Raw genomic sequence first — 114,131 nt, 5'->3', positions numbered from 1 at the left:
CAGGTAGCGGTTTTCATAACACCAGGCCACCACCCGGTCAATCTGCTCCGGGATGACGGTTTCCGGCTCCTGCTCTCTGGTTTTGGCATACATGGCCGCACGTTCAACTGACAGCGACAGCTTGCGGCGGAACTCAGCTTCACTGTGGTCACGCATCGCAAGGATACGCATAGCCCGGTCCAGCAGACGGGCAAACTGGCTACGTTCTGTGGCGTCTGACATCTCACTCCACGGCTTTTCAGCTTGTTTAATACGATCGGGATAAGGGTAGCGAGGAACAGGGGAAGAAACAAAAGTTGTTTTACGGCGCCTGTCCGGTTTTCCGCAACCATAAAAAAAGGAACGGGTTTAACCGTTCCTTTTATCGCTATGCAGGGCGCTGAGCGCCCTCAGCGGGAAATCAGAAGTTTTCTTCGCTGGTTTCGTCAATATCGGCTGCATCAGCCACGAAATCAGGCTTGGTATCCGGGTTAGTGAGCAGCGTGGCGCGCAGCTTCGCTTCGATCTCGCTGGCAACCGCCGGGTTTTCCTTCAGGAAGTTACCGGCGTTGGCTTTGCCCTGGCCGATTTTGTCGCCGTTGTAGCTGTACCAGGCACCGGCTTTCTCAATCAGCTTGTGCTTAACGCCCAGCTCAACCAGCTCACTGTAGATATTGATCCCTTCACCGTACATGATCTGAAACTCAGCCTGCTTGAACGGCGCGGCGATTTTGTTTTTCACCACTTTCACGCGGGTTTCGCTGCCCACCACTTCGTCACCCTCTTTAATCGCACCGATACGGCGGATATCCAGACGGACAGAAGCATAGAACTTAAGGGCGTTACCCCCGGTGGTGGTTTCCGGGTTACCGAACATCACACCGATCTTCATACGGATCTGGTTGATAAAGATCAGCAGCGTGTTGGAGTTTTTCAGGTTACCAGCCAGCTTACGCATCGCCTGGCTCATCATACGTGCCGCCAGGCCCATATGAGAGTCACCGATTTCCCCTTCGATTTCCGCTTTCGGCGTCAGGGCCGCTACGGAGTCAACGATGATCACGTCAACAGCGCCGGAGCGTGCCAGCGCATCACAGATTTCCAGCGCCTGCTCACCGGTATCAGGCTGAGAACAGAGCAGATTATCGATATCCACACCGAGTTTTTTCGCGTAGATCGGGTCCAGCGCGTGCTCTGCGTCGATAAACGCACAGGTTTTACCTTTACGCTGAGCAGCCGCGATAACCTGCAGGGTCAGCGTGGTTTTACCGGAAGATTCCGGGCCATAGATTTCGACGATACGGCCCATTGGCAGACCGCCCGCACCCAGCGCAATATCCAGTGACAGGGAACCGGTAGAGATGGTTTCCACGTCCATGGTGCGGTCTTCACCCAGGCGCATGATGGAGCCTTTACCAAATTGCTTTTCAATCTGGCCCAGCGCTGCTGCCAGTGCTTTTTGCTTGTTTTCGTCAATAGCCATTTCAACTCCTGATTACGCGGGTAAAGCACACATACGCGGCTTTGCATAAATTCAATATGGCAGTGATTATACTGTATGGTCATACAGTATCAAGTTTAATTTTTAAGAAAATGATCGCGCAGCGTCAGCAGCGCCCAGGCCGTTGCCTGACGACGAACCGCTTCCCGGTCACCGGAAAATACCTTGCGCTGCGCCAGCGTTTCACGGCTTTCTGCCGCAAAACCAAACCAGACGGTGCCGACCGGTTTTTCCACCGAGCCACCATCCGGCCCGGCAATCCCGCTGACGGAAAGGGCAAAGGTCGCTCCGGCTTCTGCACGTGAACCTTCGGCCATTTCCTTCACCACCTGCTCACTCACCGCACCATAACTTTCCAGCGAAGCCGCCGTCACACCAACCATCTCCTGCTTGGCCTGATTGCTGTAGGTGACAAATCCCCGCCCGAACCACTGGGAGCTTCCCGCTATATCAGTGAGGATCTTGGCAATCCAGCCGCCGGTACAGGACTCGGCAGTGGTCACTGTAGCCCTGCGCTTGAGTAATAACTGCCCCACTTCGTGGCTCAGTTGCGATAACTCATTATCCGTCATGATGACGCCTCGCTTCCCTTATGGATGAAAGTGCAAGGTTAGCATTTTTTGGACGGCGCTTTTATTGATAGGAAAAAGTAATGCTGGCAACCGCGTCCGCCGTACCTGGCGTGATGTCGCCGGTACGGATATAGCGACTCTGAAACGGCAGAGTCAACGTTTCTGCCTGTGAGGTACTTTGAATAAAGAACTGGCCGACAGTCGAATTCAGAGAGCTGTCAGGCCCCAGAGCCAAAGGGCCGGTGTTGTTATAGAAAAATTGCACTCCCACACCCGTTGCCGTGGAATCAGGCGTCAGCGAAACCGTATCCGAAGTGTTGGTTGGGTCGGTCTGGTCGGTGACCACCGCATACAGTGCAATATTGGCATCACAGTTCAGATTAACGGAGAAATTTTTCAGCGCTGAGGTGCTGTTAACCGTATTAAATGACCGCACATCCAGACTCCCCATATCAACCGGCACGCTGGGAGTATTAATGGTACAACCCGTAGCGTTCACATTAATGGAAGTCGGGCTGATGATCACTTTAGCCGTGGCAACTTCATTATTATATGCGGTCAATATGGCCGCGGTAATCGTCGGAGTGATGTAAGTACCGCTGGCAAGAGGCTGCCCGGTTTTCACAAAGGTGACCTTGGCAGACCATCCCAGCTCATTCGATTCTGCGGTTCCTTCGGCAGGGAAAGTCTGGGTAATGCCGGTTTGCAAAGGGACATAAGTCGTTGCATTCGTATCTTTCAGACCTAAAATAAAGCCAATGCCAGGTACACCCGTTTCGAACACGGCGTAACTTACCCCATCAACTACCACCGTCTGCCCGGAAAGCACGATGCTACTGTCAGGTTCCATTGTGCTTTTACTGCACCAATAGACCCAACCGCACCAGAAAACCTGGGTAACCGTTGCCGTGGCACTCCAGTTTCCGCCAATAATGCTGCCGCCGGTGACGGAGTCCGCTGGTCCGGAATAGCTCATCTCTGCGGGCGACAGAGTGATATCCGAGGCCCAGTTCAGTGCGAAGGCAGGACGAAGACAAACCAGTCCGGCGAGCATAAATACCACGCCGTATTTCACAAAACTTCTCATTTAAAACTCCCCCCAGTGCCGTAAGAAAGGCAATCCGTGCAACATCAAAGGTATTCAACCGTATAAGTTGCTCTTGCTGTCACATCACCCGGCGTGACGGGTAGCTGTGTCGCGACCATCCGCGCATAAAAAAGCATATCCACGCTGTTTTCCCCGGTCAGGCTGTAAGCGTCAGTGGCAGTGTTAAGCGTAATAATCGTGTTGCTGCTATCAAGCAGAGAGATAGCCACGCCGGTCGCGCCACCCTCATCCGTTTTTAAATAACGGCTGTCGTGGTCATCCACTTCACCACTGAATGTGACCTGTGCGCCTTTAAACGTCGGTCCACACTCTTCAAGTCTGATGGTAAAAGGCGTTTTAATCTGGCTGACGGCACCCACCGCTAAAAACTGGCGGAGGGAGATATTTCCCAGATGGACATTGATATTTTCTGAGTCGGTTGAGAGCGTGCAGGTATTGCCATACAGCACGCCTGTAACCTGAATATAAACGTCATAGGCTGATGCAAATTGCGGCCAGCTGCCGACCAGCAGTAACGGCAATAACAGACGGATTATCGATTTCACTGACACACCAGTCCTTGTGTATAAATATTGGTATCCGGGTTATAACTCCCGGCCTCAAGATGATAACGGGCCACACATCGCTGCTCAGCTTCCCGCCCCCACTGCGCAATCAGCACGCCATTTTCCGGTAATCCGGAAAGCCAGAGTGCACCCGCATCGCCCACTATCCCGGTAGAGTTCTCGCTATTTTTAAGGGTGACGGTGGTGCCAAAAGGCAGCCAGGAACCCTCTTTACTGATGGTGAAGATGGCCCTGTAACCAATCCGCGTCGCCAGCGTTGCGCGCGCCATAGCTCCCCCGTTGGGGATTTTGCTGACGATGGACTGCGGGATCTCAATATTCTCTCCGAGGGTTTTCACATCAAGATCAACACGGTTCTCACGATACGGAGAGGCGTAAGGGATCACGGCATAACCCCGGGAATCGGTATAAATCCCTTTCTGATTGCCGACTTTGATATTGGCAGCACCGGGAGCCTTCACCAGGATATTGGTATTACCCAGCGGCTGGCTGAAAGTAATGCCATCTTCGTGCAGGACAATACCGCCATTGACGCCATAGTTGTAATAACGGCTGTCCGGTGTGTAGCTGTATCCGGCATTATAAATCCCGTTTCTGCCCTGATACTGCATCGACATATCCGCCCCGCTCTGGCTGTTGCTGCGGGCGCTGTAACGCGCGTTAAGGCTGTAATTTAAATTATCATGCTCCGGCACATAGCCGCTGATCCCGGTGGAATGAGTGGTGCCATTGCGGGCGCTGTTGGTCATCGAATATCTGGCCCGCGAACCTGGCAGCAATTTATCCAGCGGCACAGAAGCCGAGAAGGCCACCGTATTGTCACTTTTGTCGGACCAGAGTGTCTGACTGTGCTGCCACGCCAGGCCGAGTGAGATAGCTTTCCAGCTGGTGTTGTAAGCCACCTGCACGCTGTTGTTGGTTTTGGCGGAATTCCAGTAGCGCTGCTGATCCAGAGAGAGAGAAACCGAGCCATATCCGTCAATGCGCTGTGACAGCAGCAGCTGGTTGTGCATTTTGCGCGAGTAATTCAGGTTGTAGTAGCTGCTGGTATCAACAACTGGCTGGCCGTGCTCATCCAGTGAAATCGTGCTTTCGCCACCTTTCATGCGTTTAAAAGCGGTATCGCTCAGGGTATAAAAACCTTTGGTGGTGTATTGCCATGAATAGAAATTAAGGGTTGTTCCCGCAGTGTTCAGCACCTTGCTGTAACGAAAACGCACTGAATCACCACTGTGGCTGCTGTTGTCCGCCAGCGTACTGTTGGCGTGGATAGCATCGACAGAAAAGGCACCATACGCGCCGAGGTTCTGGCCGACACCTGCCGCAAAAGCGCGATAGTGGTCTGAAAACTGCGCTCCACCATAGAACGTCAGCCCGTAGCGCCAGCCATAGAAAAAATCGTTCTGCGTGAATGCCGGGGAGGATTGCTGATCGTTATTGCGGAATTTTCCCGCACTGAGGGAATATTTTAACTGTCCCTGCCGGACCAGATTTGGCACGCTGGCAAAAGGCACCACATAGTGAGTGACCTGACCGTCGCTTTCCTCGATTGAAACGTCGAGATCGCCCCCCGAAGAGGTCGGGTAAAGATCGTTAATAACGAATTCACCAGGCGTGACGCTGGTCTGATAGATCACATTGCCGTTCTGGCGAATACGCACCGTCGCGTTAGTCCGGGCAATGCCTCTGACCTCCGGTGCGTAACCGCGGATGCTGTTTGGCAGCATATTGTCATCTGACGCCAGCAGCACGCCCCGGACGCCCGCACTGTCAAAAATGGCGGAAGAAGTATAAGTTTCGCCCAGGGTAACCTGAGCTTTTAACGGCACAATATCCCGTTGCACAGTGGTGCTGATGTGCGCCCATTCACCGCCCTGGCTACTGGTATAATTCCAGTTGGAAGTGTCCCTGACCCGCCATGCGCCAAGATTGATGCCACTGTTCAGCCCGAGGAAATAGTTGGTCCGCTGCCAGCGGCTGTCGCCCAGGTAATCACTTTGCGAGCCGTTAGCGTTATAGCTGACAAAAGCCGTCGTAATCCCCTGCTCCCAGCTTGTCGGGCTGATAAATCCTCTGGGCCTGTTTTGCATCAGCGCCTGAGGAACAGTCAGCCTGAGGGCCATTTTTCCGGCATCGAAATCGCTTTGAATATCATGCCCCCGAAAAAGATCGGTTATTGGCATGCAGCCATCCTGCGGCGATAATTTCACGGCATGACGACGATCCAGCCCCAGCTCATCCATCTCTTCGCCAGTGAAGCAGGGAAGCAGCTGTGGAGTTCCGTTATCCATTCCGGCAATGAACGTCACTTCCTTTTCGGCGATAAATTCACCGTTGACGAAAACAGCCGTGCGGTATTTTCCAGCAGGAATATCACCTCCTTTTTCCAGCCAGGATAAATCTGCCACGTCGCCATCTTTCCCGCCCAGGAAAAGAGGATTGAACTGGTATTTATCCTGAGCAGCAGCCTGGTGAATGACCAGTAAAAGCGCGCATGCCACCGCATTTCTTTGGAATGAAAAGGAGGAATTCATAGTATTAGCCTGCAACCCATTAGGTTAAAACGGATGAACGTTAATCCAGCTTTTTGCTCAGCAGCGTGGTCCACGCGCCATAATCATTGATGGTCTGATAACTGAAGTTTTTTGCACCGTTGAACGTTCCCGGCACGACCGCACTTCCTTTTGGTGGCAACATCAGGGGTTTTATTTCTTTACCGTCTACCCGCAACGTAATCAGCGTCAGATAATAGGGCGTGGGATTTTTAAGCGTCAGCTGTCCTTTGTTGAGGGAGCCGGTGATTTTCTTATGGGCTTCAGTGACTTTTTCAGTCAGCCCTGCCGGACGATAGAAAACTTTAATGCGGCTGGCAGCCGCAAGCTGCAGGGTATTATTTCCCTGAGACTCACTCTGAGGGATGGCTTTCACCGTCATCCAGTACAGCGTTTCTCTGTCGGCAGGCAGGCCTTTACCGGTAAAAATAACCCGTAAAGTATTCTCATTGTTTGGGCGTAATACCGACAGCGGCGGTACCACCACAAAATCCTGCGTTTTAGTTCCGGCTGAATTATCCAACCAGGTCTGAATAAGAAAAGGTGAAGTAGTATGAGTATTGCGAATATCCAGCGAAGCTTGTTTATCTCCGGCATGATAGACCAGACGAGTCGTTCCCAGACCCACTCCGCCCGCGCTGGCAACCACAGGCAACAGCAATGAGCATATCGCCAGAAAGAGAGCAGGAATACGCATAATAATTTACCTCAGGGGAAAAAAAGGATTCAGGATCCTTTCGGTCCTGAATCCAGGTTAATTTAATCAGGAATAAGTCAGGGTGTAAGTCGCAACAGCACTGGCATCACCCGCGGTCACGCTACCTTTTTCGGTATGGTATTTCGCTGTGAAGTTCAGGGTATTACTGCCCGCACGCAGTGCAGTATTACCACTGGCTTCATTCAACTTAACCTGTGAACCTGCCTCATCAAAAATACGAATTGACAGGTTCTGTGCTGAACCACTGCCGCCATTGACGCCAGTTGCCAGACCGCTTGCATCATCTGCATCAACAGTTCCGGAGAAGGTTACGGCAACATTCTTGAACGTACTGTTGTCACAATCTTCCAGACTGATGGTGAAAGTTTTGCCTGTTGCCAGTGTGGTTCCGGCAGTCGCAAGAGAGGCGGCACGAGCCTGCCCCATATTAATGTTCTGAACCGCCGAGCCGCTGGATAGTGCACAAGCAGCGGTGATAACGCTGCCCTCAAAATTCAGGGTGCCACCATCCACAGTGACTGGTACAGGGTCTTCGGCCCAGGACATCGCTGGCAGCAGAGCCAGTGCACCACAAACGGACATTGCCGTGACTGATTTCAGCATAAAACGCATAATTACATTCTCCATATGTAAATAACTTTCGAAAATAGCCACCTGGTGAATAACAATGAAAGATAACTCCCGGCTCTCTTTATTATTCGCGCACTATTATCGTTAACCATAAATATACAAGTTATCTTATCGATAACGTTCACAACAATTATCTATAACAAAATTAAAACAACCAAAAGAGTGCAATAAGACTTCCAAGCCCGGCTTATACCGGTATTTTTTTCTGAACCAGATAAATACAACCCACCTGGTGAGCAAATATTAACCACTCATCAGTAAACAAAACCAAAACAATTCACACTCGTTGCAAAATAAATACGACTGGAAGGTCAAATGACTTAAATTTTTTTATTATTAATTTTTTAAAAAAGATTAATCGAGGTGTTTAGCTGCACTGAAAATACTTAATCTTCAACAGGTTCAGCGCTGTGACTGGCGTGGCACTCTGATCGGGATTTATTGCGCCCCGCTCAGCAGGGGCACAGGAAGGGGCTTCAGCGTTTCTGCGCCACCATAAACAAACGGGGAAAAGGCATCAGCACGTTGCCATCCTGACGAATGCTATACGCTGATATCAGCTCCTGCAGATAGTAAGCGAGGAAAGCCTGCTGCTCTTCTTCTTTTAGGGGAGCAAGGAAAGGCCGCAGGCCGGTCGATTTCAGCCAGTCAATCATGGCCTGGTGTGAAGGCATCACGTGATAGTAGGTGGTACGCCAGATATCCACCGAACACCCCGTCTGGCACAACAGATCGTAATACGCTTCCGTGGTGAGCAGGCGCTTACGATCAGCCGCTCCGGGGCCAATTTTATCCCGGAAGGCGGGCAGCTCAGCGACTTTACGCATCAGGCTGTGGGTCGGCTGGTCCAGGTTGTCCGGCATCTGCACTGCCATCACGCCGCGCTTCGTCAGTTGATCCACCAGGTGCGGCAGTAATTGCTGATGATCGGTCAGCCACTGTAGCGAAGCGTTGGCATAGATTACTTCCTGCGGCTTCTCTGCCTGCCAACTGCGGATATCCGCCTGCACGAACTGACAGTCGGGCAAACGCTTTAGCGCCTGTTCCAGCATTGCCTGTGAGCTGTCCAGCCCGGTAATCCGTGCGGTGGGCCAGGCCTCGCGCAGCAGTTCTGTGCTGTTACCGGGACCGCAACCGAGATCGGTGGCAGAGTTCACTTCACGGCGGGGAATTCGGGAGAGTAATTCTTTGGCGGGGCGGGTACGTTCAGCCTCGAACTGACGGTAGAGATCGGGATTCCAGTCTTTCATTTGTTCCTCGTTAAAACGATCAACCACACTGTTAACTGTAGCCTGGAATAAAAATTGCATTACCTCCCCTGCTCGCTTTTTGATCGGAGAGACTTATGCGTCATCTTGATAATGATACCCTGGCCGCTTTTATCGCGGTTTACGACCACGGCAGTTTTACGCTTGCCGCAGAACAACTGGGAAAAACCCAGGCTGCCGTCAGCATCATGCTGAGCCGGCTGGAAAAACATCTGGGCCAGCGTTTGCTGGAGCGCTCGCGCCAGGGCATCACCCTCACCCCCTCCGGTGAAAAGCTGATTGGCTACGCCCGGCAGATGCAGGCACTGGAAGAAGAAGCGCTCACCGCGCTGGGCTGTTTCGCGGCAAAATCACGCATCCGTATCGGGATGCCAGACGATTATCTGGGCACTATTGGTGCAGAGCTGATTGAAAAATTTTCGCAGCGCAATCCGCAGCTGCAGGTGGAGATCGTCAGCGACTTCTCCTGCAAGCTGGAGAAACTGGTCAACGATGGTCATCTGGAGATGGCGATCTTCACCCGCCAGCCTGGTGAACAGAACGGCGAGTTTCTTCGCAAAGAGCCACAGCTGTGGTGTACCGCCCCGGACTGCTTCCCGGAGCAGCAAATCACTCTGCCGCTGGTGCTGTTTCCCGAAGGCTGTCGTGCGCGGCCTCAGGTCATCAGCGCACTCGATAAAGCCCGTTTACGCTGGCATATCGTCTGCACCTCATCACATCTGGCAGGCGTGCAGACCGCAATCCGCATTGGCAAGGCGCTGACCGTTCTGCCTGCCTCGGTGATCCCTGACGACTGGCGGATCCTCGGCCAGAATGAACAGCTGCCCGCCCTGCAGTCGCTGGATCTGGCACTGCTGGTGCCGGAAGATGCCCACGTGGGCACCCGCCGCCTGGCTCAGTTCATCCGTGAGCTGGTTTCAGCAGCGGAAGCTCTGCCTATGCAGACTGCGCTATGATCGCCTGACTGCACGCCGCAGCCAGCAGGTCGACAGCCTGCTGGTCGTGGCTGAATGACAGATAGAAACGGCCAAACGCCGACGGCATCGACAGGATGTGCTGACGCCGCAGCGCCACGTGCAACGCCATACTCCACTGATGATCGGCAGCTGCCACCGCCTGAGCATAAGTTTCAGGTGCGGTTGCCTGCTGCCAGAAGGTGAAGACCGTGCCATATCCGGAACTGGCGAGTTCGACACCCTGCGCCTTACAGTCGGCAATCACCTTGCGGCACAGTTCATCGCCGCTGCGCAGCAGCTGCATATAATCCTTGCTACGCAGCTCGTTGAGCGTGGCGATTACCGCAGCACAAACCGGCGGGTTACCGCTGTAGGTTCCTGCCCGTATAGCACGACCATCTTCAAACACCTTCATGTACTGCTCTTTACCCACCAGCGCAGCGACCACGGTGCCGTTGCCAATGGCTTTGCCTACCGTTGCGAAGTCAGCATCCACGCCAAACAGATGCCCACACAGCCCGGCATGCAGGCGAAAACCCATCAGCACTTCATCCAGAATGACCATTGCACCAGAACGGTGCGCGGCGTCTGCCAGATAGTGCAGATAGCCCTCGGCGGGTTCAACACAGCCCGCATTCGCCATGACCGGTTCCACGATCACGGCGGCGATATCGGGATGTTCAGCAAACAGCGCATCGACATCTTTAAAATCGTTGTAGCGCAGCAGCAGCATCCCTTCCTTTTCCGGACGGGTGGTTCCCGGCATCTCTGCCATCGCCGATCCGGCATTGCCGAAGGCCACGCTGTCGAACCAGCCATCATAACCGGCGGCAAATTTCACCACCTTATGACGGCCAGTCACGGCGCGCGCTCCCCGGCAGGCCAGATGGACTGCTTCACTCCCTGAGTTTACGAAAATAACTTTATTGAGTTCCCCGGTGAAGGCACTCAGAGTGGTTGCCGCCTCTTCTTCTAAAGCATGTGACCAGGCTGGCATCATCATTGTTTTAACTGCCTGCTGCACGGCATCGACAACCGCCGGAGGGTTATGCCCCAGCAGCGTTGCGCCAAAACCTAAAGCCGTATCCAGATAGCGCTGACCGTCGGCATTCCACAGCCAGGCGCCCTGTGCTTTTTCAATCATCAGCGTCTGGCCGTCAATTTCAGGCAAAGCGCGGCCGGCGCTGGATATTCCACCAACTAAATGTTTCATCACAGTTCTCGTCTGTTTGACTGTCAGTAGCCCAGCGTTGCGGGCAACCATCCGGTTAATGAAGGAAAGAAAATCAGGAGCGCGATAGCGAAGGCGGTCGCGAACCAGAACGGGATCAGCCTGCGTGAGACCGGGCCGATATCAATTTTTGCCACGTTACAGACCACGAAAATATTGGTGCCAATCGGCGGCGTGAACAGCCCCCAGCCCAGCGTCAGCGTAAAGATCAGGCCAATCTGGTAAGGCTCAAATCCGGCGGTTTTGGCAATCGGCACCAGGATCGGCGCGAGAATAATCATCGCCGGGCCAAGATCCAGCCAGAAGCCCACGACTTTCAGCAGCAGGATCACCAGCAGCATGGTGGCGATCGGTCCGGCCTGCAGCCCGCCAATCCAGGCGGCGGCCATATGCGGGACCTGAGTAACCGTCAGCAACCAGCCGAAGGGTACCGCCACAGCCATGATGATCATCACCGATCCGGTCAGCGTGACCGATTCAATAATCGCCGGGATCAGGTCGCGCCAGCCCAGCTCGCGGTAATACAACCCACCAATCAGCAGCGCATAAATTACGGCTAACCCGGCCGCTTCGGTCGCGGTGACAAAACCGGTGATGATAGCGCCGAGAACAAATACCGGCATACACATCGCCGGGAACGCCCGCCAGAAATCCCACCAGAAGGCTTTGAAATCGAACTTCCCTTCCACCTTTGGGAAATTTTCCCGCATGCCGATAAACCAGGCGGTGAGCATAAAGACCACGGCCAGCATACAGCCGGGGAGCACACCAGCGACAAACAGCCCGCCAATGGAGGTATTAGTGATAACGCCGTACAGCAGCAGGATCACACTGGGCGGAACCACAATCCCCAGCGTGCCGGAGGCCGCCGTGACCGCCGCCGCAAAATCGCGTGGATAGCCCTTTTGCTCCATCACCGGGATCATCACCTTTGCCACGGTACTGGTATCCGCCGTGGCAGAACCGGTCAGGCCACCGTACACAAAAGCAGTGGCAACGTTAACCAGTCCCAGGCCACCACGAAAACGCCCGAACAGGTGCTCGGCAACGTGCATGATGCGGTGAGTCAGCCCGCCGCGGTTCATCAATTCCCCGGCAAATAAAAACAGCGGGATGGCGATGAGCGAGGTGGTGTCAGCGCCGCGCAGGGTCTGCTGAGCCAGCCAGGCAATCGGCATCGGGAAGTCACCCAGCGCCAGTGCGGCAATACTTCCGCCCGCTATCGCCCAGGCGATGGGCACCCCGGCAAACAGCAGCACCAGGAAGGCGGCAATCAGAATCAAAACAGTCATAGCGCTTCACCCGAGCGTGAGAAGAAAAAGTGCCAAATCCGCCAGAGCGAAAGGAACATCAGCATCACCGCAAACCCTGCCAGCGAGCAGGTAATCACTGCATTCGGCAGCCTCAGCACCGGTGTCGGCACCCAGGCGGAGGTCTGCAGGATTTTCATCCCACTTGTCAGCAGCCAGCCGCTGAGCACCAGCAGCACCAGCGCCGAAAACAGCCTCAGCCAGCGCCGGACGCCTGCCGGGCACAGTGCTGCCACGCTGGTGAAGCTCACGTTCTCGCCGCGAATTTCAGCCAGCACCGCGCCCAGGAAGGTCACCCAGATAAACGAGATTTCAGCGGTTTCAAAGGTCCACTCCAGTCCCGTCCAGGCAAAATAGCGGGCGACGATCCCCAGCAATGTGGAGCCCAGCGTCACCAGGAACATCGCGCCGCCTGTCCACATCAGCAGTAACGTCAGCCACCGCGGGCCGCTGGTTGGTGCGTAGTGAACCGGCGTCATCAGTTACTGCCCGCGTCAGTACGCAGCTGTTTAACGAAGTCTGCGCCCCAGGCTTTGCTGAACTGGTCATAAACCGGGCCGACTTTGGCCAGGAAGGCCGCGCGATCCACCTCGTTAAATTCAACTTTCTTCGCTTTCAACTGGTCGGTCAGTTTGGCGTAAACCTGGTCAAGCTGGCTGCGATACCAGGTGGTGGTATCAGCCACGGACTCAGTCAGTGCTTTTTTGTTTTCCGCGCTCAGCCCGTCATAAGCAGATTTGTTCATGTACCAGAAGTTGGCTGACCAGATGTAGTTCGCCATCGAGACATGCTTCACAACTTCGTACCAGCGCTGGTCGCTGAAGTCGCGCAGCTCTGGCTCCACGCCGTCAACCACGCCAGACTGCAGAGAGGTATAAACTTCACCAAACGGAATTGACTGCGGCAGACCGCCAAGCTGTTTGATGGTGGCGAGGATCACCGGGTTTGGTGGCGTGCGGATCTTCAGGCCGCTCAGATCTTCCGGCTTCACAATGGCTCTTTTGCTGTTAGCGAACTGACGGAAACCGGAGTCCAGCGCCGACAGCATCACGTAGCCACGGCTCTCGCCCATCGACAGAAATTTCTTGCCCGCGTCGCTGTCAAGGAAATGGTGCACCGAGTCAGCGTCTTTAAACAGAAAAGGCAGGGAAACCGCATTCAGACGCGGATCGATAGCATCCACCACGCCGCCCAGTCCCATGGTGATTGCACCAGACCCGGTTGAGTCAGCAATCGCGCCCTCATCGCCCAGCTGGCCATCAGGGAATATCTGAATTTCCAGCGCGTCGTGCGACTTCTCTTTCACTTCTGCCGCAAAACGGACCATCGCCTGGTTGACCAGGCTGTCGCTGCTGGAGGCGTGAGCCAGGCGCAAGGTTTCAGCAGCAGAAGCGCTGATGGCATACAGTCCACTACCCGTGCTCAGAACGGCAATGGCGAGAAGATGACGGCGAAAAACGTTACCCGGGGAAGCTGCCATGGTCGATCCTCATATTACTGGTTGTCAGTGGAGTATGACCCCCAGCATAGGGATTCTGCATAAGATGAGAAATAAAGAGTTTTAATAGTGGGATACAAATTTTTATACAAGCTCCCCAGCGCAGACAGGTCAATGAATAAGCCGCTGAAAGCGACTTTTAAAAGGCCCTGATGCTCCCTGAAAATTCTGTCTCAGCCACAGAGTCCGGTTGATTCCACTGCCGTATTCAGCCGGACCAGTGCAGCAGGGCTGAAGTGCATCCGATGCCCGCTAACCTCTTGTTTCACGCTGCTCTTTTGGCCATTATCGGGGGTCAATACTTTCCTGACCCACGCGAGGTGCATGCATGGAACCGTCTCATCCAGAAGAGATTGAGGTAAAAATTGCCGGAATTGTGAAAGAGCTCGAACCGCAGTTGATCGCCCTGCGACGCGACATTCACGCACATCCGGAGCTGGGTTTTGACACGGTACGCACGGCGGAAGTAGTGGCGAAGGAGCTGGAAAGGCTGGGTTATCAGCCGCAAAGAGGCATCGGCAAAACCGGGATTGTGCTGGATATTCACGGTGAGGAGAAAGGGCCAAACCTGCTGCTGCGTGCCGATATGGATGCGTTGCCCATCGAAGAGAATACCGGCCTGCCCTTCGCCAGCGTTTACCCGGGCAAAATGCACGCCTGCGGCCACGATCTGCACACCGCAACCCTGCTCGGCGTGGCTGCCACGCTGAAAGAGCTGCAGCCCCAGCTGAAGGGCTCAGTCCGTCTGGTATTTCAGCCTGCTGAGGAAACCACCGAAAGTGGCGCAGCGGCGATGATTGCCGACGGCGCGGCGGAAGGTCAGGATATGGCGATCACCTTCCATAACCGTCCGGAACTGGCAGCAGGCAATATTCTGCTGACACGCGGGGCCAGTACCGCCTCCTGCGATGAATTTGACGTGGTGGTGACCGGCGTGTCAGGACATGCTGCCCGCCCGCACGCTGCCGCCGATCCTATCGTAGCTACAGCGTATTTGATCACCCAGCTGCAAACCATCATCTCCCGTGAAATGGATCCGGCGCAGTCTGCCGTGCTGACCGTCGGCCATATTGAAGGCGGCGCGATCCACAACATTATTCCGGATTCCTGCCTGTTCCGGGGAACCGTACGTGCCCGCTCAACTGCCTCGCGCGATCATGTGGAAACGGCATTCCGCCGTATCTGTGCTGGCGTGGCGCTGTCGATGAATGTGAAAGTGGACATCAACTACCAGCGCGGCGTCCCTCCCCTGCTGAATGATGACCGGATGGTCGATCTCGCCGAAAAGAGCATTACCCGCCAGTTCAGCAAACAGCCGGAGATCCAGCAGGGCCGGAGTTTTGGCGCGGAGGACTTCTCTTACTTCTCCGATTTGATGCCTGCCTGCCAGATCCACATCGGATCGGGGCAACCGGGACGTGACGACCACGTCCATAACTCTGACTACCAGCCGGACGAGAGCTGCATCTCGCTGGGGGCCATCGCCCTGACCCGCTTAACGCTGGATATTCTTTCTTAACCGTATTTCAAATTTAACAGGTGTAGCTCATGAATCTGACACGCAAAGGTTTTCTCACCGGTGCCGTTGCCGCTCTCGGCCTGCTGGTTCTGCCACAGTTACAGGCACGGGATCTCTCCTCGCTGACCTTCGCCACCGAAGCCGCCTTCCCTCCGTACAACATGACCACACCGGGCGGTGAAATCGTTGGCTTCGAGCCGGATATGCTGAAAGAGATCGCGAAGCGTGCGGGTTTCAGCTACAAACTGGTCGCTCAGAGCTGGGGGGGAATGATCCCCGGCCTGCTGGATGGCAAATACGATGCGATTGTCGATGCGGTGTCGATCACGCCTAAACGCCAGGAAACCATTAACTTCACCAGCCCGTATATCAACGGCGGCTCCGGTTTTGTCACCAACAAAGACAGCAGCATCACCAGCCTGCCAGGCACCGGTACCCGCATTTCGCTGACCGATGAAGCCGCCAGCAAAACCGCCATCGACAACATCGCGAAAATCGTCAAAGGCAAAACGATTGGCGTACAGGTTGCCACCATTCAGGCTGACTTCCTGCAGAAATACTTCGGCAATATTGCCACCATCCGCACCTATCCGGGCGGCAAGGATACCTTCTTCGATCTGGATGCCGGGCGCGTGGATATGGTGATGGCAGCCGTGCCAAACCTGACCGCCTATGTAAAACGCTCCAACGGCAACGGCGAACTGACAGGTTACACCTTCCAGAACGGCGTGCTGGGCGCAGGCTCGGCTATCGGGTTGCGGAAAGACGACACCGAACTGCAGGCTAAGCTGAACACGGCCATCGACTCGATGGTAAAAGACGGCACGATGAAAGCGTTAATCATCAAATGGTTCGGTATGGATCTGTCACCAAAAGCGTAAATGGAGTGCGGTATGGTTAAAGATTGCCGGTGCCTGAAGGGCCGCAGTGGAGGTAAATATGGGCATTGACTGGCAGCTCCTCGGCTTCGGTCCTGAGGGATGGGGGCCGGTGCTGCTTAAGGCTGCCGGGGTCACGGTTTCCGTTTCCCTGTGCGCCTTTCTGCTCGGCTCGGTGATTGGCAGTCTGGTCGCCTGGGCCAAAATCGGCGGGAACCGCTGGCTCAGCAGGCTCGCCGAAGGCTACACCGTGGTGCTGCGCGGCATTCCCGACCTGATCGTAATCTACATTTTCTATTTTGGCGGACGTCAGGTGCTGGCCTTTTTCGGTCATGCGCTTGGATTTGCCGGTCCTTTTGACATCAGCGGGTTTGTCGCCGGTGCGCTGGCAATCGGCCTGATTTCCGGTGCCGGACAGGGCGAAGTCTTCCGCGGGGCTTACGGCACCATCCCGAAAGGCACGCTGGAAGCAGCGACGGTGGTGGGGATGGGCAAATGGCTGATGTTCCGCCGCGTCATTGTTCCACAGGCCCTGACCACCGCGATCCCCGGCCTGGGCAACCAGTGGCAATCGGCCATCAAGGAGTCGGCACTCGTCTCGGTTACCGGACTGGTGGAAACCATGAATCAGGTACAGGTTGCCTCCGGGTCCACCCAGATGCCGTTCTTTTTCTTTGCCGTTGGCGCGGTGATTTACCTGGTGATCACCACCGTCTCTGAACTTGTTATTCGCCAGGCTGAGAAATGGTCCTTGCGCGGTCAGGATTACACTCAGCTTTAGGGGCACGGTGCATGGATATTTCGTTTATACAACAGACTTTTATCAAACTGCTGGCCGGGCTGCCGCTGACGCTGAACCTGGCGGTGCTGTCACTATTGGGCGGCGGCATTCTGGCGCTGCTGCTCAATCTGCTGCGCGCAACCAAACCCGGTAGCGTTGTTGCAAAAGGATACGTGTTTCTGTTTCGCGGCTCACCGCTGCTGATCCAGATATTTATGATCTATTACGGGCTGGGCAACGTCAGCTTTATTCGCCATAGCTTTCTGTGGCCTTTCCTGCGCGATCCTTACTGGTGCGGCCTGCTGGCTTTGATCCTCAATGACGCGGCTTATACCTCAGAGATCCTGCGCGGTGGCATTCGCGCGGTCCCGACAGGATCGATTGAAGCGGCTCGTGTTTGCGGCATGTCCCGCTTCACTATCCTGCGACGCATCACTCTGCCGATTGCCATTCGCCAGGCGTTACCGGCTTACAGCAACGAAGTGATCTCGATGGCCAAATCGACCTCGCTGGTCAGCACCATCAGCCTGATGGAAGTGACCGGCATTGCCAACGCCGAGGTTTCCAACACCTATCGGGCGCTGGAAGTGTTTATCAGTGCGGCGGTGATCTACCTGGTGATTTCGCTGCTGGTAACCAAAGCACTGGCCATGTTTGAAAAATACCTTTCACCCGAGAAGTCCGGAGCAAGAGCATGAGCACACCTACCCTGACGCTGCGTAGTCTTAAAAAGAGTTTTGGTCAGCATGAGGTGCTGCACGATATCAGCCTGACGGCCAACGACGGCGACGTGATTTCACTGATTGGGGCAAGCGGCTCCGGCAAAAGCACCCTGCTGCGCTGCATCCCGTTCCTGGAAGTGGCTCAGGGCGGTGAGATTCAGGTGGCGGATGAGAAAATTAACCTGAACGGCAATAACGGCACGCTGAGCAAAGCTCAGCAGACGGCAATTAAAAATATCCGCAAACAGCTGGGCTTTGTTTTTCAGAGCTTTAATTTATGGCCGCACCGGACCGTGCTGCAAAACATTATTGAGGCTCCCATCCATGTACAGAAGCGTAACCGCAAAGAGTGCATTGAAGAAGCTGAAGCGCTGCTGGAAAAAGTCGGTCTGTTTGCCAAACGGGATGCCTGGCCTGCCCATCTGTCGGGCGGTCAGCAGCAGCGGATCGCCATTGCACGGGCGCTGGCCCAGCATCCGAAGGCGATTCTGTTTGATGAGCCAACTTCCGCGCTGGATCCTGAACTGGTGGGCGACGTGCTGAAGGTGATCCGCGGGCTGGCCGAAGAAGGCCGGACGATGATTATCGTCACCCACGAGATGGGCTTTGCCCGCGAAGTCTCGAACAAAGCGATTTTCCTGCATCAGGGGATGATTGAGGAGGAAGGCCCGCCGGAGCAGGTCTTCAGCGATCCCCACTCCGATCGCTGCCGGGCCTTTGTCAGCAGCCATTTCCAGCGCAATTATTAAGGGATGCCCTTAGCGGGCGTCGCGCACCGCTTCCCCCAGCTGCCACACCGCCATAGCATAGTGGTTGCTGTGGTTGTAACGGGTGATCACGTAGAAGTTCGGCAGCCCGTACCAGTACTGATAATATTTGCCCATATCGAAACGCAGCAGGCTGGCCTGCTGATAACCGGTCAGCGGCACCTGCGGCGATAATCCGGCTGCGGAGAGCTGGCCCATGGTGTAGCGGGTTTTAAAACCGCTCTCCATCAATGGGGCCTGGCCGTTGGCCGGAACGGCAATCGCCCCGCCCTTCTGCCAGCCATGAGCGCTGAAGTAGTGCGCCACGCTACCGATGGCATCAACCGGATCCCACAAGTTGATGTGGCCGTCACCATTAAAGTCGACCGCATACTGCTTAAAGGAAGAAGGCATAAACTGGCCGTAACCCATCGCTCCGGCGAAGGAACCGCGCAGATCGAGCGGATCGTCTTTCTCTTCTCTCGCCATCAGCAGGAAGGTTTCCAGCTCGCTGCTGAAGTAGTCGGCCCGGCGCGGATAGTCAAACGCCAGCGTTGCCAGCGCATCGATAATGCGGGTTTTGCCCATCACGCGGCCCCAGCGGGTTTCCACGCCGATAATACCCACGATGATTTCTGGCGGCACGCCATAGACCTGCCAGGCGCGGTTCAGTGCATCCTGATACTGATTCCAGAACTGCACGCCATTCTGCACGTTACCCGGCACGATAAATTTGTTGCGGTAGCGGATCCACGCGCCGTTTGGCCCGGTGGGTGCCTGATATGAAGGTGCCTGGCGATCCATCAGCCGCAGCACAAAATCCAGTCGCTTCGCCTGCGCCAGCATGTCATGCAGCTGCTGGCGATCGAAGTTATGTTCACGCACCATTTTATCGATAAAAGCAGCCGTCGCAGGATTACTGGCAAAGTCCCCACCCAGCGGGGCGATATCGTGCGAGGGTTCCAGCAGAAAACCGTTGCCGCCTTTAAAAGGGTTACCGTGAGGTTCAACCTGCTCGGGAGCTTTGGAGCTGCTGCAGGCCGAAAGAAGAAGGAGCGCGGGCAGAAGTGTGGCCAGATAACGCATTGAATATCCATATGGGCGGTAAGAGTTGTCGTTATGGTAAAGCATTGCCTGGCGCGAAGAAAAGAAGATGTTATGTAAAGGCGTTACTCGTTGGGATTTGTTTACTTTTTTCTGCGAGGGACCGCATCCCTGCCCTGTGCGGATTGACACAATAAAAATAAAACGCTATTTCAATAATATTATTTAGTTCTATAAATTATTCAGGAGGAATGATGAGTAAGCAGGCTGCGATACTGTTAGCACCGGGTTTTGAAGAAGCAGAAGCCTTTATTATTATTGATATTTTGAACCGTCTGCATGTCAAGGTGACCACCGTTGGCTGCCATACCGCCCGTGAGATACCGAGCTACCATAATGTGCCGGTGATTGCCGATGTATTGCTGGCGGATCTGCAGAATGAGCTGTTTGATGCGGTGGTTATTCCAGGCGGGCCGGAAGGCACGGTGAACCTGGCAGCCAACCCGCTGGTGACGACATTTATCCGCCGCCACGATGATGCCGGGAAATGGATAGCCCCGATCTGTTCGGCTGCGGCCAGAGTTCTGAGAGGCCATCATCTGCTGAAAGGACGGCGCTATACCTGTTCCGGGGATTTGCATAAAGCGGTGACGGACGGCGTCTACAGCACGGAGGATGTGGTGGAAGACGGCAACCTGATTAGCGGCAAGGGGCTGGGTAAGAGTTTCGAGTTTGCCTTCCAGCTGGCGTGGCGATTAACCGGCGATACGCAAACCGCTGATTTCCAGGCTGAGCATATCTATTTTGACCACTGGCGGAGTGGGGAGCGCTGATGTTTGCGGTTGGGTCGCTGGGAGGGCTACTGGTGGGGTGGTGAGTGCTAGTGTTCGCGGGTCGGTGCGTTTAGTCGTTAAAAGTGCCGCTGGTGGGTTGTGGGCGCTAGTATTCGCAGGTTGGTGTTGTTAGTCGCTGAAAGTGCCGCTGCCGAATGGTAAGCACTAATATTCTCGGGTAGGTGTGTTTAGTCGCTGAAAGTGCTGCAGTAGCTGGAGGGGCTATACGGAACACGGACACGCCGTTAAATCGTCCCTGATGGCTTGAGTCGCGCGTCCATGCGCGACACAGTCCGCTTATCCGTATAGCCCCTCCTGCCATTAGCTAAGGTGTTGCTGCGATGGGACACAGTGGTTTGTGGCAAAAGAGTTTGGGTTGGATGAGTTTTCGGAAGGCTAGCTCCTCAAACAGGGTATTCATTTTGATATAAGTTTAATTGTTCAGTTCTGAAAGTCGGCTTCGTGCCAGAAGCGGACGTTGGTGGTATGCAGGCGCAGAGGGGAATAAAAAACTTATAATATTGATCAAAGTGGTGCTATTCTTGGCAACTTAAGCCGATATATTATAGATGAAGTGTGCCCTTATAGGGTTCCATATTGATAATAGAAAACTAATCAGAGAGGTAAGCTTGAGCGAATCCACTATAATCCTAGCTAAAGAATCAATTTCCGATGGAAGTGAAGTAAACAAAATAAATGAAATAAGACCTCTTGGTAATAAGGAAATTGAAATCTATGAAGCACAGAGAAATATGCTCATGGAGTTTGTGAATGACTTTTCTTTAGTAGAATATGTAAGATTAAACTATGAGTCACTAATGGAACTTCTGAATGAAACGATTATAAAAGTAGCCAAAGAACCTTCTTTTATTGGCTCATATCCCTTCAAAACCTTCCCATTCTTTTTGAATACACGAATACTGAACTATATGATGTCAGTTAAAACTTTACTTGACCATATGGAAACCAGTATTAACAGGCAGTATGGGGAGGATTCAACGGAATTTTTCGAGTTTAAAGCGCTGACGGGAAATGAATTTGACAGCAAGTTTTCATATAGATTCATGTATAAGCTCAGAAATTTTGTTCAGCATTGTGGAATGCCACCACTTTCATACACGATATCAAAATCACTTGATGAAACCAGTAGTACTTTAAGTGTAGAGTTAATCGTATATTTTATTAGAGATGAATTAATTCGGGGGTTTTCTAAATGGGGGGCTCTGGTAAAGGCTGACCTAACACAGATGGATGAATCTTTCCCAATAATGCCTATTTTTAATGAGCACATTAATTCTATTTTCAAAGTGTATATTCTATTCAATGAAAAATATCACATAACAAAAGTTTTAAAAGCAAAAGAGTACATAATAAATTTCATTGGCGAGAGAGCGGATTATATCGATGATGAATACATCATTGCAAAACTAAAAAAAACCGAAACAGGTTTGAGTATAAACAAAAAAACCATTCCTACATCAGCGCTTGAGAAAATATCAGATTTTTATAGAATAAAAGAAGATTTATTTTAGCAATGGAAATGAATTAGAAAACCAACACTTTTTTCCAGATAAACAAGCGGATATCACTCGTTGCGTTAACATATTTCTCGAACTATGTGTAATTTTATCCGCTGCCTGAGACTCGGTAACGGCAGGCCACCAGCCCGTTTGCCATTAGAGATGGGGTGACTTGCTCCCCGCTGATTAATACTCCTCAATGCCAGTCATGTTGTTGAGGCTGCCAATGTCCGCACTTCGCTCATAGCGGACTGTAGTCATGCTATTGCCCCATACATGCCATTAGCGGACATTACTTCTTTTTATTAAGCATCGACTTCAGATCGGCAAACGGATTGTAGGTTGCTTCACCAACATCTTTTTGCGCATCCTCTCCTGCCACAACGGTTGTGCCGTACTGGTCAGCTTCCGTGTACTTCGAATGTTCGTGGTCATGACAATACAGGCACAACAACTCCCAATTACTGCCATCTTCCGGGTTATTGGTATGGTCGTGATCGATATGGTGAACCGTTAATTCGCGGAGATTTGAATAAACAAACTCACGCGAGCAGCGTCCGCATACCCATGGGTAGATTTTTAGTGCTTTCTCACGGTAGCCGCTTTCCAGCCGCATATAGTTTTTTGGAATCAGAACCATTGCCGGTGTTACCTGTTTCAAAGAGAGCGTTTTACGAGAATGGCTCAATATATCACTTACCACTTTGTCCGGATAACCCCTTCTGCCACAAAATAGAGCTGATTCAAGTGGCACAAGGACATTTTTTACCTGACCTGGACCATCCCACTGTACGTCTCGGTGTAGCGCGTCGCTTTCAGATCCTCAACCTGAAAGTTCACCAGATCGAACAGCAATTCGGTAAGCACTTCCTGAGTCTCTGAATCCGCTGCGCGGCTGAGTAATACCTGAGTTAAGGCACGGCAGTATCTGGTGATGGCTTCAGGCTCGGCGACAAACGCGGTGTGATGAAAATCCGTTGCGTCTGATGCAGTGAGCTGCGGGAGACGATAATCCGGAACAGGTTCGTCAAAAGCCAACTGCAAATGCTCAAGACTGCCTGCTATTTTTTCATAAATTGCGAAGCGCTCCGCAGAAATATCTGTTTCCATCAGAACAGAAACGAGGCGCTCGTTATATTCCGCCAGGTCGATAAAGTCCATTCCGCTGGTTAACGGGGAAAGATGTATAAATTCAGGGCGAGTTTGAGTAAACTGTTTTACAGCCATGGTGTTAGTCCTCATAACATTATGGTCAGAGGCTCGTCAGTGCTTCAACACTGGCGGGTCTCGCTATTTACTGCCACCTTTTTTATTCGGTGCCTGCCCACTATATTCCTCTGCTCTTTTCCGTCAATACTGTACAAAGGTTTTTTTCTTCAATAAGTTGAGATTAAATCCATTCTGGAATCTGTCTCGAAAAACAAGGTAAAAATCATGAAATGACAGGTCATCCATCTGAATGTACATCCAGAAATTGCGAATTTACCCACAAGCGAAAAAACTAAAAATTGTTAATTATTTTATGCGTTTTTCACATATATGTTAGATGTTGGCAGTTGTAAATAAAACGGAAGAAATTAAAAAACTCCATCGTGAAAAAACATTTTCCCTATAATTTAAATAGAATATCGCATCCAAACTTTACATCAATCTCACAAAACCACATAGTGACGTCACGCGCTTAAAGGCCGCGTCCTGCTGGCATCACCCAAAAAAAGACGGCCACGTCCTCCGCGCCGAAGAGATGGCTAATGCCCTGCGCATTGCCCCTTTTAGGGGATGTTTCCGAATACAGTTGGGCGTTCATTGGGATGGCGTGTACAGCGATTTCTTTAAATCCAAAGAAATCTGGTTCTGGAAGATACAATGAAGATATTAAAAATAACCTTATTTTCTCTGTCAGGGGCAATCTGCGGTGGCGGTCTCATGTGGGCAGTATTCCCCCTGATCGCAAAGTTTTTTGTAGGGCCAGTGCATGGTGAAGATCAGATGTCGCTGAATGCATCGATATTTTTGATCGGCTTCCCGATGTGTACAGTGCTGGGAGCGCTCAAAAGCCGAGAAAGAAACACATCAGGGATTTTGATTTCCACTCACCAACAACTCCGAAATTAGTGGGCGGCGGTCAGACCCGGTGCTGGCGGGTGTTTGCCGCATGGACGCGGCAATCAAGGCTACATGGACGTATTTACGCCGTCCCGACTGCACCGGATCTGACCGACACCGATCACTATGAGGGCAGCTAAGCAGATTTGACCGAAACCGATCTCTGAACAGAGTGAGAAAGGTTTACATCAGCGACTCAGGTTTCACTCACCCACAACTCAGAAGTTCGCGGGTGGCGGTCAGACCCGGTGGTGGCGGGTGTTTGCCGCATGGACGCGGCAATCAAGGCTACATGGACGTATTCACGCCGTCCCGACTGCACCGGGTCTGACCGACACCAATCACTGTGCAGCAGTTGAAAGCGACACCAGCGAATCGCGCGTAATCTCCGCAATAGATTTTGCGCCGGTCAGCGTCATCGCCACCCGCATCTCTTTCTCAAACAGCTCCAGCAGATTCATCACCCCCGCTTCTCCCCCCGCCGCCAGTGCATAGACAAATGCCCTGCCCAGCATCACGCTGTCCGCCCCCAGCGCAATCATCCGCACCACGTCCAGTCCGGTACGGATGCCCGAGTCAGCAAGGATTTTAATATCGCCTTTTACCGCATCCGCAATCGCTGGCAGCGCCCGCGCAGTTGAAAGCACACCGTCCAGCTGCCTGCCACCGTGATTCGACACCACAATGCCATCCGCGCCAAAGCTCACCGCGTCTTTTGCATCCTGCGGATCCAGAATGCCTTTAATGATCATCGGTCCCTTCCAGAACTCCCGGATCCACTCCAGATCTTTCCACGAAATGGAGGGATCGAAGTTCGCACCCAGCCAGCCGATATAATCTTCCAGCGTGGTCGGCTTGCCGCGATAGGCAGACACGTTGCCCAGGTCATGCGGCTTGCCGTTCAGCCCCACGTCCCACGTCCACTGCGGATGCATCACTGCCTGCAGAATGCGGCGCTGCGCCGCATTCGGCCCGCTCATGCCTGAATGGGCATCACGGTAACGCGCGCCGGGAACCGGCATATCCACCGTGAACACCAGCGTTTTCACGCCTGCTGCCTGCGCCCGCTCCAGCGCATTACGCATAAAGCCCCGGTCTTTCAACACGTACAGCTGGAACCACATCGGGCGGTTAATTGCAGGAGCGACTTCTTCGATTGGACAAACGGAAACGGTGGAGAGAGTGAAGGGAATGCCTTTCTTCGCGGCGGCTCTCGCGGCCTGCACTTCGCCACGGCGGGCATACATCCCGGTCAGACCAACCGGTGCCAGCACCACCGGCATCGCCAGCTTTTCATCGAAAAGCGTGGTTTCCAGGCTCAGCTCGGACATGTTGTTAAGGATGCGCTGACGCAGCGCGATGTCGGCTAAATCGGCGGTATTACGACGAAGTGTATGCTCGCTGTAGGCGCCGCCATCAATGTAGTGAAACAGGAAAGGAGGCAGCCTGCGCTTCGCCGCTGCCCGGTAGTCCGTTGAGGCTGAAATGATCATCTGTACACACCTGTTTATGATGCGCTCGCTGGCGAGATCCCTGAGCCAGTACCACAGCGAACACTGGAATGAGCCACCGGGATACTGTCAGGATCCGTCCCGGCGCTCACAAGTACAGGAAGTGTAATCAATAAATCTGGCCGTTACGCTGACCAACGTCTCAACATAAACAACAAACTTGCAACAATATTTGACTCAGCGACGATTACGCACCAGCTGATAACGACGGGTGAGATATTCCACCGGCGCACTCCAGATATGCACCAGACGGCAGAACGGGAACAGCAGGAACAGCGTCATACCCAGCACCATATGTACCCGATAAACCAGCGCCACGCCTTCAAGATGCTGTGCTGCACCGGCCTGGAAGCTGACAACAGCCTGTGCCCAGCCAGCCAGCTTCATCATCTCAGAGCCATCCAGATGCTGAGTGGAGAAGACAATGGTCAACAATCCCAGACTGGCCTGAATGACCAGCAGCGAGAGGATCAGAATATCGCCCACGCTGCTGGTTGCCCGCACGCGCGGGTTGGTCAGACGGCGTTTCAGTAACAATCCTCCACCCACCAGCGTCATCAGCCCGCAAATTCCACCCGCCACCATCGCCAGCATTTGCTTGGCGGCAATCGGCAGGAAGGATTCATATACCCAGTGTGGGGTCAGTAACCCCACAAAATGCCCACCAAAGATGCCAATTATGCCGATGTGGAACAGGTTCGATGCCAGACGCATGCCTTTTTTATCCAGCATCTGGCTGGAACCCGCGCGCCAGCTGTACTGGCCGTAATCATAGCGCAGCCAGCTGCCAATCAGGAACACCGCACCCGCCAGGTACGGATAGATATCGAAAAAGAACAGATTTAGAAAGTGCATAATTAATGTCCTTTGGAACGCTGAGTGGCCTCTGCCACGTCCAGATACTGCGGCACAACCGCTCCGGAAAAACGACGCTGGTGCGCAGCCTGCTGAGCGGAAGTACACCCCTGCTCGCCGAGGAACTTAATCTGCTCCTCTTCCCACACCGCATCCAGCGCGGCAGGCGTGTCGTCACGGGCTTCCTTCTCGACCTGCATCTGCAGCGCATCAGGCTCCACTTCGCTACCCGACAGCGACAGCAGCGCATCAAACAGCACGGCGTACGCGCTCTGACGCTGCTGCAGACGGGCCGCCAGCAGCGCCAGAATCGCAGCACCATGACGACCGGTCAGCAACCAGTAATGTAATTCACGCACCAGTGATTGTTGCAGGATCGGCATTGATGCAGGTCGGGAAAAGAGCTTCATCATGCGCAATAGCACATCCGCCACCTCTTCCTCGGTTTTTTCAACCTGAACCGCCTCCCCTGACTTAGCCTGTGAGGAACTAATCTCAGCCACCAGGCTTTCAATCAGCGCAATATCAAGTTCGAAGACCAACGAGTAGTACGGTGCAGCCGGTGTGGCAATGGTTATCTGGCTTACCGTGGGAACATCCATCGTGATTAACAGCGATTCCCCCGGACCAAAATCAAATGCCAGGCTCCCCATCGCAACGTATTTCCCCCCCTTGCAGGATCACGGCAACCAGCGGCTTAGATATCGCGTATTGCAACTCACCAGGCTGCGTTTCGCGCAGTATCACCAGCCCAGGTATTGGAGTCTGAATAAACGAAGCTTCAGGTGCATGGCTCTCAGCATAGTGCCGGACGACCGTTAAGAGTGGAACATTCATGTTTACAGGAAAAGGTAAGTAAAGAAGTTGAGTTAACTTACCCCCCCCCTCTTATTTCTGACAACAACTCCATTTTAAAACTTATTTATCAAATAATTAAAAAAATAAAAATAAACAGCTTCGCTTCGGAACGTTTTAACACCATCAATGAGCAAAAAAATTTTTGCATGATTAAGCAAAAAACAGCAGGGTTTTAGGTATTCCGCATCGTGTTTAACCGCCTCATTATAGTTGTACACTCAACACGTATAAGGGCAGCAAAATGACATCTGCAAAAATATCTCTGGTCACCGGGGCAAACCGTGGTTTAGGACGTAATACAGCATTAAGTATTGCCCGACATGGCGGCGACGTGATTATCACTTATCGCAGTGATGCAAAAGCAGCGCAGGCGGTGGTGACGGAAATCGAAGCTCTGGGGCAAAAAGCGATCGCGCTTCACCTTGATGTCACGCAATTAGCCTCTTTGAAACATTTCAGTCATGACGTCAGCGCCGCGCTCTCGTCTGTCTGGCATAGAGAGAGTTTTGATCATCTGATCAATAATGCCGGCCAGGGCGTAATGGCTAACTTTAATGAAACGACGGAAGAACAATTCGATGCGCTGTTCAATACGCATGTAAAAGGCGTGTTCTTTCTGACTCAAGCGCTGCTCCCTTTACTGGCAGACGGCGGCCGCATTGTTAACTTCTCAAGCGGTCTGACCCGCGTCTCTTTTCCTGGTTTTTCCGCCTATTCAGCAGCAAAAGGCGCAGTTGAGATCCTTACGCTCTATCTGGCCAAAGAGCTGGGAAGTCGCGGCATCACGGCAAACACCGTCGCACCAGGTGCGATTGAAACTGACTTCCTGGGTGGAGCTGTACGAGATATCCCTGACCTTAACAAGCAGTTCGCAGACATGACCGCACTTGGTCGCGTAGGCGTACCTGATGATATCGGGCCAATGATTGCCTCCCTGCTGGGAACAGATAACCGCTGGGTGAACGCACAAAGAATCGAGGTGTCCGGCGGTCAGACCATCTGAATAAAGGAAGGCGTGGGCATGATTTTCCCCGCCTTCAGCCCACTCAATGACAAGGGAGTGACTCCCCCATGCCGAAAATGAATCTTTACTCGCCTCATGGCACCTTTGATTTAACTGCGCGCCGGATCAGCCTGCGATCTGAGAATACGTAACCTGCACGCTGAATCATGCAGGTTACCGCCCTGACTCTTTTTCCCCGTAAGCCCTTTCAGAGCGCGAGTTTTCTTTGTGGATGCGACGCCGCAAGCTGGCTTCCCTGGCCGAAGATTTTTTCCCGCAGCGTGCCTTCCTTATATTCCTTTTGAGCAAGGCCGCGCTTTTGCAATACGGGCACCACATGCTCAACCCATTCATCCCACCAGCCCAGTGTGGTGACCGGAACCACGTTAAAGCCATCGACGCCTGCGTCGGCAAATGCCTGCACCTTATCGGCAATTTGCTCTGGCGTTCCGGCAAAACGTCCTGGCAATAAGGCATGTTGCAGCAGATACTCACGCCACGTCAGATCCCTGCCCTGACCGTAATCCGCATCCACCGCGATACGGAATTTCGAGCGCATATGCTGGCTGAACTGTTCACGTCGGCTCAGCTCTTTCAATGGCGTATCGGGATCGATGCTGGAGAGATCAATCCCGGAGCCACCGCTGTAAAAGCCCTGCAGGGCATTGATATCAATATTATCGAACAGGTATTGCTGCTTGCGCTTTGCCTCTTCCTCAGTTGAGCCAATCACCGTAGAGAGCATCACCAGCTTTTTAAGATCTTCCGGCCTGCGCCCATAATCCACCACATCCTGATTTAAAATCGCGATGTCCTTTTTCGCCGTTTCCGGGGTTTGAGACGGCAGGAAAGTCACCTCCGCATTGCGCGCCGCAAAGCGTCGGCCCGCCTCTGAGTTTCCGGCCTGGAACAGTACCGGGCTGCGCTGAGGCGAAGGCTCGACAATATGCGGCCCCTCAACGCTGTAGCGTTTTCCAACGTGGTTAATCTTATGGATTTTGTCGGCGTCGAAAAAACGATTGGTCGCCGGGTCGTGCAGCACCGCGCCCTCTTCCCATGACAGCTCCCACAGCTTGTATGCGACGTCGAGGTACTCCTGCGCCCACTCATAACGCTCGTCGTGTGGCACGATCTCATCAAAACCGTAATTACGGAACCCGTTGGATAAATAGGAGGTAACGATATTCCAGCCTACCCGCCCGTGGGTAAATTCATCCAGCGACGATATCTGCCTGGCAAAGGAGAAAGGATGCGCCTGGATAACGTTACTGGTGACCACGATGCCGAGATGTTCAGTCGCCAGACCCAGCGCCGAAGTGATGGTAATCGGGTCCGGTTCCGGAAACTGCGTTCCCGCCTGAATAGTGGTTTTGCCATCGCCATAATCCAGGTCATAGACACCGACCACGTCAGCAATAAACAGCGTATCGAACAGCCCTTTCTCCAGCGTTTTAACCGTTTTGACGTAAGCATCGAGTTGGTTATAGCCGTACTGCACCTGCCCTTCCGGGGTGCGCCAGTAGCCGTGGCTGTGATGATTCGGGGTCAGGTGTAAAAAACCGTTATAAATAAGTTCACGTGACATCATTACTCCATTTTTCAGTAATCAAGCGAAACTGACCGCTTTCAGCCGCGGCAGCGAGTTGAGCAATTTCCGGGTATAGGGATGGCGCGGGTGATAAAAGACCTCATCGGCTTCGCCCTGCTCTACCGCCACGCCGTTTTGCATCACCAGTACCCGGTCACTCATATGGTGAATAACCCCCAGATCGTGGGAAATAAAGAGGTAGCTGACGCCCAGGTGCGTCTGCAGGTCTGCCAACAGATCGAGGATCTGCGCCTGCACCGAAACATCCAGCGCGGAAACGGCTTCATCAAGGATGATCAGCTCGGGACGGGTGGCGATAGCCCGCGCAATGGCGACTCGCTGCCGCTGTCCACCGGACAGGCGTGCAGGCCACTGCTCCAGATGCTCCGGGCCAAGCCCCACGGCCGCCAGCAGGCTTACCGCACTGTCCCGCAAAGACTGCCCCTTGCCAGGCTGCCCGAGGGCAATCGCATCATAAAGAATGTCTGAAACCCGCCAGCGCGGATCGAATGAGGATAAGGGGTCCTGATAAACCACCGAGATATAACGACGGATTTCCCGCTGCGCCGCGGGAGAAGCGTTGCTCCACGGCTGCCCACGGAAGAGGATCTCGCCGCTGTCAGGCTGCTCAAGAGAGAGGGCAATCCGCGAAAGCGTTGTCTTCCCCGATCCCGATTCCCCAACGATCCCCAACGTTTCCCCTCTTCGCAGGCTGAAAGAGACATCATCCACGACCGTGCGAAGCTGGCGATCCGGCCCACGAAATTGCTTAATAATATGGCGGGCCTCAAGCAGCAGTTCTGGCTGCTCCGTTGCTGAGCGATGGGTAAACAGCGGCGTTGTGGCAAGCTGTTCACTGGCCGAAAGCCGTTGCCCTCTGGTGTGTTCACTGGGGATAGCGTTGATCAGCGCCTGAGTGTAGGGATGGCGTGGCCGCTGAAGCACCTCTTCCGCGCTACCGGCCTCCACGATGGCGCCGCCCTGCATCACCAGAATCTGGTCAGCAATTTTCGCCACCACCGCGAGATCGTGGCTGATCAGGATCACGCTGGTGCCGCGATCCAGCATCTGCCTGAGCACGTCCAGCACCTGAGCCTGCACGGTGACGTCCAGCGCGGTGGTGGGCTCATCAGCAATCAGCACGTCGGGATGCAGTGCAATCGCCGAGGCGATAAGCGCCCGCTGTCGCAGCCCGCCGGAAAGCTCTCCGGGACGCTGTTTTGCCCGCAGATGCGGCTCTGGAACGCCGACCTCATTAAGCAGCGAAAGCACCTTCTCTTCCCGGTCGATGCGCGTGCCCCAACTGTGCACGGACAGCGCTTCGGCAATCTCTTTCCCGACCGGCCGTAACGGGTCAAGGGACACCAGCGCATCCTGCAAAATAAAACCGATTTTTCTCCCCCGCACCGACTGCCACCAGTCGTCACTGCGGTTGAGCAATGTTTCCCCTTCCAGAGTCAGGATGTCGGCCTCCACGCTGAGCTGGTCGCCCGCCAGCCCCACCAGCGACCTGGCCGTCACGCTCTTGCCCGATCCGGACTCTCCGACCAGCGCCACACACTGACCGCGAAAAAGATCCAGATCGATATCTTTCACAATATGCCGACGCCCGCCCTGATTGCCGTACCAGACGTTCAGGCCACGAACTTCAATCACCTTACCCTTGGTGTTCATTATTGCTGTCCTCCTTCAGAGCGCTGTTGTACGTAACGGCCAATCTGGGTAAATGAGAGCGCGACCAGCACAATGGCGATGCCTGGCAACACTTCCAGCCACCACGCCACCGTCACATTAATCTTGCCCGCCTCAAGCAAGGCTCCCCATTCAGGGGAAGGCGGGACCACGCCCAGTCCGAGAAACGACAGTCCGGAAGCCCACACCACCGACTGACCGATACCCAGCGCCACCAGCGAGGAGAGCGGCCGGAAGACGTTAGGCACGATATGCTGCAAAAAGAGTTTCTGCGACGAATGCCCCAGCGCTCTGGCCGCTTCGACATAGCCGGAACCTTTGACCTTCAGCGCCTGCGCCCGCACCAGGCGCGCATAGCCCGGTGCAGTGCCAATGCCGACCGAGATCAGCAAACTGCTGGCCGAGGGGCCAAGCAGCGCCACGAACAGCAAAGCCAGCAGCAGAGTGGGAAAGGCCAGCAGGATCTCCAGCAGCCGGTTAACCGGCCCGGCAATCCAGCGGGGTGCCAGCGCGGCGGTAAAGCCGAAGACGATCGCCCCGGCTAAAGCGATGGCCATCGCTCCCATCCCAATCAGCAATGACGGGCGGGTTCCCCATATGATCCGGCTGTAGAGATCGCGACCAATATCGTCGGTACCAAGCCAGTGCTGTGCGGAAGGCCCCTGCAATGCGTGATATAAATCGGTGCTGAAAGGGTCATGGGTTGCCAGCAGCGCAGGCGCAACCGCCGCCACAATAAAGAGCAGCGCCAGCAGTGTTGAAAGCAAAACCGGGAATGGTGTCCTGCCAATCGCCGGGAAAAAATGGCGCAAGGCTGACGGTTTCGCCGTTGTGCCTGCATAGTCAGAGGAATGTGTCGTCATGATCTGCCTCGCAATCTGGGATCGACGATCAGATAGATCACATCGACCAGCAGGTTAATGATGATGTAGAGAAAACTGATCAGCACCACGATGCCGGAGACCAGCGCAAAATCTTTGTTGCTGACCGCGTTGACCAGCACATTGCCCAGCCCCGGGCGGGCAAAAACCGCCTCTACCAGCACCGCGCCGGAGAGCAGATTCCCGATGGCCCAGCCGCTGAGGGTGATTGCCGGGATCAGCGCATGGCGCAGAACGTGTAAAAGCCTGACACTTCGCAGGCTCATACCACGAGCGCGCGCCGAGAGAACAAAGGGCTCCTGCATGCTGCGTTCAAACTCATCGCGCAGGGAGTGACCGATAAAACCGGCCAGGGGAATAGCCAGCGTGACGGCCGGTAAAACGATGCCTGTCAGGCTGGAACCGCCCACCACAGGGAACCAGCGCAGGCCGATGGCGAACACAATCAGCAGCAGGATGCCGATCCAGTACTGTGGCAGCCCGGCCATGATCGTCTCAACAGCGGAGCCAAAGGCACTCAGTCGTCTGCCACGTCCAGCCGTCAGCAGAGTCCAGGGAATCGCAATGATCCACGCCAGCAGCAGCGAACTTATTGCCAGGGTAAAGGTCGGCACCAGCTGTTCAACAATGACGTGCGCTACCGGACGCTGCAGCTCAAACGAAAGACCAAAATTTCCGTGCAGCAGCTGCCAGAAATACCGGAGATACTGCTCGCCAATCGGCTGGTCGAAACCGTACAGGGCATTGATTGGTGCCAGCTCCTGCGGAGTCCGTTCGATCACCTGCCCGGAAGTGATATTAAGCAAGATGGTGGCGCGATCGCCGGGCAGAACGGACAGCACAATAAACGTCACCGTTATCGTTCCCCACAGCACAAAAAGGGCTGACGCGATACGTACGGCAAGCATTCGTAGCAGGCCGCTGACTCCGCTGTACGGTTGGCTGCCACTCGCCGTTCGGCTGCGCCTGGTGAGCCCGGAAGAGACTTCAGTCATGGCTTCTCCTTCACGAAATAAGCATCATTGAAATTCAACAGTCCGTTGCCCTGGTCCTGCCACAGCCCATTGACGTGATGGGCTACGGCGACGTTATAGGTGAAGTTGTAACCCCCGATGGCGATGGCCTGGTCGTCGAACCACTGCTGCAGCACGGCAAATTTCTGCTGGCGCAGCGCCGGGTCCGGCTCGCGTTGGGCATCGAGGATCCGGGCTTCAATTTTGGGGTTATTGAAAAAGCTGGTGTTATTGCCATTGAATGCGCCGTTCAGCGCGTGGTTGTAAACGATGTCCAGAATGGACGGGGAAGGCCAGACCCAGTAGCCAAAGCTGATCTCTTTGTCCGCTGGCTGAGAGAGTGCTCCGGCAAAACCTTCGGTCTGCGTCAGCGGCAGCAGATCAAGTTTGATCCCCACCTGCTTCACCTGATCCTGCACCGCCTGCAGCATCAGCGCCCCTTCCTGGTCGATAATCGCCTGGATATAGGGCAGGCGACCTTCCAGCCTTTTCCCGTCTTTCAGCCGGTAACCTTCAGCATCCCGACCGGTCCAGCCCGCGTCATTAAGCAGTTGGTTAGCTTTGGCCACGTTCAGGGAGTAGCGGTCATCAACATTGAGATAGAGCGGCGTGGTTTTACTCAGAGAACCGTTGCCTTCATATGGCACTGCGCCTTTGAACACCGTTTTGATAATCTGTTTACGATCAATGGCATAAGCAAAAGCCTGCCGCACGCGCTGGTCAGTGAAAGGCCCCCGCTGCACGTTGAACGAGAAAGCCTGCGGCCGCCCGGTCGCCACATAGGAGAGCGTCTGATATTCACGCTGCAGGGTTTTCCACTGCGCGGAAGGCGGCTGGTAAATGACATCCGCCCCGCCGCTGATCAACGCTCCCCAGCGGGTGGTGGCATCGGGGACAAACTTCCACTGCAGGTGCTTGATATACGCCGGGCCGTTGTGGTGCGCATTGGGAGGAGCCCAGTGATAATCATCATTACGCACAAAATCGATCTCCTCCCCGCGTGACCACCTGACGACTTTCCACGGACCCGTTCCGACCGGCTTCAAACACTTCTGTTCGCTGGTATTATGTGCCAGCGAATAAGGAGACTGAAAACCGTAATGGCCGTTGGCGAGAATGTTATATATTTCCGGATTAGGTTCGGTCAGATGCAGGGCCACGGTATAATCATCAATCCGCGTAAAACCGCTCATATAAGTGAAGCCGTGCCAGCCAATTCCTTTCTGCCAGGCAGAATAATTAGCCACCACCGCATCGGCATTAAATTTATCGCCATCGGTAAATTTCACATCTTTGCGCAGATGGAAAATAATGGTCTTGCGATCTTTTGATTCTTCCCAACGGGTCGCCAGCCACGGGCGAATATGGCCGTTATCATAACTGACCAGATAATCAAAAACCTGACGTGATAAATAGGCCTGCTGAACCCAGCCGCCCCACAGGCAGGGAGGCTCCTGCTCATGCAAATAGAGTAGTGTGCCGCCGTCAGAGGAGCGTTGCTGAGCGGTTTCTGCCATGGCCTGAGCACCCAGGCAGAGCGTAATGGTCGCCAGGATTATGTTAAGCCCTGTTTTGCGCATAAGAAGCATAGTGATGTCGATTTCCCTTGTAACAGCCAAACCCGCCCCTGCCTGGTTATACAGAGAAAGGGGAAGAATGAAGAAGTAACATTTTTAGAATATAAAACGATTAACATGCCAGGAATGCAGGTGGCAAATATCAATACTGAGAGTCATTATGAGAAACACAGATAACCACGATTATATAGCCAGCCTTAATTAGCTTATAACTTATTAACGTTACCATTATTAAACGCATCGTGTTACATCATCATATTAATACAAATCGTATAACTTCCATTTTAATTAACCAATCAGGGCCACGTAATGTCACAATTTGAGTCAGCCTGGGGATCCGCGCCTTCAGCAAATTATGAATACCTCGCCGAACGATTCCGTCCTTTATTCGCCCGCATCCGGGAAGGTGCAATAGAACGGGAATTACAGCATCAGCTGCCTTTTGAACAAATTGAGTGGCTGAAAAAGAGTGGCTTCACCGCACTCAGGGTGCCGCAACAGTACGGCGGCAGCGGCATCACGCTGCCCGAGCTGTTTAATTTGCTGACCGAGCTGGGCGAGGCAGATTCCAATCTGGTGCAGTCAATTCGCGGCCATCTTGGCTTTGTGGAGAACGTGCTGAACAGCGAAGACAGCCAGCGCCGTGAGAAATGGCTGCCGCTGTTGGGCAGAGGCGAGATTGTCGGCCCGGCCTGGAGCGAAGCTGGCGACACAAAACAGCAGGCGTTCTCCACCAGGATTCAGCCAACCGGCAACCAATGGCGTCTTGATGGTAAAAAGTTCTATACCACCGGCTCGCTCTATTCCGACTGGATTGATGTCGGCCTCACCGATGAAAAAGGAGAGACAGTCGCGGTTACCGTTTCCCGTACTGCACCAGGCGTCAGCGTGATTGATGACTGGAATGGCTTTGGTCAGACACTGACGGCCAGCGGCACGGCTATCTTCGACAACGTCCTTCTCGGCGAGAATGAAATCTACACGGAGAACAAGTTCAGGTATGCGCCCGCCTTTTACCAGCTGATCCATCTGGCTACGCTGGCGGGCATTGGCCGGGCGCAGAGCGGTGAACTGGCCAGCCTGGTCGCGGCACGTAAGCGCACCTACAGCATTGGCAACGGCCCCCGTGTCGCTCAGGATCCGCAAATTCTGCAGGTTGTGGGGCGGGTTCGCGGAGCGGCTTACGCCAGCGGAGCCATCGTGCAGAAAAGCGCCGAGGCGCTGCAACTCGCGTTTAATGCCCGCTTACAGGGGGATGAACAGCAGGAGACGCAGGTGAATGCCATCGCTGAACTGGAAGTCTCTCAGTCGCTGAATGTGGTGACCGATCTGATCCTCAACGCCACCACCATCGTCTTCGATGCGCTGGGCGCTTCCGCCACGCTCAGACCTCTGGCACTGGACCGTTTCTGGCGTAATGCGCGCACCCTTTCCTCACATAATCCGCGCATCTATAAAGACCGCATCGTGGGAGATTTTGCCGTGAACGGCACGCTGCCGCCGCCCCAGTGGCGTATTGGTGTTGCTGATAAAGGCTAAATTAGCCAACTTCTTCATTCGCACTGCAACCCGCAGCAAATTGCGAGCCAGCACGTAAAGCGGGATGAAAAGCGCGCGGCAGTGTCCGCGCTTGTTTTCCTGTCAGGCAGAGTCCGTTATCATTGAGTTCACGTGACCTTCAGATCAGAACAATAACCGTCACGATAAAACTGACACTCAACGAAATGGACCTCATTACGCCATGAGCACAACTGACAACCTTTCCTCGCATACCCCAATGATGCAGCAGTACCTTCGCCTGAAGTCGGAGCACCCGGAAATCCTGTTGTTCTATCGTATGGGGGATTTCTACGAGCTGTTTTATGACGATGCGAAGCGCGCCTCCCAACTGCTGGAAATCTCGCTGACCAAACGCGGTGCCTCGGCGGGTGAGCCGATCCCGATGGCCGGTGTGCCTTATCACGCGGTGGAGAACTATCTTGCCAAGCTGGTGCAGTTAGGGGAATCGGTGGCGATCTGTGAGCAGATTGGCGATCCGGCGCTCAGCAAAGGCCCGGTAGAGCGTAAAGTCGTCCGTATCGTCACCCCCGGCACCATCAGTGATGAAGCCCTGTTGCAGGAGCGCCAGGATAACCTGCTGGCGGCTATCTGGCAGGGTGCGCGCGGCTTTGGCTATGCCACGCTGGATATCAGCTCCGGCCGCTTTCGGCTGGCTGAACCTGGCGACCTGGATACCATGGCGGCAGAGCTGCAGCGCACTAATCCGGCGGAGCTGCTCTACTCTGAAGACCTGGCGGCGATGTCGCTGATTGAAAACCGCCGTGGGCTGCGTCGTCGTCCGCTGTGGGAATTTGAAGTGGATACCGCCCGCCAGCAGCTGAATCTGCAATTTGGTACCCGCGATCTCAGCGGCTTTGGCGTGGAGCAGGCCCAACTGGCGCTGCGTGCGGCAGGCTGCCTGCTGCAGTATGTCAAAGATACCCAGCGCACTTCCCTGCCGCATATCCGTTCGCTGACCATGGAGCGCCAGCAGGACGGCATCATTATGGATGCCGCCACCCGCCGCAATCTGGAGATCACCCAGAATCTGGCCGGGGGTATTGAAAACACCCTCGCCTCGGTGCTGGATAAAACCGTCACGCCGATGGGCAGCCGTATGCTCAAGCGCTGGCTGCATATGCCCGTGCGTGATGCAGCAACCATTGTAAACCGTCAACAGAGCATCGGCTCGCTGCAGGATTTCTCCGCCGAAATCAGCCCCCTGCTGCGTCAGGTCGGCGATCTGGAACGTATCCTGGCAAGGCTGGCATTGCGCACTGCCCGGCCACGCGACCTGGCGAGAATGCGCCACGCTTTCCAGCAGTTGCCACAGCTGGATGCCATGCTGGTGGATAACACCACGCCGCACCTGCAAACGCTGCGTCAGCAGATGGGCCAGTTCGAAGAACTGCGCGAGTTGCTGGAACGGGCCATTGTCGAAACGCCTCCGGTGCTGGTGCGTGACGGCGGCGTGATTGCGCCCGGCTACAACGAAGAGCTGGACGAGTGGCGCGCGCTGGCCGATGGCGCAACGGATTACCTTGACCGCCTGGAGATCCGCGAGCGTGAAAAGCTGGGGCTGGATACACTGAAGGTCGGCTTCAATGCGATACATGGCTATTATATTCAGGTCAGCCGGGGGCAAAGCCATCAGGTGCCAATCCACTACGTCCGCCGTCAGACGCTGAAAAATGCCGAACGCTACATCATTCCGGAGCTGAAAGAGTACGAAGACAAAGTGCTTACCTCGAAGGGCAAAGCGCTGGCGCTGGAAAAGGCGATGTATGAAGAGCTGTTCGATCTGCTGCTGCCCCATCTGGAGGCCCTGCAACTCAGCGCGGCATCGCTGGCCGAACTGGACGTACTGTCGAATCTGGCAGAGCGTGCGTGGACGCTGAACTACAACTGCCCGACCCTGAGCGACAAACCGGGCATTAAGCTGACCGGCGGCCGCCATCCGGTGGTTGAACAGGTGCTGAAAGAGCCGTTTATCGCCAACCCGCTGTCGCTGTCTCCGCAGCGGCGGATGCTGGTGATCACCGGGCCGAACATGGGCGGTAAAAGTACCTATATGCGTCAGGCCGCACTGATTACGCTGATGGCGTATATCGGCAGCTATGTGCCGGCGGATGAAGCAGTGATTGGTCCGGTGGATCGCATCTTTACCCGCGTTGGCGCAGCGGACGATCTGGCTTCCGGCCGCTCAACCTTTATGGTGGAGATGACCGAAACCGCCAATATTCTGCATAACGCCACCGAATACAGCCTGGTGCTGATGGATGAAATTGGCCGCGGAACCTCAACTTATGACGGCCTGTCGCTGGCCTGGGCCTGCGCGGAGAGCCTGGCGAACCGCATCAAAGCGATGACGCTGTTTGCCACCCACTACTTCGAGCTGACCACCCTGCCGGAGAAAATGGAAGGCGTGGCGAACGTGCATCTGGATGCAATTGAGCACGGCGACACCATCGCCTTTATGCACAGCGTGCAGGAAGGCGCAGCCAGCAAGAGTTACGGTCTGGCCGTCGCGGCGCTGGCTGGCGTGCCGAAAGAGGTGATCAGGCGGGCACGACAGAAACTGAAAGAGCTGGAAACCGTCTCAGGCAACGCCGCGGCCACCAAAGCGGATGGGCCACAGCTGCCCCTGCTGGCAGAAGATACGTCGCCAGCCGTTGAAGCTCTGGAAGCGCTGGATCCTGACTCTCTCTCACCGCGACAGGCGCTGGAGTGGATTTACCGCCTCAAGTCGCTGGTCTGACCGTAAACCGTTGCTTAACCCCCTTCAGGCCTGCGCTTATCATGCAGGCCGCTTTCCCGTCGATGGAACCATTCTCCCCGGCCAGCCACGTAATGACTGAGATAAAGCGTTCAGTCCGGTTGCGCTGTCGGTCACCATTGCCGACCAGCGTGCGACCGTTTTATCCGTGTCTGTTAACCTGGTCCAGTGGAGATTGTCATGAATATGAGAGTGAATCCCGGTGGGATAATGAATCAAGCAGCGAGCCAGAGCGCCCAGTTTGCCTCACGCTTTGGCGTCAGGCAGGATGGGAAAGGCAGCGAGAGCGGAACCAGTGCTGCTGCCGGTAAGTCCGGCGTGCTGCAGTACGGCGGTGCGGCCGGTACCACCAGCGAAAAAACGTCGACCTCTTCGCTGAGTTCCGATTACAAATCCGTGATCGACTCACTGATTAAACAAGGTCAGGACGAACTTAAAAAGCTGAAGGATCAATTACAAACTTCCTCCTCTGACAGCGGCGCGTCAGACGGCACGTCCACCACGTCAGGCAGCAACGGCAGCAGCACCCTGTCCCAGCTGCAGATGCTGCTCGACAGCATCACTAAGCTGATAAAGCAGAGCCAGGAGAGTCAGCAGTCCTCCGGTAACAGCAGCTCAACGGATTCTCAGCTTAGCAATGCCCTGTCGCAGCTGAAAGATCTTCTGGGATCGCTCGGCACTTCTGCCGCCTCCGGCACGGCGGATACCGCAGGAAGCGGAGCCACCACCGGCGATACCACCGCCAGCGGCCAGCCGATGCCAAAGGATGAGAAGGACACCAGCGTGCCGCCCTCCAGCGATACGCTGTTCAAAAATATGGATGGCGACAGCCGTACTGCCGATCAGATCATCGATGACAACCCGGTGCTGAAGAACCTCGGCAACCAGAAAGACATCAAGCAGGACGAGCTGAAAAAGCAGTTTGGTGACTGGACGTCGAACAACCCGGATGAAAAAAGCCGCGCGCTGGCTGCCAAAAATATGTCCTACTTCCTTAATAACGTTAAGGCACTGGATAACCGTGAAGGCGGCGATCGTGGTGATATCTCCACCAATGGAAAAATCGAAGGACTGACCAAAGACGGCGATGCCCGTCACGGCACTGAGGCCGCCATTGTGAAAGACGTTGCCGAACAGGGGCTGGACAAGATGTTCCCGAAAGACGGCAGGCTGACCCAGACCAACGATGAAATGGTCAACATGAATGGCACCAACAAAAGTGGCTTCCAGGGGATCTGTCTGAAGCTGGGCAAAGCGCTGGCCTTTATTCCGGGTCTGAGCAACGTACTGACCGGCATGGGTAAATCAGAAAGCACTAACCCGTGGGAAGTGATTAAGGGCGGGATTGTCGGCGGCGTCAAGACGGCGTTTGATGCTCTGAAAGGCGTGGCGGAAGGTCTGATGAAGGGCAAACTCAGTCCGGTGCAGATGCTGATGAGCGCGTACAAAGGCGCGGTGATGGACACCTATGCCATGCAGGACGTGAAGTCCGACGCCAAGGACAAGATCAAGGATATCGTCTGATCGACAGGCAATAAAAAAGCGGTGGTTATCAAACCACCGCTTTCTTTTGCATTCACATCAGTCGCGCATTATTACTCGCGGAACAATGCTTCAATATTCAGTCCCTGAGCCTGCAGAATTTCACGCAGACGACGCAGACCTTCAACCTGAATCTGGCGGACACGTTCACGGGTCAGACCAATCTCGCGACCCACATCTTCCAGTGTAGCCGCTTCATAGCCTAACAGGCCGAAACGACGCGCCAGCACTTCACGCTGTTTGGCGTTCAGTTCGAACAGCCATTTGACGATGCTCTGCTTCATGTCATCGTCCTGAGTGGTATCTTCCGGACCGTTGTCTTTCTCGTCGGCCAGAATATCCAGCAGCGCTTTCTCAGAATCACCGCCTAACGGCGTATCAACTGATGTAATGCGTTCGTTGAGGCGCAGCATCCGGCTGACGTCATCAACAGGTTTGTCCAGCTGCTCGGCAATCTCTTCGGCACTTGGCTCATGATCCAGCTTGTGGGCCAGTTCACGCGCGGTGCGCAGATAGACGTTCAGCTCTTTAACAATATGGATTGGCAGACGAATTGTCCGGGTCTGGTTCATTATTGCCCGTTCAATGGTCTGTCGGATCCACCAGGTAGCGTACGTTGAAAAGCGGAACCCTCTTTCCGGGTCAAATTTTTCAACGGCACGAATCAACCCGAGGTTACCTTCCTCAATCAGATCCAGCAAAGCCAGACCACGATTGCTGTAACGACGGGCAATTTTCACTACCAGGCGCAGGTTACTTTCAATCATGCGACGGCGAGAAGGGACATCACCCCTTAAAGCCCGACGAGCAAAGAAGACCTCTTCCTCAGCCGTAAGAAGCGGAGAGTAACCAATCTCTCCCAGATAGAGCTGCGTCGCATCCAGGACACGTTGTGTTGCGCCCTGCGATAACAGCTCTTCCTCAGCTATGTCGTTATCAGCAGGTTCGTTTCCGACAAGAGCTTTCTCATCAAAAACCTCAGCTCCGTTCTCGTCGAATTCCGCATCTTCATGTAACTCATTGACTTTTAGCGTATTCTGGCTCATAAGCGGCTCCTACCCGTGATTACGGGGCAGAACAGCAAGGTTCTGCCGGTTTATCGCTGCGGCAAATAACGCAACGGGTTTACGGATTTCCCCTTGTAACGAATTTCAAAATGCAATCTAACCGTACTGGTACCGGTACTGCCCATGGTCGCAATCTTCTGACCCGCTTTAACTTCCTGCTGCTCGCGGACCAGCATTGTATCGTTATGGGCATATGCACTCAGGTAATCATCATTATGTTTGATGATTATCAGATTACCGTAACCGCGCAGAGCATTACCGGCATACACAACGCGCCCTGAGGCGGTTGAGACGACGGGTTGTCCTCGCGATCCCGCGATATCGATACCTTTGTTGCCCCCTTCGGAAGCAGAGAAGTTATCAATGATCTTACCGTCGGTAGGCCAACGCCAACTTCCCACTGGGGTAGTGCTGTTAGTTGTGCTGCTGACGGTCGGAGCGGTAACCGGCGCTGTTGTCGTTGCAACAGTATTTGTGCCGGATGAAGGTAACATTTTACCCTCACTTGGTTCACCTGAATCCTCAGAATACGTAATAACTGGCTGTTGTGCAACCGTTGCGCCTTTAATCGTTCCAGTAGTTGTCTTAGCCACCACGCCGCCAGCCTGATCGTCCGCTGCCGTGATAGCATTGCCGCCGGTTAAAGTTTGACCGGAGCTGTTACTAACCTGCAACTGCTGGCCCACGTTAAGGCTGTACGGCGCAGGCACGTTATTTCGCTGAGCTAAATCGCGGAAATCATTGCCGGTAATCCACGCAATATAGAACAAAGTATCGCCGTGTTTGACGGTATAAGTCTGTCCGCTGTAGCTTCCTTTAGGAATATTCCCATACGAGCGATTGTAAACTATGTGCCCATTTTGGGTTACAACGTTGCTGTTTTCAGCGCTGGCCGTCGGAGCTGTTACCGGAGAGTTAATGGTGCCGGGCTGGTTAGCTTCGATAGAGCGGGGAGGACTGATCAGACCGCCGCTGCCGTTACCGGCATTGCTGCTGGCACCGGAATTGTTCAGCATGCCTGAATTGCCGGAACTGCTGCTCATGCCGGAGTCATTGCCGCCGCCAACGGAGCTGATAGGGGCTTGTGTGTTATCGCTGGAACAGCCAGCCAACCAAAAACCGACAAGTGAAACGGCCGCAATACGGCGCAATTTAAATCCTGGGCTTCCCGTGCTCATTTATATCCCCCGTTACGGCAAAACAGTGTCAACTGCCGGATGCTCATGGCCCAAAGCCCGGCACCGGCAGTAATAAAATCTAAATTTATGAGATAGTAACAATATCGCTGTCCGCGTGCCAATTCGCAGATGTATACAATTGCGTACGGCTGTCAGGCCAGATCGCCCTTCACCAGCGGCACAAAGCGAACCTGTTCAATGGTCTCAACCACAAACTCTCCCGCTTTGCGGGTAATCCGCTTCAGCTGCTGCAGTTCTTCTCCCACCGGCAATACCAGGATCCCACCTTCGTCCAGCTGGGACATCAGTTCAACCGGGATTTCCGGCGGAGCAGCCGTGACGATAATCGCATCAAAAGGCCCGCGGGCTGGCCAGCCCTGCCAGCCATCACCATGGCGGGTGGAGACGTTGTGCAGATCGAGCTGCTTCAGGCGGCGCTTGGCCTGCCACTGTAATCCTTTGATCCGCTCAACAGAATAGACGTGTTCCACGAGGTGAGCCAGGATGGCGGTCTGATAGCCCGAACCGGTGCCGATCTCCAGCACTCTGGAGATCGGCGTTAACCCCAGCAGAGAGGTCATTTTTGCCACCATATAGGGTTGCGAAATGGTCTGACCGGAGCCGATGGGCAGCGCCGTGTTCTCCCAGGCTTTATGCTCAAACGCTTCGTCGACAAAACGCTCCCGCGGCACATCCTCAATCGCTTTCAGCAGCCGCTCGTCGTCAATGCCCTGCTGGCGCAGCTGCGCCAGAAGCGTATCAATGCGCCGGATCACCATTCGCGGCTGACCTCCGCGTTCTCCAGCCAGTCAGCCACCACGTCCTGGGCTCCGTGGGCGGTTAAGTCCACATGCAGCGCGGTGACCGAAACATACCCTTCATCGACGGCGGCAAAATCAGTGCCCTGCCCCGAATCAAATTTCTCGCCCGGAGGTCCAATCCAGTACATCGTATTGCCCCGGGGATCCTTCTGCGGGATCACCTGATCGCTTGGATGGCGGCTGCCGCAGCGGGTCACGCGGATACCTTTGATTTCAGAAAGCGGCAAATCGGGAACATTGATATTAAGAATGCGCCCGGTGCGAAGCGGCTCACGCAGTAGCGCACGCAAAATTGAGCAGGTCACCGCGGCGGCGGTATCATAATGCTGATGACCATCCAGAGAGACGGCCAGAGCGGGTAACCCGAGGTGACGCCCTTCCATCGCGGCCGCTACGGTGCCGGAGTAAATCACGTCATCGCCCAGGTTTGGCCCGGCATTGATGCCGGAGACCACGATATCCGGTTTCGGATGCATCAGGGCGTTCACCCCGAGATAGACACAATCGGTCGGTGTCCCCATCTGCACGGCGATATCGCCATTGGGATAGCTGAAGGTGCGAAGGGGCGTTTCCAGCGTCAGTGAGTTGGATGCGCCGCTGCGATTGCGATCGGGAGCCACGACCTGCACCTCAGCAAATTCGCGCAACGCCTCAGCCAGCACCTGAATGCCCGGCGCATGAATGCCGTCATCGTTACTCAGCAATATTCGCATCTAAGCTTCAACCTCTTGATTTCAATCTGGTATCTATCATAACACGCCTTGACGGTTCCTGCCGCCCGGCCGGGGAACTCACGGCGGTGGGGCAAAACAGGGATATTCCGCAGGGCGACTGAGGGCATTCTATCGCGTGGCGGCGATCAGTGGTAGAAGCAAGAAATGAAGAGCGTGCCTCCGGCAGTACCGGAGGCGGAAGGAATTACCCGAGGAGTTTGCCCAGCATGCCGGACAGCGCGTCCTGCTGCAGCTCGCCATCAGGTGAAGCCTTGTCGGTCAGCAGCGGCAGATACTTCGCCAGCAGACCCGCAGCCTGGGAGAGATCGATACCCAGTTTATCCGCCAGCTGGCTAACGGATTCACTGCCCAGCGCCTGAGTCACCAGTTCGCCACTCAGATGCAGGTTATCGCCGGAGCTGAGCCAGGATTTCACCACCTCACCCACTTCCCCCTGCTGTAATTTAGCCAGAATGGTCGGTAAACCGCCCTGCTGATTCACCCAACTCATCACCGAAGTTATTTCGTCAGCTTTCTGACCGCCACCGGTTAATACCTCACCCACTAAATCGCCAAAAATTCCCATAATAATCTTAATCCCTTAACTTTTAATTTTGCGATGAATAAAGATCACAATCAATGCGCCAACCACGGCAATACCAAAACTGCGGAAATCAAAACCGGTAATGCTGCCCAGCCCCATGCGGGTGCTGATGAAACCACCAATCAGCGCACCGGCGATCCCCACAACTACCGTCATGATAAAGCCTTCCTCCCCTTTTCCCGGCATGATCCATTTCGCCAGAATACCGGCAATAAAACCAAAAACAATCCACGAGAGAATACCCATTATCCTGCCTCTTTTTTTTCATCCGACGTGTTGTTAACCCGGCTGATAACAGCGCACGTAATATTTTAACAATAACCTTCTGTTCCGGCGGCGCACTGTAATGCAGATGAATAAAATAGAAAATAAATAGTGTGACAACAGAATAAATTTAAGATTTTATTTATTTTGTCGGGAGGGAATTTATAACAAATAAAAAACATCCATCCTAAAACAGGATCCAGATAGCGGTAATTCAGGAGGGGAGTTTGAATTTATGTAAGAAACAGAGAAGCGTTTCAGGGAAGGCATCCCGCTCAGCAGCTGAGCGGGGTAACAGCATTTTATTCGTCCACGTCGGTTTCGCCTTGGGGCTGTTGGACTATCTCGCGCACCACGCTGGTGGCAAAGCTGCCAGCAGGAAGCCAGAAGTTCAGCTCGACGGTGACGTCATCCCACCAGCTCCAGCGCAGATCGCGCGGCACCACCAGCATGGCCCGACGGGCAGCTTCAACCCGTTCGCGTTCCAGCAGGCCAATCAGCATGCTGTTATCTGCCAGGCTCTGCTGCTCAAACGCCAGTGCCGCGCCCTGAGTTCCCCAGGCTCCGCTTCCGGGAAGCGGAGCGGTCACACGCAGTTCATTGTTGTTCACACGGTCCTGCAGTGACTCAAGCTCAGGCTCTTCGGCCACAAACCAGCTACCGCGCCCGGTAAGCTGCAGCGCATCTCCGGCCAACACCTCTTTCAGAGAACCCTGCTGCGACAGACGGTCGCTCGCCACCTGATTAAACAACGCACTGCGGGCCGCCGAGAGCAGGAAGCTGTGCTTATTACGTTCGCGCACGCGGATCTCATCTGACGCCCAGCGCTGAGCCATCAGCAGATTATTGCCGTTATGCCCGAAGCGCTGGACGCCGAAATAGTTGGGTACACCCGCTGCAGCGATCTGCTGCAGACGCTGCTCCACCGCATCGCGATCGGAGATCTGACGCAGAATAAGCGTGAACGCATTGCCCTGCAGTGCGCCGGTCCGCAATTTACGGCGGTGGCGGGCGCTCTCCAGCACTTCGCAGCCTTCCAGCTGAAATGCGGACAGGTCCGGTGTCTCTTTGCCCGGAATGCGCAGGCAAAACCACTGTTCGGTCACCGCGTGGCGGTCTTTCATCCCGGCAAAGCTGACATCACGAGGATGGATACCGGCAAATTTCGCCAGCGCTTCGGCCACAAAACGGGTGTTGCAGCCGTTTTTGCGGATGCGCACCAGCAGCTGTTCGCCGTCACCGTCTGGCCGGTAGCCAAGATCTTCAATAACAATAAAATCTTCCGGGTTCGCCTTCACCACGCCGGTGGCGGTGGGCTGCCCGTGCAGCCAGCTCAGATCGGCCAGTCCCATCACTTTTCCGCCTTAAACAGCAGCGCGACGGCTTCACAGGCAATGCCTTCGCCACGCCCGGTGAAGCCCAGCTTCTCGGTGGTGGTGGCTTTGACGTTAACCTCGTCCATGTGAATCTCCAGGTCTTCCGCGATGTTAATGCGCATCTGCGGGGCGTGCGGCAGCATTTTCGGGGCCTGAGCAATAATGGTGACGTCGACGTTGCCCACGCGGTAGCCTTTCTTTTCAATCTGTCGCAGTGCTTCACGCAGCAGTACGCGGCTGTCTGCCCCTTTATAAGCATCGTCAGTGTCCGGAAAAAGTTTACCGATATCACCCAATGCCGCTGCGCCAAGCAGCGCATCAGTCAGCGCATGCAGCGCCACATCGCCATCGGAATGGGCCAGCAGGCCTTTTTCATAAGGAATTCGCACGCCACCAATAATCAGCGGACCTTCGCCGCCAAAGGCATGAACATCAAAACCGTGGCCGATACGCATTATGCGCTCTCCTTATTATGTCGTTGAATCAGGTAAAACGCCGCCAGCGCCAGATCTTCCGGCCGCGTCACCTTGATATTGTCGCTGCGACCGACCACCAGTTCCGGATGGTAGCCACAGTGTTCAAGGGCAGAGGCCTCATCGGTAATTGTAGCCCCCTCCTGCAACGCCCGGTGCAGGCAGTCGCGCAGCAGCACCAGCGGAAACAGCTGCGGAGTCAGCGCGTGCCACAGCGCCTCGCGGTCTACCGTATGCGCGATGGCCTGTTTGCCAGCCTCGGCGCGCTTCATCGTGTCGCGGACCGGCGCGGCGAGGATCCCGCCCACGCGACTGGTAGCGGTGATCGCCAGCAAGCGCGTTAAGTCATCAGGGTGCAGGCAAGGACGGGCAGCATCATGCACCAGCACCCAGTGCGCGGCAGTAGCGGCCTGCAGTCCAGCCAGCACGGAATCGGCCCGCTCTTTGCCGCCTTTCACCACCGTAATACGAGGATCGGCCGCAATGGGCAGTGCAGTAAACCAGGGATCGGCAGGGCTGATGGCGACAATAATGCGGCTGATGGCCGGATGGGCCAGCAGGCTGTCGAGCGAGTGTTCCAGAATGGTTTTACCATTAATGGCGAGATACTGCTTGGGGCACCCGGACTGCATCCGGCTGCCAATTCCCGCGGCGGGCACCACGGCAATAATGTCCGGTATACCAGTTTTGTTCATCAATTATCGTTGCTGAATATTCGGATTACCCTGCTGCGCGTTTCGTTTGTTCTGATCCGGCACAAGGCGATAGAAGGTCTCACCGGGTTTGATCATCCCCAGCTCGTTGCGTGCGCGTTCCTCAATTGCCTCAGAACCGCCGTTAAGGTCGTCGATTTCTGCAAACAGCTGATCGTTTCGCGCTTTTAGCTTGGCGTTACTGGCCTGTTGCACCGCAACATCGTCATTAACGCGCGTATAGTCATGTAAGCCGTTCTTGCCCAGCCAGAGCGAATATTGCAGCCAGCAAAGTAAAGCAAGTAACAGCAGCGTCAGTTTTCCCATCCCCGCCCCCTGAAAAACGGCTCAATCATCCCATAACTTTCCATCCGACTCCACTTTACCGGCGAAATAGCCGCAGATTGGCGAATTGGTGAACAATCTCCAGACCTGAGAGCGGATCTCAGGCAAAATTTTGTAACCGCAGTGGGGATTCGGACATCAGATTTTGCCGCACGGGCGGCCGTATTTTGACAACCAGCCGCTTACCATCCACTTAAAAGGGTGAATAACAGCCAGAAAACAGTGACCACCACCACCGCAGTGAGCAGCAGCGTCCAGATCAGATGACCGCGTAACAGCACGCTGACCGCGATACCGATCAGCACCGAGACAGGCAGCAGCGCCAGAAAGAAAGGCCACGTATAGAGGAAGAAAAACAGCGTGTTGGAGCCGTACAGAATGAACGGGATCGCCAGGGCGAACCAGTAGGAGGCAAAGCCGACCACCCCACCGGGGAACGACCAGGAAATCTCTTCCTGGTCGCGATCTTCTTTGCGGGCCAGCATGGGCGTAACGTTATGCATAAGTATCCTGTTGACGCGAAATACGGCCCGCTCTGAGGCGTTTTGCCGTGGCTATCTCAGGAGTTGATAATATCGCGCTCGCGCAGCAGATCTAACACTTGAACCAGCAATTTTGTTACCAATTGTTCACCATTAAGGTGAATTTCTGGCTCCACCGGCGCTTCATAAACCGAGTCGATGCCGGTGAAATTGCGCAGCTCCCCGGCACGGGCTTTCTTGTATAACCCTTTCGGATCACGTTGCTCACAAATAGCCAGCGGGGTATCAACAAAGACCTCGATAAAGCGCCCTTCTCCCAACATATCCCGCACCATCTGGCGCTCGGCACGGTGTGGGGAGATAAATGCGCTCAGCACCACCAGACCGGCATCGACCATCAGCCTGGCAACCTCGCCGACCCGGCGGATGTTCTCTTTACGGTCTTCATCGCTGAAGCCCAGATCGCGGCACAGCCCGTGACGCACATTGTCACCATCCAGCAGGTAGGTGCTGACGCCAAGCTGATGCAGCGCCTGTTCCAGCGCGCCTGCAACAGTGGATTTTCCCGAGCCGGACAGCCCGGTAAACCACAGCAGCACGCCCTGATGGCCGTGCTGCCGCTCGCGCTCCGCACGTGTTACCGCGTGCGAATGCCAGACAACATTTTCATCGTGTGAGGCTGCCATATTACTTACCGCCTGACAGATCGCGTGCACCCCAGTGTGGGAAGTGACGACGCACCAGCGCGTTCAGTTCCAGCTCAAAGGCACTGACGTTGCCGCTGTCCTGCACCCCATCTTCCTGCGGCTCGCGGATCATTCCGGCACCCACGGTGACATTGGTCAGGCGATCGATGAAGATCATCCCGCCGGTGACCGGATTCTGCTGATATTTGTCCAGCACCATCGGTTCGTCAAAGGTCAGGTCCACCAGGCCAATGCCGTTCAGCGGCAGACTTTCCACCGTGCGTTGCGTCAGGCTGTTGATCTCCACCTGATACTGAATGTTTTCCACGCGGGCGCGGGTTTTCTTGCCGGCGATTTTGATGTCGAAGCTCTGGCCAGGCGACAGCGGCTGTTCCGCCATCCAGACCACGTCAACGCTGGCGGCCTGAACCGGCTTCAGCTGGGCACCGGCTTCAACCAGCAGATCGCCACGGCTGATATCAATTTCGTCTTTCAGCACCAGAGTAATCGCTTCACCGGCCTGGGCTTCCTGCAGGTCACCGTCGAAGGTCACGATACGGGCAATGGATGACTCCACGCCGGAGGGCAGTACTTTCACGCGCTGTCCGACATGTACCGAACCGGAAGCCAGCGTCCCGGCATAACCCCGGAAATCCAGGTTAGGACGGTTGACATACTGCACCGGGAAGCGCATTGGCTGCTGTTCTACCACGCGCTTCACTTCCACCGTTTCCAGCACGTCCAGCAGGGTCGGGCCGCTGTACCAGCCCATCGCCTCGCCTGGGTTGGCAACGTTTTCGCCTTCCAGCGCGGAAAGCGGCACAAAGCGGATATCCAGATCGGTGGGCAGCTGATTGGCGAAATCGAGATAGTCCTGCTTAATCTGCTCAAAACGCTCTTCGCTGTATTCCACCAGATCCATCTTGTTCACCGCGACAACCAGATGCCTGATGCCCAGCAGCGTGGAGATAAAGCTGTGACGGCGGGTCTGATCCAGCACGCCTTTACGGGCATCGATCAGCAGGATGGCCAGGTCGCAGGTAGAAGCGCCGGTCGCCATGTTACGGGTGTACTGCTCATGTCCCGGCGTGTCGGCAATGATGAACTTACGCTTCTCGGTGGAGAAATAACGATAGGCCACATCAATGGTAATGCCCTGCTCGCGCTCAGCCTGCAGGCCATCCACCAGCAGCGCCAGGTCCAGCTTCTCGCCCTGGGTGCCGTGACGTTTGCTGTCGTTATGCAGCGAAGAGAGCTGATCTTCATAAATCTGGCGTGTGTCGTGCAGCAGGCGGCCAATCAGCGTGCTCTTGCCATCGTCGACGCTGCCGCAGGTGAGAAAACGCAGCAGACTTTTGTGTTGCTGAGCGTGCAGCCAGGCTTCCACGCCGCCCTGGTCGGCAATTTGTTGTGCAATGACGGTATTCATAACTGGCTCCTCAGAAATAACCCTGGCGTTTTTTCAGCTCCATCGAGCCGGACTGATCGCGGTCAATCACGCGGCCCTGACGTTCACTGGTGGTGGAAACCAGCATCTCTTCAATGATCTCCGGCAGCGTCTGCGCCTCAGAATCCACCGCGCCGGTCAGCGGCCAGCAGCCAAGGGTACGGAAACGCACCATACGCTGCTTGATCTCTTCGCCAGGTTGTAAATTAATCCGATCGTCATCGATCATCATCAGCATGCCATCACGCTCCAGAACCGGGCGCGGTGCAGCCAGATACAGCGGAACGATGTCGATGTTTTCCAGGAAGATGTACTGCCAGATATCCAGCTCGGTCCAGTTGGAGAGCGGGAACACGCGAATGCTTTCACCCTTGTTGATCTGGCCGTTGTAGTTGTGCCACAGCTCAGGACGCTGGTTTTTCGGGTCCCAGCGGTGGAAACGGTCGCGGAAGGAGTAGATACGCTCTTTGGCGCGGGACTTCTCTTCATCGCGCCGGGCACCGCCGAACGCGGCATCAAAGCCATACTTGTTCAGCGCCTGCTTGAGGCCTTCGGTTTTCATAATGTCAGTGTGCTTGGCGCTGCCGTGGACGAACGGGTTGATGCCCATTGCCACGCCTTCCGGATTGCGGTGCACCAGCAGCTCAGCCCCGATCTCTTTCACTGTACGGTCGCGGAACTCGTACATCTCTTTGAATTTCCAGCCGGTGTCCACATGCAGCAGCGGGAACGGCAGCGTGCCGGGATAGAACGCCTTACGCGCCAGGTGCAGCATCACTGAAGAGTCCTTCCCGATGGAGTACATCATTACCGGGTTGCCGAATTCTGCCGCCACTTCACGGATGATATGGATACTTTCCGCTTCCAGTTGACGCAGGTGGGTGAGTCGTTTTTGATCCATAACTTTTCCTCAAGCCAAATTCACAACGGCGGACTCACGTCCGGCCTGCTGCGCTGAATGTTGAAACCACGCCAGTTGCTGATGCAGGTTAACCACTTCCCCAATCACTAACAGGGCTGGCGTTGGCGCGCGTTGCGCGAGTGCTTCTAATTCTTCCAGTGTCCCAATCAACACCTGCTGATCCTGACGTGTTCCACGACCAATTACCGCAACCGGCGTCTGAGCGTCGCGGCCATGGGCAATCAGTTGGGCGGAGATCTCTGCCGCTTTCACCGTACCCATATAAATAGCCAGCGTCTGCCGGGCACGGGCCAGTGACGGCCAGTCCATACCTTCGCCATCGGCGCGGCAGTGACCGGTAATAAACAGCGCGCTTTGCGCATGGTCGCGGTGAGTTAAGGGGATCCCGGCATAGGCCGTTGCGCCTGCAGCCGCCGTCACGCCCGGCACCACCTGGAAGGGAATGCCGGCCTCCACCGCAGCCTGTAACTCTTCTCCACCGCGCCCAAAGATAAACGGATCGCCGCCCTTCAGGCGCACCACTCGTTTGCCCTTTAACGCCAGTTCGATCAGCAGGCGGTTCGTCTCTTCCTGCGGCACAGTATGGGCATTGGCACGTTTACCGACGCAGATGCGATCGGCATCGCGGCGAACCAAATCAAGGATTTCGTCGCTGACCAGATGGTCATACAGCACCACATCGGCCTGCTGCATCACCTGCAGACCGCGCAGCGTCAGCAGTCCGGCATCGCCAGGGCCGGCACCGACCAGGATGATTTCACCCTGGCTGGCTTCCGGATCTGACAGCTGCTGGTCCAGCGTCTGTTTCGCGCCGGAAACGTTGCCGGAAGCGACCTGGCTGGCAAACAGGCCGTTAAAGGCGGTTTCCCAGAAGCGACGGCGTTCGGACATTTTGTCGAAACGTTGTTTAACCTTGTCCCGCCACTGACCGGCAATTTCCGCCATCTGTCCGAGATTTCCCGGCAGCAGCGCTTCCAGCTTTTCGCGCAGCAGTCGGGCCAGAACCGGTGCGGTACCGCTGGAAGAGATAGCCACCACCAGTGGAGAACGATCGACAATCGACGGGAAGATAAAGGAGCACTTCGGCTGGTCATCCACCACGTTAGCTAACAGGCGGCGCTCGCTGGCATCGCTGAACACCCGGCCATTCAGCTCGCTGTCATCAGTAGCGGCAATCACCAGATACACCCTGTCCAGCTGGCTGCTCTGGTATTCCTGCGCGAACCACTCAACGGAGCCGCTGCTTTCTAGCCGCGACAGTTCTGCGCAAAGTTCCCGGGCCACAATCAACACGTGGGCACCCGCGCGACGCAGGAGGTCAATTTTGCGCGCAGCGACATCACCGCCGCCAACGATCAGCACCGGTTTGTTTCGGATGTCTGCAAAAATCGGGAGATAGTCCACGTCTGTCTGGTCGCTAATAACAAAAAGTTAACGAGACTATACGGCCCGGGCTTAAGGGTTATGAAATTACTAATTGGAATGAGTAGTTACTGAATGGAATAACGCCCTGGCAATGCTAAGGACAAAATGTGCTTAACGGATGATATTGCGGCCATTTCAGAGAGATTGAAATTGTGCAATGGCGGTCACACTTTCATACTGGTGCAGCAAAAATATTTCGCAGGCTCGTCACAGGATGACGACTAAGGACGCTACATGTTTTCCCGACTCCGCCTGAGCGCGCTGGCTGCGTTGCTCTCCTGCGGTGCCCTTTTCCCTCTGCACGCGGCAACCGTGGCCGAGGGTCACTATGCCGAGCAGCAGCTGCGGCATATCGCCACCTATTTTCCCGGCCGGATGGCTGGCAGCCCGGCTGAGATGCTGACCGCGGACTATCTGCAACAGCAGTTTCAGCAGCTGGGTTTTGACAGCAATAAAAGAGACTTTACCGCCCACTATCACTATAAGTCACAGAATGGTCACCTTACGCCACACACGGTGACCGCAACCAGCGTGGTGGCGGCGAGAACCGGAGCGGTTCCACAGCAAATCATCATTATTACCCACTCGGATACCTGGCTGCCGCAGAGCGACAGCGATCGCCAGAAGAACCTGGGCGGCCTGACGCTGCAGGGAGCCGACGACAACGCCTCCGGGCTGGGCGTGATGCTGGAACTGGCGCAGCGGCTGAGCAAAGTGCCCCTGCATTACAGCCTGCGCTTTGTCGCGCTGAGCGGCGAGGAGCTGGGCCAGCGTGGCGAGGAAGACTACCTCGCACGAATGAAGCCGGAGGAGAAAAAGAATACTCTGCTGGTGATCAAACTGGACAGCCTGGTGGTGGGGAATAAACTTTATTTCGACAGCGGGGCTAACACGCCAGAACCCGTGGCACGGCAGACCCGCGACAGGGCACTGGCTATCGCCCGGGCCAGCGGCATCCCAACGGCCAGCCGGGGTAAAGCCGTCAGGACTGAACCGGCAGTGGACCTGTTCGATAAGGCCGGTTTCCCGTTGCTGAGCGTACGTGCCACCGACTGGGAGCTGGGCGGGAAAGATGGCCAGCAGCAGCGCGCTATCAGCCGACACTTCCCGCAGGGTACCACCCGCCACCAGGCCGCGCTGGATAACCTTGCCTGGCTGGATCGCTGGCTACCGGGGCGCATCAGCCAGCGTATGCACAACAGCGTAAAAATTCTTCTGCCGCTGATCGCTGATCTGGCAAACCCAAAAATAACGTCTTAAGGAGTCGCAATGTACATCGTCAGCCTGAACTACACTCGCCCGCTGGAAGAAGTTGAAGCCGTGCTGGACGCGCATCTTACATGGCTGGATAAGTATTTCGATGCCGGAGTATTTATTGCCGCTGGCCGTAAGGATCCGCGCACCGGCGGTCTGATCATTGCTGCGGATATCGATCGCGAGCGGCTGAACACCATTCTGGCGGAAGACGCCTTCCAGGCCGTGGCCGACTATGAGGTAACGAAGGTGAATGTGACCCGTGCAGCGGATGAGTTCGCGGGGTTGGTCGGGGAATAGAAGAAAGGGCGCAGGCTGCCAGTCTGGAGCCTACGCCGTGAGTGCAGAGCCATTTGAAAGAACGGCAGCTGATTACTCGTGCAGCCCACACTCGCGCTTCAGGCCAAAGAAGCGGGTTTCCTCTTCCGCCATCCCCGGTTCCCATTTGCGCGTGGTGTGCGTATCGCCCACTGACAGATATCCCTGATCCCACAGCGGGTGATAACCCAGGCCGTGTTCTTTGAGGTAGCTGTAAACCTGCTTGTTATCCCAGTCGATAATCGGCAGCACCTTGAACACGCCACGCTGGATAGCCAGCACCGGCAGACTGGCGCGGCTGCTGGACTGGTCACGGCGCAGACCGGCGAACCAGGTCTGGCCGTTCAGCGTTTCCAGCGCCCGGTTCATCGGCTCTACCTTATTGATCAGGTTGTAGCGCTCGATCCCTTCCACGCCCTGCTCCCAAAGTTTGCCGTAGCGCGCTTCCTGCCAGGCGGCACTCTGCTCAGCGCGGAACACCTTCAGATTCAGGCCGAGTTTGTCTGTCAGCTCATCAATAAACTGGTAGGTTTCCGGGAACAGATAGCCAGTGTCCGTGAGGATCACCGGAATATCCGGCTTCGCCCGCGTCACCAGATGCAGGCTCACTGCAGCCTGGATCCCAAAGCTGGAAGAGAGCACCGCTTCGCCGGGCAGGTTTTCCAGCGCCCAAATCACGCGCTCTTCTGCGGAGAGTTTTTCCAGATTCGTATTGATTTCCGCCAGCGCCATCACGCGCTCAACTTTCGGTAAATCATTCAGTGCTGAGAGATCGAGTACAGCCATATCAAGCCTCCGTCATTCCCAAAAATCGCGGGCCGGGTCAAGAACCGGTTTCACCACGCCAGTGCGGATGGTGAAATCGCCAAAGCCTTCACCGGCTTCGCGTTCTGTGGCCCAGCGGCCCATTAATTCATCAAGGGTAGACAAAATTTCGTCTTCGGTGATGTTTTCACGGTACATGCGCGGGATGCGCGTGCCGATGCGGTTACCCCCCAAATGCAGGTTGTAGCGGCCCGGCGCCTTGCCCACCAGGCCAATTTCGGCCAGCAGTGCACGACCACAGCCGTTCGGGCAGCCGGTCACGCGCAGCACGATGTGCTCATCACCCACGCCGTGTGCAGTCATGATGCCTTCCACGCGGGTGACGAATTCCGGCAGGAAGCGCTCGGCTTCGGCCATCGCCAGCGGGCAGGTCGGAAACGCCACGCAGGCCATCGAGTTTTCACGCTGGGCGGTGACGCTCTCCATCAGCCCATGCTCACGGGCAAGCTGCTCGATTTTTGCTTTATCCGCTGCCGGCACGCCAGCCACAATCAGGTTCTGATTGGCGGTCAGGCGGAAGTCGCCTTTATGCACTTTGGCGATTTCCGCAATCCCGGTTTTCAGCGGGCGGCCCGGATAATCCAGCAGACGACCGTTTTCAATAAACAGCGTCAGGTGCCATTGATTATCGATGCCTTTTACCCAGCCGAAGCGGTCGCCACGGGTGGTGAATTCATAAGGACGGATCGGTTCAAGTTTGATCCCGGCGCGACGCTCGACTTCCTCTTTAAAGGTGTCCACGCCCACGCGCTCCAGGGTGTATTTGGTTTTGGCGTTTTTACGGTCGGTACGGTTACCCCAGTCGCGCTGAGTGGTAACCACCGCTTCTGCCACGTCCAGAATTTTATCCACCGGCAGATAGCCGAACTCGCTGGCGGTACGGGCGTAGGTGGCTTTATTACCGTGATCGATAGACAGGCCGCCGCCCACCAGCAGGTTGAAGCCGATCAGCTTGCCCTTCTCGGCAATCGCAATGAAGTTCAGGTCGTTGGCGTGCAGATCCACATCGTTATGCGGCGGCACCACCACGGTGGTTTTGAACTTACGCGGCAGATAAGTTTCGCCGAGGATCGGCTCTTTATCGGTGGTCGCGACCTTTTCCTTATCCAGCCAGATTTCCGCATAGGCGCGGGTTTGTGGCAGCAGATGCTCGGAAAGCTTCTTCGCCCACTCGTAAGCTTCCTGATGCAGCTCAGACTCCACCGGATTGGAGCTACACAGCACGTTACGGTTCACATCGTTGGCGGTAGCCAGCGAATCCAGCCCCACTTCGCTCAGCATCTGGTGCGCAGGTTTGACGTTGCCCTTCAGGATGCCGTGGAACTGGAAGGTCTGGCGGTTAGTCAGACGGATGCTGCCATAGATGGTGTTCTCTTCAGCGAACTTGTCGATGCCCAGCCACTGCTTCGGCGTGATGATCCCGCCCGGCAGACGGCAACGCAGCATCATCGCGTGGCGCGGCTCCAGCTTCTGCTCCGCTCGCTCGGCACGAATGTCACGGTCGTCCTGCTGGTACATGCCGTGAAAACGGATCAGCAGGAAGTTATCGCCGGTGAAGCCACCGGTCAGGCCGTCCTGCAAATTTTCGGCGATGGTGCCACGCAGGTAGTTGCTCTCTTTTTTCAGGCGCTCGGCATCGGTCAGTTTGCCTTCAACCACCAGCGGTCCAGGGTGTTTTTCATTCATTAGTAAACGTCTCGCTGATAACGGCGCTCGATGCGCAGCTCACTTAAAAATTCGTCGGCGGTTTCCAGATCCATCCCGCCGTGCTCCGCCACTACTTCCAGCAGCGCCTGCTCCACGTCCTTCGCCATGCGGTTGGCATCACCACAGACATAAAGGTGTGCGCCCTGCTCGATCCAGCGCCACACTTCGGCTCCTTTGGCGCGGATTTTATCCTGCACGTAAACTTTGTGCTGCTGATCGCGCGACCAGGCGAGGTCGATATTGGTCAGCAAGCCATCCTTCACGTAGCGCTGCCACTCCACCTGATAAAGGAAGTCCTCGGTAAAGTGCGGGTTGCCAAAGAACAACCAGTTTTTGCCTTCTGCCCCGTCGTTATCACGCTGCTGCATAAAGGCGCGGAACGGCGCAATGCCCGTGCCCGGACCAATCATGATAACGGGGGTTTCCGGATTGGCTGGTAAGCGGAAGTTGTCATTGTGCTCAATGAACACGCGGATCTCACCGTCCTCTTCCAGCCGGTCGGCCAGGAAGCTGGACGCCCCGCCCGCACGGGCACGGCCTTCAATTTCATAGCGCACGGCACCGACGGTGATATGCACTTCAGTTTCGCTCTCAGCCTGCGAGGAAGCGATGGAATAGAGACGCGGCGTCAGTGGGCGCAGCAGCTCCGTCAGCTGTTCAGCACGCAGTTCAACCGGTGCCTGACGCACCATATCCACAATCGGCATCGACTGGGCGTAGTGCTGTAATTTGCTCTTATCGCTGACCAGCGCCAGAAGCTTCTCATCGCGAGACAACTTTCCGTACTGCTCAACAATCTGTGGCGTGTTGACGGTCAGCTCAAAGTGTTTCTGCAGCGCTTCGCTCAGCGGCAGCGTCTGGCCGTGGATCGCCACACTCTCCGTGCCGGTCAGCCACAACAGCTCAAGCAGCTCCTGCACCAGCGCCGCGTCGTTTTCATACCACACGCCCAGCGCATCACCCGGCTGGTAGCGCAGGCCGGAGTCGCCCAAATCAATTTCGATATGGCGCACGTCTTTATCGGAATCACGGCCGGTGATTTTCTGGTTCACCGCAAAGCTGGCAGTCAGCGGCTCTTCCTTGCTGTACGGGCTGCTGAACACTTCGTTGACCGTCCCGGCGGCGGTAACGGCAGCCACGGCTGGCGATTCGCTGGGGACCCGGGCCTTCAGGATTCCAACGATTTGCTTGCGCCACTTTTCGGCTTCTGCCGCGTATTCCACATCGGCATCAACGCGATCCAGCAGGCGCTCGCCGCCCATCTCTGCCAGCTTACCGTCAAAGTCTTTCCCGGCCTGGCTGAAAAATTCATACGAGGTGTCACCCAGCCCAAAGACGGCAAAGGCGGTGTTATCCAGCTTCGGCGCCTTTTTCGACATCAGGTATTTGTGCAGCGCCACGGCTTCTTCCGGCGGCTCACCTTCGCCCTGCGTCGAGGTGACCACAATCAGCATTTTTTCCTGAGCGATCTGCTTGAACTTGTAGTCGCCCGCATTAACCAGGTTAACGTTCAGTCTGGCGGCCAGCAGGTCATCGCGCAGCTGTTCGGCCAGGCGACGGGCATTGCCGGTCTGCGAAGCGGAAAGCAGCGTAATCGTCGGGACATCAGCCGGAACCGGAGCGCTGATCGCCGCGGTGCCGGGAGTCTGATTGACCATGCCCCAGAAATAACCGGAAAGCCATGCGAGCTGGGTGGTGGAGAAATCACCGGTCGCCGCCTGCAGGCGCGCGAGTTGTTCCGGATTAAGCGGAAGCAGAGAACCTGGGGGAGCCTGAGTCGTCATTGCGTAGAATATTCCAGTTAAAGGGCTCTGGGGCCAAAAGTCAGTAAGATAGAGACAGGGTAACGATTGGGATAATAACCCTTAAATAAGGGTTGGTAATAATAAATAACCAAAATGACTAAACGCTTTTACAACTAAGGCATAGTGGCAAAACAGGTTAATTAAATAACCAAAAATCAGCCAGTTACAACTGTTCACTTTTCATTCCTGCCGAACCTGCAGGAAAGTACAGTGAAACGGGTGCGAAAAAAGGGTTTTTCCGGTAGACTTCGCCGGTTTTTTCAAGCAATCACTGAGACCTGTCCTATGGCTACCACGCTGTTTAAAGATTTCATGTTCGAGGCCGCTCACCATCTGCCTAACGTACCGGCCGGGCACAAATGCGGCCGCCTGCACGGGCACTCCTTCCTGGTGCGGCTCGAAATTACCGGCGAAGTGGATGCGCATACCGGTTGGATCATGGATTTTGCCGAGCTGAAAGCGGCCTTTAAGCCGGTTTACGACCGCCTGGATCACTACTATCTGAATGAGATCCCGGGCCTGGAGAATCCGACCAGCGAAGTGCTGGCTAAGTGGATTTGGGACCAGATGAAGCCGAAGCTCCCGCTGCTGAGCGCGGTAATGATTAAAGAGACCTGTACTGCGGGCTGTGTGTATAAGGGCTGAGCCTGGTCAGCCTGATGATGGCTGGCGACGCTGCCAGTATGAGCACTTATACTGGCAGAGTGGGCGGGATACCGGGGCTTTAGCTGGCGAAATGTCCGGTTTCATCTGCCATTATTCCTTTGATCTCTTTAATTAACGCCTCACGAGTAGTGGATGTTTTAGCATTCGCTTCTCCCACGCAATTATCGGCCCATTCTTTGACTCTTGTGGCAGCACTGGTTACCGAAATATAGTACATTTCAACCCTCGTATTACTGATTCCAGATTTCTCGGCAACCCCTTTTTTAATTTTATCACAAAGGTGATATTGCTTTAAAAAATTCTGAGTCACGTTTTTCCCCGAGTTATCTTCTCCATCAGAAATTAAAATAAAAACCTTGCGCTTATTACTTCCCTTCATCATCACGGGAACGGAGCGAATCAGTCCGGAACTGATCTGTGTATTACCATATGCCTGCATATCCTGAAACTGGTCCAGCACACTTATATCACTGGTGAGTTCAACCAGCCAGGAGCGAGCACTACTGCGACTTAAGTCATTATTGCTGACATGCCTGAACCATCCACCATTTAAACACATAGCTGAATAGGGCCTGTTATAGGTATGATCTTTATCCTTAACCATAGCTGTCCATTCCAGTGGAAAGGTAATCACAGCCTTATCGCTGAACATCTCCTGCAATGTCGCCTGATAATCTGTGACATAATCATTAAAAATCGTCCCGTAATTATCATGGTACTTTTTCACCAGCCAGGCACTCTGGTACTCTGGTACTCTTTAGAAATAATTAACTTCGAGCGTTCAGAATAAATATCGCTGTCTGGATAGCCTTCCGTTTTACAGGAATACAGATATTTTCCGGTGCTGCTACCATAAATACTGTTTCTCACGCACCATTTGCTGAGAACGGCAGGTTCCGTCATTGCTGGAATGGCGGGTTTAACATACTAGATATAATAGCGGTAACGATAAAGATCCATATTGTAAATAATACTATTCAGCGTGTAGTAATCAGGGTTCTGAATCTGCTTATCTGCCCAGAACGCATAATTAATATTATAATTTTCCTTAGGGACGAACAATACCGAGCAGCCAACCCGTTCGCCGCCACGCTCATTCTTACCGGATAACTTCACCGGGACACCGATACTGAAGGGCACCAGCGCTATTTGCGTTTTTTCATTATTCTCAAGAGCGAACTGGCTGATCTCTTTTACGACGGCCTTAAGATCGTTCAGTCTTGTTCCCTGCATGGAACCGGAGAAATCCAGTACAAACACGTAATCTGTCGCCACTGAGGTAAACTTTTTCACCAACCGATTGCCGCTGCCGGTCTCAATATCGTGGTCAAAACCTGCCAGCGTACCGGTGTTGAAGATAATTGGCACCTTCAGTGTGGCGCTCAGCTCATAGCGGGTAAATTTAAAACCATTGGCATCCATCTCCTCATTAATCCCGGAGACACTGATGACGGGTACACTGGCTATTCCGGGAAGATGATAACGGACATAGTTTGTTGCCATCAGCTGCGCGGCTTTTAACTCGTCCTTATTTAAGTCACTTTTTCCGGTGGCGGAAACGGCCAGCGCCGCTTCATCCATTGCATTGGCCAGCCGGGTTTTCGTCGACAGCAAATTCACACTGTCCAGACCAAAACTCATCATCGCCAGCAGGCACGGCAGGATAATGGCGAAAGCTGGAGCCAATGCGCCACTATCGCTATGAAGCCCCCATTTTATTTTTTCCCGGATTACAGACACGATCTTAACTCCCTGGCCGAGGCCATTTTTTTATAGGTCATCCTGCCCTTTCTGACACAATACATGGCGGGAATATCATTTGGCCGGTATTTTTCAACCCACTCACCGGCATCATCTTTCAGATAATTCGCCGGGCCGTGAAACAACTCGCCTTTCAGGTTGATATCAATAAAAGTGACATTGACCCGTCGCTGAAGCACCCGGCTGTAATAAAGCTGGTGGTTCACTTCCCGCACCATTTTTTTCTGAGCCAGATGGGCAGAATCAATAAAGACAATCGCTTCGGCACGGTTGTCCGGCGTTTTCCTGCCAGCCGAAGCGGTAAAGCAGGCCAGCAATATCAGCAGCAGACAGACAAAAATTACTTTTACGGTCATGGCAACCTCCTTTGCCTGCGCCGCCAGGCGATCTTTGCATGACGATGCCGCATAACATTGACCTGGCGTAGCCGCACGGTATTGGCCTAACGCAGCAGCGCAATATTCGAGACCACCACGTTTTCAGGTAGTGCTCCCACGCCCTGTAACAAACTGCTCAAGGTGCCTTTCGGGACGGGAACGCTCAGCGTGACCTGATAAAGCGGGATCCAGCGGCTGCGGTTGCTCCAGGGTGACAGTCCGGTCAGCTCAGTCAGTTTTATGGCGGGCTGCAACTTGCAATTAGTGGCTCCACCAGTCAGCAAGATAGTGGTGCTGACCTTTTTCACCACCTGATCTTTAAAATCCAGACTTTCAATGGTCAGGCAGAACTTTCTGACTGAACTGCTGCCCAGCAGCGTTTCGGCCAGTTTAGTCAGTTGGTTCAGCTGCGCCGTGGTGAGCGCTGTCGTTCCGTTATACAGATAGCGCCTTTCGCGCAGCACGCTGACCAGCGAATAACTCACCGCTTCAGCCTGGCTTTTTCGCGTCAGCCAGAAGCCGTAATCGACTGTAGCCATACAAAGTGTCACCAGCGCTGCAAAGATGAACGACGCCTCTATCGCCACCACACCGCCGGTTCCGATGGCGAACAGTTGCAGGAGATTATGAAGACGGGGGCGTATTTTTAAATATCTGATCACGCTCGTATTCCTGTACGTAAATAAGCTGACGTGACAAAGAAGATTGTAAGGCAGCAATCAGATCTTCCGTCCCTGGGATCACGCCGTTAAAAAGATACGGCCGGTAGTTATACTTAACCTGATAATAAGCCAGCACCTTGCCTGACGAGGCGGTCTCACTACAGGAGTCGGCGATGGCCTGAGTCACCGAGCTGCAAAAACTGACGTGAGTAGTGAGCTGCGAAGCATCAATTAACCCGGCCCATAACGCACTTTCGTTCCTGATGGTGTCGCGAAAAATAAGGTTATAATCCACCACGGTGCTGGCCTGCGAAGAACTTGTTCTGGCGGCCGAGGAGAGCGTTGCGTCAATCGCCGCCGAAATAAACAGATAGCGGCAGATCTCAAAAACGAAAAACACCAGAAAAACGAAAACAGGAAAGACCAGCGAAAACTCAATTACCAGCGAACCGTCTTCGTCCGAGTCTCTTGTCCCCGAGTGGCGAAAAATGCCCTGTTCCTTGTGCATAATACCCTCTGATCCGAACACCGTTCATCCAGCGTCAGAGCGTGAATAACGCTCTACAATGACGACAAATTACTTTCCACCTCAAACAGAGCCGCAATCAGCGTGTCCGGGTAGCGGGTAATATTTTCCCGTTTGATAATCTCTTTCGCATAACGCAGGTCACCCGCCTTCACCAGCGCAAAGATCAGATTGTGAGTCAGGTGGTTATCGCGATAGCCGCGCAGGTAGACCGGTAGCAACAACTGAATCGCCTGCGAATAACGGCGATCGGCAATATGCACCAGCGCAATATTGTTGATGGCCTTCTCTTCCGGATAAAAAGCATTACGCGCCTGTTCGAAAGAGGCCATTGCCTGCGGTAAGTCGCCCTTTTGTGCCAGGATCACTCCACGCAGATTCAGCGCCTCGCCATTTGCCGGCTCTTTCTGAATCACCATGTCGGTAAATTTAAGCGCCGCATCATAATTTTGCTGCGCGGTCAGGTTCTTGCTCTGCAACAGATAAACCCGTGGTGAAGGATTTTTATTCAGCGATACCAGCAGATAGTGCAGCGAAGAGTTGTAATTTCCCGCCAAAAAGTAATATTCCGCCAGCCGGAACCGCACCTCAGGATCCTCTTTCTTCTTCAAAGAATCCCGGGTGAGGGCAATCAGGCTCTCATAGTTTTTAGTCCTGAGCAGCAGCTGCTCTTTATCAGCAATTTTACGGTTTTCCACCCCGCTACTGCCGTCGTGGCGGTAGCCGACAGGCTGGCAGCCAGCGGTGAGCAGCAACAGCGAGCAGAGGAGGCAAAGCGTGTTGAAAGGATTATGCATTAGCCATCATCCTCATCACGCCGGGTGCCGCAACAATGATCACCACCGGAAACATAAAGAACAGAATCAACGGCACGCTCATCTTTGCCCCCAGCTTGCCGATCTTCTCTTCCAGCGTCAGGATCTGCACTTCGCGGATTTCCCGGGAAAGCGTGACCAGTTGCTCATAGATTGACGAGCCATACTGCAGGCTCTGAACCAACATCGCGCAGAGCATGCGGTTTTCCTGTGAGGGCACCTCGTTATAAAAGTGCTTAAGCGCATCACTTAATCCACTGACTTCCGTCCTTTTAACCAGCCGGGCAAGAAAAGGGGTAAAATCCGGATTGATACCCGCCATTTTCTGGCTGAGAAAAGCAAACGCCACCTCCAGACTCATACCGCACTGTACGCACACCGCCAGCAGGTCCACCAGCCAGGGGATCTCCATGCTGAGTTTTTTGACCCGACGGTTGACCAGCGTGCTGCGCAGCTTGCCGGGCAAAATAATCGCCGCTACCAGCGCCACCATGCCGGCCATCATCAGCGTGCTGCGGCTCAGTTCGAGCTGAAAAAGCTGGTTGGCAGTCAGCACCGCACTGAAAATCAGTATCAGCAATCCCAGCTTGTAAATATGGCTACCGTCGAGGCGGCGAAACCAGGTCAGCAATGCGTTCTGCTTCTCCAGCACTAACTCAGCCTCATGATGCGTTTTTAGCTGCTGGACGGTTTTTTCACCACTTTCCAGACCGATCACGTTGATCAATCCATTCAGCCGTTTCATTCTCTGCTGACGCAGCATGCAGTAAACTATCACCGCCAGTCCGGCGAAAATAAGCAGCCCCATCCCCAGTTGCATCTTCATGCTGTCAGATCCCTCTCATCAAAAATTTAATAATGGTTATACCCGTCAGCTCGCTGGCCAGCAGATACCAGAGGATGTAATTTCCTTTCTCGTCATGCAGGACAAATTCAAAGTTCTCTACGCTGATAAATCTCAGCAGAATTAAAAATACAAACGGGATGGCACCGGTGATTTTTGTCGACATTCGCATTTCAGATGTCATCGCCAGCATTTTCTTCTCCATCGCCACGCCGGTGGAAATCGAGCGTTGCAGTTTATTCAGTACCTCTTTCAGCTTGCCGCCACTGTTGATATTCAGCAGGATCGCCACGATAAAGAAATAGTATTCCCGGTAAGGAAAGCGTTTCCAGGATTCGTTGAAGACCTGCTCGGGGTTGTCCCCCAGATTAAGACGACGGCTGACAATGCCAAATTCCCTGCCCAGTGCGCTGTCGCTCATAAAGGCGTAATCGGACATCGCCTGCACAAAGGTGCGGCCGGAAGAGACCGCTCCGCCCACAGAGGTCAGTGCCTCCATAAAGTTCTGGTTAAACTGCTTACGCTTTCTTTTATCCAGCATCGCGTGCCAGGCCATAAAGATGATCAGCGTTACCGGTGGCGCGATCCACAACGTCGGCAGGTTTACGTACCCTGCATTGATTGCGATCACCCCGGCGCTGACCAGTTGGGGGATAAGCAGATTGCGAAAAAAGACCTTCTTGTTTTCCGGCTCCAGCACGCTGAGCCAGGTGCGTATTTTTCTGCCCGCAGCCTGACGAAGTCTGACCATCACCGACTCGCTGGCCAGCGCTGACGGCGGCTGGCCCAGCAGAGACTGTAACGTCCTGCCACGCCGCCCGCGAAAAAGCATCGCCCGGCTGGTCAGCCGCCGACGCTGCAATAAGGTCAGCAGGCACAGGCAGCCGAAAACCACGATAAAGAGAAATAAGCTGCGCATGGTTAATTAAAAATCGCTTTCAGAAAGCCATCACAGGCGTGCTCTCTGGCTTTGCGGTACACCGCAGAGCGGGTGGATAAACCGGGAGTAACAAAGGAGCCGCTGCTGTCGTTCCCTTCTCCATTGATTTCATAAGTAAAAATATCCTGTAAGGTGATCACTTCTCCCTCCTGCCCCATAATTTCGCTGATATGCGTCACCTTGCGCGAACCGTCATACAGCCTTGAAACCTGAATAATCAGGTTCACCGCCGAGCTGATATTGCGGCGAATCGACTCCACTGGCAGGTTCAGATTGGCCATCATCACCATGTTTTCCATACGCGCCAGCGCATCGCGGGGCGTGTTGGCATGCAGTGTGGTCATCGAACCATCGTGGCCGGTGTTCATCGCCTGAAGCATTTCAAATGTTTCGCCACCCCGACACTCACCGACAATAATGCGGTCCGGACGCATACGCAGCGTGTTGATCATCAAATCACGCATGTTCACCTGGCCGCTGTTCTCCACTCCAGCCATACGTGTTTCCAGCCGCACCACATGCGGTTGCTGTAGCTTCAGCTCTGCTGCATCTTCCAGGGTGATCACCCGTTCATCGTTGTTGATGTACTGTGACAGAACATTAAGCAGCGTGGTTTTCCCGGAGCCGGTCCCGCCAGAAATCACAATATTTACCTGGCATTTAGCGGCGATAGAGAGGAAGTTTGCCATCCGCTCATCCAACGTACCCCAGCCAACCAGGTCAACAAACGTGCGCGAGACCTTACTGAATTTACGGATCGAGATCGCCGTGCCATCCAGTGCAACAGGGCTAATGACCACGTTAAGACGGCTGCCGTCGCTCATCCTCGCATCAACCAGCGGCTGCGATTCATCAATGCGTCGCCCAACGCGACTGACCAGCCGTTTAGCGATTTCCGTCAGTTGCTGGTTATCAATAAATCGCTTGCTGGTTTTCACCAGCTTGCCGCCGGTTTCAATAAAGATGTTATCCGGGCCGTTGACCAGAATATCGCTGACGCTGCTGTCCTCCATCAGCTCGCGCAGCGGGCCAACACCGGTGATTTCATCCGCCATCGAGGAAGCCAGCTCCTGCGTTTCCTCTGAAGGCAGATAGCGATTAGTCTCCACGCTGATTTGTTGAATCACCGCAGCGATCTCTTTCACCAGTCCCGTGCGGTCGTTGATTAACCGCTCTACCGTGTCCAGCTCAAGCCGGGGCAGAACCGCAGTGCGCATCGCCCGCGTCAGTTCATCGTACTGGCTGTTCATCGGTTACGTCCTCCTGCCAGCCAGGCCGAGCAGCCTGGTTCGGAGCGAAATCGCAGAGGTTTCCCGCCTGCTGCGTCCCAGCGTCATATCCGTCAGGTTTTGCAGCACCGCTTTATGCTTGCCGGTAAACTGCAGCGGCATTGATGGCTCTCCCGGGCCACGGATGAAAGGGATGACGATATCGGCCTGCTGCCCCAGCAGGTTACCTACCTCTTCCCGGTTTATCATGCCGTTGGCGCGCGGCTGGTTCTGGTTAAAGCAGACGATAATGCGCTTCACGCCGCTGCCGCTGTTTTTAAGATGCTGGTTATAGTCGATGATTTTTTTTGCGTTGCGGATCGAAGCCAGATCGTGATTGCACACCAGCACCACGCTGTGAGAATGCTGCAGGGCATTCTCGATTTCGACGCTGCCCACATTGAAAATCGTATGGTCGAACAGTACAAAGTCATAGGTGTCGTACAGCGGCAGGCTGAAGTTCCACAGATGCTCACTTTGCTCGGTCAGGGCGAACAGGTTTTCCTTCAGTTGGGTCACATCGCTGCTGATCTCTTTTCTGGCAATCAGATCCAGATTGCGCGTGCCGCCCTGGCCCTGCACCAGCAGCAGCGAAACGCTGCGCTGCTGGATCAGACTGCTGGCAAGCTGATAGCTGAGTGAAGAACTGCCGACGCCTCCTTTACAGGCCAGTATGCAAATCTTCAGGGAAGACTTGCCCCACTCGACACGGGTTGCCGGATCGTCGAAGATTTTCCCCAGCTTTTTCATCTGCTCAGGATGATAGTAAACGTAGGAGATCCCCTGTGCCTGGTAGCGAGCCGCCAGCAGCAGAGAATCGCTGCTGCCGATGGCGATACAAACGGACTCCTTCGATAAAAAAAAGCCGATTTTATTGATAAAACCTTCGCACTCTTCCGCCGTACCGCTATCAAAAATCAGGTATTTAATACCCCCCTCAATCGTAGCGGTATCAAACTGATCCAGTGAGATCTGATGTCGGACTATCGGCCCCAGATTGCGCACCTCAAGCTGAGCACAGACCTCATCAATGACCTCCCGCCGGGGAGAAATCACCACCGAGGAGGTCTCCTCATCCTGCTTCTTCTCTGCTGCTCCTGGAAATATCAACATCACCGCTCCCTGTTCAGTAATTAAAAAACAATCCGATCTCTGTTTAGCAAAGAGGCATGGGCATTGTTCTGCAGGGCACAACCGAAATTATCCCAATCCTTGTAACGGTAGTCCTGATACTGATAATCACAGGCATAAGGGAGGGGATAATAGTGCAGGCTGACGCTGAGCAGCTCACCTCCCTGCTTATTAATTTGGATATTTTTATCCAGAATAATGTCTGCCGTCATAATTCCCGCCTGTTCCAGCTTGTGTTTCAAATCCTGTGCCAGCGCGTCCACATCATTACGTTGCCAGCTGATCAGCACCTGACCGCGGATAAAGCGGTAAAGGCTGATCACCTCGGCGGACAAAATTTCCTGATCCACCTCACTCTGGCTATAAAGTTTATATTGCCGTGATACATCAGCCAGCGTTGTCTGATTCCACAATATTGCCAGAATGAACAGAATTAACCGGTGCATAACGTTCCCTATTATTGAATAAAGCCGCTTTCCTGCATAAAGGCCGCAACTTCCCGCCGCGATTTATCCTGAGTTAATGCATTAATATTAAAAAAGCGTTCCAGCAGGCTGCTGCGATTAATGGAAGGATACATGATGTTGCGCGGAGAAATCGGCCTGACCAGATTTACCGTGGCAATCATCACCAGCTCAGTCCGCTCGCGCTTCGCAGCGGTATTACGAAACAATGCCCCCAATACAGGCACATCACCAATAAACGGGACCTTTGACAACGATTCTCTCTCGGTTTCGCTAAGCAGACCAGCCAGCACAAAACTTTCGCCATCTGCCAGTTCAATAGTGGTGCGCGCCTTACGGGATTTCATCGTCGGGATATCTAAAATCGAGCCATCCAGCGAGCTGACCTCCTGGCTCAGCGTCAGTCTGACTTTCTGGCTGCTTTCCACCTTAGCGGCGACAAACATTTTTATGCCGAACTCTTTGTAACTGACTTCGGTCCCATCCAGCGTGCGGGTCACAACAGGCACCTCGCCACCCACCAGGAAATCTGCCGTTTCCCCGGACAGGACTGAGAGATTAGGTTCCGCGAGGATGCGGGCCAACGATTCATTCCCCAGCGCATGGATGACGTTAATCAAACTTCCGGCATTGAACTTAAACTGGTTAAGGATGAAATCACCGACCTCACTGGCCGCACTCCAGTCAATACCGAGGCTGTCGGAATAATTTTTGTTGATTTCCACCAGGGTAATTTTCACGTTAACCTGGTTGGACATCGGCAAAGTCAGGCGATTTTGCAATTTCTTAAAGCTGATGTAGTTCATTTGCTTCAGCTCAATTTCCTCCTGGCTGCTGTCCCCGCCCATTTTTAGCGTGGTTTTTAACACCTCCCGTTCGAGACCCAGTGCCTCTCCCACCACCTGATGGATAGCTTCACGGCTCTCTTCATCAGCCGCAGTGCCAGCCAGGATATAGCCGTCGCCGACTTTTTTCAGCTCGATTTTGCTGCCGGGAAATTCATCCTGCACCAACTGATTCAACTGGCCGATCAGCGGATCCACCAGTACGCTGATCGTGCGGGTTTTCCCGCCCTGCACCAGTAAAATGTCACCCCGCCCGTTGGACAGGCCGTAGATAACCACTTCCCGGTCGTTAATCACCTGGTAATCAACTACCTCAGGGTTCGAGGTAAATACCGTCTCCACCGACTCCTTCATTCTGAGGGTTCTGGCGGCACCTTTTTGCATGTAGTAGGTCTCCGCCCTGCCCTGAAACGAAAGCAGGGACAACAGCAGCCCTATCAGCAGTATCCGCAAGATTGTTACCAGCCAGCTACGCTCGTTCATTTTCTTAATCCCCCCCTTATTTCAGTGATCATCTCGGGGATCCGAGCCTGCACAGCCCTGTTACCCGGTGAGGCATTTACGGGGAACACCAGCGCCTCCCCCAGGTGTTTAACAGCATAAAGTGCGGCAATATCGTCTCTCTCAAGTTCCACACCAACCAGCCTGACGGCGACTGTTTTACCGTTGATCTCCTGGCTGACTTCATTCTCAGAAAGGGAAAAAAAACGTCGGGAACTCACCAGCTTCACCATTTTTGCGGCACCGTTAACCAGAGTCTTTCCTGCCCTGTCGACAACGGTGTAGCGCTTGTCTTCACGGTCCGTAGGCGTAATGAAATAACGCAGACAGATATCCACCTCATCACCTTTTTTCAGCTGGCTCAGCAGAAAGGTATCCGCTGACCGCACGGCCACCGGAAAAATGACATAGCCCTTCTGCAAAGCAACGCCCCTCAGCTCCAACAGTTGAATATTGCTGCTGGTCAGTTCTGCGCCTGAGGCAATATCATTGCTGGCCTGATACTCCAGCAGCTCTTCCGGGAAACGTTCACGGAGCTGAGCCTCTGATACAGGAAGCTGAAGCACCTCTTTGCTGTAGCTTCCCTCTGCCAGTCTTTCTCCTTTCTCTAACGCTTTGGCCGCTATAAAACGGGTGACTGCAACCGTCTCGACAGGGGGTTCCCCTGAGAGCATCAATCCGGCGCCTCCGACCATCAGCAACAGCACGGCGATCGCCACTAACAACCTTTGATTCATACAGTCACCTTGAGGAACATCACGGTTGCCAGATAGCCGCCAACAATAGCCACACCATACGGCACCGTTTTGTGCTCAGGTTTTCGCATCACTCTGCTTGTCAGCAGCATAATCAGCGCAACCGGCAAACCTGCCAGAGTCGTTAAGAAAATAAACACCAGGATGTTATCTGCATCCAGAGAAAGGGATAAGCCCGCCATTAATTTCACGTCTCCGGCACCGATATACCCGCGGATACTCAGTAAAAAACCGGCCACGAGAATCATTGAGACAGGTAAAATGGGTATTTTTCCCCAATACTGCCAGCCTCCAACCAGAGCCAGCAGGCTCAGAATAAGCGTGGTGAGATTTTTAATCTTTCTGTAACGGATATCGCTATAACAAACATGGACAAGGAGAGAGATAAATAACAAATAAAAACTACAGAGCATGATTCTCTCACTACGCTTACTGATTTATTCTAAAAAAAAGATAATATTCTTATTTTCCGGTATTGATTGATTTAAGATTGCTGGTCAGGTCAGTAAACTTAGACTTTACCACACCGATAAACGTTTCATCGCCGGAGCCGAACACCACCATTAACATCCCACTAATCGCCACAGCAATTACCGCGTATTCGATCGCGGTTACGCCCTCCTGTTTTTCTGCAAACTCGGCAAATTTATTACGAAGACAGGTAACAAATTCATGTATTTTCACTGATGAAGAGAGCACTGCACTTTTCATTCCATTATTCCTTTTAAAGTATTTTTTTATTCAGAGTGCGGGTGAAGGATGGCATAACAACCCGGCACTGGAAACAATATGAATCTATTTCCAGAAAAAATGAAGTGACAGCAATCAACTATTTTACTGACAGTTTTATCTGTTTTTCCAGACAGCTTTGCCCACGATAAAAAATCAAAAAAATCCTAATAGAGTATAGCTATGCCGCTTAAAATGAATATAGTAGTCTTTTCGGGAAGTGTTCTTACTTTACGGTTTATTTATCAGAAAGATCGTAACTGGAAACAATTAATTGTTTTAATAACACATTAACCTTAATAAGCACAGCTTGCAGTCGATAAAAATAATAATACTTTCGCCTGTTTTGAAAAAAAGGTTACTCACAGAAATGGAGGATTTATGAGTGCTATTGATAACATTCAGGAAGTTAACAGCAAGGATATGTTGATCGAGAACATTATCAGAATGATATTCAGCGGGATCCTGAGCAACGGCGACTTTATGCCATCAATACGCAATATGAGTGAACGCTATCATCTCTCACGTAATACAGTCCTCGTTGCCTATAAGGAGCTGGAGAGCCTGGGATTTATTGAAGGGCGGGAAAGAAGCTGTTATGTAGTGCTTGGCGAGCTGAAAGGCACAAGAGAGGCCAGAGCCCAGGCGGCCGAAGAAACGGCGGCGATGCGTAAGGCAGAAGAAAACCCGGTCTCCACACCGGACCTGATATCGATCGCAAAAAAACTGATGACGGACAGTAACGCGACGCTTTCGCGCCACTTTATCAGAAAGTGGTTTACCAACTTTAATGCCAGTAAAGATAAATTCCAGCAGCGAAATGAAGATGCCAAAGTTGACCGGGATCTTAAAAAAAATCTTACCCGTTATATCAAGATTGTCAGAGGAACCCGTGTGGTACCTGAAAATATAATGATCATGCCGGGCCAACAGGAGGCACTGGCGGTAATAGCTCATTACGGCAAGTCGCTAAAAAAACGCCCCAGTATCATTCTGGGCGATCCTACTTCCCCCTGGGTTCTGCAGCTTTTTACTTCCCTGGGGTACGAAATCTTTTGGGTCAGAGTGGGAAAAGAGGGGCTGGACGTGGCCTCTTTCCCTGACACTCGGGTCGATTTTATTTATACCACCCCGTCGAATAATTTCCCTTCCGGGGCAAAGATGAGCACGGAGAATCGCAAACTTCTGCTGGAGTGGAGCCGACATCACAACAGCCTGATTATCGAAAATGATGCCTGCTTTATGCTGGGCTTTGGCCGGGAAATCATCCCACCACTGTCGGAAATCTATCCTGTGCCCAACATCATCTATCTTTATAATCTTGCCGAACTGACTGGCAATGCTGCCAGCCTCAGCGTCCTGCTGCTCCCTCCGGCCCTGAGATCCCCTCTGCGACAGCTTTCACTCCTGCTGGCCAGTGAAAACAACCAGCTCAATCGCCAGATACTCAGCGGCATGTTGGGTTCAAGCCATCTGATGAAGTATCTGGCCAATACGTTACGGCTACGGCAGATCAAATTTGAGCTGGCCGTCGCCGGGCTTAAGAAGGTCTGTCCGCAGGTTGATATCTGGGGATTGATGCATTCCGGGTATTTCAGTTTTGCCACTAAAGAACGGGCTTTGCCGGACGAGCTGAAAAATAAAGTTTTGTTTCCCCTGGCGCTGTTCTGCCAGAACCCGGAGCCTGGCAGCGGGCTACGCCGCTATATCTACCCGGTTGGCTCCCTGTCCGTTTCGGAAATTGAACATATTAATCAACTGCTGCTGACCCACAACTCGCCAGCGAACCGCAAACAGCGTAAAGCGCTCCCCCAACAGGCCACCGACACCGGTCCGAAATCAGCTTCCGGCGCAGGCCAGGCACCGGAATCTGACTCCAGCCCGGTTCCGAACTAACCGGACCTAACCTCCACGGGCCGGGCAATCCGGCTCGCTTTGCTCAGCAGAAATTTTACTGTCACATATTTACTCTACGTTGTGGGCTCCTTCATTAAAGATCGAGAGAATCAACAATGAATCCGTTATGTAAAATTTCTGCTGTTGCGTTACTTCTGGCGGCCTCTTCGCAGGTCAGTGCAATGAATATCCTGGATTTTCCTCAGCCTGAAAACAATCCTGACGAGTTTTATGCGCTTACTGAAATTCCGGCGGGCGGCATCATCAAATATGAAACCGACGCCAAAACCGGTTTTATCGTTGCCGATCGTTTCCAGTCCATGCCGGTGGCCTATCCGGCCAACTACGGCTCTCTGACTCAGTCGCTGGGCGGCGATGGCGATCCGCTGGATGTGATTTTCTACACCCGTGCGCCAATGGCACCCGGCACACTGATCAAACTGCGCCCGATTGGCGTACTGAAAATGATTGATGGCGGCGAATCTGATGACAAGATCGTTGCCGTTCCGGCCAGCAAAATCGACCCGACTTACGATGAAATCAAAACGGTCAGCGATCTGCCGAAACTGGAGCAGGAGCGTCTGCAGGCCTTTTTCCGCGTCTACAAGCAGCTGCCGGATGGCCGTAAGAAGGTGGAACTGAACGGGTTTAACGACGACGCCGCGGCAAAAACCGAGATTAAATCGGCGTTCGAAGCGTACAAGGCAAAGGCGGGTAAAGCAGAATAATTCACCGACGGCAGGGATGCCGCCAGCAAACGGTCAGGCAATGTTCAGGTATTTATGCGTCTGCATCGACAGCCGCCAGTTGCGCGCAATGCAGGTTTCAATGCACAGCTTAGTGGCATCGTCCTTCTGACTGATCGGTTGCAGCGCCACGATGCGGCTTTTCTGATCGTGCAGCGTAGCCAGCAGCTCATCCAGCGCATCCACATCACGCTGGCGGGCTACCGGATGTTTCACTTCATCTGCGCGGATCAGCGCCTGATTCAGCACATCATAACCGCCGCGCATATTCACCTTTGGCGATACCGTCACCCAGGTGGCTTCGCTGCAGCGCACTTTATGGGTGCCACTGGTCTCAATCTGACAGCTGAAGCCATTGCGCTCCAGCGTCTGCGTCAGCGGTGTCAGATCGTGAATGCAGGGTTCTCCCCCGGTGATCACCACATGCCGTGCTGTCCAGCCATGCTGTGCAATCACGGCCAGCAACGCCTGCGCGTCAGCCGCACCCCAGGCATCTGACTCCACGGTCTTTAACAGAATATCGCCCAGCGAGGTTTCCCGATTGGCCAGCTTATCCCAGGTGTGTTTGGTGTCACACCAGCTGCAGCCCACCGGGCATCCCTGCAGGCGGATAAAAATTGCCGGAACGCCGGTATAAAACCCTTCGCCCTGCAACGTCTGGAACATCTCATTTATCGGGTACTGCATCACCATCTCGACTGGAAGTGAAAATAAGGGCGCAGATTATGACAGATTGCCACACCTTAACCAAATCTCATTGTGCCGTGTAGGGGACAACTCGTTAAAACACCCTTTCATAAAGCTCCCGGCGCTTGCAACGCCGGGTTATGCTGGCCTGCTCCGCTACATAAAGTTATCCTGATGCATCTCCAGCATCGCCTCTTTTGCCACATCCTTCGCGCCGCTCAGCGTCAGGTGGCCGTAGTCGTTGGAAATCGGATGACCATCAGAAGCTGATCCACGGCAGATGTCGCCAGGGCAGATAATCGAATAGACTGAAATATAGGGCACCTGCTCATCCTGCATCACCTGCTTCATGGTCTGGTCAGTGCCTTTAATACTGTGGTCAATGGAACCGGCCACCAGATCTTTACGCCCGTCGGTCTGGTAGGCCAGCAGGTCCGGCAGCGCCTCAGAATACTCAATGGTCGGCCCCATCACTATAATGTTATTTGAAACGCCTTTCAGATGTTCCAGCGTCGCCTTCAGCGGAGCAATATCTTCCGGCAACCAGCGGGCGGAGATAATCACCCCATCGATTTTATGATCCGCTATCCATGAACCGTAAAGATAATCCACCAGGTCAGTACAGGGATTGCGTAGCGCCTGCTGATACAGTGGCTTGCAGCCCGCCGATGTCGCCTGAATCACATTGATCCCCTCTCCTGCCGCCAGGCTCAACGCCCGCCACAGATGTGCCGCATGGCTGTCACCAATCAGCACGTAGTTCTTCGCGCTGTCGGAAGTTTTCAGGCAGTAATCGCGATCGAACGGCTTATCTTCTTCGCTTATACCATCAACAAAGCAGCGACCAGGACGGTACTGGTAGCTGAACTCAGGCATATCTTTGTACTGGGAGTACTTCGCCAGCGCCAGCGCTTCAGCAGAGAACTGCCCGGCATTGTTGCTCAGGTGGCCTTTGTACAGCGTGCCGGACGCCATCAGTACCAGCCCGATAACTGAAGCAGTCACGATCCTGCCGGGAGAGAACACGGCCAGCTTGTAGCGGAACGGGATTTCAATCAGATAGCGGGAAGCCACCGCCAGCCCCAGCGTCATACCGACAATCACCAGCTCACGTATGCCTGGCGCAAAGTTAAAGAACATCCGGCTGTAGACAATGATCGGCCAGTGCCAGAGATAGAGGCAGTAGGAGATCATGCCGATATAAACCACCGGCTTCAGCGCCAGCACGCGGGAAACGGCGGCTTTCTGCCCCGCCAGAATAATCAGGAAGCTGCCGAGGCAGGGCCAGAGAGCATTCCAGGCCGGGAAAGGTTTACGGGTATCCAGCCACAGAAAACCGGTCAGGATCAGCGCCAGTCCGGCAAGGCTCATCAGGTGTTTTACGCCCTGCGTAACTTTGCTCATCTTCGCTTCCAGACCGGCCACGGCGATCAGGCCGCCCAGCGCCAGTTCCCATGCACGGGTGGGCAGCATATAGAAGGTGAAGGTCGGTTTGCGGGTGACGGCAAAAATGCTCAGCAGCAGCGAAACGCCGATAATCAGCAGCATCACCTGAGTGGCTCTCTGGCGGAAAAAGCGCACCACAAACAGCAGGATAACCGGGAAGATGATATAGAACTGCTCTTCAACCGCCAGTGACCAGGTGTGCAGCAGCGGCTTCAGCTCGGCCGGTCCGGCAAAGTAACCGGTGGTTTTCCAGAAGAACAGATTGGAGGAGAACAGCAGCGTGGCCAGCGAGCTGTTGCTCAGATCGCTGAACTGCGCAGGCAGCAGGTGATAATAACCGAATGCCAGCGTGCTCAGCAGCACCACAAACAGTGGCGGAAGGATACGCAGGCAGCGTCGCTTGTAGAATTCCAGATAAGAGAAGGTGTTGTTAATGGCCCCGGAATAGATAATGCCGCATATCAGATACCCTGATATGACAAAGAAGATATCCACACCAGTGAATCCTCCGGGTATGCCGCCGATCCCCATATGATAAGCAATGACGGGCAATACCGCCAGCGCCCTCAGCCCATCCACATCCGCCCGATATTTCATTATAACGTGGTCCTGATTACATTTAGTTACCGGGAATTTACATAAAACAAACTGATAATTCTGCTGACATTACGCGAATCAGACCAATCCGTAACACTACTAACCCCCCCCTAACTTTATGATTAAAATGAATTAACAGCCTTCACAAGGCGGTTCAGGTGACATCTTTTCAGATTATCCTCACCCCACGGAAAGCTTCTGAAGACATATTTGTTCATCGCTGGCGCAACACGCATTTTTTATCTTTGCCTGTTGCCCGGACTCACTGAGCGGCTGGTATTGAAAAATACGATATCAGCGCGATGAGTATTGATTAAATGAATCGCTATTCCCTGTTTAATCCCCAGCAGTTCAGCGTGGCTTCGACGATCCCAATCGGTTAGCTGGTGATGCCGCTGCCGCAGCTGAGTGATCAAGGTGTGAAGGTGATGCCCGGCACCGACAGCGTGATTGACCACTGGTCACCGTTTGGCACCGGCAGCATGCCGGAGGTTCAGGCTTCATTCCATCAGGGGAAACTGGTGTACGGCGGGGTGCAAAAAGCGTAAAAAAGCCCGGACGGAAGTCCGGGCTTTCTGGTCAGGCAAGTTAATCCCAGGCTCAGCGCACCGGGTTCAGCCAGTTACTGACCTTTAACTTCTTTCAGACCGTTGAATGGCGCACGGCTGCCCAGCGCTTCTTCGATACGAATCAGCTGGTTGTACTTGGCAACACGGTCAGAACGGCTCATAGAACCGGTTTTGATCTGGCCCGCTGCAGTACCAACCGCCAGGTCAGCGATAGTGGCGTCTTCGGTTTCACCTGAACGGTGAGAGATCACTGCGGTATAGCCAGCATCTTTTGCCATTTTGATCGCAGCCAGAGTTTCGGTCAGAGAACCGATCTGGTTGAATTTGATCAGGATGGAGTTAGCGATGCCTTTATCGATACCTTCCTTCAGGATCTTGGTGTTGGTCACGAACAGATCGTCGCCCACCAGCTGGATTTTGTCGCCCAGTACTTTGGTCTGGTAAGCGAAGCCCGCCCAGTCAGACTCGTCCAGACCGTCTTCGATAGAAACGATTGGGTACTGTTTAGTCAGATCTTCCAGGAAGTGAGTGAACTCTTCAGAGGTAAAGGCTTTGTTGCCTTCGCCAGCCAGCACGTATTTGCCGTCTTTGTAGAATTCAGACGCTGCACAGTCCATCGCCAGAGTGATGTCTTTGCCCAGCTCGTAGCCTGCTGCTTTTACCGCTTCAGCGATAACAGCCAGCGCTTCGGCGTTGGAACCCAGGTTTGGCGCGTAGCCACCTTCGTCACCAACTGCAGTGCCCATGCCTTTAGACTTCAATACTTTTGCCAGGGTGTGGAACACTTCAGAACCCATACGGATGGCTTCTTTCAGGGTTTTTGCGCCCACTGGCTGGATCATGAATTCCTGGATGTCGACGTTGTTGTCGGCGTGCTCACCGCCGTTGATGATGTTCATCATTGGCAGTGGCATAGAGAATTTGCCTGGGGTGCCGTTCAGTTCAGCGATGTGCTCATACAGCGGCATGCCTTTCGCAGCAGCAGCGGCTTTAGCAGCGGCCAGAGAAACAGCCAGGATGGCGTTAGCGCCGAACTTGGATTTGTTCTCAGTCCCGTCGAGATCGATCATGATCTTGTCGATGTTTGCCTGGTCTTTCGCATCTTTGCCGGTCACCGCGTCAGCGATTGGGCCATTTACTGCGGCAACAGCTTTGGTTACGCCTTTGCCCAGGAAACGAGACTTGTCACCGTCACGCAGTTCCAGCGCTTCGCGGGAACCGGTAGACGCACCTGATGGCGCAGCCGCCATACCAACGAAACCGCCTTCCAGATGCACTTCTGCTTCAACGGTCGGGTTGCCACGAGAATCGATGATTTCGCGACCGATGACTTTAACGATTTTGGACATTAGTTTTTCCTCAGTACAAGTTATCTAAACTCAGACAAACAACGCGCGAAAAGTTCGCGCGCCGTTATGAAAACACTTATTTAGCCAAACGCTTCTGGTACTCGCTGGCCGCTTTCACAAAGCCGGCAAACAGCGGGTGACCGTCACGGGGTGTTGAGGTAAATTCCGGATGGAACTGACACGCAACAAACCAAGGGTGCTCAGGGATCTCAATGATCTCCACCAGTTGGTCGTCCCCGGAGCGGCCTGCCACACGTAATCCAGCCGCTTCGATTTGCTTCAACAGCAAGTTGTTCACTTCATAGCGGTGGCGATGGCGCTCGACAATGGTGTCAGAACCGTACAGCTGATGCACCAGGCTGTCTTTGGTCAGCTGGCACTGCTGGCTGCCCAGTCGCATGGTGCCGCCCAGATCGCTCTGTTCGGTACGCTGCTCAACATTGCCTTCTTCGTCGCGCCACTCGGTGATCAATGCCACCACCGGGTACTTACAGTCTGGCACAAATTCCGTGGAGTTTGCGCCTTCCATACCGGCAACGTTACGGGCAAACTCCATCAGAGCAACCTGCATACCCAGGCAGATGCCCAGGTATGGGATGTTGTTTTCACGCGCATAACGAGCGGTCATCAGTTTGCCTTCCACACCACGGTAGCCGAAGCCGCCTGGGATCAGGATAGCATCCAAATCTTTCAGCAATTCGACACCGCGGCTTTCAATGTCCTGCGAGTCGATCAGCTTGATGTTCACGGTGACGCGGTTTTTCAGGCCACCGTGCTTCAGCGCTTCAATCACTGACTTATAGGCATCCGGCAGCTCAACGTATTTGCCGACCATGCCGATAGTGACTTCGCCGCCCGGGTTGGCTTCTTCGTAAATAACCTGTTCCCATTCGGCCAGGTTAGCTTCCGGCGCGTTCAGACTGAAGCGTTTGCAGATATAGTCATCCAGGCCCTGAGATTTCAGCATGCCAGGGATTTTATAGATGGAATCAACATCTTTCAGAGAGATAACCGCTTTTTCCGGTACGTTACAGAACAGCGCGATTTTCGCACGTTCATTGGCCGGTACGGCACGATCGGAGCGGCAGATCAGCACGTCAGGCTGGATACCGATAGACAGCAGTTCTTTAACGGAGTGCTGAGTCGGTTTGGTTTTCACTTCACCGGCTGCAGCCATATAAGGCACCAGCGTCAGGTGCATATACATGGTGTGTTCGCGGCCCACATCAACGGCCATCTGGCGTATGGCTTCGAGGAACGGCAGAGATTCGATATCGCCGACGGTTCCCCCAATTTCCACCAGCACCACATCATGGCCTTCACCGCCTTCGATGATGCGCTCTTTGATGGCATTGGTAATGTGTGGGATCACCTGAATGGTCGCGCCCAGATAGTCGCCACGGCGCTCTTTGCGCAGGACTTCTGAGTAGATACGGCCAGTGGTGAAGTTGTTGCGACGGCTCATTTTGGTGCGGATGAAGCGCTCGTAGTGGCCCAGATCCAGATCGGTTTCCGCGCCGTCATCGGTGACGAACACTTCGCCGTGCTGAGTGGGACTCATGGTGCCCGGATCCACGTTGATATACGGGTCCAGCTTCATGATGGTCACATTAAGACCACGTGCTTCAAGAATGGCGGCCAGGGAGGCTGCGGCAATGCCTTTACCCAGAGAGGATACGACCCCGCCGGTCACAAAAATATAGTTCGTTGTCATGCTGAACCTGAGAAAGTAGGTTTAAAGACGATGGAATAACCAGGACGGGAAAACAGTATACCGGAATCCCCTCAGTGCCACAATTGATCGTTTCTGGTTATCTGCCAGCCACCGTATTGACCGCCACGATATTACCCTGGCGCGCGGCGTTTGAGGTTGACACAAGTCACATTTTTGTTGAATCGAGTCAGCTATTATTCCTGGGATTTGATCTGCTGCCAGGCGGCTTCCATCTGTTCCAGCGTCGCTTCCTGCATTTTTAAACCCTGAGCAGCAATGATCTGCTCCACCTGACGGAAGCGACGTTCGTATTTATCGTTGGCCTTTTGCAGCGCGGTTTCAGCTTTGCTGCCAAGATGGCGGGAGAGATTAACCGTCGCAAACAGCAGGTCACCGATCTCCTCTTCCAGCTTCTGCTGATCGACCACCGCCTGTTTTGCCTCGTGCATCACTTCGTCGATCTCTTCATACACTTTATCCAGCACCGGACCGAGAGTGTGCCAGTCAAAACCGACGTTGCTGCAACGCTTCTGAATCTTGTGCGATCGCATCAGGGCGGGCAGCGCGCGAGGGATATCATCCAGCGCGGAGTGTTGCTCTTTACCGGCCCGCTCGCTGGTTTTAATCTGCTCCCAGTTAGCCAGCACCTCTTTGCTGCCGCTGACCTTCACGTCGCCGAAGATATGCGGGTGACGGCGCTCCAGCTTGTCACTGATGGTGTTGCAGATGTCGTCGAAGTTAAAAAGCCCTTCTTCATCGGCCATCCGGGCACAGAACACCACCTGAAACAGCAGGTCGCCTAACTCGCCCTGCAGATCGTCAAAATCCTCGCGGCTGATGGCGTCCAGCACCTCGTAGGTCTCTTCCAGCGTATAAGGGGCGATGGTGGCAAAGGTTTGCTCGCGGTCCCACGGGCAGCCTTTTTGCGGATCGCGCAGGGTTTTCATGATGCCCAGCAGGCGATCGAGTGAAGTCATAGCGAATTCCTGTAATGTCTTGATTTAAGACTGGCAACGTCGTGGCGTGACTGGCGCAGCCAGTTTTCGTTCCGCCAGCGCGCAATCCCTGGGAGCATACACGAAGTATGTGACCAGGGTGAGCACTGCCGGGACGCAAAATGGCAAGTAAAGTAGCCGCCTTAAAGATCAATGCAATCTCTTAGCGTCAATGATATCCGGCACCTGATTCAGCCTTGCCAGCACCCTGCCCAGCACCTGCTGGTTATAAATTTCGATATCCATATCGATGGTCGCCAGCTGCTTTTTGGTGTCGCTGCGGCTGGAAACGCCCAGCACGTTGACCTTTTCGTTAGCCAGGATGGTGGTGATATCGCGCAGCAGGCCACTGCGGTCGTTAGCGGTAACGCGCACCACCAGCGAGTAGCCGCTGGAGTAGCTTTCGCCCCAGACCGCATCGACAATCCGCTCAGGCGCATGGGACATCAGCTCGGTCAGTTGATCGCAGTCGGCACGGTGGATGGAGATCCCCCGGCCCTGAGTGATAAAGCCGACAATGTCATCGCCCGGGATCGGCTGGCAGCAGCGGGCAATGTGGTGCATCAGATTACCGACGCCCTCCACCACCACACGACCGCTTTCTTTACTGCGCGGCGCGGCGGATTTCTGTGTCAGCTGGCGCAACGCTTCGCGGTCTTCCTCTTCCGCACTCGGCTTGTTCAGCCTGGACTGCAGGAAGTTAGTCATCTGATTGAGGCGGATATCACCGCCACCAATCGCCGCCAGCAGCTCATCCAGCGTGTTAAAGTTGTAGCGCGGCAGCAGCAGCTTTTCGGCTTCTTTCAGGTTGATATCGAGATGGTCCAGCTCGCTGTCGAGGATCTGCCGTCCTGCCACGATGTTTTTGTCACGATCCTGTTTGCGGAACCAGGCGTGAATTTTGGAACGCCCACGGCTGGTAGTGACGTAACCCAGGTTGGGGTTCAGCCAGTCGCGACTGGGGTTCGGCTGCCGCTGGGTGATGATGTCGATCTGATCGCCCATCTGCAGCTGATAGGTAAACGGCACGATGCGGCCGCCAATTTTGGCCCCGATACAGCGGTGACCGATATCGCTGTGGATATGGTAGGCGAAGTCCAGGGGCGTGGAGCCTGCCGGCAGGTCCACCACGTCCCCTTTGGGGGTAAATACGTAGACGCGGTCGTCGAAGACCTGGCTGCGCACCTCATCCAGCATCTCGCCGGAGTCAGCCATCTCTTCCTGCCAGGCAATCAGCTTACGCAGCCAGGCAATCCGCTCTTCATGGCCGGATGCGCCACGTGCGCTGCCCGTGGTACCGCCCTCTTTATACTTCCAGTGAGCGGCCACACCCAGCTCGGCATCTTCATGCATCTGGCGGGTACGGATTTGAATTTCCACCGTCTTGCCCTTTGGCCCCAGCACCACGGTGTGGATTGACTGATAGCCGTTCGGTTTCGGGTTAGCCACGTAGTCGTCAAACTCGCTGGGCAGATGGCGATACAGCGTGTGCACAATCCCCAGCGCACCGTAGCAGTCCTGCAGGCGCTCAGCCACGATACGCACCGCCCGTACGTCAAACAGCTCATCAAACGTCAGCGACTTCTTCTGCATTTTGCGCCAGATGCTGTAGATGTGCTTCGGACGGCCATAGACTTCAGCCTTAACGCCCTCTTTGACGATTTCGGTACGCAGCGACTGCACGAAGGTATCAATGTACTGTTCACGATCGATACGCCGCTCGTGCAGCAGTTTGGCGATGCGTTTGTATTCATCGGGATGCAGATAGCGGAAGCAGAAATCTTCCAGCTCCCACTTCAACTGACCGATACCGAGACGGTTGGCCAGTGGCGCATAGATATTGGTACACTCTTTGGCCGCCAGCACGCGCTCATCTTCCGGCGCATCCTTTACTTCACGCAGATGGGCAATCCGCTCGGCCAGCTTGATCACCACACAGCGGAAATCTTCCACCATCGCCAGCAGCATGCGGCGAACGTTATCGACCTGCTCAGAGGCCATCGAGTCATTATGAGTGGCTTTCAGCTGACGGATGGCGTCCATGTCGCGCACGCCGTGGACCAGCGAGACGATGGCTTTGCCGAATTTCTCTTCCAGCACCTCCTCCGAAACCACATTGGCATCGGCAAGAGGGAACAACAGCGCAGCGCGCAGGCTTTCGCTGTCCATACTGAGCATCGAGAGGATTTCCACCATCTCCACGCCGCGCCACAGCAGGAGCGCGGCGTCAGCATGGTGCTGCGTGGCTTCTTCGCAATAGCGCCAGGTATCGGCCAGTCGTTCACATGACTGCTGGTTAGAGATCCCCAAACTGGTGATCCATTGGTCGAGAGCGAACTCGCCAGCCGTATTCAAATGTGCACTTCTTACCGCAACCATATCCTCTCCTGGCTTACTCCCTTTCGGGAGCCTGTTTTCGGCTAAATAACACCATGGATTCCACGTGCCCGGTATGCGGAAACATATCAAGCAGCGTAACCCTTTCCAATTGGTAGCCTGATGTCAGAAAACTCTGACTATCCCGGGCAAGTGTAGTCGGATTACAGGAAACATAGACCACGTGTTCCGGGGCAAGTTTAATTATGTGAGGTATAACACCTGCCGCTCCGGCTCGGGCCGGGTCCAGTAACACCTTGTTAAATCCTTTTGCAGCCCACGGCTGCCCCGCAACATCCTCTTCCAGATTGTGCTGAAAGAATTCAACATTATTCAGACTGTTCTCGGCGGCATTATACCTGGCCTTTAGGACTAATGCTTCAACGCCCTCCACACCCGTGACATTTTCCACCCGTTTTCCTGAAGGAAGCGTGAAGTTTCCCATGCCACAAAACAAATCAAGCAGCCGATCTTCTGGCTGCAAATCCAGCCATGCCAGCGCTTCGCTGACCATCAGTTCATTCAACTCGCCATTTATCTGAATAAAGTCACGCGGGCTAAAATTCAGTTTAAGGCTATCGATCCGATAAAATGGCATATCGCCACTGAGCTGCACCAGCGTATCGCTGTCAGGAGCCAGAAACAGCGCTACCTGATGGTTATGCGAAAACTGTTCCAGTTTTTTCTGGTCCGCCCCACTTAGCGGGTCCAGGTGACGTAAAACCAGCAGCGGGCCGTTATCCGCCAGCACCAGCTCTGCATGTCCCAGGCGGCGGACTGCCTGTAAACTGCCCAGGACCTGATGCAATGGCGGGATCAACGCATTAAGTTCGGGCTTCAAAACGGGGCACTGGGTGAGGGTAATCAGATCGCTGGAGGCCGCCTGACGGAATCCCATCTGTAATGTCTGGCTGCGCTTGTCGAAGTTCAGGCCCAGACGCGCGCGGCGGCGATAGCCATATGGCTCACCGGAGAGAATGGCATCAACGGCAACCTGCTTCCCGGTTTCCTGACTGAGCAGGCGGGCCAGCGCTTTGGCTTTACTCTGCTGTTGCAAGGCCGGAGAGGCATGCTGCTGCTGGCAACCGCCGCAGCGGGTGAAATGTGGGCATTTCGGTTCCACGCGCTCAGGGCTGGCAGAGAGGATGCGTCTGGCGGTCCCCCGCGCCCAGGAGCGTTTATCCCCGGTGATTTCCACTTCTGCCTGCTCGCCGGGCAACGCCCCGCTGATAAACAGCGCCTTCCCGTTGTGCCGTGCCACGCCCTGACCCGATCCGTCAAGGTCATTAACTGCCACAGTTATGATCTGGCGGGTCGTCACACGCCGTTTTGCAGAGTAGAATTGCGCCATTATTCAGTTTCTTCTTTAGTGTTGTTAGCGAAAAAGCGTGCGTAGCCTACACCAGCGATCGGATAAATTCGACCGGAGTCACCCGCGCAACAGGACAATTATGACCAAATACAGCCTGCGGGCACGCATGATGATTTTGATTCTGGCCCCCACGCTGATGATTGGGCTGCTGTTGAGTACTTTCTTTATTGTGCATCGTTACAATGAGTTACAGCACCAGCTGGTGGATGCGGGTGCCAACATCATTGAACCGCTGGCCGTCTCCAGCGAATACGGCATGACCTTCCACAGCAAGGAGTCAGTTCGCCAGCTTGTCAGCCTGCTGCACCGTCGTCATTCCGACATTGTCCGCGCCATTACCGTGTTCGATGCGCAGAACCAGCTCTTCGTTACCTCTAATTATCATTTCAATGCTGAAAAATTGCGCGTTCCGGAAGGCACAACGTTACCGGATACCTTCAGCTATGAGCGTCAGGGCAATTCGGTGATCCTGCGCACCCCGATTCTTTCCGAAAGTTACTATCCGGATGAGTCGCCGGATGAAGATGCCAAACCCAGCGGCAACCCGCTGGGCTATGTGGCCATTGAGCTGGATTTACAGTCGGTCAGATTACAGCAGTACAAAGAAGTTTTTGTCTCCACCCTGCTGCTGCTTTTCTGCCTGTGCCTGGCCATGCTGTTTGCCTACCGGCTGATGCGTGACGTGACCGGGCCGATCCGCAATATGGTGAACACCGTCGACCGCATCCGCCGTGGACAGCTCGACAGCCGGGTGGCCGGACATATGCTGGGTGAGCTGGATATGCTGAAAAACGGCATTAACTCAATGGCGATGTCACTGACCGCCTATCACGAAGAGATGCAGCAGAATATCGACCAGGCCACTTCCGATCTGCGCGAAACCCTGGAGCAGATGGAGATCCAGAACGTTGAGCTGGATCTGGCCAAGAAGCGTGCGCAGGAAGCAGCGAGGATCAAATCCGAATTCCTCGCCAATATGTCGCACGAACTGCGGACTCCGCTGAATGGCGTGATCGGCTTTACCCGTCAGACGCTGAAGACTTCACTGAATATTACCCAACGCGACTATCTGCATACCATTGAGCGCTCGGCAAACAATCTGCTTAGCATCATCAATGACGTGCTCGACTTCTCCAAGCTGGAAGCGGGCAAGCTGGTGCTGGAAACCATCCCCTTCCCGCTGCGCGCCACGCTGGATGAGGTAGTGGTGCTGCTGGCCCAGTCCGCTCATGAAAAAGGGCTGGAACTGACGATAAGCATCCAGCATGACGTGCCGGATAACGCCATCGGTGACCCGCTGCGCCTGCAACAGATCATCGTCAACCTGCTGGGCAACGCCATTAAGTTTACTGAGCGCGGCAATATCGATATCCGCGTTGAGAAGCGCTCGCTGAGCAACAATCGGGTCGATCTGGAAGTGCAGATCCATGATACCGGCATCGGCATTTCCGAGAAGCAGCAGTCGCAGCTGTTCCAGGCCTTCCGCCAGGCCGATGCCAGTATTTCGCGGCGTCATGGCGGCACCGGGCTGGGGCTGGTGATCACCCAGAAACTGGTCAACGAAATGGGTGGAGAGATCTCCTTCCATAGCCGACTGAACCAGGGGTCTACTTTCTGGTTCCATATCAATCTGGCTCTCAACCCTAACGCAGCCAGCGATCCCCGTGCGGCAGACTGCCTGCAGGGCAAGCGTCTGGCCTATGTTGAGGCGAACCCGGCCGCGGCTCAGGCGACGATGGATCTGCTGGCGGCCACGCGAATGACGGTCAGCTACAGTGCCACGCTGGAGGGGCTGACCGAGCCGCACTACGATGCCCTGCTGATTGGCCTGCCGGTCACCCGGGATCATGACCAGGAGATCAGCAACCATGAACTGCTGCCGACCCTGCAACGCGCTGACAACGTGATTATGGCGCTGCCGTGTCAGATGCAGGTCTATGCGGAGGACTTAAAAGCCCGTGGCGTCAGTGCCTGTCTGATTAAACCGGTTTCTCTTTCCCGCCTGCTGCCGGTACTGCTGGATCATCACTCGCGTGAGACTGAATACCGGCCGGGCAGACAGCGGCTGCCGCTGACGGTGATGGCGGTGGATGATAACCCGGCCAACCTGAAGCTGATTGAGGCGCTACTGGAAGAACAGGTGGAAAAAATCGTGCTCAGCGACAGCGGCGAAATGGCAATTGAGAAGGCGAAGCAGCAGGATCTGGATATTATTCTGATGGATATTCAGATGCCGGATATTGACGGCATCCGCGCCAGTGAACTGATCCGTCAGCTGCCGGAACATGCTTCCACCCCGATTGTGGCGGTGACCGCCCATGCGCTGGATGGCGAACGGGAACATCTGTTTAAGGCCGGGATGAATGACTATCTCGCCAAACCGATTGATGAGGTGAAACTCGGCCACCTGCTCGCACGCTACTCGCCGGGCGTGGTGCCTGCATTGCCGAAACTCCCTGATGTTTCGGCCTCTCTGGACTGGGATCTGGCGCTGCGCCAGGCTGCCAATAAGCCCGATTTAGCCCGTGACCTGCTGAAAATGCTGATTGATTTCCTGCCGGATGTGCACGCGCTGGTCGAGAGCAATATGGCAGAAAACAATCCGATCGGGCTGCGCGACATCATTCACAAACTGCACGGCAGCGCCAGCTACAGCGGCGTACCACGCCTGAAGCAGCTGTGCCAGCAGCTGGAGCAGAGCCTGAGAGCCAATAACGACATTGAGATCATTGAGCCAGAACTGTTTGAACTGCTGGATGAGATGGAGAATGTTGCCAGACTGGCGAAAGAGACGCTGGGCATAAGTGAGGAGTAGCGGCTGGCAGGGTGAATGATTTTCCCCACGATGCAATATGCCTGACTGCAGGGGCGGAATTAATTCCGCCCGAACCGATGTTCGCTCGTAACGACGGAATCTATTCCCCGCGCATGGTCTGCCCGATAGCCAGTGAAGCAGCAATATTCCGCGCGGTCATCCGCACATTCTCTGCCGCATCAGCAAGCGCCTCTTCCAGCGTACAGATGCTGTAAATCACACTAAAAACCGCATCCAGGCCGTGATCGTGGACCACTGCCACATCAGCGGTCAGGCTCCCCGCAATGCCAATCACCGGCTTGTTGTAACGTTTAGCGACTTTTGCCACCCCTATCGGCACTTTGCCGTGAATGGTCTGGCTGTCGATACGTCCTTCACCGGTGATCACCAGCGTGGCGTCTTTGACCAACTCATCCAACCCCAGCGCCTCGGTGACGATCTCAATCCCCCGCCGCAGCTCGGCCTGGCAGAACGCATGCAGTGCAACGCCCATGCCACCAGCCGCGCCGCCACCGGGAACCGACAGCACGTCGATATCCAGCTCGCGATGGATAACTTCAGCATAATGAGCCAGCGCCTTATCCAGCTGCAAAACCTGATTCGGCGTGGCCCCTTTTTGCGGACCAAAAATGGCGGAAGCCCCTTCATCGCCCAGCAGCGGATTTGTCACGTCACAGGCAATTTCAAACCGGCAGTTTTTGATGCGGGGATCTAAAGTACTCATATCAATACTGACCAGCTCCGGCAGTTGTCCGCCGCCGTAACCGATCTGTCGCCCATGCTTATCCAGCAGCTTCGCCCCCAGCGCCTGCACCATACCGGAGCCACCATCGTTGGTGGCGCTGCCGCCGATACCGATGATAAAGTGCTCGACACCCTTATCCAGTGCGTTACGGATCAGCTCTCCCGTGCCGTAAGACGTGGTGACCAGCGGATCGCGGCGGGCGGCGGGCACCAGCTCCAGCCCGCTGGCAGCGGCCATCTCGATAAAGGCGCAGCTGTCATCGCCGGAGAGGCCATAAAAAGCCTCGACGGGTTCACCCAGCGGGCCGGTGACGTTCAGCCGAATCAGACTGCCGCTGGTCGCCGCCACCATCGCCTCAACTGTTCCTTCACCTCCATCAGCTACCGGCAGTTTCACGTAGTCTGCATCGGGGAAAAACTCGCGAAACCCCAACTCAATCTGCGTGGCAACCTGCTGGGCTGACAGACTCTCTTTATATGAATCCGGTGCGATTACTATTTTCATACATTATCCGTGCGCATTTGAACTGGCGGGCAAGCAGTGCAGGTACCGGCTCAGCAAGCAAAGCCGGTCGCCTGTGCTACTTGCTGATTTCAACTTTGGCTAACTTCTCATAATAGCAAGCCAGCGCGCTGTGGTCGGCGGTGCCCAATCCATCTGCACGCAGCGCCTGCATCATCTCCATCACTGCGGCGGTCAGCGGCAGCTGCGCTCCGACGCCGTGCGAGGTGTCCAGCGCGTTGGCCAGATCTTTGATATGCAGATCGATGCGGAAACCCGGCTTGAAGTTGCGGTCCATCACCATCGGGGCTTTAGCATCCAGCACGGTACTGCCAGCCAGGCCGCCACGGATTGCCTGATACACCAGGTCCGGGTTCACTCCGGCTTTCGTGGCCAGCGTTAGCGCCTCCGACATCGCCGCAATATTCAGCGCTACAATCACCTGGTTAGCCAGTTTGGTCACGTTGCCTGCGCCGATTTCGCCGGTGTGCACTACCGACCCCGCCATCGCCTTCATGATGTCATAACACTTGTCGAACAGCTCCTTGTCACCGCCAACCATGACGGAAAGAGTGCCTTCAATGGCCTTCGGCTCGCCGCCGCTGACCGGCGCATCCAGCAGCGCGATGTTTTTCTTCGCCAGCTCCTGATGAATTTCTCGGCTGGCCAGCGGGGCAATCGAGCTCATATCAATCACGATAGTGCCCGGTTTCGCGCCCTGGATTACGCTCTCTTCACCCAGCAGCACTTCTTTAACATGAGGGGAGTTCGGCAGCATGGTGATAATCACGTCACTCTGCTCCGCCACCGCCCTGGAAGAAGCGGCTGACGTTGCGCCCAGGCTGACGAGTTCTGCCACGCTATCAGCGTTATGATCGCGAACCACCAGCGAATAGCCTGCTTTCAGCAAATTTTTGCTCATGGGTTTGCCCATGATGCCCAGACCAATAAAGCCAATTTTCATCTCATTTCTCCTTAAGTGTGGGTTATTTTTTGAAGCGATCGCACAGGGCCTGAGTGGCCCCACGGAAGACACCAAGATCGCTGCCTACCGCCACAAAACCGGCACCCCATTCCAGATAGCGGCGCGCGTCGGCCTCAACTGGTGCCAGGATCCCGCTGGGTTTGCCGGCCGCTTTTGCCCGCTCAAAGACATGCTTAATGACTTTCAGCACTTCCGGATGCGCCGGCTGGCCGAGATAGCCCAGCGCAGCTGAAAGGTCGCCCGGGCCGACAAAAATACCATCCACGCCGTCGACAGCCGCGATGGCATCAATATTGTCCACCGCCTGCTGGGTTTCGATCTGCACCAGCACGGTAATGTTGTCATTGATGGTGCTGTTGTACTCCGGCACGGTGCCGTACATGTTGCTGCGGTGAGAAACCGAAACCCCGCGAATACCCAGCGGTGGATAGCGGGTGGAAGCCACGGCCAGCGCCGCTTCTTCTGCCGTTTCCACGAAGGGGATCAGAAAGTTGGAAAAACCGATGTCCAGCAGCCGCTTGATGATCACCGGTTCGTTGCACGGCGGGCGAACCACCGGCGCACTGACGCTGCCCTTCAGGGCCATCAGCTGCGGTACAAAAGTGGTGATATCGTTGGGAGCGTGCTCGCCATCCAGAACCAGCCAGTCAAATCCGGCCAGACCCAGCACTTCCGTGGTAATCGGGTTTGCCAGCGCACACCAGCTGCCGATCAGGGTTTCCCCCGCCAGCAGGCGCTGACGAAAACTGTTAGGGGTGTTTACGTAGCTCATCACTCTCTCCTGAAAAAGTTAGCGCACCAGACAAGGGCGTTTATTGTCGAAGGTCCAGTTTGGTACCAGGAACTGCATCGCCTGCGCGTCGTTACGCGCGCCCAGCCCGTGTTGCAGATACAGCTGATGCGCTTTCATCACCTGATCCATATCCAGCTCCACGCCCAGCCCCGGCTTCTGAGGAACCTGTACGCGGCCACCTTTGATCTGCAATGGCTGGCGGGTCAGGCGCTGATTGCCTTCCTGCCAGATCCAGTGGGTATCAATTGCAGTGATTTTGCCTGGCGCAGCGGCGGCAACGTGGGTGAACATTGCCAGGGAAATATCGAAATGGTTATTGGAGTGAGAACCCCAGGTGAGGCCAAAGTCGTGGCACATTTGCGCCACGCGAACGGAGCCCTGCATCGTCCAGAAGTGCGGGTCCGCCAGCGGAATATCGACGGACTGCAAAGAGAGAGTATGCCCCATCTGCCGCCAGTCGGTGGCGATCATATTGGTGGCGGTCGGCAGCCCGGTGGCACGGCGGAACTCGGCCATCACCTCGCGTCCGGAATAGCCCTGCTCTGCGCCACAGGGATCTTCCGCATAGGCCAGCACGCCGGTCAGCTGTTTACCCAACTCAATCGCCTCGCTAAGCGACCAGGCTCCGTTAGGATCCAGCGTGATGCGCGCCTCCGGGAAACGTTTTGCCAGCGCCGTCACGGCCTCGCCTTCTTCGCTACCGGCCAGCACGCCGCCTTTCAGTTTGAAGTCGTTGAAGCCATATTTTTCGTAAGCCGCTTCGGCCAGTCTGACCACCGTTTCCGGCGTCAGCGCCTCTTCATGGCGCAGGCGATACCAGTCACAGCTGTCATCCGGCTGGCTCTGATACGGCAGGGAAGTTTTGCGACGGTCGCCGACGTAGAACAGGTAACCGAGCATCTCAACGCAATCGCGCTGCTGCCCGTCGCCGAGCAGTGAAGCCACGTTGACGCCCAGATGCTGCCCCAGCAGATCCAGCAGCGCAGCTTCAATCCCGGTCACCACGTGAATGGTGGTGCGCAAATCAAAGGTCTGTGTTCCACGCCCGCCTGCATCACGGTCAGCAAAAGTATTACGCACGTTGCTGAGCAGGTTTTTATATTCACCAATTGAGTGGCCGGTCAGCAACGCCGCAGCTTCTTCCAGCGTCTTACGGATTTTCTCTCCGCCGGGGATTTCGCCCACGCCTGTATGACCCGAATTGTCTTTGATAATGACGATATTGCGGGTGAAAAATGGCGCATGGGCACCACTGAGGTTCAGCAGCATGCTGTCGTGACCGGCCACCGGGATCACCTGCATTTCGGTGATCAGCGGCGTGGCTGTAGCTTGACTCATAACGTTTTCCTTCTGCCTGTCAGGATTCAGCGTCCAAAAGCCGGGCGCTTGCGATCGAATGTCCAGCCTGGGATCAGGTACTGCATCGCGGTGGCGTCATTGCGCGAACCACCGGCCAGCGTTTTATACAGCGCATGGGCTTTCTCAATCTGCGCCCAGTCCAGTTCAACACCCAGTCCCGGTGCAACCGGCACGGCGATTTTGCCGTTGCGGATCTGCAGGGGTTCTCTGGTCAGGCGCTGGTCGCCCTCCTGCCAGATCCAGTGGGTATCAATCGCCGTGGGTTTACCCGGCGCGGCGGCACCCACATGGGTGAACATCGCCAGTGAAATATCAAAGTGGTTATTGGAGTGACAGCCCCAGGTCAGCCCCCAGTCATCACAAAGCTGGGCCACGCGCACCGCGCCGCTCAGCGTCCAGAAATGCGGGTCTGCCAGCGGGATGTCCACCGAGTTGAGCATCACAGCGTGATTCATCTCACGCCAGTTGGTGGCAATCATATTGGTGGCGACCGGCAGGCCGGTAGCGCGCTTGAACTCGGCCATCACTTCACGACCGGAATAGCCCTGCTCTGCACCGCAAGGATCTTCGGCATAGGTCAGGATGCCCTGCATGTCTTTGCACAGCGCAATCGCTTCATCCAGATGCCAGGCACCGTTGGGGTCGACGGTGATCCGCGCATCGGGAAAGCGTTTTTTCATCGCCTTCACCGCCTCAATCTCCTGCTCGCCGGGCAGCACGCCGCCTTTCAGCTTGAAGTCTTTGAAGCCGTATTTGTCCTGCGCCGCCTCGGCCAGCCGCACCACGGCCGCACTGTCCATCGCCTTTTGATGGCGCAGGTGATACCAGTCATGCGCAGCGTGTTCGCCGTTCAGATAGGGCAGATCGGTCTTCTCCCGATCGCCGATATAGAACAGGTAACCGAGCAGCAATACTTCATCACGCTGTTTACCCGGCCCCAGCAGCTCGGCGACCGGAACATTCAGGCACTTGCCCAGCAAATCCAGCAGCGCCGCTTCCAGCGCCGCCACCGCATTCACCCGCAGCTCAAAGGTCCAGGCTCCTTTGCCGAAGGTATCGAAATCCGCCGACTGATTGCCGCGGTGTACCTGCTGCACCAGGCTGTTCATCCGCGCCACTTCCTTGCCTTTTACCTGCGGGATGGCATCAACCAGCGTCTGCCAGATGGTTTCGCCGCCCGGCGCTTCACCCACACCGGTATTGCCTGCACTGTCGGTCAGCACCACAATATTGCGGGTGAAGTAAGCACCATGAGCGCCGCCGATATTGAGTAGCATGCTGTCATGGCCCGCAACCGGGATGACTTTCATATCCGTGATAACAGGACTGCTTTGCGTGTTCATAACTCGTCCTTACAGGTGTTTCAGCTCGATACGTTTGATGTCCTGTACCAGCACCAGATAGCTCAGCACCGCGACAAAGGCGTGGATGCCAACGTAGATCAGTGCACCGTTATACGAGCCGGTGGTGGCGATAATGTAGCCGATAGCGATAGGTGTGATGATGCCCGAGATGTTGCCAAACATATTGAACAGGCCGCCGCTGAGGCCACTGATCTCTTTCGGCGCAGTATCTGCCATCACCGCCCAGCCCAGCGCACCAATGCCCTTGCCGAAGAACGCCAGTGCCATAAAGAACACCACCACCCATTCGGTATCGACGTAATTGCACACCACCATAGAGATCGACAGCAGCATCCCCAGCACGATTGGCGTTTTACGCGCGATGTTCAGCGAGCCGGTTTTGCGCATCAGCCAGTCAGAAATAATCCCGCCGAGCACACCACCGAGGAAACCACAGATGGCAGGGATAGAGGCTACCATCCCGGCTTTCAGAATCGACATGCCGCGCGCCTGAACCAGATAGACCGGGAACCAGGTGATAAAGAAGTAGGTTAAGGCGTTAATGCAGTACTGACCGAGATAAATACCGATCATCATCCTCGATCCGACCAGTTGCCTGATCTGGTACATTTTTTCAGCCCAGCTGACTTTGCGCTCTTCTTTCTTCTGATCCATGTTGATCAGCGCACCGCCCTGCTCCATGTACTCCAGTTCAGCTTTGTTCACGCCGGGATGATCGTTCGGGTCACGGATCACTTTCAGCCAGATGAAACTGAGGATGATCCCCAGTCCACCCATAAACCAGAACACATGCGCCCAGCCCACGGCAGAAACCAGCCAGCCCATGATCGGGGCAAAAATCACCGTGGCGAAGTACTGTGCGGAGTTAAAAATAGCCACCGCGGTGCCTCGCTCCTGAGCCGGGAACCAGGCCGCCACGATCCGGCTGTTACCCGGGAAGGAGGGAGCTTCCGCCAGACCGACCATAAAGCGCAGCATAAACAGCACGGCGATCACGGTGAAACCGTTGAACAGATCGACAAAGCCCTGCAGCAGGGTAAACAGCGACCAGAGGAAAATACTCCAGAAGTAGACGCGGCGGGATCCAAAGCGGTCCAGCAGCCAGCCACCGGGGATCTGTCCGATAACATAGGCCCAGGAGAACGCTGAGAAGATATAGCCCAGACCGACCGGATCCAGACCGATTTCCTTCGACATGGCGGAACCGGCAATGGCAATCGTTGCCCGGTCGCCGTAATTGAAAGAGGTGACGATAAACAGCATCACCACTATCCAGTAGCGAGCATTTGTTCTTTTTTGTACCGCGCTCGCAGTACTGCTGATTGAATTCATGATGCACTCCTGAAATTAAGCCAGGGCAAACTCACTCTAAACTGCATACACATCGCGTTGGGTATCAGAATGATGTTGGATTAAACACAGCGATTAAATTTTCATTAGCAGAAACAGCCAGCGTGGCAATCACTCTTCATGGTCGTCAAAAAGTATAGGAATGGCAGCAGGGGAATACATCGGGAAAACGCCCTGGGAAAATGCTTTAAATCAGGCATTGTTATGGCAGTTGCACAATATCCTGCGGGCTGGTTCACGGAACACTGGCAATCTGCGGAGCCGGTCACACTCTGGAAGCATCTCCCTGTCCTTTGTGAGCGTTCTCACTGATAACTGGTATTACGCCAGAAAATAGGGGCGCTGTTACGGGAATATGTCAGACATCTGCACAATGTTTTTGCCCGACGGCACTTTTATACTGTGAGCAGCAGAATCAGGTCGAAACGTTGGCAAGTCACTCTACGTTTATCAGGGAGAGAAAAACGTCCCCTACACACTTAAGTCAGGACTTGTCGAGCAATGAACATATCAAGAAACGATCCGCCCCTTTATATTCGGGTAAATGAAAACGATAACGTTGCCATTGTGGTGAATAATAATGGCCTGACGGCAGGCACTGAATTTTCCTGCGGGCTGGTGTTAAAAGAACATATTCCCCAGGGCCATAAAGTGGCACTGAGCGATATTGTTAAAGGCGGCAATATTGTTCGTTACGGTGAGATCATCGGCTATGCGGTGCGCGATATTGCCCGTGGAAGCTGGATTGATGAATCTCTGGTGGTGCTGCCGGAAGCGCCTGCTTTGGGCACCCTGCCACTCGCCAGCAACATTCCCCCTGCACTGCCCCCGCTTGAAGGCTACACCTTCGAAGGTTATCGCAATGCGGACGGCAGCGTGGGCACCAAAAATCTGCTCGGCATCACCACCAGCGTGCACTGCGTGGCGGGTGTGGTGGATTATGTGGTGCAGATTATTGAGCGCCAGTTGCTGCCCCGTTACCCGAACGTTGACGGCGTGGTGGCGCTGAACCATCTCTATGGCTGCGGCGTGGCGATTAATGCCCCGGCGGCCGTGGTGCCAATCCGCACCATCCATAATCTGGCGCTGAACGCCAACTTTGGTGGCGAAGTGATGATTGTCGGCCTGGGGTGCGAGAAGCTGCAGCCAGAGCGCCTGCTGGAAGGAACGCCTGATGTCCAGGCGATATCGCTGGGTGAAGAAGATGTGGTGCGGCTGCAGGATGAAAAACACGTCGGCTTCGAGTCAATGGTCAACGATATTCTGCAGGTCGCCGAACGTCATTTGCAGCGCCTGAATCAGCGCACACGTGAAACCGTCCCCGCCTCTGAGCTGATTGTCGGTATGCAGTGCGGCGGCAGCGACGCTTTTTCCGGCGTGACGGCGAACCCGGCGGTGGGCTTTGCTTCCGATTTACTGGTGCGCTGCGGCGCGACGGTGATGTTTTCTGAAGTCACTGAAGTGCGCGATGCGGTGCATTTGCTCACACCACGGGTAGTCAGTAGAGAAGTGGGAGAGCGGCTGCTGGAAGAGATGGCCTGGTATGACGACTACCTCAATATGGGGCAGACCGATCGCAGCGCCAACCCCTCTCCCGGTAATAAAAAAGGCGGACTGGCGAACGTGGTAGAAAAAGCGCTGGGATCGATTGCCAAATCTGGCCGCAGCGCCATTATGGAAGTCCTGTCACCAGGGCAGCGCCCGACAAAGCGCGGGCTGATTTATGCCGCCACTCCGGCCAGTGACTTTGTCTGCGGGACACAGCAGATGGCTTCCGGCATCACCCTGCAGGTATTTACTACCGGACGGGGCACGCCTTACGGACTGGCAGCCATCCCGGTGATCAAAATGGCGACCCGTACCGCTCTGGCTGACAGATGGCATGATTTGATGGACATCAATGCAGGGACTATTGCCACCGGAGAGGAAACTATCGAGCAGGTGGGCTGGAGAGTGTTTGAGCTGATTCTGGATATTGCCAGCGGCCGCAAGGAGACCTGGTCTGACCGCTGGGGGATTCACAATGCGCTGTCGGTGTTTAACCCGGCACCGGTGACCTGACCGACAGGACGCCCCGGCAGCGGAAACCGGGGCGACATACATCAGCCGAGCTGTTTCGCCCACTGGTCAACCCACGGAGAGGTAATCTCTTCCGGCTCCGGGTTTTCAGTTGCATCCACCATCAGCACCTCACCCACACGCTGAGCCGCATGCTCCTGCAGCAGCGCATCAAACTTTTTACCGCCTCCACAAAAATCATCGTAGCTGCTGTCGCCCAGCGCAATCACGCCATAGCGCAGCATGGGCTGGTGTCCCAGCTTATCTTTGATAGCGTGGAACAGCGGCGCGATGCTGTCAGGCAGATCGCCCTGCCCGGTGGTGGAGGTGATAACCAGCGCCACACCTTCGCTGTAGCGCTGCCACTCTTCCAGCGTCGGGTCTTCAAAAATCTTGACCTGATGCCCCTGATCGGCCAGCAGAGGCTCCGCTTCCTCAGCGACCAACAGCGCATTACCGTAAACCGTGCCAACAAAAATGCCTACCTGAGCCATGCTTTTCTCCTTTCCGGGCGCTTATTCTGAGGCACTATCCTGAGGGTAAGCCGGGTCAAACTCAACCCCCGGAAGATGAGGGAGACACGTCTGCCAGCCGAAAGGCGCCATTATTCCCTGCCAGGCCTTATCCAGCCCGGCCCGCAGCAGCAGTGCTTCTCCGGTAACGGGATGAGCCAGCTGCAGCTCACTGGCATGCAGCATCAGACGGTTCATGCCAAAGTTCTGCGCGGCGCTGCGGTTCTGGCGCAAATCACCATGCGCGGTGTCGCCAATAATCGGGTGGCGCAGATGGGTCATATGGCGACGCAGCTGATGTTTTCGGCCGCTCTGCGGTTTCAGCTCCACCAGCGAATAACGTGAGGTCTCGTAACGGCTGACCGGTACCGGCAGTTCGGCGGTTGCCAGCCCACGCCAATGGGTCACCGCTGGCTGCGGGGCTTTTTCGGGATTAGCGAATTTATCGGCAATCTTGTCCAGCTCTTCGGTCAGGGCATAGTCGAGGGTCTCCTCGCCTTCAAGCCAACCCCTGACCACCGCATGGTAAGTTTTCTGCAGCTGGTACTGCTCAAACTGTTCTGACAGCTGGCGGGCAACCTCGCTGGACAGGGCCATCAGCAAAACGCCTGAGGTCGGGCGATCCAACCGGTGAACGGTGAAAACATGCTGGCCAATCTGATCGCGCACCGTCTGCATGACAAAAACTTTTTCATGCCGGTCCAGCCAGCTGCGGTGAACCAGCCAACCCGCAGGTTTATTCACGGCCACCAGCCATTGATCCTGATAAATAATCTCCAGCATCAGGCGTCATGCTCAAAAAGCTGATCCAGCTCGTTCAGGGCGTGCAGGAGTGTGGCACGGGCGGGGATCTCCCCTTCCAGCGCCATTTCATAATAAGGTGCGACGGCCAGTTTGACCGGCAGGGCAGCACCGGCATCCAGCATTGCCTGCATGCGCGGCAGCAACACCCACTGCAGCCACTGTACCGGCATCATGGTATCCACGCAAAAAGGCTCCTGGCTCTCAAAAGCCTCAGAATTCGGTGCGCAGGATTGCCACAGCCCCGCGTCTTGTAATATTTGCTGGATCGCCTGTAAGCGTTCCCGAACCAGCTGTTCACGGCTCATCAGCGCTCTCCTGTCGGTCAAAGAGTTTAATAAAAGGGCCGCAAGCATAGCATTCACGCGCGGGAGAGGTAAAAGTATGGACGAAAAAAAGGGAGCACTGTAATAACAGTGCTCCCGGTTCGTTCGCAGCCATCCAGCTACATTAGTGCTCCCTGCTCATCCTTGATAACTATGTCCCTAAAGTGTTCCCTACAATTTCACCATCTGTGGTGATAGTCCCTTAGCATCCTGGCTCGCTGTCTATTCTGGCAGCTCACATTCTCCGTCCTGGAGGTGTCCCTTAACTCTTCCTGAGATGTTCCCTTTATCTTCGTCCTGAAGACTTTCCCTGCAGCATCTTCCAGATGTGTCCTGACTCAATCCTTAAGCCACAGCATCCTTTCCGATGAGTGCTATTTTGCCCGATTGTCATAAGCAAACAATATGGCTCACAGCTCTTTTTTGATCAAGAAGGGGTTTTTATAAATCCTGTTTTTATCAACATCATGATTTACAATACTTTTCGCAAATAACCCCAGGAATACTCTGTACTTATAAAAGCGATCTCTTACAGGTTATGTAAGAGATGTCTCACAACGGTGCCAGCCCTTTTCCGCATTTACTCCATTAAACGGTGACGGATAAGAGAAATGTTGCCAGATCGCCAGCCAGCACGGTCCGCTTCAGGGTACCGAGCTGTTCCAGCACCACTTCCCCACTCAGATTACAGACCGAGATCACTTCCAGTTCAGAGTCCGTGGTGGCGATAAACAGCGTCGGAGAGTGCTTAAGACGGCGCTTCATCACCAGGTGACCAATCAGGTTTTCCTGCACACGAACAAAATCTTCCTCACTCCAGGTCTGCAGTAAAGTACAGGATTGTCCATTGACGCTGGCAGCCATATCTCCCGCGAACTGTGAAGTGTACCAGGCCACCACGGAGGGCTGGATGCGCAGATCCAGTGCCCGCTCAATGGCCTCCAGATTTTGCGCAAGGGTAAACGGCTGTGGCAGCCAGAACACTTCATCGTCCCCCGTATGCTGCACGCAGGGAGAAGGCACGCCATACAGCTCGCTGCTGGCTGGCGCATGGCCGCTCTTCTGCTGCCAGACCTCACAATAGTGTCGGGTAAATTCAGTCAGTGCGCGGGAAGTCTCTTCAATCATTCTTTTTTCACTCTCTGCTGCCTGGGTTACACTAAGGCTAAGCCCACATTGGGAAACGATTAAGGTAAAACCATGTCTTTAAAGGATCCACATCAGGCGCTCAGCGGTCTGACCCTGGGAAAACCAACAGAATACCACGATATCTACCAGCCCTCTTTGCTGCAGGCCGTGCCGCGCAGTATGAATCGCGAGCCGCTGGGTCTTTTCCCGGAAAGTTTACCCTTTCACGGCGCGGATATCTGGACGCTGTACGAATTGTCCTGGCTGAATGCCAAAGGGTTGCCGCAGGTGGCCGTCGGTGAAGTGACCCTGAACGCCGACAGCATCAATCTGATCGAATCCAAAAGCTTCAAACTCTACCTTAACAGCTTTAATCAGACCCGTTTTGCGGACTGGGGCGAAGTGCGCGCCACGCTGGAGCGGGATCTAAGCGCCTGTGCGCAGGGAGAAGTGAACGTGGCGCTGTTCCGCCTGCAGGAAGTGGAAGGCCAGCCCATCGGTCACTTCAGCGGCTACTGTATTGATGAGCAGGATATCGAAATCGATAGCTACCAGTTCAGCACTGACTATCTGCAGCAGTCCACACAGGCTGAAGTGGTGGAAGAGCAGCTGGTCAGCCATCTGCTCAAATCCAACTGTCTGATCACCAACCAGCCTGACTGGGGCTCGGTGCAGATCAGCTATCGCGGGCCACGTATTCAGCGTGAAGCGCTGCTGCGCTACCTGGTTTCTTTCCGTCACCATAACGAATTCCACGAGCAGTGCGTCGAGCGCATTTTTAACGATATTCTGCACTTCTGTCAGCCTGAAAGTCTGAGCGTTTACGCCCGTTATACCCGCCGCGGCGGGCTGGATATCAATCCGTGGCGCAGCAACGGCGAGTTTAAACCAGGACTTTCCCGCCTGGTTCGCCAGTAATTTGCTCTCTTTTTGCGTAACGTTACGCATAACCAGGCAGCACGCTATTGTTAAACCCCCGCGGACAAAGCTACTCTGAAGGTGGGCGAACGGTTTCCCCCGCCCAGGGACATTCCCTCTCCACGACGAGGTGCCAGTCTGGCTGCCCGTCGGGAGCGATCACCACCCGGATGGGTGTAAAGGAGTTAATTTGATTACCCAAATCAGCCCGTTAGGCTCAATGGATTTGCTGTCCCAACTGGAAGTCGACATGCTGAAACGGACGGCCAGCAGCGACCTTTACCAACTCTTCCGCAACTGTTCTCTTGCCGTACTGAACTCCGGTAGCCAGACCGACAGCAGTCATGAGCTGTTGTCCCGTTTTGAAGATTTCGACATCAACGTGCTGCGTCGCGAGCGCGGCGTAAAGTTGGAGCTGTTGAATCCGCCGGATGAAGCCTTTGTCGATGGCCGCATTATCCGTTCGCTGCAGGCTAACCTGTTTGCCGTTCTGCGTGACATTCTGTTCGTTAACGGTCAGATCGACAGCGCCGACCGCTTCCAGCATCTGAACATTGATGACTCAGTGCATATCACCAATCTGGTGTTTTCCATCCTGCGTAACGCGCGGGCACTGCATGTTGGCGAAGAGCCGAACACCGTGGTGTGCTGGGGTGGGCACTCGATTAATGCCGTTGAATATCAGTATTGCCGTAACGTCGGTTCACAACTGGGCCTGCGCGAGCTGAACATCTGTACCGGTTGCGGGCCAGGGGTGATGGAAGCACCCATGAAAGGTGCGGCAGTGGGTCATGCGCAGCAGCGTTATAAAGAAGGCCGCTTTATTGGTCTGACTGAGCCTTCGATTATCGCCGCTGAGCCGCCGAACCCACTGGTCAATGAGCTGATCATCATGCCGGACATTGAGAAGCGTCTTGAGGCATTTGTGCGTATCGCCCACGGCATCATCATCTTCCCGGGCGGGGTGGGAACAGCGGAAGAGCTGCTCTATCTGCTGGGTATTTTGATGAATCCGCGCAACCAGGATCAGATCCTGCCGCTGATACTGACCGGACCAAAAGAGAGCGCAGACTACTTCCGCGTGATGGACGAATTTATCGTCAGCACGCTGGGTGAAGCCGCCCGCCAGCACTACACCATCATTATTGATGATGCGCCTGAAGTGGCCCGGCTGATGAAAAAAGCGATGCCAAAAGTGAAAGAGCACCGTCGTGAAACTGGCGATGCCTACAGCTTTAACTGGGCTATCCGCATCGCGCCGGATCTGCAGGTGCCGTTCGTGCCGACGCATGAAAATATGGCGAACCTGAACCTCTATCCAGATCAGCCAGCCGAGCAGCTTGCGGCAGCCCTGCGCCGGGCATTCTCCGGCATCGTGGCCGGTAACGTGAAGGATGTTGGCGTGCGGGCCATTAAAGAGAAAGGCCCTTATAAGCTGCATGGCGATCCGGAAATGATGCGCCGCATGGACGATTTGTTACAGGGATTTGTTGCCCAGCACCGTATGAAGCTGCCGGGAACGGCCTACATCCCCTGCTACGAAATCATCAAGTAATCTTCTCTGGAGCGGCAGCCGTGCCGCTCCCCTTCGTGCCTGACTATGACTATTCATTTATTGATTGTTGACGCCCTGAATCTGATCCGTCGTATCCATGCGGTTCAGGGTTCACCGTGCCAGGAAACCTGCGTCCATGCGCTCACGCAGCTGATCCTGCACAGCCAGCCGACCCATGCAGTCGCCGTGTTTGATGATGATGACCGCCGCCAGGGCTGGCGTCACCAGCTGCTGCCGGACTATAAAGCGGGACGCTCGCCGATGCCGGATACGCTGAAAGAGGAGATGCAGCGGCTGCGCGAGGCCTTTGCCGCAGCAGGCGTTCCCTGCTGGCATGCTGCCGGAGAAGAAGCTGACGATCTGGCGGCCACGCTGGCGGCGAAGGTTGCAGCCAGCGGCCACCAGGCCACTATCGTCTCCACCGACAAGGGGTACTGCCAGCTGCTGGCACCCAATATTCTGATCCGCGACTACTTTCAGAAACGCTGGCTTGACGTGCCGTTTATCAGTAAGGAGTTCGGCGTAACGCCTGGCCAACTCCCGGATTATTGGGGACTGGCCGGGATCGGCAGCAGTAAGATCCCCGGCGTGGCGGGTATCGGTGCCAAAAGTGCAGCACAGTTGCTGCAGGAGTTCGGCACGCTGGAAGGGATCTATCAGAACCTGCCCGCAGTCGCGGAGAAGTGGCGGAAAAAACTGGAGCAGCACAGGGAGATGGCTGAGGTCTGCAGACAGGTTGCCACCCTGAAAACCGATCTGGCAATGGAAGGAAATCTGAAGGAGCTGCGGCTGCAGAAATAAGTGGATAATACGGGCTGGTGCAGGGAGAAACTATTGGTCGGGGACGCCATGTGTCACTGGAAGAAACATATGACTCTCTGCCTGGGTTAAATAATCATCAGCCACGCTTTTGCGGCGAAAGTTGAAAGAAGCCGCAAGCGTCAGTGGCAACACCCGTAAAAAAGGCTCCGAAACGGAGCCTTTTAGCATGATAAATCGCGCAGGTTATCGCTCGTCGCGACGACCCGGGGTCGCGCCCCAGAGGCGACGGATATGCACCGTGACTTCTTCGCGATCGTGGTACAGCTGGCGAGCCTGAATCTGGGCATTAATGCCGTTCGCTTTCAGCCTCTCATCAATCATCGCCAGATTTTGCGAAACCTCTTCATAGCGTTTTTTCATTGGCAGCTTCAGGTTGAAGATCGCCTCGCGGCACCAGCCATTCACCAGCCAGTCCGCCATCAGGTTCGCTACCCGCACCGGCTTCTCCACCATATCGCACACCAGCCAGTAGATATTACTGCGCGTCGGACGATACCTGAAGCCGTCTTCCCGGTGATGGAAAACCTGCCCGGTATCCATCAGGCTCGGTGCCATCGGGCCATTATCAATGGCGTGGACCATCATGCTGCGTTTGACTAACTGATACGTCCAGCCGCCCGGACAGGCACCCAAATCCACCGCGTACATACCGCTTGCCAGACGCTCATCCCACTCATCCGCAGGAATAAAGACGTGAAACGCCTCTTCCAGCTTCAGCGTCGAGCGGCTTGGTGCATCAGACGGAAACTTGAGGCGCGGAATGCCCATAAAGAACGGCGAGTTGTTCTGCGGCAGGGAATAGCCGACGTAACAATGGCCCGGCGCAATAAAGAACACGTGTACCACCGGGCGCTTGTTACTCTCGTAATTCAGCAACACCCCCGCGGCGCGAAGGCTGGCACGCAGCGGCACAGTGAACTTCCGGCAGAATTTCAGCAACTCTTTACTTTCGTTAGTGTCGGGAACCTCAACACGCAGTTCGCCGCCCTTCTCCACCACACCTGTCAGCATACCGGTTACCGGAGCCACCCGATCTTCCGGCGGCAAATCACGCAGCAGTTCTCCCACTACGATCATCTGGCGGGAGAAAATCAGCTCGCTGAACGGCAGCTCACTCACCAGTTTCTCCGCCTCTTCCGGCTGATAGCACTCAAACAGTACGTAGCCGGAACTCTCCTTAACCCGCGCAAAGCCAAACACATTGCGGGCTGCAGCTTTCGCAGTGATCTCCGCCGCACACTCTTTCTCAAAACCCTGACGGCAGTAGAGTAAAACTTTATTCATGGCGTTCTGCCTTTTTTTTCAGACGCAGCGCGCCAACCAACATCAAAATCCAGCCCACCAGGAAGCAGGTGCCCCCAATCGGCGTAACATAAACCCACAGCTTCAGATGGGACAGCGCCAGGCAGTACAGACTGCCGCTGAATAACACCGTGCCCAGCGCCAGAAACGCGCTGCTCCAGTAAAACCAGATATTAGCCCGACGCAGCATAGCCGCCGCCATGCCGAGGATTGCCAGAGTGTGGAAGCCCTGATACTCCAGGCCGGTTTTCAGCCAGGCCATTTCAGTCGCCCCCAGCGACTTACTCAGAACATGCGCGCCAAAAGCGCCCAGCATGACATAAACAAATCCGCTGATGGCTGAAAAAATCAGCATTGCACGACTAGACATTCAATCATCCTCAAGGAGTGCATGCGCCGCCTGGGCCACGCATGACGAAATCACAGTTCAGCTCTCATAACGGAAGCGAAACTTTTCCTGTTCGCTGGCCGCTTTCGCCAGTATCCACTGGCGGAAGGCGGCTATTTTACCCAGTTCTGCCTGACTGTCATGACAAACCAGATAAAAAGCGTTTTTACTGACTAAAACATCATTAAACGGGCAGGCCAGCCGTCCGGCTTCAATCTCCGTTTGCGCCATCACGTTATTGGCCAGCGCCACCCCCTGACCATGAATTGCTGCCTGCAACACCATGGCGCTGTGGCTGAAGATTGGTCCGTGTTGCACATTAATATGGGCCACGCCCAGCTGCCGGGTATAAGACTGCCAGTCACGGCGGGAGGCATCATGCAGCAACGTATGGCGGGCGAGATCTTCCGGCGTCTTCAAAGGGTTATCACCGGTCAGCAACAACGGCGAGCAAACAGGCAGCAAATACTCCGCGTAAAGTTTTTCCACCCTCAGACCCGGCCAGTTACCACGTCCGTAGAAAATCGCCACGTCCACGTCGTCGGCCAGTTTCTCTTCATCCCGGTCTACCGCCTGGATACGCACGTCGATTCCCGGATAAGCTGAGTTAAAGCTTGAGAGGCGGGGAACCAGCCACTGAATGGCAAAGCTGGGCAGCAGACTGACGGTCAGCGCCCCCTTGGCACTGCGTGCCTGAAGTTTGCGGGTTGCCTCGTTCAGTGCGGTAAAAATCTCTTTAATATCGAGATAATAGCTCTGCCCCTCTTCGGTCAGCAGCAGCGATCGGTTTCGCCGCCGGAACAGCTTCAGGCCAAGGAAATCCTCCAGTGACTTGATTTGATGGCTGACCGCAGCCTGGGTGACGAACAACTCTTCCGCGGCTTTGGTAAAGCTGAGATGACGCGCGGCTGCATCAAAAACACGCAGCGCATTTAAAGGAGGAAGACGTTTAGACATGGTTACCGGAGACTGAGTCATGACATTGGGACGCAACGCTTTTGACGAAGCTTTACGTATTAGTTTTTTTTATCCGAGCCATTATAATTTGTCCGTTGAGGATGCACCAGCAAATACCTATAGTTGCCGCACTTCCTGAGCCGGAACGAAAAGCAGTTTGAAATTTAAGCGTTTACGCGGGGTTTTGAAAGGCTTTTGGCTTGTGGTCGTGATGTTGTGTTTGCAATTGGTCTGACGATTTTCGGACCAGGTAGCCTGTCTACCGTAGTATTCCTGAAGATTTACCCTGTCTGTCCATAGTGATATTAGTAGCACCGCAAATTGCGGTGCTTTTTTTTGCCTGAAACTTACTGGCCCATTTCGACCATTTCTTTCACGTCAGAGCGATTAATCTGCTGTTTGTTGCCGTTGGCATCCTGGTAGCTGATCATCCCGGTATCCGTATCGACAACAGGTTTGCCTTCGGCGACGATGGTCCGGCCATCATTGGTATGCATCACATAGTTGCTGGAACAGGCGGCCAGAGTAAAAGTCATGGCACAGGCGGCCATAATAGCAGCGAATTTTTTCATCTTTATTTCTCCTTGCAGATAGTAATGCGATAAACCACGCGCCAGCCACGACCAGAAGGCGAAAAACGAGTAAATTGCCTGTCTGAAGGTCGCTTATTTGCGGGTAATAGTTTAAACCTTGCATAATTCAGGATAACTCGCTTTTCCAACATTGCCAGGAAAGTGCCAGTAATTCAGAGTGGTCCTGTAAAGAACCGCACCAATCCATCATTCGCATCGAGGAGAGTATGACGTCATTCACCCCCGCTCAGTTTCGCCAGCAGTTCCCTGCTCTGGCCGATGCCGGCATCTATCTCGACAGCGCGGCCACCACGCTGAAGCCAGAGGCGGTGATCCAGGCAACCCAACAATTTTACAGCCTGAGTGCCGGTACTGTGCACCGCAGTCAGTTTGCCGCAGCAAAGGAGTTGACCGAACGCTATGAGGACGCCCGCAGTCAGGTCGCCCTTTTGTTAAACGCCCCTGCTGCCGACAATATTGTCTGGACTAAAGGCACGACCGAGGCAATAAACTTCGTCGCTCAGGGCTATTTCCGCCCCCGCCTGCAGCCTGGGGATGAGATCATCGTCAGTGAGGCCGAACACCATGCTAACCTGGTGCCGTGGCTGATGGTGGCGGAACAGACCGGCGCGAAAGTGATCAAATGGCCGCTGGGCGAAGATCTGCTGCCGGATATTGCCCTGCTTGGGCAACTACTCACTTCACGCACCCGGTTGCTGGCGCTGGGGCAGATGTCCAACGTCACCGGCGGCTGCCCGGACCTGAGACAGGCCATTACGCTGGCCCATCAGTCAGGGGCAAAGGTGATGATCGACGGTGCGCAGGGTGTGGTTCACGCACCAGCGGATGTGCAGGCGCTGGACATTGATTTTTATGCCTTCTCTGCCCACAAACTGTATGGCCCGATGGGCATTGGCGCGCTGTATGGCAAACCTGAGCTGCTGGAAGAGATGCAGCCGTGGCAGGGCGGCGGCAAAATGCTGTCAACAGTGACTTTTGAGGGGTTCATACCGCAACCGGTGCCGTGGCGCTTTGAGGCGGGAACACCTAACGTGGCCGGTGTGATTGGCCTCAGTGCGGCACTGACCTGGCTGGCAGAGCTGGACCTGGCTCAGGCGGAGAGCTGGAGCTGCGGGCTGGCCGATCTGGCCGAAGAGCGTCTCTCCGCCCTGCCCGGTTTCCGCAGCTTTCGCGCCAGCCGTTCCTGCCTGCTGTCGTTTGATATTGTTGGCGTGCATCACAGTGATGTGGTCACGCTGCTGGCAGAGAGTGGCATCTCGCTGCGGGCCGGTCAGCACTGTGCTCAGCCACTGTTACAGGCACTTGGCGTCAGCGGGACTTTGCGCGCCTCATTTGCGCCCTATAATTCGCTTAACGATGTTGAAGCGCTGGTCAGCAGTATGACCACCGCCCTGGACCTGCTGGCAGACTGATTATGACTTCTTTACTCGCTCCCCATCCGTTTGGCGACCTGATTACTGCCGACGGCCTGAAACAAAAATTTTCGGTCTTCACACAATGGGAAGACCGCTATCGTCAGTTAATCATGATGGGCAAACAGCTTCCTGCCCTGCCAGAAGAGCTGAAAACGGCAGAGATTGAGCTGAGTGGCTGTGAGAACCGCGTCTGGCTGGGACACCAGCAGCTGGCCGATGGCAGCCTGCATTTCTATGGCGACAGTGAAGGCCGCATCGTGCGGGGATTGCTGGCAGTACTGCTGACGGCAGCAGAAGGTCAGCAGCCCGCCGCGCTTTTGCAGCAGGATCCGCTGGCCTTGTTTGACGACCTGGGGCTGCGTAATCAACTCAGCGCGTCACGCAGCGCCGGTCTGACAGCGCTGGCAGAAGCGGTGATGAAAGCGGCCAGGCAGTCGGGTGGAAATGGTGAGTAAGTCTGCCTGACGGGCGGGCTAGCCGGTAACGGTGAATCAATTTGTCAGGCGAGCTGGCCGCACAGAAATGACAGTTTAACCTGCCGGGCCGATTAGCCGCGGGCCGCTTTAGCCATCATTTTTTTCAACACGTGCGAAACGGCAACAAAGCCGAAGGTGGCGGTGACCATGGTCGCCGCACCAAAACCTGAAGCACAGTCCATTCGCTTAGGTCCCTCCGCCGTGCTACGGGAAGCACAGACCGATCCATCCGGCTGAGGGTACATCAGCGCTTCGGTAGAAAATACGCAGTCGATCCCCAGCTTCCCTTTGCTGTTTTTTACAATGTTGAAATCGTGCTTCAGGCGCTCGCGCAGCTTAGCAGCCAGCGGATCCTGAATCGTTTTCGCCAAATCGGCCACCTGAATCTGGGTGGGATCAATTTGCCCACCTGCGCCACCGGTTGTCACCAGCGGGATCTTATTGCGGCGGCACCAGGCCAGCAGCGCCGCTTTTGGCCGAACGCTGTCGATAGCATCTATCACGTAAGTGAAACCGGCGCTCATCAGTTCCGCCGTATTGTCTGCAGTAATAAAATCATCCACGCAGGTCACCCTGCACTCGGGATTGATCGCCAGAATACGCTCGGCCATCACTTCGGTCTTCGCCTGCCCTACCGTCTCTTTCAGCGCGTGGATTTGCCGGTTGGTATTCGTCACACAGACATCGTCCATATCGATCAGGGTTATCGCCCCGATGCCAGTGCGCGCCAGCGCTTCCGCCGCCCACGAACCCACGCCGCCAATGCCAACCACGCAGATATGCGCCTCAGCGAAAAGCTGCAGGGCTGATTGCCCATAGAGGCGGGCCGTACCGCCAAAGCGTTGCAGCCAGGCGTCAGAGAGAGAAGTCATGCTTTACCTCAGAATTCTGCAGCGGGCTGGCTCCGCAGCCCGCTGCAGGCAGTTATTTTTGCGTTAACAGATCCTGGTCGCCAGTGCTGTTTTGTGCAGAAGAGAAGAGCGGCGTGCCTGCGCCAGGAGCCGTTTTCAGCACCCATACGCGGCCATAATGATTGAACCAGCCCGCCATATGACCGGCATCCGGGCCAATGCCCTGGTAGATATCAAAATGCTGCCCTTTAATAGCGCCGCCCACGTCGAGCGAAACCATCATGCGCATCTCATATTTTCCGGTAAATTTACCTTTATTGTCCAGTAGCGGCACTTCAGCCAGCAGTGCGGTGCCCGGCGGGATCAGCGAACGATCGGCAGCGACCGAGGCTTTGGCAATCAACGGCACGGCGCTGGCGCCACGAACCGGAGCAAAATTCTCGGGTTTGAAGAACACAAAGGAGGGGTTCTGTTCCAGCAGCTCACGCACTTCTGCCGGGCTGTGCTCTTCACCCCATTGGCGAATGGCCTGCATCGACATGTCTTCGCGCTTCACTTCACCGCGGTCGATCAGCACTTTACCAATGCTGCGATAGGCATGGCCGTTTTTACCACCATAGCCAAAGAACATCAGCGGGCGACCGTCGCCGTAATCGACATAGCCGCTACCCTGCACGTCCATAATGAAGTTATCCATCAGAGAGTTGCTGTAGCCCACAACATAGCGCTCACCCAGCGCACCGCTGTAGATTTCCGCGCGGCTTGGCAGACGACGCTTACCGCGAGGTGGCATTCGGTATAAAGGATACTGGAACTCACCCTGGCGGGTGTAGCGGGCTTCGATCACGGGCGTATAGTAGCCGGTAAACTGCACGTTGCCGTAGTTGTCGGTCCCTTCCATCTGGTAAGCGTCTAGACCGAACTGGCGTAGCTGGCGGGTATCACCACCGGCCATCAGCCAGCTTTTAATCGCACTGTAAGTGGTGGTCTGCCGGGTGAACATAGCGGGCGAGGCGTACTGGATTTCCGACACCTGGTCGGCAAAATCTTTGCCGTTAACCGGACGCCCTTTGGCATTGGGCTGATTCACCAGCCCCAGCGGCTGATCCAGCTTGCCATCCTTATACTGCTGGCCGCGATCGGTCGGTTTTGAGGAACATCCCGCCAGCAGGGCGATAAACACCCCGGTTATTACATACTTCGCCCAACGTCCTTTCATTACGGTGCCACCTCTCTGCGTAATTGCAGGCCGAAGATAGCAAAGCCACCGGGAGATTTAAACGTGCTGAAGGTAAAGATCGCCAGTACAGGCGCAACATTACAGCATATGAGGAAGAATTGAGCAGTAAGCGCTATTTTCACAACTTTATCGCAGAAAGGGGTTGCAACCAAACTCACTCAGCGTATAGTGCGCTTCCACAGACGCGGGATGGAGCAGCCTGGTAGCTCGTCGGGCTCATAACCCGAAGGTCGTCGGTTCAAATCCGGCTCCCGCAACCAATTTAACACCTTAACGGGTGTTTTTTTGTTTCTGGCGTTTGAGCATTTCTCCCTGCCTCTTTCAAATTCTTTCCAGGCGAGTCAGCACCCGCCCGGATACGCCCACTATTTCCCGGGCGTCAGAGCTGCCCCGCTGGCAAACCAGGCCTTAATTCCGCCCAGAATCGACTCAGCCACCTGATGCTGAAAACGAGTGGTGCGCAGTTTACGCTCCTCTTCCAGATTGCTGATAAAGGCCGTCTCCACCAGTATCGACGGAATATCCGGTGCCTTCAGTACCGCAAATCCGGCCTGATCCACCGTTTTCTTATGCAGATGGTTCACTTTGCCCAAACGTGACAGCACCTCTTTGCCGAACTTCAGGCTGTCATTGATGGTCAGGCTCTGCACCATATCGAACATGGTATGGTCGAGATAGCGGTCACCGCTCATGCTGACACCACCAATCAGGTCTGATTCGTTCTGCGTCTGTGCCAGATAGCGCGCTGCGGTACTGGTGGCTCCTTTGGTGGACAGTGCAAAAACGGAGGAACCTCGTGCTGCCCGGTTGGTAAAGGCATCAGCATGAATGGAAATGAACAGGTCGGCACGCAGCTTACGGGCTTTGGCTACCCTCACCTTCAGCGGAATAAAAACGTCTTCATTGCGGGTCATGTATGCCCGCATGTTCGGCTCTTTGTCGATCAACACTTTCAGCCGACGGGCAATTTTCAGCACAATGTCTTTTTCGCGCGTCTTATTCTTTCCTGTCGCCCCGGGATCCTCACCGCCATGCCCCGGATCGAGCATGATGACAATCGGACGATCTTTCCCGGCTTTTCCCGGCAATGGTGCTTTTGGCGGCTGATCTTTATCAAGATTGCCTTTGTTGTAATCCTCCAGCAACGCCAGCAGTGGATCGTCCTCATGCTGATAACTTTTCCCCTTTGCCGGATAGAGGTCCAGCACCAGGCGGTGTTTGATCCCGGCAACCGGATCCAGCGTGAAGATCTTTGGCGTGACGTTTTGCTTCAGCTCCAGCACCAGCCTCACCGTGTTTTTGTCGAACTGGCCAACCCGCGCATTTTTAATATAGGGATCGTCGCTGCGCACCAGGTTTGCCACCCCGTTCAGCACGTGATTCAGGTGCAGATTATCGATATCCACGACTACGCGCTCAGGATGACTCAGGGCAAACTGTTTGTATTTCAGGGGGGTGTTGGATTCAAGGGTTAAGCGGGAGTAGGTCGAAGAAGGCCAGATGCGGATGGCGACCACATGGCTGGTGGCCGCAAGGCCCACTTTACTGACGCTGAGCAGCAATACTGCCCCCGCGCTTTTTAACCACCGGCGTCGGCCTGGCGAAGGTAAATCTGACATGCCACTCCAATCTGATTGCTGTTTTTTTAAGGAAAATAAAGCCAAATAACTACCAAGTTCGAAAACTTTAGCGAATCCTGCTGATGGTGTCACCAGAAAATAGCCCTCCGGCGTACCAAATAAGATCTTTTTCACGCTACAGTTAAGCAGAGGCGTGACGAATTGCCCCTTGCGCCTGAGCGATAAAAGAATAAAAATACATTTTTAGCGAATAATAATTCATAGAGGGTTAGTCGTGAAGGAACGGAGTACCGAGCTGGTTCAGGGGTTTCGTCATACCGTCCCCTATATCAATGCCCACCGTGGTAAAACGTTTGTCATTATGCTGGGTGGTGAAGCCATTGAGCATGAGAACTTTTCTGGCATCGTCAATGATATCGGCCTGCTGCACAGCCTGGGGATCCGCCTGGTGGTGGTGTACGGTGCACGGCCGCAAATCGATGCCAACCTGGCCGAACATCATCTGGAACCGCTGTACCATAAACACACCCGCGTGACGGATGCGCAGTCGCTGGAGCTGGTGAAGCAGGCTGCTGGCCGTCTGCAGCTGGATATCACCGCCCGCCTGTCGATGAGCCTCAACAATACTCCACTGCAGGGTGCGCACATTAACGTGGTGAGCGGTAACTTTATTATCGCGCAGCCGCTGGGCGTGGATGATGGCGTGGACTACTGCCACAGCGGGCGCATCCGCCGTATTGATGAAGACGCGATTCATCGCCAGCTCGACAGCGGTGCCATTGTGCTGATGGGTCCGGTGGCCGTTTCCGTCACCGGTGAGAGCTTTAACCTGACCTCGGAAGAAGTTGCCACCCAGCTGGCAATCAAGCTGAAGGCCGAGAAGATGATCGGCTTCTGCTCCGAGCAGGGTGTCACCGACGGCGAAGGGGATATTATCTCCGAGCTGTTCCCCAATGAAGCACAGCAGCGTATTGAAGAGCTGGAAAAGAGTGATGACTATCTTTCCGGCACGGTGCGTTTCCTGCGCGGGGCAGTGAAAGCCTGCCGCAGCGGCGTGCGCCGCAGCCATCTGATCAGCTATCAGGAAGATGGTGCCCTGCTGCAGGAGCTGTTCTCCCGTGATGGTATTGGTACGCAGATCGTAATGGAGAGCGCTGAGCAGATTCGCCGTGCCACCATTAATGATATCGGCGGCATTCTGGAGCTGATCCGCCCGCTGGAGCAGCAGGGTATTCTGGTGCGCCGCTCGCGCGAGCAGCTGGAGATGGAGATCGACAAGTTCACCATTATCGAGCGTGATAATCTGACCATCGGCTGTGCTGCACTGTACCCGTTCCCGGAAGAGCAGATTGGCGAGATGGCCTGCGTGGCGGTGCATCCGGATTACCGCAGCTCATCGCGCGGGGAAGCTCTGCTGGAACGGGTTGCGCTACAGGCCCGTCAGATGGGGCTGAAAAAGCTGTTCGTACTGACCACCCGCAGCATTCACTGGTTCCAGGAGCGCGGCTTTATGCCGGTGGATATTGAACTGCTGCCGGAAAGTAAAAAGCAGATGTACAACTATCAGCGCCGCTCCAAGGTGCTGATGGCCGATCTGCGCCATGCCCGTCTTGCCTGAGGCGCAGGCATTCTTCCGCCTTCAGTGAGTTTCTGCAATCAGGTACGAAATCACCTTCTCCACCCCGGGCACCTTAGCGTGCCTGATTTATTCCAGAGTCTGCCCCGCAGCGGGCATCCTCCCTTTGCTGTGGGGTGCCGGTTTTTTTTTCAGGAATCGCTTCTCAACGAAGTACCAGGAAATCACCGCCAGCAGGGTAGTAATCAACACGGTTAACACCAACCCACCCCATGGACTGGCAGAATACCATCCCCTGTCAATCAGCACCTGAATCACCGGCCAGTGAAACAGATACACACCGTATGAGAAATCACCATAGCGGCCTGCGGGCACTTGTTTAAACATCCCCAGACAAAACAGCAGGACTACTG

At 54.7% G+C, this 114,131-nt stretch carries 107 protein-coding genes, 1 tRNA gene and 2 pseudogenes (2 of these 110 only partly in view); 28 read left to right on the top strand and 82 right to left on the bottom strand.

Going from position 1 to position 114,131, the window contains the following annotated elements:
• The 9 genes from GSQ70_RS19590 to tam all read right to left on the bottom strand — a co-directional run.
• Window positions 1-222 carry the 5' end (the start) of a regulatory protein RecX gene (locus tag GSQ70_RS19590; RefSeq protein WP_158784099.1) on the bottom strand. The gene continues 294 nt to the left of window position 1, outside the view, so only the first 222 of its 516 coding nucleotides appear in the window; the start codon lies at window positions 220-222; the stop codon falls past the left edge of the window.
• A gap of 178 nt (window positions 223-400) precedes the next feature.
• A complete protein-coding gene (recA, locus tag GSQ70_RS19585; RefSeq protein WP_158784098.1) occupies window positions 401-1,462 on the bottom strand; it encodes a recombinase RecA in 1,062 nt (353 codons plus the stop codon).
• A gap of 95 nt (window positions 1,463-1,557) precedes the next feature.
• A complete protein-coding gene (pncC, locus tag GSQ70_RS19580) occupies window positions 1,558-2,052 on the bottom strand; it encodes a nicotinamide-nucleotide amidase (protein WP_158784097.1) in 495 nt (164 codons plus the stop codon).
• 61 nt (window positions 2,053-2,113) lie between these two features.
• Complete coding sequence (locus GSQ70_RS19575; RefSeq protein WP_158785382.1) at window positions 2,114-3,106, bottom strand: fimbrial protein; 993 nt, start codon at window positions 3,104-3,106, stop codon at window positions 2,114-2,116.
• 77 nt (window positions 3,107-3,183) lie between these two features.
• The gene (locus GSQ70_RS19570) at window positions 3,184-3,705 is read right to left on the bottom strand and encodes a fimbrial protein (protein ID WP_158784096.1); all 522 of its coding nucleotides are present in this window, start codon (window positions 3,703-3,705) and stop codon (window positions 3,184-3,186) included.
• Window positions 3,702-6,227 carry a fimbria/pilus outer membrane usher protein gene (locus GSQ70_RS19565; RefSeq protein ID WP_370521088.1) on the bottom strand — a complete coding sequence of 842 codons (2,526 nt, stop codon included), beginning with the start codon at window positions 6,225-6,227 and terminating at the stop codon, window positions 3,702-3,704. Before GSQ70_RS19565 ends, GSQ70_RS19570 begins: the two co-directional genes overlap by 4 nt.
• A gap of 73 nt (window positions 6,228-6,300) precedes the next feature.
• Window positions 6,301-6,975 (bottom strand): molecular chaperone, encoded by a 675-nt coding sequence (locus GSQ70_RS19560; RefSeq protein ID WP_158784094.1) that lies wholly within the window; start codon window positions 6,973-6,975, stop codon window positions 6,301-6,303.
• Window positions 6,976-7,041: 66 nt separating this feature from the next.
• A complete protein-coding gene (locus tag GSQ70_RS19555) occupies window positions 7,042-7,608 on the bottom strand; it encodes a fimbrial protein (protein WP_233268367.1) in 567 nt (188 codons plus the stop codon).
• Between the two features lie 494 nt (window positions 7,609-8,102).
• Window positions 8,103-8,876 carry a trans-aconitate 2-methyltransferase gene (gene tam / locus GSQ70_RS19550; RefSeq protein ID WP_158785380.1) on the bottom strand — a complete coding sequence of 258 codons (774 nt, stop codon included), beginning with the start codon at window positions 8,874-8,876 and terminating at the stop codon, window positions 8,103-8,105.
• A 95-nt stretch (window positions 8,877-8,971) separates the two neighbouring features.
• Here tam and GSQ70_RS19545 point away from each other — a divergent pair, with 95 nt between their 5' ends.
• Window positions 8,972-9,850 carry a LysR substrate-binding domain-containing protein gene (locus tag GSQ70_RS19545; RefSeq protein WP_158784093.1) on the top strand — a complete coding sequence of 293 codons (879 nt, stop codon included), beginning with the start codon at window positions 8,972-8,974 and terminating at the stop codon, window positions 9,848-9,850.
• Here the strand turns inward: GSQ70_RS19545 and GSQ70_RS19540 are convergent.
• The 4 genes from GSQ70_RS19540 to GSQ70_RS19525 are packed head-to-tail and all read right to left on the bottom strand — an operon-like array spanning window position 9,831 to window position 13,871.
• Entirely contained in the window at window positions 9,831-11,063 is a 1,233-nt protein-coding gene (locus tag GSQ70_RS19540; RefSeq protein WP_158784092.1) for an aspartate aminotransferase family protein, read from the bottom strand. The two genes, GSQ70_RS19545 and GSQ70_RS19540, sit on opposite strands and share 20 nt — an antisense overlap.
• 23 nt (window positions 11,064-11,086) lie before the next feature.
• Complete coding sequence (locus tag GSQ70_RS19535) at window positions 11,087-12,373, bottom strand: TRAP transporter large permease (protein ID WP_158784091.1); 1,287 nt, start codon at window positions 12,371-12,373, stop codon at window positions 11,087-11,089.
• Complete coding sequence (locus GSQ70_RS19530; protein ID WP_158784090.1) at window positions 12,370-12,870, bottom strand: TRAP transporter small permease; 501 nt, start codon at window positions 12,868-12,870, stop codon at window positions 12,370-12,372. Before GSQ70_RS19530 ends, GSQ70_RS19535 begins: the two co-directional genes overlap by 4 nt.
• Window positions 12,870-13,871 carry a TRAP transporter substrate-binding protein gene (locus tag GSQ70_RS19525; protein ID WP_158784089.1) on the bottom strand — a complete coding sequence of 334 codons (1,002 nt, stop codon included), beginning with the start codon at window positions 13,869-13,871 and terminating at the stop codon, window positions 12,870-12,872. Before GSQ70_RS19525 ends, GSQ70_RS19530 begins: the two co-directional genes overlap by 1 nt.
• A 346-nt stretch (window positions 13,872-14,217) precedes the next feature.
• Between GSQ70_RS19525 and GSQ70_RS19520 the strand changes: the two genes are divergently transcribed.
• From GSQ70_RS19520 to GSQ70_RS19500, 5 genes are read left to right on the top strand one after another with little or no spacing between them, the layout of a single operon-like run.
• Window positions 14,218-15,408 (top strand): M20 family metallopeptidase, encoded by a 1,191-nt coding sequence (locus GSQ70_RS19520; protein WP_158784088.1) that lies wholly within the window; start codon window positions 14,218-14,220, stop codon window positions 15,406-15,408.
• Between the two features lie 29 nt (window positions 15,409-15,437).
• Entirely contained in the window at window positions 15,438-16,289 is an 852-nt protein-coding gene (locus GSQ70_RS19515) for a transporter substrate-binding domain-containing protein (RefSeq protein WP_158784087.1), read from the top strand.
• A gap of 58 nt (window positions 16,290-16,347) precedes the next feature.
• The gene (locus GSQ70_RS19510) at window positions 16,348-17,067 is read left to right on the top strand and encodes an ABC transporter permease (RefSeq protein WP_158784086.1); all 720 of its coding nucleotides are present in this window, start codon (window positions 16,348-16,350) and stop codon (window positions 17,065-17,067) included.
• Window positions 17,068-17,078: 11 nt separating this feature from the next.
• The gene (locus GSQ70_RS19505; RefSeq protein WP_158784085.1) at window positions 17,079-17,765 is read left to right on the top strand and encodes an ABC transporter permease; all 687 of its coding nucleotides are present in this window, start codon (window positions 17,079-17,081) and stop codon (window positions 17,763-17,765) included.
• Complete coding sequence (locus GSQ70_RS19500) at window positions 17,762-18,538, top strand: ABC transporter ATP-binding protein (protein ID WP_158784084.1); 777 nt, start codon at window positions 17,762-17,764, stop codon at window positions 18,536-18,538. The genes GSQ70_RS19505 and GSQ70_RS19500 overlap by 4 nt, the downstream gene beginning before the upstream one ends.
• Window positions 18,539-18,547: 9 nt before the next feature.
• Here the strand turns inward: GSQ70_RS19500 and mltB are convergent, their stop codons facing one another.
• Complete coding sequence (gene mltB / locus GSQ70_RS19495) at window positions 18,548-19,621, bottom strand: lytic murein transglycosylase B (RefSeq protein WP_158784083.1); 1,074 nt, start codon at window positions 19,619-19,621, stop codon at window positions 18,548-18,550.
• 212 nt (window positions 19,622-19,833) lie between these two features.
• Here mltB and GSQ70_RS19490 point away from each other — a divergent pair, with 212 nt between their 5' ends.
• Window positions 19,834-20,412 carry a DJ-1/PfpI family protein gene (locus GSQ70_RS19490; protein WP_158784082.1) on the top strand — a complete coding sequence of 193 codons (579 nt, stop codon included), beginning with the start codon at window positions 19,834-19,836 and terminating at the stop codon, window positions 20,410-20,412.
• Window positions 20,413-21,041: 629 nt separating this feature from the next.
• Window positions 21,042-21,944, top strand: a complete 903-nt coding sequence (locus GSQ70_RS19485; RefSeq protein ID WP_158784081.1) for a hypothetical protein — start codon at window positions 21,042-21,044, stop codon at window positions 21,942-21,944.
• A gap of 280 nt (window positions 21,945-22,224) precedes the next feature.
• On the opposite strand, the gene yajD is transcribed toward GSQ70_RS19485, so the two are convergent.
• The gene (gene yajD, locus GSQ70_RS19480) at window positions 22,225-22,572 is read right to left on the bottom strand and encodes an HNH nuclease YajD (RefSeq protein ID WP_158785379.1); all 348 of its coding nucleotides are present in this window, start codon (window positions 22,570-22,572) and stop codon (window positions 22,225-22,227) included.
• A 125-nt stretch (window positions 22,573-22,697) separates the two neighbouring features.
• Entirely contained in the window at window positions 22,698-23,159 is a 462-nt protein-coding gene (locus tag GSQ70_RS19475; RefSeq protein WP_158784080.1) for a hypothetical protein, read from the bottom strand.
• Window positions 23,160-23,798: 639 nt separating this feature from the next.
• Here GSQ70_RS19475 and GSQ70_RS19470 point away from each other — a divergent pair.
• Window positions 23,799-24,047 carry a hypothetical protein gene (locus tag GSQ70_RS19470; protein ID WP_199257284.1) on the top strand — a complete coding sequence of 83 codons (249 nt, stop codon included), beginning with the start codon at window positions 23,799-23,801 and terminating at the stop codon, window positions 24,045-24,047.
• Window positions 24,048-24,379: 332 nt separating this feature from the next.
• Here the strand turns inward: GSQ70_RS19470 and lldD are convergent, their stop codons facing one another.
• The 3 genes and pseudogenes from lldD to GSQ70_RS19455 all read right to left on the bottom strand — a co-directional run.
• The gene (gene lldD, locus GSQ70_RS19465) at window positions 24,380-25,531 is read right to left on the bottom strand and encodes an FMN-dependent L-lactate dehydrogenase LldD (protein WP_158784079.1); all 1,152 of its coding nucleotides are present in this window, start codon (window positions 25,529-25,531) and stop codon (window positions 24,380-24,382) included.
• Between the two features lie 195 nt (window positions 25,532-25,726).
• Entirely contained in the window at window positions 25,727-26,404 is a 678-nt protein-coding gene (narI, locus tag GSQ70_RS19460; RefSeq protein ID WP_158784078.1) for a respiratory nitrate reductase subunit gamma, read from the bottom strand.
• 2 nt (window positions 26,405-26,406) lie between these two features.
• A pseudogene (locus GSQ70_RS19455) lies at window positions 26,407-27,069 on the bottom strand (AraC family transcriptional regulator N-terminal domain-containing protein); the annotation flags it as partial.
• A gap of 434 nt (window positions 27,070-27,503) precedes the next feature.
• Here GSQ70_RS19455 and GSQ70_RS19450 point away from each other — a divergent pair.
• A complete protein-coding gene (locus tag GSQ70_RS19450; RefSeq protein WP_158784076.1) occupies window positions 27,504-28,265 on the top strand; it encodes an SDR family NAD(P)-dependent oxidoreductase in 762 nt (253 codons plus the stop codon).
• Between the two features lie 208 nt (window positions 28,266-28,473).
• On the opposite strand, the gene GSQ70_RS19445 is transcribed toward GSQ70_RS19450, so the two are convergent.
• Genes GSQ70_RS19445 through GSQ70_RS19425 form a run of 5 tightly spaced genes read right to left on the bottom strand, consistent with a single transcriptional unit; the run spans window position 28,474 to window position 35,058 of the window.
• Window positions 28,474-29,850 (bottom strand): NtaA/DmoA family FMN-dependent monooxygenase, encoded by a 1,377-nt coding sequence (locus tag GSQ70_RS19445; RefSeq protein WP_158784075.1) that lies wholly within the window; start codon window positions 29,848-29,850, stop codon window positions 28,474-28,476.
• 21 nt (window positions 29,851-29,871) lie between these two features.
• Window positions 29,872-31,527, bottom strand: coding sequence for an ABC transporter ATP-binding protein (locus GSQ70_RS19440; RefSeq protein WP_158784074.1), 1,656 nt, complete (start codon window positions 31,525-31,527; stop codon window positions 29,872-29,874).
• Window positions 31,527-32,408, bottom strand: a complete 882-nt coding sequence (locus GSQ70_RS19435; protein WP_158784073.1) for an ABC transporter permease — start codon at window positions 32,406-32,408, stop codon at window positions 31,527-31,529. Before GSQ70_RS19435 ends, GSQ70_RS19440 begins: the two co-directional genes overlap by 1 nt.
• Window positions 32,405-33,421, bottom strand: a complete 1,017-nt coding sequence (locus GSQ70_RS19430) for an ABC transporter permease (protein WP_158784072.1) — start codon at window positions 33,419-33,421, stop codon at window positions 32,405-32,407. The genes GSQ70_RS19435 and GSQ70_RS19430 overlap by 4 nt, the downstream gene beginning before the upstream one ends.
• The gene (locus GSQ70_RS19425; RefSeq protein WP_233268366.1) at window positions 33,418-35,058 is read right to left on the bottom strand and encodes an ABC transporter substrate-binding protein; all 1,641 of its coding nucleotides are present in this window, start codon (window positions 35,056-35,058) and stop codon (window positions 33,418-33,420) included. Before GSQ70_RS19425 ends, GSQ70_RS19430 begins: the two co-directional genes overlap by 4 nt.
• Before the next feature lie 267 nt (window positions 35,059-35,325).
• Between GSQ70_RS19425 and GSQ70_RS19420 the strand changes: the two genes are divergently transcribed.
• From GSQ70_RS19420 to GSQ70_RS19410, 3 genes are all read left to right on the top strand, one after another.
• Complete coding sequence (locus GSQ70_RS19420; protein WP_158784071.1) at window positions 35,326-36,555, top strand: acyl-CoA dehydrogenase family protein; 1,230 nt, start codon at window positions 35,326-35,328, stop codon at window positions 36,553-36,555.
• Between the two features lie 202 nt (window positions 36,556-36,757).
• The gene (gene mutS / locus GSQ70_RS19415) at window positions 36,758-39,313 is read left to right on the top strand and encodes a DNA mismatch repair protein MutS (RefSeq protein ID WP_158784070.1); all 2,556 of its coding nucleotides are present in this window, start codon (window positions 36,758-36,760) and stop codon (window positions 39,311-39,313) included.
• Window positions 39,314-39,541: 228 nt separating this feature from the next.
• Entirely contained in the window at window positions 39,542-40,855 is a 1,314-nt protein-coding gene (locus tag GSQ70_RS19410) for a hypothetical protein (RefSeq protein WP_158784069.1), read from the top strand.
• A 71-nt stretch (window positions 40,856-40,926) separates the two neighbouring features.
• On the opposite strand, the gene rpoS is transcribed toward GSQ70_RS19410, so the two are convergent.
• From rpoS to cysG, 15 genes are all read right to left on the bottom strand, one after another.
• The gene (rpoS, locus tag GSQ70_RS19405; RefSeq protein WP_158784068.1) at window positions 40,927-41,919 is read right to left on the bottom strand and encodes an RNA polymerase sigma factor RpoS; all 993 of its coding nucleotides are present in this window, start codon (window positions 41,917-41,919) and stop codon (window positions 40,927-40,929) included.
• Between the two features lie 50 nt (window positions 41,920-41,969).
• Window positions 41,970-43,118, bottom strand: a complete 1,149-nt coding sequence (gene nlpD, locus GSQ70_RS19400) for a murein hydrolase activator NlpD (RefSeq protein WP_158784067.1) — start codon at window positions 43,116-43,118, stop codon at window positions 41,970-41,972.
• 152 nt (window positions 43,119-43,270) lie between these two features.
• Window positions 43,271-43,897 (bottom strand): protein-L-isoaspartate(D-aspartate) O-methyltransferase, encoded by a 627-nt coding sequence (locus tag GSQ70_RS19395; RefSeq protein ID WP_158784066.1) that lies wholly within the window; start codon window positions 43,895-43,897, stop codon window positions 43,271-43,273.
• Window positions 43,891-44,652, bottom strand: a complete 762-nt coding sequence (gene surE, locus GSQ70_RS19390) for a 5'/3'-nucleotidase SurE (protein ID WP_158784065.1) — start codon at window positions 44,650-44,652, stop codon at window positions 43,891-43,893. The genes GSQ70_RS19395 and surE overlap by 7 nt, the downstream gene beginning before the upstream one ends.
• 205 nt (window positions 44,653-44,857) lie before the next feature.
• Window positions 44,858-45,238, bottom strand: coding sequence for a YidB family protein (locus GSQ70_RS19385; RefSeq protein WP_199257283.1), 381 nt, complete (start codon window positions 45,236-45,238; stop codon window positions 44,858-44,860).
• Between the two features lie 15 nt (window positions 45,239-45,253).
• Window positions 45,254-45,502: a GlsB/YeaQ/YmgE family stress response membrane protein gene (locus GSQ70_RS19380; RefSeq protein WP_158784064.1), complete on the bottom strand. Its 249-nt coding sequence runs from the start codon at window positions 45,500-45,502 to the stop codon at window positions 45,254-45,256.
• A 320-nt stretch (window positions 45,503-45,822) separates the two neighbouring features.
• The gene (gene truD, locus GSQ70_RS19375; RefSeq protein WP_158784063.1) at window positions 45,823-46,872 is read right to left on the bottom strand and encodes a tRNA pseudouridine(13) synthase TruD; all 1,050 of its coding nucleotides are present in this window, start codon (window positions 46,870-46,872) and stop codon (window positions 45,823-45,825) included.
• Window positions 46,872-47,351: a 2-C-methyl-D-erythritol 2,4-cyclodiphosphate synthase gene (gene ispF, locus GSQ70_RS19370; protein WP_158784062.1), complete on the bottom strand. Its 480-nt coding sequence runs from the start codon at window positions 47,349-47,351 to the stop codon at window positions 46,872-46,874. The genes truD and ispF overlap by 1 nt, the downstream gene beginning before the upstream one ends.
• Window positions 47,351-48,064: a 2-C-methyl-D-erythritol 4-phosphate cytidylyltransferase gene (ispD, locus tag GSQ70_RS19365; RefSeq protein WP_158785376.1), complete on the bottom strand. Its 714-nt coding sequence runs from the start codon at window positions 48,062-48,064 to the stop codon at window positions 47,351-47,353. The genes ispF and ispD overlap by 1 nt, the downstream gene beginning before the upstream one ends.
• Window positions 48,065-48,067: 3 nt before the next feature.
• Window positions 48,068-48,388, bottom strand: coding sequence for a cell division protein FtsB (gene ftsB / locus GSQ70_RS19360; protein WP_158784061.1), 321 nt, complete (start codon window positions 48,386-48,388; stop codon window positions 48,068-48,070).
• Between the two features lie 200 nt (window positions 48,389-48,588).
• Entirely contained in the window at window positions 48,589-48,909 is a 321-nt protein-coding gene (locus GSQ70_RS19355; protein ID WP_158784060.1) for a DUF3561 family protein, read from the bottom strand.
• Window positions 48,910-48,965: 56 nt separating this feature from the next.
• Window positions 48,966-49,574 (bottom strand): adenylyl-sulfate kinase, encoded by a 609-nt coding sequence (cysC, locus tag GSQ70_RS19350; RefSeq protein WP_158784059.1) that lies wholly within the window; start codon window positions 49,572-49,574, stop codon window positions 48,966-48,968.
• A 1-nt stretch (window position 49,575) separates the two neighbouring features.
• The gene (gene cysN / locus GSQ70_RS19345) at window positions 49,576-51,003 is read right to left on the bottom strand and encodes a sulfate adenylyltransferase subunit CysN (RefSeq protein WP_158784058.1); all 1,428 of its coding nucleotides are present in this window, start codon (window positions 51,001-51,003) and stop codon (window positions 49,576-49,578) included.
• 10 nt (window positions 51,004-51,013) lie between these two features.
• Window positions 51,014-51,922: a sulfate adenylyltransferase subunit CysD gene (cysD, locus tag GSQ70_RS19340; RefSeq protein ID WP_158784057.1), complete on the bottom strand. Its 909-nt coding sequence runs from the start codon at window positions 51,920-51,922 to the stop codon at window positions 51,014-51,016.
• A gap of 9 nt (window positions 51,923-51,931) precedes the next feature.
• Window positions 51,932-53,347 carry a siroheme synthase CysG gene (cysG, locus tag GSQ70_RS19335; RefSeq protein ID WP_158784056.1) on the bottom strand — a complete coding sequence of 472 codons (1,416 nt, stop codon included), beginning with the start codon at window positions 53,345-53,347 and terminating at the stop codon, window positions 51,932-51,934.
• Window positions 53,348-53,602: 255 nt separating this feature from the next.
• On the opposite strand from cysG, the gene GSQ70_RS19330 reads away from it, so the two are divergent.
• Together GSQ70_RS19330 and GSQ70_RS19325 are read left to right on the top strand one after the other, a co-directional pair.
• The gene (locus GSQ70_RS19330; RefSeq protein WP_158784055.1) at window positions 53,603-54,628 is read left to right on the top strand and encodes an aminopeptidase; all 1,026 of its coding nucleotides are present in this window, start codon (window positions 53,603-53,605) and stop codon (window positions 54,626-54,628) included.
• Window positions 54,629-54,637: 9 nt separating this feature from the next.
• Window positions 54,638-54,922 (top strand): YciI family protein, encoded by a 285-nt coding sequence (locus tag GSQ70_RS19325; protein WP_158784054.1) that lies wholly within the window; start codon window positions 54,638-54,640, stop codon window positions 54,920-54,922.
• A gap of 72 nt (window positions 54,923-54,994) precedes the next feature.
• Here GSQ70_RS19325 and cysH read toward each other — a convergent pair whose 3' ends face one another.
• From cysH to cysJ, 3 genes are read right to left on the bottom strand one after another with little or no spacing between them, the layout of a single operon-like run.
• A complete protein-coding gene (gene cysH / locus GSQ70_RS19320; RefSeq protein ID WP_158784053.1) occupies window positions 54,995-55,726 on the bottom strand; it encodes a phosphoadenosine phosphosulfate reductase in 732 nt (243 codons plus the stop codon).
• 12 nt (window positions 55,727-55,738) lie between these two features.
• The gene (cysI, locus tag GSQ70_RS19315; RefSeq protein ID WP_158784052.1) at window positions 55,739-57,451 is read right to left on the bottom strand and encodes an assimilatory sulfite reductase (NADPH) hemoprotein subunit; all 1,713 of its coding nucleotides are present in this window, start codon (window positions 57,449-57,451) and stop codon (window positions 55,739-55,741) included.
• A complete protein-coding gene (gene cysJ, locus GSQ70_RS19310) occupies window positions 57,451-59,256 on the bottom strand; it encodes an NADPH-dependent assimilatory sulfite reductase flavoprotein subunit (RefSeq protein ID WP_158784051.1) in 1,806 nt (601 codons plus the stop codon). The genes cysI and cysJ overlap by 1 nt, the downstream gene beginning before the upstream one ends.
• Before the next feature lie 306 nt (window positions 59,257-59,562).
• On the opposite strand from cysJ, the gene queD reads away from it, so the two are divergent.
• The gene (gene queD, locus GSQ70_RS19305) at window positions 59,563-59,922 is read left to right on the top strand and encodes a 6-carboxytetrahydropterin synthase QueD (protein WP_158784050.1); all 360 of its coding nucleotides are present in this window, start codon (window positions 59,563-59,565) and stop codon (window positions 59,920-59,922) included.
• Between the two features lie 79 nt (window positions 59,923-60,001).
• Here the strand turns inward: queD and GSQ70_RS19300 are convergent, their stop codons facing one another.
• The 15 genes from GSQ70_RS19300 to GSQ70_RS19230 all read right to left on the bottom strand — a co-directional run bounded on the left by GSQ70_RS19300 (window position 60,002) and on the right by GSQ70_RS19230 (window position 71,543).
• Window positions 60,002-60,670, bottom strand: a complete 669-nt coding sequence (locus GSQ70_RS19300; RefSeq protein WP_158784049.1) for a hypothetical protein — start codon at window positions 60,668-60,670, stop codon at window positions 60,002-60,004.
• Window positions 60,671-60,870: 200 nt separating this feature from the next.
• A complete protein-coding gene (locus GSQ70_RS19295) occupies window positions 60,871-61,683 on the bottom strand; it encodes a TadE/TadG family type IV pilus assembly protein (protein WP_158784048.1) in 813 nt (270 codons plus the stop codon).
• The gene (locus tag GSQ70_RS19290; RefSeq protein ID WP_158784047.1) at window positions 61,674-62,060 is read right to left on the bottom strand and encodes a hypothetical protein; all 387 of its coding nucleotides are present in this window, start codon (window positions 62,058-62,060) and stop codon (window positions 61,674-61,676) included. Before GSQ70_RS19290 ends, GSQ70_RS19295 begins: the two co-directional genes overlap by 10 nt.
• An 86-nt stretch (window positions 62,061-62,146) precedes the next feature.
• Window positions 62,147-62,743 (bottom strand): tight adherence pilus pseudopilin TadF, encoded by a 597-nt coding sequence (tadF, locus tag GSQ70_RS19285; protein ID WP_158784046.1) that lies wholly within the window; start codon window positions 62,741-62,743, stop codon window positions 62,147-62,149.
• Window positions 62,706-63,251: a TadE/TadG family type IV pilus assembly protein gene (locus tag GSQ70_RS19280; RefSeq protein WP_158784045.1), complete on the bottom strand. Its 546-nt coding sequence runs from the start codon at window positions 63,249-63,251 to the stop codon at window positions 62,706-62,708. The genes tadF and GSQ70_RS19280 overlap by 38 nt, the downstream gene beginning before the upstream one ends.
• Before the next feature lie 53 nt (window positions 63,252-63,304).
• On the bottom strand, window positions 63,305-64,066 hold the full coding sequence (locus GSQ70_RS19275; protein ID WP_158784044.1) for a tetratricopeptide repeat protein: 762 nt from the start codon (window positions 64,064-64,066) through the stop codon (window positions 63,305-63,307).
• The gene (locus GSQ70_RS19270; RefSeq protein WP_158784043.1) at window positions 64,059-64,910 is read right to left on the bottom strand and encodes a type II secretion system F family protein; all 852 of its coding nucleotides are present in this window, start codon (window positions 64,908-64,910) and stop codon (window positions 64,059-64,061) included. Before GSQ70_RS19270 ends, GSQ70_RS19275 begins: the two co-directional genes overlap by 8 nt.
• Before the next feature lie 4 nt (window positions 64,911-64,914).
• Window positions 64,915-65,847: a type II secretion system F family protein gene (locus GSQ70_RS19265; protein ID WP_158784042.1), complete on the bottom strand. Its 933-nt coding sequence runs from the start codon at window positions 65,845-65,847 to the stop codon at window positions 64,915-64,917.
• 2 nt (window positions 65,848-65,849) lie between these two features.
• On the bottom strand, window positions 65,850-67,118 hold the full coding sequence (locus GSQ70_RS19260; protein ID WP_158784041.1) for a CpaF family protein: 1,269 nt from the start codon (window positions 67,116-67,118) through the stop codon (window positions 65,850-65,852).
• A gap of 3 nt (window positions 67,119-67,121) precedes the next feature.
• A complete protein-coding gene (locus GSQ70_RS19255; RefSeq protein ID WP_158784040.1) occupies window positions 67,122-68,249 on the bottom strand; it encodes a hypothetical protein in 1,128 nt (375 codons plus the stop codon).
• A gap of 20 nt (window positions 68,250-68,269) precedes the next feature.
• Window positions 68,270-68,713: a hypothetical protein gene (locus GSQ70_RS19250; protein ID WP_158784039.1), complete on the bottom strand. Its 444-nt coding sequence runs from the start codon at window positions 68,711-68,713 to the stop codon at window positions 68,270-68,272.
• 11 nt (window positions 68,714-68,724) lie between these two features.
• A complete protein-coding gene (locus GSQ70_RS19245; protein ID WP_158784038.1) occupies window positions 68,725-70,059 on the bottom strand; it encodes a type II and III secretion system protein family protein in 1,335 nt (444 codons plus the stop codon).
• A complete protein-coding gene (locus GSQ70_RS19240) occupies window positions 70,056-70,814 on the bottom strand; it encodes a hypothetical protein (protein WP_158784037.1) in 759 nt (252 codons plus the stop codon). The genes GSQ70_RS19245 and GSQ70_RS19240 overlap by 4 nt, the downstream gene beginning before the upstream one ends.
• Window positions 70,811-71,245, bottom strand: coding sequence for a prepilin peptidase (locus tag GSQ70_RS19235; protein WP_158784036.1), 435 nt, complete (start codon window positions 71,243-71,245; stop codon window positions 70,811-70,813). Before GSQ70_RS19235 ends, GSQ70_RS19240 begins: the two co-directional genes overlap by 4 nt.
• A 49-nt stretch (window positions 71,246-71,294) precedes the next feature.
• The gene (locus GSQ70_RS19230) at window positions 71,295-71,543 is read right to left on the bottom strand and encodes a Flp family type IVb pilin (RefSeq protein WP_158784035.1); all 249 of its coding nucleotides are present in this window, start codon (window positions 71,541-71,543) and stop codon (window positions 71,295-71,297) included.
• A gap of 399 nt (window positions 71,544-71,942) precedes the next feature.
• On the opposite strand from GSQ70_RS19230, the gene GSQ70_RS19225 reads away from it, so the two are divergent.
• Together GSQ70_RS19225 and GSQ70_RS19220 are read left to right on the top strand one after the other, a co-directional pair.
• Window positions 71,943-73,457 carry a GntR family transcriptional regulator gene (locus GSQ70_RS19225; protein WP_158784034.1) on the top strand — a complete coding sequence of 505 codons (1,515 nt, stop codon included), beginning with the start codon at window positions 71,943-71,945 and terminating at the stop codon, window positions 73,455-73,457.
• 116 nt (window positions 73,458-73,573) lie between these two features.
• Window positions 73,574-74,185, top strand: a complete 612-nt coding sequence (locus GSQ70_RS19220) for an inorganic diphosphatase (RefSeq protein ID WP_158784033.1) — start codon at window positions 73,574-73,576, stop codon at window positions 74,183-74,185.
• Window positions 74,186-74,218: 33 nt separating this feature from the next.
• On the opposite strand, the gene queE is transcribed toward GSQ70_RS19220, so the two are convergent.
• Both queE and GSQ70_RS19210 read right to left on the bottom strand, forming a co-directional pair.
• A complete protein-coding gene (gene queE / locus GSQ70_RS19215) occupies window positions 74,219-74,890 on the bottom strand; it encodes a 7-carboxy-7-deazaguanine synthase QueE (RefSeq protein WP_158784032.1) in 672 nt (223 codons plus the stop codon).
• Between the two features lie 156 nt (window positions 74,891-75,046).
• Window positions 75,047-76,933 (bottom strand): acyltransferase family protein, encoded by a 1,887-nt coding sequence (locus GSQ70_RS19210; protein ID WP_158784031.1) that lies wholly within the window; start codon window positions 76,931-76,933, stop codon window positions 75,047-75,049.
• Window positions 76,934-77,277: 344 nt separating this feature from the next.
• On the opposite strand from GSQ70_RS19210, the pseudogene GSQ70_RS19205 reads away from it, so the two are divergent.
• A pseudogene (locus GSQ70_RS19205) lies at window positions 77,278-77,424 on the top strand (deaminase); the annotation flags it as partial.
• A 131-nt stretch (window positions 77,425-77,555) separates the two neighbouring features.
• On the opposite strand, the gene eno reads toward GSQ70_RS19205, so the two are convergent.
• The 5 genes from eno to rlmD form a co-directional block, all read right to left on the bottom strand.
• Entirely contained in the window at window positions 77,556-78,851 is a 1,296-nt protein-coding gene (gene eno / locus GSQ70_RS19200) for a phosphopyruvate hydratase (protein ID WP_158784030.1), read from the bottom strand.
• A 76-nt stretch (window positions 78,852-78,927) separates the two neighbouring features.
• Window positions 78,928-80,565, bottom strand: a complete 1,638-nt coding sequence (pyrG, locus tag GSQ70_RS19195) for a glutamine hydrolyzing CTP synthase (RefSeq protein WP_158784029.1) — start codon at window positions 80,563-80,565, stop codon at window positions 78,928-78,930.
• A gap of 194 nt (window positions 80,566-80,759) precedes the next feature.
• Window positions 80,760-81,542: a nucleoside triphosphate pyrophosphohydrolase gene (gene mazG / locus GSQ70_RS19190; RefSeq protein ID WP_158784028.1), complete on the bottom strand. Its 783-nt coding sequence runs from the start codon at window positions 81,540-81,542 to the stop codon at window positions 80,760-80,762.
• A 168-nt stretch (window positions 81,543-81,710) separates the two neighbouring features.
• Window positions 81,711-83,939, bottom strand: coding sequence for a GTP diphosphokinase (relA, locus tag GSQ70_RS19185; protein WP_158784027.1), 2,229 nt, complete (start codon window positions 83,937-83,939; stop codon window positions 81,711-81,713).
• 13 nt (window positions 83,940-83,952) lie between these two features.
• On the bottom strand, window positions 83,953-85,287 hold the full coding sequence (gene rlmD, locus GSQ70_RS19180; protein WP_158784026.1) for a 23S rRNA (uracil(1939)-C(5))-methyltransferase RlmD: 1,335 nt from the start codon (window positions 85,285-85,287) through the stop codon (window positions 83,953-83,955).
• Between the two features lie 100 nt (window positions 85,288-85,387).
• On the opposite strand from rlmD, the gene barA reads away from it, so the two are divergent.
• The gene (barA, locus tag GSQ70_RS19175; protein ID WP_158784025.1) at window positions 85,388-88,123 is read left to right on the top strand and encodes a two-component sensor histidine kinase BarA; all 2,736 of its coding nucleotides are present in this window, start codon (window positions 85,388-85,390) and stop codon (window positions 88,121-88,123) included.
• A 100-nt stretch (window positions 88,124-88,223) separates the two neighbouring features.
• Here barA and GSQ70_RS19170 read toward each other — a convergent pair whose 3' ends face one another.
• The 6 genes from GSQ70_RS19170 to GSQ70_RS19145 all read right to left on the bottom strand — a co-directional run bounded on the left by GSQ70_RS19170 (window position 88,224) and on the right by GSQ70_RS19145 (window position 95,202).
• The gene (locus tag GSQ70_RS19170) at window positions 88,224-89,372 is read right to left on the bottom strand and encodes a glycerate kinase (RefSeq protein WP_158784024.1); all 1,149 of its coding nucleotides are present in this window, start codon (window positions 89,370-89,372) and stop codon (window positions 88,224-88,226) included.
• A 76-nt stretch (window positions 89,373-89,448) separates the two neighbouring features.
• Complete coding sequence (garR, locus tag GSQ70_RS19165) at window positions 89,449-90,372, bottom strand: 2-hydroxy-3-oxopropionate reductase (protein WP_370521121.1); 924 nt, start codon at window positions 90,370-90,372, stop codon at window positions 89,449-89,451.
• Entirely contained in the window at window positions 90,356-91,126 is a 771-nt protein-coding gene (garL, locus tag GSQ70_RS19160; RefSeq protein WP_158784022.1) for a 2-dehydro-3-deoxyglucarate aldolase, read from the bottom strand. The genes garR and garL overlap by 17 nt, the downstream gene beginning before the upstream one ends.
• An 18-nt stretch (window positions 91,127-91,144) precedes the next feature.
• Window positions 91,145-92,485 (bottom strand): glucarate dehydratase, encoded by a 1,341-nt coding sequence (gene gudD / locus GSQ70_RS19155; RefSeq protein WP_158784021.1) that lies wholly within the window; start codon window positions 92,483-92,485, stop codon window positions 91,145-91,147.
• 26 nt (window positions 92,486-92,511) lie between these two features.
• Window positions 92,512-93,849: an enolase C-terminal domain-like protein gene (locus tag GSQ70_RS19150; protein ID WP_158784020.1), complete on the bottom strand. Its 1,338-nt coding sequence runs from the start codon at window positions 93,847-93,849 to the stop codon at window positions 92,512-92,514.
• Between the two features lie 9 nt (window positions 93,850-93,858).
• Window positions 93,859-95,202 (bottom strand): MFS transporter, encoded by a 1,344-nt coding sequence (locus GSQ70_RS19145; protein ID WP_158784019.1) that lies wholly within the window; start codon window positions 95,200-95,202, stop codon window positions 93,859-93,861.
• Between the two features lie 519 nt (window positions 95,203-95,721).
• Between GSQ70_RS19145 and garD the strand changes: the two genes are divergently transcribed.
• Window positions 95,722-97,281: a galactarate dehydratase gene (gene garD / locus GSQ70_RS19140; RefSeq protein ID WP_158784018.1), complete on the top strand. Its 1,560-nt coding sequence runs from the start codon at window positions 95,722-95,724 to the stop codon at window positions 97,279-97,281.
• A gap of 41 nt (window positions 97,282-97,322) precedes the next feature.
• Here the strand turns inward: garD and GSQ70_RS19135 are convergent, their stop codons facing one another.
• From GSQ70_RS19135 to syd, 4 genes are all read right to left on the bottom strand, one after another.
• Window positions 97,323-97,772, bottom strand: a complete 450-nt coding sequence (locus GSQ70_RS19135) for a flavodoxin (protein WP_158784017.1) — start codon at window positions 97,770-97,772, stop codon at window positions 97,323-97,325.
• 21 nt (window positions 97,773-97,793) lie between these two features.
• Window positions 97,794-98,573 (bottom strand): tRNA pseudouridine(65) synthase TruC, encoded by a 780-nt coding sequence (gene truC / locus GSQ70_RS19130; RefSeq protein ID WP_158784016.1) that lies wholly within the window; start codon window positions 98,571-98,573, stop codon window positions 97,794-97,796.
• Window positions 98,573-98,899 carry a YqcC family protein gene (locus GSQ70_RS19125; protein WP_158784015.1) on the bottom strand — a complete coding sequence of 109 codons (327 nt, stop codon included), beginning with the start codon at window positions 98,897-98,899 and terminating at the stop codon, window positions 98,573-98,575. The genes truC and GSQ70_RS19125 overlap by 1 nt, the downstream gene beginning before the upstream one ends.
• A gap of 606 nt (window positions 98,900-99,505) precedes the next feature.
• On the bottom strand, window positions 99,506-100,045 hold the full coding sequence (gene syd / locus GSQ70_RS19120; RefSeq protein WP_158784014.1) for a SecY-interacting protein: 540 nt from the start codon (window positions 100,043-100,045) through the stop codon (window positions 99,506-99,508).
• Between the two features lie 72 nt (window positions 100,046-100,117).
• Here syd and queF point away from each other — a divergent pair, with 72 nt between their 5' ends.
• From queF to xni, 3 genes are all read left to right on the top strand, one after another.
• Entirely contained in the window at window positions 100,118-100,963 is an 846-nt protein-coding gene (queF, locus tag GSQ70_RS19115; protein ID WP_158784013.1) for an NADPH-dependent 7-cyano-7-deazaguanine reductase QueF, read from the top strand.
• A 190-nt stretch (window positions 100,964-101,153) separates the two neighbouring features.
• Complete coding sequence (gene ppnN / locus GSQ70_RS19110; RefSeq protein ID WP_158784012.1) at window positions 101,154-102,518, top strand: nucleotide 5'-monophosphate nucleosidase PpnN; 1,365 nt, start codon at window positions 101,154-101,156, stop codon at window positions 102,516-102,518.
• A gap of 45 nt (window positions 102,519-102,563) precedes the next feature.
• Entirely contained in the window at window positions 102,564-103,319 is a 756-nt protein-coding gene (gene xni / locus GSQ70_RS19105) for a flap endonuclease Xni (RefSeq protein WP_158784011.1), read from the top strand.
• A gap of 204 nt (window positions 103,320-103,523) precedes the next feature.
• On the opposite strand, the gene rlmM is transcribed toward xni, so the two are convergent.
• From rlmM to GSQ70_RS19085, 4 genes are all read right to left on the bottom strand, one after another.
• Complete coding sequence (gene rlmM / locus GSQ70_RS19100) at window positions 103,524-104,624, bottom strand: 23S rRNA (cytidine(2498)-2'-O)-methyltransferase RlmM (protein WP_158784010.1); 1,101 nt, start codon at window positions 104,622-104,624, stop codon at window positions 103,524-103,526.
• Entirely contained in the window at window positions 104,617-105,012 is a 396-nt protein-coding gene (locus GSQ70_RS19095; RefSeq protein ID WP_158784009.1) for a DUF423 domain-containing protein, read from the bottom strand. Before GSQ70_RS19095 ends, rlmM begins: the two co-directional genes overlap by 8 nt.
• Before the next feature lie 57 nt (window positions 105,013-105,069).
• Window positions 105,070-105,987: a glycine cleavage system transcriptional regulator GcvA gene (gene gcvA, locus GSQ70_RS19090; protein WP_158784008.1), complete on the bottom strand. Its 918-nt coding sequence runs from the start codon at window positions 105,985-105,987 to the stop codon at window positions 105,070-105,072.
• A 347-nt stretch (window positions 105,988-106,334) separates the two neighbouring features.
• Entirely contained in the window at window positions 106,335-106,559 is a 225-nt protein-coding gene (locus GSQ70_RS19085) for a YgdI/YgdR family lipoprotein (protein WP_158784007.1), read from the bottom strand.
• A 227-nt stretch (window positions 106,560-106,786) separates the two neighbouring features.
• Here GSQ70_RS19085 and csdA point away from each other — a divergent pair, with 227 nt between their 5' ends.
• On the top strand, window positions 106,787-107,992 hold the full coding sequence (gene csdA / locus GSQ70_RS19080; RefSeq protein ID WP_158784006.1) for a cysteine desulfurase CsdA: 1,206 nt from the start codon (window positions 106,787-106,789) through the stop codon (window positions 107,990-107,992).
• Between the two features lie 2 nt (window positions 107,993-107,994).
• Window positions 107,995-108,450, top strand: coding sequence for a cysteine desulfurase sulfur acceptor subunit CsdE (gene csdE / locus GSQ70_RS19075; protein ID WP_158784005.1), 456 nt, complete (start codon window positions 107,995-107,997; stop codon window positions 108,448-108,450).
• 92 nt (window positions 108,451-108,542) lie between these two features.
• Here csdE and tcdA read toward each other — a convergent pair whose 3' ends face one another.
• Window positions 108,543-109,343, bottom strand: a complete 801-nt coding sequence (tcdA, locus tag GSQ70_RS19070; RefSeq protein WP_158784004.1) for a tRNA cyclic N6-threonylcarbamoyladenosine(37) synthase TcdA — start codon at window positions 109,341-109,343, stop codon at window positions 108,543-108,545.
• Between the two features lie 52 nt (window positions 109,344-109,395).
• Window positions 109,396-110,541, bottom strand: coding sequence for a murein transglycosylase A (gene mltA / locus GSQ70_RS19065; protein ID WP_158784003.1), 1,146 nt, complete (start codon window positions 110,539-110,541; stop codon window positions 109,396-109,398).
• Window positions 110,542-110,745: 204 nt separating this feature from the next.
• Between mltA and GSQ70_RS19060 the strand changes: the two genes are divergently transcribed.
• A tRNA-Met gene (locus tag GSQ70_RS19060) sits at window positions 110,746-110,822 on the top strand.
• A 105-nt stretch (window positions 110,823-110,927) separates the two neighbouring features.
• On the opposite strand, the gene amiC is transcribed toward GSQ70_RS19060, so the two are convergent.
• Window positions 110,928-112,181 carry an N-acetylmuramoyl-L-alanine amidase AmiC gene (amiC, locus tag GSQ70_RS19055; protein WP_158784002.1) on the bottom strand — a complete coding sequence of 418 codons (1,254 nt, stop codon included), beginning with the start codon at window positions 112,179-112,181 and terminating at the stop codon, window positions 110,928-110,930.
• A gap of 235 nt (window positions 112,182-112,416) precedes the next feature.
• Here amiC and argA point away from each other — a divergent pair, with 235 nt between their 5' ends.
• Window positions 112,417-113,760, top strand: a complete 1,344-nt coding sequence (argA, locus tag GSQ70_RS19050) for an amino-acid N-acetyltransferase (protein WP_158784001.1) — start codon at window positions 112,417-112,419, stop codon at window positions 113,758-113,760.
• A gap of 87 nt (window positions 113,761-113,847) precedes the next feature.
• On the opposite strand, the gene GSQ70_RS19045 is transcribed toward argA, so the two are convergent.
• Window positions 113,848-114,131: the end of an acyltransferase gene (locus GSQ70_RS19045; RefSeq protein WP_158784000.1), read on the bottom strand. 760 nt of this gene lie beyond the right edge of the window; the window shows 284 of its 1,044 coding nt (coding positions 761-1,044); the start codon falls outside the window, past its right edge; it ends in the stop codon at window positions 113,848-113,850.

Source organism: Pantoea sp. BAV 3049, from assembly GCF_009765445.1.
GTDB lineage: Bacteria > Pseudomonadota > Gammaproteobacteria > Enterobacterales > Enterobacteriaceae > Erwinia.
Note: the sequence above shows the minus strand (reverse complement) of the source record. Positions and strands in the feature narration are given on the sequence as shown.

What these genes read in the sequence shown, in the direction of transcription:
- recA (WP_158784098.1), bottom strand. Translation starts at nt 1,462, where the DNA reads ATGGCTATTGACGAAAACAAGCAAAAAGCACTGGCAGCAGCGCTGGGC.
- pncC (WP_158784097.1), bottom strand. Translation starts at nt 2,052, where the DNA reads ATGACGGATAATGAGTTATCGCAACTGAGCCACGAAGTGGGGCAGTTA.
- GSQ70_RS19575 (WP_158785382.1), bottom strand. Translation starts at nt 3,106, where the DNA reads ATGCTCGCCGGACTGGTTTGTCTTCGTCCTGCCTTCGCACTGAACTGG.
- GSQ70_RS19560 (WP_158784094.1), bottom strand. Translation starts at nt 6,975, where the DNA reads ATGCGTATTCCTGCTCTCTTTCTGGCGATATGCTCATTGCTGTTGCCT.
- GSQ70_RS19555 (WP_233268367.1), bottom strand. Translation starts at nt 7,608, where the DNA reads ATGCGTTTTATGCTGAAATCAGTCACGGCAATGTCCGTTTGTGGTGCA.
- tam (WP_158785380.1), bottom strand. Translation starts at nt 8,876, where the DNA reads ATGAAAGACTGGAATCCCGATCTCTACCGTCAGTTCGAGGCTGAACGT.
- GSQ70_RS19545 (WP_158784093.1), top strand. Translation starts at nt 8,972, where the DNA reads ATGCGTCATCTTGATAATGATACCCTGGCCGCTTTTATCGCGGTTTAC.
- GSQ70_RS19540 (WP_158784092.1), bottom strand. Translation starts at nt 11,063, where the DNA reads ATGAAACATTTAGTTGGTGGAATATCCAGCGCCGGCCGCGCTTTGCCT.
- GSQ70_RS19535 (WP_158784091.1), bottom strand. Translation starts at nt 12,373, where the DNA reads ATGACTGTTTTGATTCTGATTGCCGCCTTCCTGGTGCTGCTGTTTGCC.
- GSQ70_RS19530 (WP_158784090.1), bottom strand. Translation starts at nt 12,870, where the DNA reads ATGACGCCGGTTCACTACGCACCAACCAGCGGCCCGCGGTGGCTGACG.
- GSQ70_RS19525 (WP_158784089.1), bottom strand. Translation starts at nt 13,871, where the DNA reads ATGGCAGCTTCCCCGGGTAACGTTTTTCGCCGTCATCTTCTCGCCATT.
- GSQ70_RS19520 (WP_158784088.1), top strand. Translation starts at nt 14,218, where the DNA reads ATGGAACCGTCTCATCCAGAAGAGATTGAGGTAAAAATTGCCGGAATT.
- GSQ70_RS19515 (WP_158784087.1), top strand. Translation starts at nt 15,438, where the DNA reads ATGAATCTGACACGCAAAGGTTTTCTCACCGGTGCCGTTGCCGCTCTC.
- GSQ70_RS19510 (WP_158784086.1), top strand. Translation starts at nt 16,348, where the DNA reads ATGGGCATTGACTGGCAGCTCCTCGGCTTCGGTCCTGAGGGATGGGGG.
- GSQ70_RS19505 (WP_158784085.1), top strand. Translation starts at nt 17,079, where the DNA reads ATGGATATTTCGTTTATACAACAGACTTTTATCAAACTGCTGGCCGGG.
- GSQ70_RS19500 (WP_158784084.1), top strand. Translation starts at nt 17,762, where the DNA reads ATGAGCACACCTACCCTGACGCTGCGTAGTCTTAAAAAGAGTTTTGGT.
- mltB (WP_158784083.1), bottom strand. Translation starts at nt 19,621, where the DNA reads ATGCGTTATCTGGCCACACTTCTGCCCGCGCTCCTTCTTCTTTCGGCC.
- GSQ70_RS19490 (WP_158784082.1), top strand. Translation starts at nt 19,834, where the DNA reads ATGAGTAAGCAGGCTGCGATACTGTTAGCACCGGGTTTTGAAGAAGCA.
- yajD (WP_158785379.1), bottom strand. Translation starts at nt 22,572, where the DNA reads ATGGTTCTGATTCCAAAAAACTATATGCGGCTGGAAAGCGGCTACCGT.
- GSQ70_RS19475 (WP_158784080.1), bottom strand. Translation starts at nt 23,159, where the DNA reads ATGGCTGTAAAACAGTTTACTCAAACTCGCCCTGAATTTATACATCTT.
- GSQ70_RS19470 (WP_199257284.1), top strand. Translation starts at nt 23,799, where the DNA reads ATGAAGATATTAAAAATAACCTTATTTTCTCTGTCAGGGGCAATCTGC.
- lldD (WP_158784079.1), bottom strand. Translation starts at nt 25,531, where the DNA reads ATGATCATTTCAGCCTCAACGGACTACCGGGCAGCGGCGAAGCGCAGG.
- narI (WP_158784078.1), bottom strand. Translation starts at nt 26,404, where the DNA reads ATGCACTTTCTAAATCTGTTCTTTTTCGATATCTATCCGTACCTGGCG.
- GSQ70_RS19450 (WP_158784076.1), top strand. Translation starts at nt 27,504, where the DNA reads ATGACATCTGCAAAAATATCTCTGGTCACCGGGGCAAACCGTGGTTTA.
- GSQ70_RS19445 (WP_158784075.1), bottom strand. Translation starts at nt 29,850, where the DNA reads ATGTCACGTGAACTTATTTATAACGGTTTTTTACACCTGACCCCGAAT.
- GSQ70_RS19440 (WP_158784074.1), bottom strand. Translation starts at nt 31,527, where the DNA reads ATGAACACCAAGGGTAAGGTGATTGAAGTTCGTGGCCTGAACGTCTGG.
- GSQ70_RS19435 (WP_158784073.1), bottom strand. Translation starts at nt 32,408, where the DNA reads ATGACGACACATTCCTCTGACTATGCAGGCACAACGGCGAAACCGTCA.
- GSQ70_RS19430 (WP_158784072.1), bottom strand. Translation starts at nt 33,421, where the DNA reads ATGACTGAAGTCTCTTCCGGGCTCACCAGGCGCAGCCGAACGGCGAGT.
- GSQ70_RS19420 (WP_158784071.1), top strand. Translation starts at nt 35,326, where the DNA reads ATGTCACAATTTGAGTCAGCCTGGGGATCCGCGCCTTCAGCAAATTAT.
- mutS (WP_158784070.1), top strand. Translation starts at nt 36,758, where the DNA reads ATGAGCACAACTGACAACCTTTCCTCGCATACCCCAATGATGCAGCAG.
- GSQ70_RS19410 (WP_158784069.1), top strand. Translation starts at nt 39,542, where the DNA reads ATGAATCAAGCAGCGAGCCAGAGCGCCCAGTTTGCCTCACGCTTTGGC.
- rpoS (WP_158784068.1), bottom strand. Translation starts at nt 41,919, where the DNA reads ATGAGCCAGAATACGCTAAAAGTCAATGAGTTACATGAAGATGCGGAA.
- nlpD (WP_158784067.1), bottom strand. Translation starts at nt 43,118, where the DNA reads ATGAGCACGGGAAGCCCAGGATTTAAATTGCGCCGTATTGCGGCCGTT.
- GSQ70_RS19395 (WP_158784066.1), bottom strand. Translation starts at nt 43,897, where the DNA reads ATGGTGATCCGGCGCATTGATACGCTTCTGGCGCAGCTGCGCCAGCAG.
- surE (WP_158784065.1), bottom strand. Translation starts at nt 44,652, where the DNA reads ATGCGAATATTGCTGAGTAACGATGACGGCATTCATGCGCCGGGCATT.
- GSQ70_RS19385 (WP_199257283.1), bottom strand. Translation starts at nt 45,238, where the DNA reads ATGGGAATTTTTGGCGATTTAGTGGGTGAGGTATTAACCGGTGGCGGT.
- GSQ70_RS19380 (WP_158784064.1), bottom strand. Translation starts at nt 45,502, where the DNA reads ATGGGTATTCTCTCGTGGATTGTTTTTGGTTTTATTGCCGGTATTCTG.
- truD (WP_158784063.1), bottom strand. Translation starts at nt 46,872, where the DNA reads ATGGGACTGGCCGATCTGAGCTGGCTGCACGGGCAGCCCACCGCCACC.
- ispF (WP_158784062.1), bottom strand. Translation starts at nt 47,351, where the DNA reads ATGCGTATCGGCCACGGTTTTGATGTTCATGCCTTTGGCGGCGAAGGT.
- ispD (WP_158785376.1), bottom strand. Translation starts at nt 48,064, where the DNA reads ATGAACAAAACTGGTATACCGGACATTATTGCCGTGGTGCCCGCCGCG.
- ftsB (WP_158784061.1), bottom strand. Translation starts at nt 48,388, where the DNA reads ATGGGAAAACTGACGCTGCTGTTACTTGCTTTACTTTGCTGGCTGCAA.
- GSQ70_RS19355 (WP_158784060.1), bottom strand. Translation starts at nt 48,909, where the DNA reads ATGCATAACGTTACGCCCATGCTGGCCCGCAAAGAAGATCGCGACCAG.
- cysC (WP_158784059.1), bottom strand. Translation starts at nt 49,574, where the DNA reads ATGGCAGCCTCACACGATGAAAATGTTGTCTGGCATTCGCACGCGGTA.
- cysN (WP_158784058.1), bottom strand. Translation starts at nt 51,003, where the DNA reads ATGAATACCGTCATTGCACAACAAATTGCCGACCAGGGCGGCGTGGAA.
- cysD (WP_158784057.1), bottom strand. Translation starts at nt 51,922, where the DNA reads ATGGATCAAAAACGACTCACCCACCTGCGTCAACTGGAAGCGGAAAGT.
- GSQ70_RS19330 (WP_158784055.1), top strand. Translation starts at nt 53,603, where the DNA reads ATGTTTTCCCGACTCCGCCTGAGCGCGCTGGCTGCGTTGCTCTCCTGC.
- GSQ70_RS19325 (WP_158784054.1), top strand. Translation starts at nt 54,638, where the DNA reads ATGTACATCGTCAGCCTGAACTACACTCGCCCGCTGGAAGAAGTTGAA.
- cysH (WP_158784053.1), bottom strand. Translation starts at nt 55,726, where the DNA reads ATGGCTGTACTCGATCTCTCAGCACTGAATGATTTACCGAAAGTTGAG.
- cysI (WP_158784052.1), bottom strand. Translation starts at nt 57,451, where the DNA reads ATGAATGAAAAACACCCTGGACCGCTGGTGGTTGAAGGCAAACTGACC.
- cysJ (WP_158784051.1), bottom strand. Translation starts at nt 59,256, where the DNA reads ATGACGACTCAGGCTCCCCCAGGTTCTCTGCTTCCGCTTAATCCGGAA.
- queD (WP_158784050.1), top strand. Translation starts at nt 59,563, where the DNA reads ATGGCTACCACGCTGTTTAAAGATTTCATGTTCGAGGCCGCTCACCAT.
- GSQ70_RS19290 (WP_158784047.1), bottom strand. Translation starts at nt 62,060, where the DNA reads ATGACCGTAAAAGTAATTTTTGTCTGTCTGCTGCTGATATTGCTGGCC.
- GSQ70_RS19280 (WP_158784045.1), bottom strand. Translation starts at nt 63,251, where the DNA reads ATGCACAAGGAACAGGGCATTTTTCGCCACTCGGGGACAAGAGACTCG.
- GSQ70_RS19275 (WP_158784044.1), bottom strand. Translation starts at nt 64,066, where the DNA reads ATGCATAATCCTTTCAACACGCTTTGCCTCCTCTGCTCGCTGTTGCTG.
- GSQ70_RS19270 (WP_158784043.1), bottom strand. Translation starts at nt 64,910, where the DNA reads ATGAAGATGCAACTGGGGATGGGGCTGCTTATTTTCGCCGGACTGGCG.
- GSQ70_RS19265 (WP_158784042.1), bottom strand. Translation starts at nt 65,847, where the DNA reads ATGCGCAGCTTATTTCTCTTTATCGTGGTTTTCGGCTGCCTGTGCCTG.
- GSQ70_RS19260 (WP_158784041.1), bottom strand. Translation starts at nt 67,118, where the DNA reads ATGAACAGCCAGTACGATGAACTGACGCGGGCGATGCGCACTGCGGTT.
- GSQ70_RS19255 (WP_158784040.1), bottom strand. Translation starts at nt 68,249, where the DNA reads ATGTTGATATTTCCAGGAGCAGCAGAGAAGAAGCAGGATGAGGAGACC.
- GSQ70_RS19250 (WP_158784039.1), bottom strand. Translation starts at nt 68,713, where the DNA reads ATGCACCGGTTAATTCTGTTCATTCTGGCAATATTGTGGAATCAGACA.
- GSQ70_RS19245 (WP_158784038.1), bottom strand. Translation starts at nt 70,059, where the DNA reads ATGAACGAGCGTAGCTGGCTGGTAACAATCTTGCGGATACTGCTGATA.
- GSQ70_RS19240 (WP_158784037.1), bottom strand. Translation starts at nt 70,814, where the DNA reads ATGAATCAAAGGTTGTTAGTGGCGATCGCCGTGCTGTTGCTGATGGTC.
- GSQ70_RS19235 (WP_158784036.1), bottom strand. Translation starts at nt 71,245, where the DNA reads ATGCTCTGTAGTTTTTATTTGTTATTTATCTCTCTCCTTGTCCATGTT.
- GSQ70_RS19230 (WP_158784035.1), bottom strand. Translation starts at nt 71,543, where the DNA reads ATGAAAAGTGCAGTGCTCTCTTCATCAGTGAAAATACATGAATTTGTT.
- GSQ70_RS19225 (WP_158784034.1), top strand. Translation starts at nt 71,943, where the DNA reads ATGAGTGCTATTGATAACATTCAGGAAGTTAACAGCAAGGATATGTTG.
- GSQ70_RS19220 (WP_158784033.1), top strand. Translation starts at nt 73,574, where the DNA reads ATGAATCCGTTATGTAAAATTTCTGCTGTTGCGTTACTTCTGGCGGCC.
- queE (WP_158784032.1), bottom strand. Translation starts at nt 74,890, where the DNA reads ATGCAGTACCCGATAAATGAGATGTTCCAGACGTTGCAGGGCGAAGGG.
- GSQ70_RS19210 (WP_158784031.1), bottom strand. Translation starts at nt 76,933, where the DNA reads ATGAAATATCGGGCGGATGTGGATGGGCTGAGGGCGCTGGCGGTATTG.
- eno (WP_158784030.1), bottom strand. Translation starts at nt 78,851, where the DNA reads ATGTCCAAAATCGTTAAAGTCATCGGTCGCGAAATCATCGATTCTCGT.
- pyrG (WP_158784029.1), bottom strand. Translation starts at nt 80,565, where the DNA reads ATGACAACGAACTATATTTTTGTGACCGGCGGGGTCGTATCCTCTCTG.
- mazG (WP_158784028.1), bottom strand. Translation starts at nt 81,542, where the DNA reads ATGACTTCACTCGATCGCCTGCTGGGCATCATGAAAACCCTGCGCGAT.
- relA (WP_158784027.1), bottom strand. Translation starts at nt 83,939, where the DNA reads ATGGTTGCGGTAAGAAGTGCACATTTGAATACGGCTGGCGAGTTCGCT.
- rlmD (WP_158784026.1), bottom strand. Translation starts at nt 85,287, where the DNA reads ATGGCGCAATTCTACTCTGCAAAACGGCGTGTGACGACCCGCCAGATC.
- barA (WP_158784025.1), top strand. Translation starts at nt 85,388, where the DNA reads ATGACCAAATACAGCCTGCGGGCACGCATGATGATTTTGATTCTGGCC.
- GSQ70_RS19170 (WP_158784024.1), bottom strand. Translation starts at nt 89,372, where the DNA reads ATGAAAATAGTAATCGCACCGGATTCATATAAAGAGAGTCTGTCAGCC.
- garL (WP_158784022.1), bottom strand. Translation starts at nt 91,126, where the DNA reads ATGAGCTACGTAAACACCCCTAACAGTTTTCGTCAGCGCCTGCTGGCG.
- gudD (WP_158784021.1), bottom strand. Translation starts at nt 92,485, where the DNA reads ATGAGTCAAGCTACAGCCACGCCGCTGATCACCGAAATGCAGGTGATC.
- GSQ70_RS19150 (WP_158784020.1), bottom strand. Translation starts at nt 93,849, where the DNA reads ATGAACACGCAAAGCAGTCCTGTTATCACGGATATGAAAGTCATCCCG.
- GSQ70_RS19145 (WP_158784019.1), bottom strand. Translation starts at nt 95,202, where the DNA reads ATGAATTCAATCAGCAGTACTGCGAGCGCGGTACAAAAAAGAACAAAT.
- garD (WP_158784018.1), top strand. Translation starts at nt 95,722, where the DNA reads ATGAACATATCAAGAAACGATCCGCCCCTTTATATTCGGGTAAATGAA.
- GSQ70_RS19135 (WP_158784017.1), bottom strand. Translation starts at nt 97,772, where the DNA reads ATGGCTCAGGTAGGCATTTTTGTTGGCACGGTTTACGGTAATGCGCTG.
- truC (WP_158784016.1), bottom strand. Translation starts at nt 98,573, where the DNA reads ATGCTGGAGATTATTTATCAGGATCAATGGCTGGTGGCCGTGAATAAA.
- GSQ70_RS19125 (WP_158784015.1), bottom strand. Translation starts at nt 98,899, where the DNA reads ATGAGCCGTGAACAGCTGGTTCGGGAACGCTTACAGGCGATCCAGCAA.
- syd (WP_158784014.1), bottom strand. Translation starts at nt 100,045, where the DNA reads ATGATTGAAGAGACTTCCCGCGCACTGACTGAATTTACCCGACACTAT.
- queF (WP_158784013.1), top strand. Translation starts at nt 100,118, where the DNA reads ATGTCTTTAAAGGATCCACATCAGGCGCTCAGCGGTCTGACCCTGGGA.
- xni (WP_158784011.1), top strand. Translation starts at nt 102,564, where the DNA reads ATGACTATTCATTTATTGATTGTTGACGCCCTGAATCTGATCCGTCGT.
- rlmM (WP_158784010.1), bottom strand. Translation starts at nt 104,624, where the DNA reads ATGAATAAAGTTTTACTCTACTGCCGTCAGGGTTTTGAGAAAGAGTGT.
- GSQ70_RS19095 (WP_158784009.1), bottom strand. Translation starts at nt 105,012, where the DNA reads ATGTCTAGTCGTGCAATGCTGATTTTTTCAGCCATCAGCGGATTTGTT.
- gcvA (WP_158784008.1), bottom strand. Translation starts at nt 105,987, where the DNA reads ATGTCTAAACGTCTTCCTCCTTTAAATGCGCTGCGTGTTTTTGATGCA.
- GSQ70_RS19085 (WP_158784007.1), bottom strand. Translation starts at nt 106,559, where the DNA reads ATGAAAAAATTCGCTGCTATTATGGCCGCCTGTGCCATGACTTTTACT.
- csdA (WP_158784006.1), top strand. Translation starts at nt 106,787, where the DNA reads ATGACGTCATTCACCCCCGCTCAGTTTCGCCAGCAGTTCCCTGCTCTG.
- csdE (WP_158784005.1), top strand. Translation starts at nt 107,995, where the DNA reads ATGACTTCTTTACTCGCTCCCCATCCGTTTGGCGACCTGATTACTGCC.
- tcdA (WP_158784004.1), bottom strand. Translation starts at nt 109,343, where the DNA reads ATGACTTCTCTCTCTGACGCCTGGCTGCAACGCTTTGGCGGTACGGCC.
- mltA (WP_158784003.1), bottom strand. Translation starts at nt 110,541, where the DNA reads ATGAAAGGACGTTGGGCGAAGTATGTAATAACCGGGGTGTTTATCGCC.
- amiC (WP_158784002.1), bottom strand. Translation starts at nt 112,181, where the DNA reads ATGTCAGATTTACCTTCGCCAGGCCGACGCCGGTGGTTAAAAAGCGCG.